The following is a 93,403-nucleotide window of genomic DNA, read 5'->3' on the forward strand; positions in this document are numbered from 1 at the left end:
CCGGCATAGGGCACCGAGATGGCGCCGTCGCGCCCGACGGGCTGCTCGGGGATGAGGGCGGACTTGGATCCGGCGGAGAAGCGGTCGGCGACGAGGGGTCCGGAGAACAGGCCGCCGGATCCGGCTTCCCAGACGGAGACCGAGACCATGTCGCCGATGCCGATGACCGGCTCGGAGGAGGGGCGATGGTCGCCGAAGGAGGCGAGCAGGCTGTCGAGGGGGCGGCCGCGCAGGGCCTCGACCACGGAGGGCGTGACGTCGATGATCTCGTAGCGGGCAAGGATCCCGCCGTCGGCCGTGGCGACCTCGGCCCCGGCCTGGATCGCGCTCGCCGTCGGACCCGCCGCGGGCAGGTACGTGCAGCCCGACATCGCCGTGACGGCGAGCAGGACGAGGGGAAGTTTGCGCATCCAGATGTTGCCCATCGGTATTGCCGAGCCCGTGCCTAGCCCATAGCGGCCCAGGTGTCCGTAGCGGGTGAGCCACACTCCGCCCGCCACGACCGAGACTGCTAAGTCATCCTCGTTAAGCACAGCTTTTTCGGGGCACAGGGACGACGAATGCCGGGCGCAGCGCGCGCTGCTGAAATATCGGGACACAAATCCGAGCGCTGTCGACGGTAACGAGTCGGCCCATCGACTCCAGGGCCGCACGGCCCCGGCGCGATCCGCTCACTGACCCTGTGTCACCGCCGCGGTGATGTCGCCGTAGACGGCGCTGACGCGGGACACGTAGTAGCGGATGCTGCCGACCGCGACGAGGAAGATCAGGCCCCCGAGCAGGGCATACTCGGTCGCGGTGGATCCGCGGACGTCGCGGGCGAAGCGCGCGGTCGCGACAGGGATCCGATCCGTCAGGGCGGCCGCCGCCCGGGATCGCACCGCGCGCCGCCCCGCCCCGTCGCCGCCCGGCTCATCCATGGTCGAACGCGCCTTCCCGTCCCGCCGTCCGCGTGGCCTCACGCGCTCGGAAGGCTGTTACCGGCCCGCGCTTGCCGCCGGCTTAACGAAGTGTCCGAAACAGGGCATCGGGCTGATTCCGGGCGGGATATGCACCGCCCCGCGCGGCGGGCGCGCCCGGCGAGGGCGCGCCCGCGACGGCTCAGGCGTGGCCGGCCTTGTGGCGCAGGTCGTCGATCCGCTTGGAGGCCTCGGCCTTGTCGAGGTCGGGATCGAACGCCTTCGGCTCCTTCGCCTCCTCGGAGAGCGTCTTCAGGTAGGAGGCCTGCGCGCCGGTCATCGGCTCGCCGCCGGTGGTCCACTGGTCCGGATCCTTGATCTGGTTCGACACGTCCTTCGGGTCGGTCTTGGGGTTCTCCGGCGCGTTCTGGCGCGCATCCTGGCGCCCTCCAGAATCCCGATCGGCCTTCGACGTCGCCTTCGCGGTGGTGGTAGCCATGCGACTCATGTTCCCTAAATGTTCGCGTTCTGGGTCGTCAACGCGGCCCGCGGCGCGACGGTTCCTGCCACACGGCGGCAACGTCGGGCGCGGCGATCTTCCCTTCCGCGCGCGCGCTCCGCATGATCGTGACGCGCGGCGCCCCGGCGCGCCTCGGAGCCACGGTGGTCCGGATGACGTCCCAATCAGACCCGCCATTCGATGCCGGGACGGCCGCTCAGGTGCTCGTGGTCATGGGCGTCTCGGGGTCCGGGAAGAGCACCGTGGCGGCGCTGATCGCCGAGAAGCTCGGCTGGATCTTCGTGGACGGCGACAGCTTCCACGCGCCGGAGCACGTGGCGAAGATGCACGCGGGCCACGCCCTCGACGACGCGGACCGCGCGCCGTGGCTCGCCCGGATCGCGACCTGGATCCAGCAGCGCCTCGACGCCGGCGAGTCCGGCGTGGTGGTCTGCTCGGCGCTCCGGCGCGCGTACCGGGACGTCCTCACCCGGGGCAGCCGGCGGGTCCGCATCGTCTACCTCGACGGCGACAAGGCCCTGATCGCGCGGCGCCTCGCGGAGCGCCAGGGTCACTTCATGTCGCCGCATCTCCTGGACAGCCAGTTCGCCACCCTCGAGGTCCCGGGCCCCGACGAGCACCCGATCACCGTCGGGATCCTCGAGCCGCCCGAGGCGATTGCCGACCGGGTCGTGGCGGAACTCGCCACCGCTGCGCGCCGGGATCCGGGTGGGGAGTGACGCGATGACAGCAGGTACCGGCAAGGCCGCGGGGATCGCCCTGGTGATCTCGGACGTCGACGGCACCCTGGTCACCGGGGACAAGCGCCTGACGGCGGCGACGGTGGCGGCCGTGCGTGGCCTGCGCGCGGCCGGGATCGGCTTCAGCATCGCCTCGGCGCGGCCGCCGATCGGACTGCGGAGCCTCGTGGCGGAGCTCGGCCTCGACCTGCCGATGGGGGCCTTCAACGGCGCGAGCGTCGTCCGGCCGGACCTGTCGATCATCGAGGAGCGGACCATCCCGGAGCCGGCGGCCCGGGCGGCCCTCGACCGGCTCCTGGCCGAGGGGCTGGACGTCTGGGTCTTCGCCGACGGCGCGTGGTGCCTGCGCGACCCGGACGGTCCCTACACCGACCTGGAGCGCCGCACGATCGACGCGGAGCCCCGGGTCGTGCCGGATCTCGGAACGCTCATGGGTACGGCCGCCAAGATCGTCGGCGTCAGCCGCGACCACGCCCATCTCGCGGCCTGCGAGACGCGAATCGCGGCGGCGCTGGCCGGCCGGGCCACCGTCCACCGCTCGCAGAAGTACTATCTCGACGTGACCCCGCCCGATCTCGACAAGGGTCGCTTCGTCGCCTGGATGAGCGCGCATCTCGCTATCCCGCGCGAGCGGATCGCCACGTTCGGCGATGCCGGGAACGATCGCCCGATGTTCGCACAGAGCGGCTACTCCGTGGCGATGGGCAATGCCGAGGCGAGCGTCCAGGCGGCCGCCAGCGCGGTCACGGACAGCAACGACGCCGACGGGTTCGCCCGCGCGGTCGAGCGCTTCATCCTTCCCTGACCGGCTCCCCAGACCGGCCGACCGCGTCCGCGCGCCGCCCTGTGGCGCGCGGATCACAAGCACGCCCGTCGCCCCGGCCGCCCACAGGCTGCCGAACGGGGGCCGCTTTCCGGCCTCATTTCCCCGTGACCTAGCTTGACTACAGAACAAGCAGCACCGGGTCTCGGAATGCATCGCCTCATCCTGGCCGCCGTCCTCGCGGTCGCGCCCGCAGCCGCCTTCGGGCAGGGCGCGCGCGACAATATCGACGCGTTGATCGAGCAGCAGGCGAAGGCGAACGGCGTTCCGGCGAGCTTCGTGCACGCCGTGGTCAAGCGCGAGAGCAACTACAATCCGCGGGCGAAGGGCGGCAGCGCCCTGGGTCTCATGCAGATCAAGCACGCGACCGCGCGCGGCATGGGCTACACCGGCGACGCCGCCGGCCTGTACGATCCGGAGACCAACCTGCGCTACGGCGTGGCCTATCTGGCGGGCGCCTACCGCACGGCCAAGGGCAACGTCGCCCAGGCCTACCAGTACTACAACCGCGGCTACTACTACGCCGCCAAGCGCCAGGGCATCTCCACCGAGGTCGCCTCGGTGGTCGCCCCCGTGGCGGCGTCGGCCAGCGCCCTCGCGAGCCTGTTCGGCGGCGGCGTCGCCGACTCCAAACCCAACCCCGCGGCCGCCCTGGCCTACGCGCCGACGGCCGCCGCCGTGGCGGAGGTTCCGACCGAGACCGTCGAGGTGCCGCTGCCGCCGCGCCGGCCCGCCGCCCTGGCCGGCGCCGCGGTCGAACTCGCCAGCCTGTCCATCGACCCGGCCGCGGGCGCGACCCCGGCCGCCCCGCAGGCCGCCTCGGTTCCCGCCGTAGAGGTGCCGCTGCCGCCGCGCCGACCCACCGCCCTCGGGAGCGCGGAGGCCTCGCCGGCGCAGATGGCGGAACTCCGGCTCTCGCCGCAGCCCGCGGCGGCCGCCACCCCGATGACCCCCGCGGCCGCTTCGGCACCGGCCACCGAGGCGGCGGTCGAGGCGGTCGAGGTGCCGCTGCCGCCGCGCCGTCCGTCGCTCCAGATGCTCGCCGCCGCGACGCCGCGGCGCGCTCCGGCCGCCGCGCCGGTGCGCGAGGCCACGGCCCTGCCGGTCGAGTAGCGCGCCCTCTCCGGCGCGGGCGCAGACCGCCGATCGCCCGCCCGGCCGGGCCTTCTGCCCACACAAGGATCATGCCCAAGGCTTGACCATCGGGTCGATCCGCAACACATAGGCGCCACGCCAGCAACGTGGTTGGATCGTTACGGTACGGACCGGCGCCGCGAGACAGCGGCCGTACGCGGGTGGCGCACGACGGATCTCAGGGCAGGAAACGCCGGTCTACACGCGCACGTTCTCAGGCAGCTTCCTGTCTGGCGGAACGCCAAAGCGCGATGGATCTCGAAGCGGCAGGCATGCAGGGCACGGACTCTGCTTTCGAGCTGGCAGGAAAGCGGACGGCGCCATGACCGGCGTGGAACAGGAATCTCTCTTTCTCACGGACCTCGGGCGACGCGTCAGGCACGCGCGCACCGTGCGCGGGCTGTCGCGCAAGGTTCTGTCGCAGACCTCGGGCCTGTCCGAGCGCTACATCGCGCAGCTAGAGGGCGGCCAGGGCAACGTCTCGATCATCCTGCTGCGGCGGGTGGCGAACGCCATGGGTGTGCGGCTGGACGACCTGATCACCGGCAACGACGCGCTGCCCGACTGGCCCGTGGTGCGCGACCTCCTCGCCCAGGCGAGCCCGGCCCAGATCGTCGCCGCCAAGGAGGCCCTGTCCGGCGGCAGCCGGCCCGAATCGAGCAACCGGCCGCGCGTGGCGCTGACCGGACTGCGCGGCGCCGGCAAGTCGACCCTCGGCAAGCTCGCGGCCGAGCGCCTCGGCTGGACCTTCGTGGAGCTCAACGCCGAGATCGAGCGGGAGAACGCCCTCTCGGTCCAGGAGATCTTCGCGATCTACGGCCAGGAAGGCTACCGCCGGCTCGAGCAGGCGGCCTTGCGGCGCCTGACCGAGCATCCCGGGCCGCTGATCCTCGCGACGAGCGGCGGCATCGTCGCGGAACCGCTGACCTACGATCTGCTCCTCCAGGCGTTCTACACCATCTGGCTGCGCGCCCGGCCGGAGGAGCATATGAGCCGCGTCCGCGAGCAGGGACACCTCGCCACGACGGGCGACCACGCCTCCGCGATGCAGGAGCTGCGCGCCGTGCTGGCGAGCCGCGAGCCGCTCTACGCCCGGGCCCCGGCGACGGTGGACACCTCCAACATCCCTGTCCAGACGATGCTGGACCGCCTGACGGCGGCGATCGAGGCGCGGTTCGGGCAGGGCGTGCCGCTGGCGGACTGACCCGCCCGCGTTCGCTGACAGCCATGCGACCGATGCGACCCCTGGGCCGCGCCGGCCCTTGATCGCCGCGGTGCAGCGCACCACGCTAGGGCAGTACCCGCGGTCCGTCGCCGCCGCTGCCGTCTCTCCGGGCGGGACAACCACCCCGCCGAGCGGGCGCTGGACCGGCCCCGCCCCACGCGCGACCGGCAGACCCTGCGAAGTCCCGGACATGAGCATCCGACTATGAGCGCCAGTCCTGCCTTCACTCACCCATCGCATGACCTCGCGGTCGTCGACCCGGTCTGGTCGCGGTTGCGGGACGAGGCGGAGGATGTCCTGCGGACCGAGCCGCAGCTCGCCTCCTTCATCGTCGCCACCATCCTGAACCACACCACGCTGGAAGGCGCGGTCTCCCACCGGGTCGCGGCGCGGCTCGGGCACCCGTCGCTCCCGGCCGAACTCGTCGCCCACGCCTTCCACGAGGCGATCACGGTCGATCCCGGAATCGGCCAGGCGTTCCGCGCCGATATCGGCGCGGTGATCGACCGGGATCCGGCGACGCTCCGGGCCCTCGAACCGGTCCTGTACTTCAAGGGCTTCCACGCCCTGCAGGCCTACCGCCTCGCCCACCATGTCTGGAACCGCGGTCGGCGCGACCTCGCCCTCTACCTCCAGAGCCGGGTCTCGGAGGTGTTCCAGTGCGACATCCATCCGGCGGCGCGGATCGGTCGGGGCGTCTTCCTCGACCACGCCACCGGCCTCGTGGTCGGGTCGACCGCGGTGATCGAGGACGACGTGTCGATCCTCCACGCCGTGACCCTGGGCGGCACCGGCAAGCAGCGCGGCGACCGCCACCCCAAGATCCGCCGCGGCGTGATGATCGGCGCCGGCGCCAAGATCCTGGGCAACATCGAGGTCGGAGCCTGCGCCCGAGTGGCGGCGGGCTCGGTGGTGCTGCGGCCGGTACCGCCGAACACGACGGTCGTCGGCGTGCCGGCGCGCGTGGTCGGCACCGCCGGCTGCGACGATCCGGCTCGGGCGATGGACCAGCTCGTCGCCCTCGATCAGTTCATCCACCTGGGCGACGGGATCTGACCCGGGGCCGTCGCGCTTGCCGCTCCGCCCGCGGCGTGGCAAGCCCTCGGCCCATCCGCGGCGCCAGCGCCGCCAGGGGAGATCGACCAGCGTGACCAAAGCCGAGACCGCGAAGCTTCAGGACTATCTGCGCCGCAAGTTCGCGAACAACAATATCCGCCTTACCGCGATGAAGACCGGCGACTCCGCCGAGGTGTTCATCGGCGAGGAGTCGATCGGCGTGATCGCCGACGACAAGGAGGACGGCGACGATTCCTTCGTCTTCCGGATGGCGATCCTCGACATCGATCTCGAGGAAGAGGCCTGAGGCCCCGCGCTCCGGCCGGACCCGCGTCCCGGATCGGGTCCCGCCGGCCGCACCTGTGCACGGATTAACGCTAACGAAGACTCGTGCTTAACAACCGGTAAACGGCGTGAGTACAGTGCGCGCAACCTGTATCAGGAGCGCGAATAATGGTCCTCACGCCCGTCGCCCTCGAGTCGATCCGGACCCTCTGCATCGGACTGGCGCTGTCCGGCCTGATCGCCAGCGCCTTCGAGCTGTTCGCGGCGCGGCGGGCGAGCTTCAGCCTGCTGGAGCGCGGTGGTCTGCCGGCGGTCGCCGCCCTGCCGATGCTGGCCTTCTCGGCGCCGTTCATCATCCTGCGCAACACGGTGCGCGGCCGGCGGATCGAGGGGCGCCCGATCCCGTTCGTGATGCTGGCGACGGTCATCGCGTGCGGCTGGAGCCTGCTCTCCGGCCGCGTCGCCCTCGACCTCGCCGCGATGCTGGTGGGCGCCTGATCGGGTTCAGGGCTCGGCGGTGGCCACCTGCGCGGTCCCGTCCTTGCCCTCCAGGGACACCCAGGCCGCGCCGTCCTGGCCGGCCCGCTTGATGAAGTTGTAGCCGGTGCGGCGCCAGGAGCGGATCGCGTCGGTCTTGTTGTCGAGGATGAAGTCGCCGCGGTCGGTCCGGACCGTCAGCACCGCGTGGCCCTCGTTGGTCTCGTCGATCACCACGGTCATCAGCAGGGCGCGCCGCGGCAGGCCGCGCTCCACCAGCATCCGCCGCTTCAGCAGCTGGTAATCCTCGCAATCGCCGAACCCGTCATCGGGGAAGTCCCAGCGGTCGACGACGCCCCAATGCGCCTGATCGGTGATCGGCCGGATGCGCGCGTTCACGCGGCGGTTGACGCTCTGCAGGGTCCGCCACACCGCCACGGTCAGGGAAATCTCGGCCGGCTCGGCCGTGTCGACCGTGCATTCCTGAGGCGTGCGGGCGCAGAAATCCGTCCAGCCCGCGATCGCCCGCACCGGCCCGGTCGGTTCGGCGGCGGTCACCTGATCCGGCAGGACCAGCCGCGCGTGGGCGTGGGTCGTGGCGCCGCCCATCGCGAGGATCGTGCCGAGCAGGGCGAAACTCGCCGCCTGCCGCGCGCGGCACGCCGCGTGCGTCCACCCGCGCCAACGGAGCGGGCCGAAGACCTGACACGAGATACCGCCATCCGCGTGCCGCATGGTTCAAGCCCCCGCCGCCCGATGATGACGGAAGGGTGACACGGCCACGTGCGACGCACAATGGGTCAGGGCGAGGCAGCTAACGCGCGGGGAGCCGTATCGGTTCCGATTTAAGAGAGTGTTGCATCCGCGGGGCTGGCCGAAACCGTATGCACTGAGTGAATAGCCGCTCTGCGCCTTCTCGGAAGGCCTTGATTCAGGTCAGCTTTGCCGGCTTCTCAGCACGGCTCGCACGGGGGATTCGCGGCGGGCTCGATCGAGACGCGTGAAGCCGGCCAGCCCGTCGCCGACGGGGCCGCACCCCAGGAAAGGACCCGCCATGCAGCCCGCCATCCAGCAGGTGATCAGAGCGCTCGCCGAAGATGGTCGGGCCGGCGCGATCAATATCGCGGAGCACGCGGTCGATTCCTACCTCGCCGACGCGCCGAGCGAGGGCGACAGGGCGCTGTCGCGGGACATCCTGGTCCGGGATCTCGCCAGTCTCCGGGGCGTCGCCCCGCATCTCGCGGCCTTCATCGGCCGGGTGGAGTCCTACGTGGCGAGCCTCGCCCAGCCGTCGCTGAGCCGGGCGGCCTGAGGCCGCGTCACCGGTTTGCAGTGGTGACCGGGGAGGTGACGCCGCCGAGGGAGACCCAGGCGACGGCGTCCTGGCTCTCGCGCTTGATGAACACGTAGCCGGTCTTGTGCCAGGGCAGGATCGCGCTGGTCTTGTTGTCGAGCACCAGGTCGCCGCGGTCGGTGATCAGGGTCAGCACGGCGTGGCCCTCGCCCTTCTCGTCGATCACCACGGTCATGCGCATCGCCCGCCGCGGCAGGCCGGCCTCGGCCAGCATGTGGCGCTTGAGCAGCTGGAAGTCCTCGCAGTCGCCGATGCCGTCCTCGGCCAGGTCCCAGCGGTCGGCCACGTGCAGGTGGTCCTGGTCGGTCATCGGCTCGATCGCCTTGTTGACCCGCCGGTTCACCGACACGATCGTCGCCCAGGTGGCGGGCGTCAGGCTGATCCGGGCCGGCTCGCCCCGGTCCAGCGCGCACTCCGCCGCGTAATTCTGACAGAACGTCACCCACGCCGCGATCGGCTTGGCGTCGCCCAGGATCTTGGCGCCCACGTCCGCGGGCAGGCTCGCCAGCGTCTGCGCCTGAACCGGAGCGGCGAGGCCGAGCAGCGTCGCCGCTCCGACCAGCATCCCCCGAACCGTCCTGAGAAGCGCCGCGCCCATCGAACCCGTCCCCGTTGTTGAGGACAGGATTGCGCCGCAGAGCCTCCGCGGCGCTGAAGCGGATGCGCGCAATTTTACCGATCTGCCGGCGCGGGCCCGCTCACGCGCGACAGCGTCGACGGGAGACTTGAGAACCCTTGTAAATCGGCGGCTTCGGCTTCGGAAACCGGAAACCTTGAGGGTTCGTCACCCGGGGACCTGAGTCCTCAGGCGCGCAGCCGCCATCGCGAGCGCAGAGAGGCACACCAAGACTGCGCCAAGCCGACCGATGGCGCGCTGCCCTGGGTAGCCTCGCTGCGCCCGCGATCACGGGGTGGAAACGCTCAGCCCGCCGTCTGGTCGAGCTTGCGCTCGGCCTCGCCCTTCAGCTCCGGGAAGTCCGCCTGCGTGTAGGCGCGGCCCCGGTGCGGGTCCTCGGTGATGCCCTCGTGCTCCAGGCGGCGGAGCTGCACCCGCCGGATCTTGCCCGAGATCGTCTTGGGCAGATCGGTGACGAATTCGAGCCCGCGCAGGCGCTTGAAGGTCGCGAGCCGGGCGTTGGTGAACCGGAAGATGTCGAGCGCCGTCTCGGGTCCGGGGCTGGCTCCGGCCACCAGGGACACGTAGGCCTTCGGGATGGTGTGGCGCATCGGGTCGGGCACCGGCACCACCGCCGCCTCGGCCACGGCCGGGTGCTCGATCAGCACGCTCTCCAGCTCGAAGGGGCTGATCCGGTAGCCCGACGACTTGAACACGTCGTCGGCGCGGCCGACGAAGGTGTAGCAGCCCTGCTCGTCCACGAAGGCGACGTCGCCGGTGTGGTAGAGGTCGCCGGCCGCGCCCGACAGGTTGCCCTGGCCGTCGTCGTAGCCCTGCATCAGGCCGGCGGGCCGGTGGGCCCCGAGTTCGAGGCAGACCTCGCCCTCGGTGGCCGGCTGACCGTCGAGGTCGAGGACGCGCACCCGGTAGCCCGGGAGAGGCCGGCCCAGGGCGCCCGGCACCACCGGCTGCCCCGGCGTGTTGGCCATGAGCGCGGTGGTCTCGGTCTGGCCGTAGCCGTCGCGGATCGTGAGGCCCCAGGCGCTCTTCACGCGCTCGATCACCTCGGGATTCAGGGGCTCGCCCGCCGCGCAGACCTCGCGCAGGGCGAGCCGCTTCCCGGACAAGTCCTCCTGGATGATCATCCGCCAGACGGTCGGCGGCGCGCAGAGCGTGGTGGCGCCGGTGCGCTCCAGCTGCGCCAGCAGCGCGGCCGCGTTGAACGGCGCCTGGTTGATCACCAGGATCGTCGCGCCGGCATTCCAGGGCGCGAAAAACGAGGACCACGCGTGCTTCGCCCAGCCCGGCGAGGAGACGTTGCAGTGCACGTCCCCCGGCTGCAGCCCGAGCCAGTACATGGTCGAGAGCGCGCCCACCGGGTAGGAGCGGTGGCTGTGGCGCACCAGCTTCGGCTTCGCCGTGGTGCCGGAGGTGAAGTAGAGGAGCAGCGGGTCGTCGGCGGCGGTCGGGGCGTCCGGCGCGAAGCTGTCCGAGGCCGTGAAGGCGTCGTCGTAGGCCGCCCAGCCCTCCGTCGGAGCCCCGGTGACGAGGCGAACGGCACCGCCCGTGTCGAGGCCGGCGAACCGTGCGATCTGCTCCGGCCCGGCCACGATCGCCCGCGGGCGGCCGCGGGCGAGGCGGTCGGCGAGCTCGTCGGCGGTGAGCAGCGTGGTCGCCGGGATGACCACGGCGCCGAGCTTCATCGCGGCCAGCATGGTCTCCCACAGGGCCGGCACGTTGCCGAGCAGCAGGAGCAGGTGGTCACCGCGCTTCAGGCCGAGCTGACGCAGGTGGTTGGCCACCTGATTGGACCGTGCCGCGAGCTCGCCGAAGCTGAGGCTCTGCTCGGCCCCGCTGCCAGCCTCGACGATCCGCAGGGCGGCGCGGTCGCGGCTCTCGGGGCCGGCGAGGACGGCGTCGAACCAGTCGAGCGCCCAGTTGAACGGCACCGGGTCCGGCCACGCGAAGGCCGCGACGGCGGCGGCGTAGTCGGTGCGATGGGCCAGCAGAAGGTCGCGGGCCTCCCGGAAGCTCGGCATGGTCGTTCCCCCTCGTCCTCGTTGCCCGATCCCGACCCGGCGTCTTCAGGCCGGGATCAGATCCTCACCGGCCTCGCCCTGCGCGAGGCGCTGAACCATGGCGGCGTGGAAGTCGCGGATCTGCCCGGCAATCGCCCCAACACTGCGGTCGTTGCGGGCGAAATCGTCGGCGTTCAGCGCGATCAGGCCGGCCGTGTAGCCGGCCTCGTTGTGTTCGAACGGATCCGCGTAGAGCCATGCCCACCAATCGCGGAGCGGGATCAGGCTGGCGCCGGGCTTGACCCGCAGCGCCGCCAGGAAACGGAAATGGCGCGTCAGCTCTTTCCGCCAGACCGACCGCGTCCGTTGGGGCACGAAGGCGAGCAGCTTCACGAGGTGCTCGTTGATGGTCTCCTCGCGCCCGCGCGCCTTCTGGGCGACGATTGCGCGCGGGAAGGCCATCTCGAACCGGACTTCGTCGTGGTCCAGCACATCCATCGCCTGGTCCCCGCTCAGGTGTTCTCGAACCGGGGCGGCCGCTTCTCTACGAAGGCGGCCATACCCTCCTTCTGGTCCTTGGTGGCGAACATGGCGTGGAACACCCGCCGCTCGAACCGGATGCCCTCGGTCAGCGTGGTCTCGTAGGACCGGTTGACCGCCTCCTTGGTCATCATCGCGATCGGCAGCGACATCGACGCGATGGTCTCGGCCGCCTTCAGTGCCTCGTCGAGGAGCTGGTCGGCCGCGATCACGCGCGAGACGAGGCCGGCACGCTCGGCCTCGGCGGCGTCCATCATCCGCCCGGTCAGGCACATCTCCATGGCCTTGGCCTTGCCGACGAAGCGGGTCAGCCGCTGGCTGCCGCCGATCCCCGGCATCACGCCGAGCTTGATCTCGGGCTGGCCGAACTGCGCCGTGTCGGCCGCCAGGATGATGTCGCACATCATGGCGAGTTCGCAGCCACCGCCGAGCGCGTAGCCCGCCACCGCGGCGATGATCGGCTTGCGCACGGCGACGAACCGGTCCCAGTCGGCGAACCGGTCGCCGGAATACATCTCCGCGTAGGTGGCGTGCTGCATCTCCTTGATGTCGGCGCCGGCCGCGAAGGCCTTCGCCGAGCCGGTGAGGACGATGCAGCCGATCCCCGGATCCGCATCCGCCTCGGTCGCCGCCCGGATCACCTCGCGGGTGAGCTGCGCGTTGAGGGCGTTCAGGGCCTTCGGCCGGTTGAGGGTGATCAGCAGGACGCGCCCGCGCGTCTCCGTCAGGATCGTCTCGTACGTGTCGCTCACGACTCGCCTCCCTGCCCGCGGAGCATACGGATGATCGCGGAAAAGTCCTCTCCCCCGTGGCCCGCGCCCTCGAACAGGCCGTAGATCTGCGCGGCCTCCGCGCCCAGCGGCGTCGCCGCCCCCGCGGCGATGGCGGCGGCCTGAGCGAGTCGGAGGTCCTTGAGCATCAGCGCGGCGGCGAAGCCCGGCTTGTAGCCGTTGTTGGCCGGCGAGGTCGGCACCGGACCCGGCACCGGGCAGTAGGTGGTCAGTGACCAGCACTGACCCGAGGAGACCGAGGCCACGTCGTAGAGCGCCTGGTGCGACAGGCCGAGCTTCTCGCCGAGCGCGAAGGCCTCGCTGACGCCGATCATCGAGATGCCGAGGATCATGTTGTTGCAGATCTTGGCCGCCTGCCCGGCGCCGGCATCGCCGCAATGGAACACGTTCTTGCCCATCGCCTTCAGCAGCGGCTCGGCCTTGGCGAAGGCGGCCGCGGCGCCGCCGGCCATGAAGGTCAGCGTCCCGGCCTTCGCGCCGCCGGTGCCGCCGGAGACCGGCGCGTCCACCGACAGGCAGCCCCGCGCCTCGGCGAGGGCGTGGGCCTTGCGGGCGCTCTCGACGTCGACCGTGGAGGAATCGATCAGGAGCGTGCCGGCGGGCAGGGCCTCGGCGAGCTGCGTCCAGACCTCGACCACGTGCCGCCCGGCGGGCAGCATGGTGATGACGACGTCCGCCCCTTGGGCCGCCTCCAGGGCCGAGCCGGTGACAGCGACGCCTCCGGCGCGCGCCCCCTCCAGCGAGGCCGGCACCAAGTCGAAGCCGCGCACGGTGTGGCCCGCCTTCACGAGGTTGGCCGCCATGGGCCCGCCCATGTTGCCGAGACCGATGAACCCGATGGTCTGCGCCATCCTGCTTCTCCCTTGATTGCTGTCGTTCGCGTCTTCCACCCGCGTCCTCATCTGAAGTGACCGCGACGCGGGCCTCGAAGGAGGGCTCCAGGAATCACGGCGGCTTCTGGAGCCCTCCTTCGAGGCCTACGCTACGCTTCGGCACCTCAGGATGAGGGTGTGGGTGGGAACGAGCGATGCGTCATCACACCGGCCCCGTGCGCGATTCCGAAAAAACCGGCTCCGCCCGCTTCTCCAGCCAGCGGGCGATCCGCGCCGGATCGACCGCGTCGAGGGTCGGCGGGTTCCAGCGCGGGCTCTTGTCCTTGTCGATCACCGCGGCGCGGATGCCTTCGCGGAAATCGCCCTCCGCCAGCAGGGCCAGCGAGGCGTGGAACTCGCGCTCCAGGCAGGCTTCCAGGTTCGGCGCGCCGCGGCCGAGCCGCAGGAGGCACAGCGTCAGGACGAGGCTCGACGGCGCCTTGGTCAGGAGCGTCGCCCGGGTCGCGGCGGCGAAGTCCGAGCCGTCCGCCGCCAGGGCCGACAGGATCTCGTCCACCATGTCGAAGGCGAAGCAGCGGTCGATCACCGCCCGGTGCGCGGCGAGCGGTGCCGGCTCCGGATCACGGGCGAGCCGTGCGATCGCGTCCCGCACGCCCGCCTGCCCGGCATCCGGGTCGACCGCCACGAGGGCGTCGATCAGGTCAGGCAGACCCGCGGAGGGCACCAGGGCGCCGGCCAGCCGGCAGAAGATCGCGTCGGCGGCGCCGACCGGCTCGCCGGTCAGGCCGAGATAGGTGCCGAGTTCCCCGGGCGCGCGCGGCAGCAGCCACGTTCCGCCGACATCCGGCAGGTAGCCGATGCCGGTCTCCGGCATGGCGACGCGGGAACGCTCGGTGACGATCCGGTGCGCGGCGTGGCCCGCGAGCCCGACACCCCCGCCCATGGTGATGCCGTCCATGACCGCCACGAAGGGCTTCTCGTAGGCGGCGATGCGCGCATCGAGCCTGTACTCGTCCCGCCAGAAGGTCTCGGCGAAGGCGGTGTCGGGGCTGTCGTAGAGGGAGCGCAGGTCGCCGCCGGCGCACAGGCCGCGCTCGCCCTCCCCGGTGAGCAGCACCGCGGCGATGCCCGGATCGGCCGAGAACCGGTCGAGCGCCCGGTCGATCTCGCCGACCATGCCGTGGGTCAGGGCATTGAGGGCCTTCGGCCGGTTGAGCCGCAGCCGGCCCAGGGCGCCGACACGCTCGACGATCACGTCGCTCATCGGCGGCCCCCGGTCAGCCCGCGGGCGATGATCAGCCGCATGATCTCGTTGGTCCCCTCGAGGATCTGGTGCACGCGCAGATCGCGGACGATCTTCTCCACGCCGTACTCGGCGAGGTAGCCGTAGCCGCCGTGAAGCTGGAGCGCCTGGTTGGCGACCTCGAAGGCCGCGTCGGTGACGTGGCGCTTGGCCATCGCGCAGAGCTGGGTCGCGGCCGGGTCCTTGGCGTCGAGCGCGGCGGCCGCGTGCCGCAGGAAGGTGCGTGACACCTCCAGGCTCGTCGCCATGTCGGCGAGGCGGAACTGCAGCGCCTGGAAGTCGGTGAGCCTCGCCCCGAAGGCGCGGCGGTCGCCCATGTAGGCGAGCGCCTTGTCGAGGGCCGCCTGCGCGCCGCCGAGCGAGCAGGCCGCGATGTTGAGCCGCCCCCCGTCGAGGCCGCTCATGGCGATCTTGAAGCCCTGGCCCTCGGCGCCGAGGCGGTTGCCCACCGGCACACGGCAGCCGTCGAAGCGCACCGCGCGGGTCGGCTGGGCGTTCCAGCCCATCTTGCGCTCGTCGGCCCCGAAGGACAGGCCGGGCGTGCCCTTCTCGACCACGATCGCGGAGATCCCCGCCGGGCCGGCCTCGCCGGTGCGGACCATGCAGACGTAGAGGTCGCTGGCGCCGGCGCCCGAGATGAACTGCTTCTCGCCGGAGAGCACGTAATGGTCGCCGTCCCGCTCGGCGCGGGTGCGGAGCGCCGCAGCGTCGGAGCCCGAACCCGGCTCGGTGAGGCAGTAGCTGGCGATCCGCTCCATGCCCATGAGCGACGGCAGCCAGCGGCGGCGCTGATCGTCGTCGCCGTAGGCGTCGATCATCCAGGCGCACATGTTGTGGATCGACAGGAACGCCGCCACGGTCGGGCAGCCGGTGCTGAGCGCCTCGAAGATCAGCGTCGCGTCGAGGCGCGACAGGCCGGAACCGCCGACATCCTCGCGGACGTAGATGCCCGCCATGCCGAGGGCGGCCGCTTCCCGCAGGGTCTCGACCGGGAAGGTCTTGTCGCGGTCCCAGTCGAGGGCGTGCGGCGCGATGTGCTCGGCCGCGAAGCCGAGGGCCATCTCGCGGATCGCGGTCCGGTCCTCGTCGAGCCCGAAACTCATGGGCACTCCCTCATGTTCGTCAGCCACCGCGCGAGGTACGCACATCGGCCGCCCCAAGGCGGGCCGTACCCCCTCCCCGCGCGGGAGAGGGGGACCCGGGCCCCACCTCGAGCCGTCGCGCTCTACCGCATCGTCGGGATGGAGAACTCCGCCCCGCTCTTGATGCCGCTCGGCCAGCGCTGCGTCACGGTCTTGGTCTTGGTGTAGAACCGGATCGAGTCCGGCCCGTGCTGGTTCAGGTCGCCGAAGCCCGAGCGCTTCCAGCCGCCGAAGGTGTGGTAGGCGATCGGAACCGGGATCGGCACGTTGACGCCGACCATGCCGACATTGACCCGCGCGGTGAAGTCGCGGGCCGCATCGCCGTCCTGGGTGAAGATCGCGACGCCGTTGCCGTACTGGTGGGTCGAGGGCAGCGCCAGCGCCTCCTCGTAATCCTTGGCCCGAACCACCGAGAGCACGGGGCCGAAGATCTCTTCCTTGTAGATCGTCATGTCGGGCGTCACGCGGTCGAACAGCGAGCCGCCCATGTAGAAGCCGTTCTCGTAGCCCTGGAGCTTGAAGCCGCGGCCGTCGACGGCGAGCTGCGCGCCCTCGGCGACGCCCTTGTCGATGTAGCTCGCGACCTTCTGCACGGCCTCCCGGGTGACGAGCGGGCCGTAATCGGCCGAGCCGTCGTGCGAGGGACCGATCTTGAGCGACTCGACCCGCGGGACCAGCTTCTCCATCAGGCGGTCGGCGGTCTGCTCGCCCACCGGCACCGCCACCGAGATGGCCATGCAGCGCTCGCCGGCCGAGCCGTAGCCGGCGCCGATCAGCGCGTCGACCGCCTGGCCCATGTCGGCGTCCGGCATGATGATCATGTGGTTCTTGGCGCCGCCGAAGCACTGGGCGCGCTTGCCCGTCTCGGCGGCGCGCACGTAGATGTACTCGGCGATGTGCGAGGAGCCGACGAAGCCCACCGCCTTGATGTCCTCGTCGTCGAGGATCGCGTCGACCGCCTCCTTGTCGCCGTTGACGACGTTGAGGATGCCCGGCGGCAGGCCCGCCTCCAGGAAGATCTCGGCGATGCGGATCGGCACGCTCGGGTCGCGCTCGGACGGCTTCAGGATGAAGGCGTTGCCGCAGGCGATGGCCGGGGCGCATTTCCACAGCGGGATCATGGCCGGGAAGTTGAACGGCGTGATGCCGGCGACGACGCCCAGCGGCTGGCGCAGGGAGTAGACATCGATGCCGGGCCCGGCCCCTTCGGTGTACTCGCCCTTGAGCAGGTGCGGGATGCCGCAGGCGAACTCCACGACCTCGACGCCGCGCTGGATGTCGCCCTTGGCGTCCGGCACGGTCTTGCCGTGCTCGGAGGCCAGCAGCTCGGCCAGCGAATCGTTCTCGCCGCGGATGAGCTCGAGGAAGCGCATCATCACGCGGGCGCGCTTCTGCGGATTGGTCGCCGCCCAGGCCGGCTGGGCCGCTGCGGCGTTCTCGACCGCGGCGCGCATCTCGGCCTTGCTGGCGAGCGCGACCTTGGCCTGCACCTCGCCGGTCGAGGGGTGGAACACGTCGGCGAACCGCCCGCTCTCGCCGCCGACGTTCCGGCCGCCGATGTAATGCCCGATCGTGCGCATGCGCGCCTCCCTGTGATGTGGCGTTCGATTTTGGCGCACCCTATCAGGATCGCTTGAGCGATAAAGCCGGATGCGCTTACAGCCGTCGTGCATCGATGCACAGCGAGGGTGCGATCATGGCCAGGACGGGGCCCAACTGGGACGACCTCCGCTTCTTCCTCGCCGTGGCGCGGACCGGAACGCTGAGCGCCGCCGGGACCCGTACCGGCACCGAGCACACCACCGTCGGGCGCCGGATCCGCGCCCTGGAGGAAGGGCTCGGCGCCCGGCTGTTCCACCGCAGCAACCTCGGCTACGCCCTCACCGAGGACGGCGCGAACCTGCTCGGCGTCGCCGAGGCCATGGAGAGCGCGTTCCTGTCGGCGAGCGCCGCCACGGAGGCCGCCCAGGCGGTCTCCGGCACGGTGCGGATCGGCGCGCCGGACGGGTTCGGCAGCGTCTTCCTGGCCCCCCGGATGCACCGGCTCACCGCGCGCCATCCGGGGCTGGAGGTCGAGATCATGGCGACCGCCCGGATCTTCAGCCTGTCGAAGCGCGAGGCCGACATCGTCATCAGCCTCTCCGGCCCGCAGCAGGCCCGGGTGGTGGCGCGCCGGCTGACCGACTACCGGCTGCTCGTCTACGGGGCCGAATCCTACCTCGCGGGGGCCGGGCCGATCGCGGAGGTCGGGGACCTCTCGGGGCATCCCTTCGTCGGCTACATCGAGGACATGCTGTTCACGCGCGAGCTGAACTATCTCGGCGCCCTGGGTCCGCCGGTCTCGGCGCGGCTGCGCTCGACGAACCTCCTGGCCCAGGTCCACGCGACGCTCGGCGGCGCCGGCCTCTGCGTGCTGCCTGCCTTCATCGCGTCGGCCCATCCGGGTCTCGTGCCGGTGCTGCCCGGCGCGGTGTCGCTGACCCGCTCGTTCCACATGCACATCCACGAGGATCACCGGAAGGCCGCCCATATCCGCGCCGTGGCGGGCTTCATCGCGGGCGAGGTGGAGGCCGCCGCCGCGCTCTTCGCCGGGCCGGCAGTGTAAGCACCGGCAGTTTCGCCCGGCGGTCGCAGGTCCTAAGATCGTCGTTCCGGCGCACCAGCGAGGTGCCGGGTGGGAGAAGCAAGAGAATGGTCGCCTCGATCGCCCTGCCCCGGCTGATGCGCGTCGGCGCCGGCGCCTCGCGGCTCCTGCCGGAGGTGCTCGGCCAGCTCGGCCTGTCGCGGCCCTTCGTGGTCACCGATCCCTACCTTGCCGGCAGCGGCCGCACCGACACGCTGCTCGAGCGGCTGACCAAGGCGGGCGCGCAGGCCACGATCTTCTCCGAGACTGTGCCGGACCCGACCGTCGCCTCCGTGGAGGCGGCGCTGGCGGCCCTCCAGGCGGGCGATTTCGACTGCGTGGTCGGCTTCGGCGGCGGCAGCCCGATGGACACCGCCAAGGCGGTGGCGGTGCTCGCCCGCCACGGCGGCCACATGCGCGACTACAAGGCGCCGCGCCAGCAGGACGAGCCCGGCCTGCCGATCGTGGCGATCCCGACCACCGCCGGCACCGGCTCGGAGGCGACCCGCTTCACCATCGTGACCGACGAGGCCTCGGACGAGAAGATGCTCTGCATCGGCCTCGCCTACCTGCCGGTGGCGGCCCTGGTCGATTACGAGCTGACGCTCACCAAGCCGAAGCGGCTCACCGCCGATACCGGCATCGACGCCCTGACCCACGCGATCGAGGCCTACGTCTCGCGCAAGTCGAACCTGTTCTCGGACGGGCTGGCGCTTCAGGCGATGCGGTTGATCGCCCCGAACCTGCGCCGGGTCTGGACCGATCCGGGCGACCGGGCGGCCCGCGAGGCGATGATGCTCGGCGCGACCCAGGCCGGCATCGCCTTCTCGAACGCCTCCGTGGCGCTCGTCCACGGCATGAGCCGGCCGATCGGCGCCCATTTCCACGTGGCCCACGGGCTCTCGAACGCGATGCTGCTGCCGGCGGTCACGGCCTTCTCGGCCCCGGCCGCGATCGACCGCTACGCCGCCTGCGCCCGCGCCATGAAGATCGCCGGCCCGGACACCGACGACCGCTCCGCGGTGTCGGCCCTGGTGGCCGAGCTCGAGGCGCTGAACGACGACCTCGACGTGCCGGGACCGCGGGAATACGGGATCGACCCGGCCCGCTGGGAGGCGCTGCTGCCCACCATGGCGGCCCAGGCGCTGGCCTCCGGCTCCCCCGCCAACAACCCGGTGGAGCCCAGCGCCGACGAGATCGTGGCCCTGTACCGGCGCGTCTGGGCGGGGTGATACCCTCTCGGAGTAGAGCACATCCTGAGACGGGACATTCGACCCGCCGCCGTCTGTGCGAGCGGAGCGAAGCAATCCAGGGACGCGCCGCCCCGGGTCGCTGCGCTGCGCTCGCGATGACGGGGTGAGACCTACTTCGCCGCCGTCAGCGGGCAGCCGCTCTCGGCCGGGGAGGCGAAGGCCTCCTTACCGGGGATCGTCGAGATCAGCTTGTAGAGGTCCCACGGACCCTTCGACTCGGCCGGCTTCTTGACCTCGAACAGGTACATGTCGTGGACCATGCGTCCGTTCGGCTGCACGATCCCGCCATGGGCGAACACGTCGTCCACCGGCAGCTCCTTGAGCTTGGCGTTCACCGCGTCGGTCTCGTCGGTGCCGGCCGCCTTGACGGCCTTCAGGTAGGACAGGACCGCCGAGTAGGTGCCGGCCTGGATCATGTTGGGCATCCGGCCGGTGCGCTTCATGTAGCGCTGGCCGAAGGCGCGGGTCTCGTCGTTGGCGTCCCAGTACCAGCCCTCGGTGAGCGTCAGGCCCTGGGCGACCTTGAGGCCGAGCCCGTGCACCTCCGAGAGGGTGAACAGCAGCGCCGCGAGCTTCTGGCCGCCCTCGACGATGCCGTACTCGGCGGCCTGCTTGATCGCGTTCGAGGTGTCGAGGCCGGCATTGGCGAGCCCGATCACCTTGGCCTTCGAGCCCTGCGCCTGGAGCAGGAACGACGAGAAGTCCTGGTTCGAGAGCGGGTGACGGACGCTGCCCAGCACCTTGCCGCCGTTGGCGAGCACGACCTTGCTGGTGTCGGCCTCCAGCGCCGAGCCGAAGGCGTAGTCGGCGGTGAGGAAGAACCACGTGTTGCCGCCCGCCCGGGTCAGCGCGCCGCCGGTGCCCACCGCCAGCGCCCGCGTGTCGAACGCCCAATGGTAGCCGTAGGGCGAGCACGCCTTGCCGGTGAGGTCGCTGGTCGCGGCCCCGGTGGTGATGGTGATCTTCTTCTTCTCCTTGGACAGGCCCTGGACCGCCAGCGCCACCGAGGAGGTGGTCAGCTCCATGATCGCGTCGACATTGTCGCGGTCGTACCATTGCCGGGCGATCGCCGAGGCGATGTCGGGCTTGTTCTGGTGGTCGGCCGTGAGGATCTCGATCGGCACGCTGCCGATCTTGCCGCCCATGTCCTCCACCGCCATCCGGGCGGCCTCGACCGAGCCCTGGCCGCCGTACTCGGCGTAGAGGCCGGACTGGTCGTTGAGGACGCCGATCCGTATGGCGTTGTCCGAGAAGCTTCCCTGCGCGGCCGCCGGAGCGGAGCCGAGCGCGGTCCCTGCGAGAGCGGCCGCCATCACCGCGCCGCCGATTGTCCTGATCATGTCTCCCCCCGGTTCGCCCGAGTGCCCGCTTCTGAGGCGGTTCCGGCGGCACGATAGGGGACGACCCGGCGCCGCGCCACGGCCGGGGTCGGGCGGGAGCTGAAGGATTCCGCGGATTGTGACGCGGTTCCGATCGACCCGTTTCCGGACCGGCGACAACGGCAGAGGTTATAATACCTTAACCATAATTACACGAATCCCCGCGCAGGTTCCCGTCATGGACGGCAATCCGGCCGTCTCCGGCGCGTGGCGATGCGATGAACCCAGCCCGTTTCGCCGTCCTCGGAATCGCCCTCGCGGCGGGCACCGGGGCGGCCTTCCTGATGAGCGGCGGCGATCCGCCACCGCCGCCACCGCCGCCGACGGCCGAGGCGCCGCCGCAGCCGACGACCGACGTGCTCGTGGCCGCCATCGACATGCCCATGGGCCAGGTGCTCCGGGCCGCGGACCTGCGCTGGCAGCCCTGGCCGGACGGCGCCGTGGCCAACGGCTACATGACCCGCAAGATCAACCCCAAGGCCCTCGAGGAGACCGTCGGTGCGTCCGTGCGCTCGGGCTTCCTGACGGGCGAGCCGATCCGCGCGCAGAAGCTGGTGCGCCCGGAGAGCGGGTTCATGGCGGCGATCCTGCCGCCCGGCATGCGCGCGGTCGCCATCGTCACCGACAGCCGCGGAACCAACTCGGCCGGCGGCTTCATCCTGCCGAACGACCGTGTCGACGTGATCCGCACCTTCCGCGACGAGTCCAATTCGCGGGCCAACAACAGCGACGTGCAGCTCTCCCAGACGATCCTCACCGACATCCGCGTCCTGGCGATCGGTCAGCTGGTCCAGGAGAAGAACGGCACCAACGTCGTCACCGGCGAGACCGCGACGCTGGCCGTGACGCCCGCGCAGGCCGAGACCCTGGCGCTCGCCCAGAAGGTCGGCGCCCTGACGCTCTCCCTGCGCAGCCTCGCCGATGCCGGGCTGCCGCCGGAAGCCGTACCGCTGGCCGACGCGTCCGCCGCGCAGATGCCCGAACCCGCCCTGACCGTGGTGCGCTTCGGCGTCGCGCGGCAGCAGACGCCGTGACCGCCATGACCGCTTCGCTGTCCCTCACGCGCCCGACGCGGCGCCCCGACCGCGGCCCGCGCCGTTGCTCGGCCGGCGCCCTCGCGCTGCTCGTCGCCCTGACCGGGCCGGCCTCTTCCCAGGACCGCCAGACCTTCGGCCCGGCGCCGATCCTCACGGTCGGAGCCGCGGAAGCGAGCTCGACCCGGCGGGTCGAGCTGACCGCGGGCCGGTCCGTCATCGTCGACCTGCCGCGGGACGCCAAGGAGGTGTTCGTGGCCAACCCCGCGGTGGCCAACGCCGTGGTCCGCTCGACCCGCAAGGTCTTCGTGATCGGCATGGCGGACGGCGCGACCTCGATCTTCATCATGGATGCCGAGGGCCGCCAGATTGCCGCCCTCGACGTGACGGTGGCGCGGGACCTGAACCTCGGGACCCTGCGCGAGCTGCTCAACCAGAGCATCCCGGGCGGACGCTTCGACGTGCGCTCCTCGGGCGCCTCGGTGCTCCTGTCGGGAGCGGTCAACTCCTCGGCGGACGCGCAGCAGGCGATCGACATCGCCAACGCCTTCGTGGGCCTTGGCGGCGCCGGGGCCGCGGGAGCGGCGGGCGCGGCCAGCGGCGGCGTCGCCGCCGGCTCGCGGGGCGCGGTGATCAACAACCTCACGATCCGCAACAAGGACCAGGTGATGCTCCGCGTCACCGTGGTGGAGGTGTCCCGCAACGTCCTGAAGCAGTTCGGGATCAACATGGCCGGCAACTGGTCGGCTCTGAACCCGGTCGGAAACCTGGGGCAGACGCTCGTGAACGGCGGCACCGCGGCGGCCACGCAGGTCCCGGCGTACATCCCGAATGTTATCACCAACAACCTGCCCTTCCCGATCAACACGAACACGCCGACCGGGAATCTGGTCCAGGCCTCCGTGCAGGGGGGCGGCTTCTCGCTCCAGGCGACCCTGAAGGCGTTCGAGCAGGCCGGCGTCTCGCGCATCCTGGCGGAGCCAACGCTGACCGCCATCTCGGGCGAGGCCGCCAAGTTCCTGGCCGGCGGCGAGTTCGCGGTGCCGGCCTCGGCAACCTGCGCCGTCGGCGGCGTCTGCTCGCCCGGCATCACATACAAGCCCTACGGCGTCGCCCTGTCGTTCACACCGACGGTGCTGGCCGACAACCGGATCTCGATCCGCGTCGCCACGGACGTGACCGAGATCGATACGCAGCAGAGCTTCAACTATGTGATCGGCAACACCTCGGTCGCAGTGCCGGGCACCCGGGTGCGCCGCTCCGAGACCACCGTCGAGCTGCCCTCCGGCGGTGTGATGATGACCGCCGGCCTGATCCAGCAGTTCAACAAGCAGGCGATCGCCGGCCTGCCCGGCCTGATCAACCTCCCGATCCTCGGCGCGCTGTTCCGCTCCCGCGACTACCAGCGCCAGGAGACCGAGCTGATGATCATGTGCACGCCCTACATCGCCCGGCCGATGGAGGCGAAGCAGGTCAGCCGGCCCGACGACAACTTCGTCGACTCCAGCGACGGCCAAGCCGTGCTGCTCGGCCAGATCAACCGCATCTACGGCAAGGTCGCCCCGCCGGGCGCGGCCGCCGCGGCGCCGCTCGGCCGCACCTACCGCGGCCGCGTCGGCTTCATCGTCGAGTAGCGCCCCGCCGCGCCTCCCAGGATCGGACCCATGACCGGACCCATGACCGGACCCACGACCGGACGTCACCCGCCCGCACTGCCGCGCCGCGCCGCGAGCGTGCTCGCCGCCTGCGCGCTCTCCGCCCTCGCGGCGGCCTGCAAGACCGATCCCGTCACGACCGGCGGCATCGACGTCACGGATTACCGCGCGCGCCACCCGATCGTGCTGACCGACGGGCCTCGCAGCCTCGACGTGTTCCCGACCGGCACGGGCCATCTGGACCCGCGCCAGGCGACCGATGTCGACGCCTTCATGCTGGAGTACCGGCGCTACGGCCGCGGAACCCTTCTGATGCAGGTACCCCAGGGCGTCCCGCCCGACCAGGTCGCCGCCGTGCAGCGGACGGCCTCGGTTCTCGGCCGGCTCGGCACGCAGAACGGCGTCAACGCCCGCGAGATCGCCGTCAGCGGCTACGCGGTGGCGGCGCCGACCCTCGCCGCGCCGATCCGGCTGAGCTTCCAGCGCATGCAGGCCAAGGTGGCCGACGCCTGCGGCCTCTGGCCTCAGGACCTCGGGGCCGGCAACTTCGCGACCGACTACAACAACCGGCCGAGCTGGAACCTGGGCTGCGCCATGCAGTCCAACGTCGCCGCCCAGGTCGCCGACCCGGTCGACCTCGTGCGCGGCCGGCCCGAGGGCCGCATCGACACGGTCAAGCGGATCCGGGACATTGGCCAGTTGCGGGACGGCAAGGATCCGTCAACCACATGGCGGCAAGATGGTCAGACCGCCGTGAAGGCCCAGGTCACGAACTGAGACAGCCGGCGCCGGGGATGGGCAGCCCCGCCGCCGATCGCAACGCCGCACCCCGCACGCGAACCCGAAAGCGCCGTCATGGCAGAGCTGTCCGAGACAACCGAGCGCACGATCGCCCCGGTGCCCCGGATCACCATCCAGGCCTTCTGCGAGACCGGCGAGACCGCGGCGATGATCGAGGGCGCGGCCCTCGACCGGCGCATGCAGAAGGCGCAGGTCAAGGTCCGGATGGGCGGCGGGGCCGCGGCGATCGAGGCGTACCGGCACGCGCCGACGCCCAACGTCATCGTCCTCGAGATCCAGGGCGCGCGCTCGCGGCCGATCGAGTGCCTCGACGCCCTGGCCGAGGTCTGCGACGAGGGGACCCGCGTCCTGGTGATCGGTCACGTCAACGACGTGATGCTTTACCGCCAGTTGATCCAGCGCGGGGTGTCCGATTACCTGATGGCGCCGGTCGAGCCCCTGACGCTCATCGCGGCGATCTCCGACCTGTTCACGGCCCCGGGCGTCAAGCCGGTGGGCCGGACCGTGGCGGTCTACGGCGTCAAGGGCGGCATCGGCGCCTCGACCGTGGCGCATAATTTCGCGTGGTCGGTGGCCCGGGGCCAGGGCGTCCAGACGGTGATCGCCGATCTCGACATCGCCTTCGGCACCGCCTCGCTCAACTTCAACCAAGACCCGCCCCAGGGCATCGCCGAGGCGGTGTTCGCCCCCGAGCGGCTGGACTCCGCCCTTGTCGAGCGGCTGCTGTCCAAGTGCAGCGACAACCTGAGCCTGCTCTCGGCCCCGGCGAGCCTCGACCGGACCATCGACCTGTCCGAGCCGGCCTTCGACACCCTGATCGAGCACATGCGGGCGAGCGTCCCGTGCGTGGTCCTCGACATCCCCCACCAGTGGAACGCGTGGACGAAGCGCGTCCTGACGGCGGCCGACGAGATCCTGATCGTGACCGGGCCCGACCTCGCCTGCCTGCGCAACGCCAAGAACCTCCTCAGCGCGCTGAAGCACGGTCGCCCGAACGACCAACCGCCCCGCATCGTGCTGAACGGCGTCGGCGTGCCCAAGCGCCCCGAGATCGGCACCGCCGAGTTCGCCAAGGCCCTGGAGGCGCCGGTGGCCCTGACGATCCCGTTCGAGCCGACCCTGTTCGGCACGGCCGCCAACAACGGCCAGATGATCGCCGAGATCCAGGCGGGCTCGAAGGTGGCGGAGCTGTTCAACGACCTGGCGGCCATGACCCTCGGACGTCCCGAGAGCCGGCGGGGCCGTCCGAGCCTGCTGGAGCCGCTGCTCGCCAAGCTTTCCGGCCGCAAGGCATCCTGATGCGGACGCGATCCCTCACCCGCCCGGTGCCGCGGGTCAGCGTCGGGGCTCTGACCCATGTTCGGTAGGCGACAGTCCGGCGGCGCGTCGGCGCCGCCCCCGCCGATGCCGCAGATGCGGACCCCGGCCCCGGCCACGCCGGTGCTGCGCGACGCGCCGGCGCCCGCGCCGGCCCAGCGCCCGGCGCCGGCGGCCCCGGTCGTCGTCGAGACCGCGCGCTCGGAGGATTACTACCGCACCAAGAGCCTGATCTTCGGCGCCCTGATCGAGGCGATCGACCTGACGCAGCTCTCGCGCCTCGACGCCGAGACCGCGCGCGAGGAGATCCGCGACATCGTCACGGAGATCATCGGGCTCAAGAACATCGTCCTGTCGATCTCCGAGCAGGAGGAACTGCTCGACGACATCTGCAACGACGTGCTGGGCTACGGCCCGCTGGAGCCGCTGCTCGCCCGCGACGACATCGCCGACATCATGGTCAACGGCGCCCACCGGACCTTCATCGAGGTCAACGGCAAGATCCAGCTGACCAGCGTGCGGTTCCGCGACAACCAGCAGCTGATGAACATCTGCCAGCGCATCGTCAGCCAGGTCGGCCGGCGCGTCGACGACGCCTCGCCGATCTGCGACGCGCGCCTGCCGGACGGGTCCCGCGTCAACGTCATCGCGCCGCCGCTCGCCATCGACGGCCCGGCGCTCACGATCCGCAAGTTCAAGAAGGACAAGCTCACCCTGGAGCAGCTCGTGCGCTTCGGGGCGATCTCGCCCGAGGGCGCCGAGGTCCTCAAGATCATCGGCCAGTCGCGCTGCAACGTGGTCATCTCGGGCGGCACGGGCTCGGGCAAGACCACGCTGCTCAACTGCCTCACCGCCTTCATCGAGCACGACGAGCGGGTCATCACCTGCGAGGACGCGGCCGAGCTGCAGCTCCAGCAGCCGCACGTCGTGCGCCTGGAGACACGGCCGCCCAACATGGAGGGCCAGGGCCAGGTCACCATGCGCGACCTCGTGAAGAACTGCCTGCGCATGCGCCCGGAGCGGATCATCGTCGGCGAGGTGCGCGGACCGGAGGCCTTCGATCTGCTCCAGGCGATGAACACCGGCCACGACGGCTCGATGGGCACGCTCCACGCCAACAGCCCGCGCGAGTGCCTGTCGCGTATCGAATCGATGATCTCGATGGGCGGCTTCACCCTGCCGTCGCGGACCCTGCGCGAGATGATCTGCGGCTCGATCGACGTCGTGATCCAGGCGATGCGTCTGCGCGACGGCTCCCGGCGCATCACCCACATCACCGAGGTGCTCGGCATGGAGGGCGACGTCATCACCACCCAGGACGTGTTCCTCTACGACATCGTCGGCGAGGACGCGAACGGCAAGCTGATCGGGCGTCACCGCTCCACCGGCGTCGGCCGGCCGAAATTCTGGGAGCGCGCCCGCTACTACGGCCTCGAACAGCGGCTCGGTGAGGCGCTCGACGCCGCCGAGGTCGTCGACCGGAACTGAGCCGATGGCGGACGCCTCCAACCTGCCGATCGCCGCCGGCCTCGCCGGCATCGCGGTGGCCGCCATCGCCTACGTGGCGGTCCTGCCCCTGCTCGGCGGCGAGCGCCGGGCCACCAAGCGCCTGAAGACGATCAGCGTCTCCGCCTCGGGGGCGGCGACCCGGGGCGTCGCCGTCAACCGGCGCGAGCAGGTCGCCAAGACGCTGAGCGAGATCGAGGCGAAGGCCAAGGGCGCCTCGAAGGCCAGCGTGGAATTGAAGCTCGCCCGCGCCGGCCTCGGCTGGACGAAGCAGACCTTCTACGGGGTCTCGGCCCTGAGCGGGGTCGTCTTCGGGCTCCTGCTCTTCGTCATCACCGACAACGCCCTGGCGGCGCTCGGCGCCGCCTTCGCGGGCGGCTTCGGCCTGCCGGCCTACCTGCTGCGCCACCTGCGGCTCAAGCGCATCGCGAAGTTCAACAAGGAGCTGCCCAACGCCGTCGACGTGGTGGTCCGCGGCATCCGCACCGGCATCCCGGTGGGCGACTGCTTCCGCATGGTCTCGCGCGAGGCAGAGGAGCCGGTGCGCAGCGAGTTCCGGACCGTGGTGGAGACGCAGGCGATGGGCCTGTCCCTCGGCGAGGCCTGCACGCGGCTGTTCGAGCGCGTGCCCACCGCCGAGGTGAACTTCTTCGCCATCGTGATCAACATCCAGCAGCAGTCGGGCGGTAACCTCTCCGAGGCGCTGAACAACCTCTCCACGGTGCTGCGCGACCGCGCCAAGATGCGCGGCAAGGTCCAGGCGATGAGCATGGAGGCCAAGGCCTCGGCCTCGATCATCGCCTGCCTGCCCTTCGCGGTGGCGGGCATCACCGCGCTCACCAGCCCCGACTACATCTCGCTGCTCTGGACAACCGACACGGGCAAGATCGCCCTGGTCGGCGCGGCGATCTGGATGTCCATCGGCATCTTCACCATCAAGAAGATGATCGCCTTCGAGTTCTAGGCGCGGTGCGCCGTCTGCCGGATCCCGCCCGATGATCGACGCCATCGCCGAGAAGCTGTTCGATCCCCGCTTCATGGGCACGCTGCTGACCGCCGTCGCGGCGGCCGCGACCGCCTACGCGGTGGCGCAGCCCTTCCTGGAGACCGACCGCCTCGGCAAGCGGATGAAGCTCGTCAGCGACGAGCGCGAGCAGATCCGGCGTCGCGAGCGGCTGAGCGCGGAGCGGACCGGAAGCCGGGCGACGCTGCGCACGGAGCCGAAGGCCTACATGAAGTCGGTCGTCGAGAAGTACCAGCTGCGCCGCTGGCTCGGCACGGACACGGCCAAGCGCAAGCTGATGCAGGCAGGGTACCGCGGCCAGGGGGCGGAGACCGCTTTCCTGTTCTTCCGCCTCGTCGTGCCGGTCGCGGCGGTGATCGCGGCCCTGTTCTACCTGTTCGTGCTGGAGGTGCTCGACGCCTCGTACCTCATGCGGTTCGGGCTGGTGATCGGCGCGGCCTACATGGGCATCAAGGCGCCCGAGCTGTTCCTGGTGAACACCGCCAAGAAGCGCCAGACCGAGATCCGCAAGGCGTGGCCGGACGCCCTCGACCTCACGCTGATCTGCGTCGAATCCGGCATGGCGATCGAGAACGCGTTCCGGAAGGTGAGCACCGAGATCGCCACGTCCTCGGTCGTGCTGGCCGAGGAGCTCGCGCTGATGACCGCCGAGATGTCGTTCCTGCCCGACCGGCGTCAGGCTTACGAGAACCTCGTGATGCGCACCGGCCTCGAGCCGGTGAAGTCCGTGGCGACGGCGCTGATCCAGGCCGAGCGGTACGGCACGCCGGTCGGTCAGGCGCTGCGGGTTCTGAGCCAGGAGAGCCGCGACATGCGCATGAACGAGGCCGAGAAGAAGGCGGCCGGTCTGCCGCCGAAGCTCACCGTGCCGATGATCCTGTTCTTCCTGCCCGTGCTGTTCGTCGTCATCATCACCCCGGCGGTCATCCAGATCATGCGGACGCAGTGACGGCCGGGATGGCGCAAGGAGAGGCTCAGCGGATGCGGCCGGGGCGGGTCGGCTCGAACACGATGCGGCGGTGGTAGGCGCACCAGCTCTTGCCGTCGGACACGGGGGCGCCGCAGCAGACGGCGCGGTCGTTCGGCTCGCCGATGATGTACTTGCACACGAAGGCGCCGGACTGCGCGAAGGGCACGCGCAGGTCGGCCGACGGCTCCTCGACGGTCTCGGCGTCGCCGATCTGGGACATGCGGACGAGTTGATTCATGGTGTCGATCGGCTCAATAAGCATCCTGCACGGTGGGTCGGGCGCCCGGGCAGACAGGGAAGGTTTGAACGCATCTCGTTCAGGCGACGTCCCCGTATCGCGTCCGCGAGCGGAACGTCCGGGGCGGCCAACACGATGCCGGCCGGACGGCCGACGCGATTGGCGTCATCATGGTGTCGTAACTGGGGTTACGGCTCTTTAAAACAAGACCAGCCTGCGCTGGATGCATCGGACCACGGTGCGGGATGCGTAGCTCATCCGATCCGGCGCGCGCTCAATTGGCATTGGCGCGGCTGACGAATCCGCCCGAACGCCGCCGTCCCGCGATGGCCCGGGCGTGCAACGCCGGGCGACCTGTGGTTCTGTCAGCCCGCAACGCGAACAGAGCCGGATCCGCCGACCATGGCCCAAGCGCCCCTCGTGTCACCCGAATGGCTGCACGACCGCCTCGCGGCCCCCGACATCGTCGTGCTCGACGCCTCCTGGTACCTGCCCGCAGCGGGCCGCGATCCCGAGGCCGAATTCCGCACCGCCCACATACCCGGCGCCCGCCGCTTCGATCTCGACGCCATGAGCGACACCGAGTCGAACCTGCCGCACATGCTGCCACGGCCCGAGGTGTTCGCGGCGCGGATGCGCGCGCTCGGCGTCGGCGACGGCATGCAGATCGTCGTCTACGACGGGCAGGGGCTGTTCTCCGCCCCGCGGGTCTGGTGGATGCTCAAGGCCTTCGGCGTGCGCGACGCGCTGGTGCTGGACGGCGGCCTGCCGGCCTGGGTGGCGGCGGGCTACCCGACCGAGGAGGGCGACCCGCGCCAGCCCGAGCGGCGGCACTTCACCGCCCGCTTCGACCACGGCGCCGTGGCGGACGCGGACGACGTCGCCCGCGCCCTGGACAGCGGCTCGGCGCAGGTCGTCGACGCCCGCTCGGGGACGCGGTTCCGCGGCGAGGAGCCGGAGCCCCGCCCCGGCGTCCGGCCGGGGCACATGCCCGGCGCGCGCAACCTGCACTACGCGGCCCTCCAGCGCGACGGCCGGATGAAGAGCCCCGAGGAGTTGAAGACGGTCTTCGCCGAGAACGGCGTCGATCCGGACCTGCCGATCGTGACCACCTGCGGCTCCGGCGTGACCGCTGCGATCATCGCGCTGGCGCTGGAGACCATGGGCCGCCCGGCGCGGGGGCTCTACGACGGCTCCTGGTCGGAATGGGGCGCCGACCCGGCCCGGGCGGTGGCGACGGGTCCTTGAGAGGCGGTTCTCCGGCCCTCAGGTCCGCCGACGTGACCGGGCCGCCCCGGTCGCCCGCTTGAAAGCTCCGTGATCGATTTCGATATATCGATTGCGCCTGCGGTTGGGCGCCCTACGGAGAAAATCATGCCGCATCACGACACCACCGCCCTCTCGGGCACGATACGACACGTCTTCGCCCATCGCTTCACCGTCGAGGCGGGCGGCGAGACGCACCTCGCCGATCTCGGCCCGAAGGGTGCGGAGGCGTTCCCGCTCGCGAGCGGCCTGCACGTCACCCTCACCGGAGAGCGTCGCCCCTCGGAGATCAAGGTCACGCGGATCTCGGCGGAGGGCCGGGATCCGGTGGAGATCCATCACAAGAAGCCCCATCACGCGCCCGGCACCGGGCGGCCGGACGGGGCAACGGACGCCCCGTCCGATCCCGCGCGCGCTCTGGCGGCGGTGGCCGCGGCGGGGTGGGCGGTGGCGGACGCGCCGCGCCGCAAGCCGAGGCATTTCGAGGTGCTGGCACGTCGGAGCGACCGCGCGGCGACGGAACTGCACGTCGACTTCGCCGGCACGATCTACAGGGAGAAGCCGGCCGACCGGGCGAAGTGGACCGTGCTGGCCTGAGGGTCGCGGGCCGACCGACCCACCGCACCGATGGACGGTGCGGCGGGACCCGTCGCGTCGAGCCGAGGATGCACAGCCGGGCCGCCACGCAGCCCGGCGCCTCGACGCCTAGCTGTCGGATGTATCCCCGCGGCGCCGGACGGTTCGCTACGCCGCCCGCACCGCGCGGCGCTTGTCGGCGGCGCTCCACTGCATCAGGCCGACCATCACCGCGATGGTGGCGACGTAGACCAGCCCCTGGAGGGCGGTCGGACGGTCGGTGTAGCCGACCAGGGCGTGCAGGACGCGGCCCGGCCAGGAATTCTCGGCGATCACGCCGGAGCTGTTCCAGAGGGTGTATCCGAGGACCTCGACCACCCCGGCATTCGCCAGGAACTGCGCCGCCTGCGCGGCGAGGCCGGCCGCGAGGAAGATGATCAGGACGCTGGTCACCGAGAAGACGTAGCGGCTCGGAATCGAGGCGAGCCCGAGATAGGTCACCGCCGAGAGGAGCGCGCCGGCGCCGATGCCGGCGACCGCACCGAACTGGATGTCGGCGCCCGAGGTGCCCGAGGCCACGAGGCCGTAGAGGAACAGGACCAGCTCGGCCCCCTCGCGCAGGATCGCGGCGCCGATCACGATCGACAGGGCCGCTGCCTCCCGCTCGCCCGAGCGCACCGCCGCGCCGGCGGCGCGCAGTTCGCCCGCCAGCTCCTTGCCGTGCTTGCTCATCCAGGTGTTGTGCCAGATCAGCAGCAGCACCGCGACGATCAGGATCGCGGCGTTCAGGATGTCCTGCCCGCTGCCCTCGAACGCGTCCGAGATCTTCTCGGCGAACAGCGCCACCAGGGCGGCGCCCGCGAGGCCGCCGGCGATGCCGAGCAGGACCCAGCGCATCCGGCCCGGGATGCCGCGGGTGGCGGCCAGCACGATGGAGATGATGAGGCCCGCCTCGATGACTTCGCGGAAGGCGATGACGAAGGCGCCGATCATGGCGGTCTCCAGGGTTTGTGAGGTCGTGTGACGCGGCGCGCGCGGACCGCGCGCTACCAGATCCAGAACAGGAGCACCCAGTTGGCCACCGAGAGGGCGGCCGCGCCGGCGATGCAGGCCGAGGCCGCCACCCGGCGGAGGCCGCCGGCGGCGAGACCCGCCACCCGCCAGGCCAGCCAGACGCTCCACAGGCTGGCGCCGGCGAGCAGGCCCGCGCGGATCTCCGCCACGTAGGGGATCACGATGCCGTCGCCGCGCAGGAACGTCACGGTGAGCGCCGACAGGCCCAGGAACACGCCGCAGCCCGCGACCGGGATCAGGGTCTGGGTCAGGTGGTGGAAGCGCCGGAGCGACCAGCCGCCGAGGCTCAGGGTCGCGAGCGCCACGATCCCCGACAGGGCGAGCCCGAGGACGAGCGTCGCGGCGCCGATGTAGGCCAGCAGCAGCCCGCCGTCGAGGAGCGTCATGACGTCGTTGCGGTCGGGGTAGTTCGTCAGCACGAACCAGGGCGCCGAGTGCTCCAGGGGCCACGTCGTCCCGCGCTCGATGAGCCACGTGGCCGCCCATTGCTTGGCATCGACGAACCAGGGGCTCGAGGACCACTGGAAGGCGCCCACCGCCAACGCCAGCATGCCGAACAGGATCAGCATGGTCTGGTCGAGGCTGGGCTCCGCGCCGGCCACGTGGACGATCTCGTGGTTGGGCGAGCGCAGGGCGAGGCGCACGGCGCCGCGGTGGCCGCTGCAGCGGCCGCACATGTGGCAGGCGCCCGCGCCGCGCATGGTCTTGACCGGCACGAGGGGCGCGCAGTTGAAGGACTCGGTGCCGCCGACGGGTTTGGGCGAGTCCGCCCAGGCGGCGCGGTCGACCTGGAAGCTCACCGGCGCGAGCTTCGACAGCACCGCGAAGACGCCGTTGACCGGGCAGAGGTAGCGGCACCAGACGCGCTTGTTGCGCCCGTACAGCAGCCCGACCACGATCGCCGCCAGGGTCGAGCCGCCGAGCACCGCGAGGACCGGCTTCGGGTAGCCGTAGACGCTGGTCATCTGGCCGTAGACGGTGGTTCCCGCGAAGGCCACGAACGGCCAGCCCTGCCAGGTGATCCAGCGCGGCACGGCGTAGCCGCGGCTCCACCGGCTCGCGAACTCGCTGAGGGCCCCCTCCGGGCAGAGCACGCCGCACCAGGCCCGGCCGACCAGCACCATGCTGACCAGCACGAACGGCCACCAGATCCCCCAGAAGGCGAACTGCGCGGCGAGCGTCAGGTTGGTCCAGATGTGGGCGGCGTTGTCGGGCAGCGGCAGCAGGGCCGGCACGATCACCAGCACCGCGTAGACGGCGACGATCAGCCACTGCACGGACCGGATGATCCAGCCGTACCGGCGCAACGCGTCGCCGAACCGGGCGAGCCGCGCGTCGACCGCGGAGCGGCGCGGCGTGACGTCGGCGAGGGCCAGGGAGCCGGGCGCTGTCGTGAACGCGCTCATTTGGCCACCAGGGTCGCCTTCGCTTCCGGGTGGAAATCGTCGAACACCTGGTACGTGCCGGCATCGAGGGTGCGGAACACGATCGCCGAGGTCGAGCCAGCGGCCAGCGCCTTCTCGCGGCGCAGCTCCGTGCTCTCGAACTCCACCGGCGTCTGGCCGGTGTTCGAGATCTCGAGCTTGAACCGGGTGTTGGCCGGAACCTCGATCACCGTCGGGATGATCACGCCGTCGCGCATCTCCACCTTGATGACCGGCATGTCGTCGGCGCGCGCGGGCGCGGAGGCCGACGCGGCGGCGACCAGCAGCAGCGGGATGGCTCGGACGAGGGAGCGCGGCAGGCGGGACACGGTCAGCTCCGGCACTCTCAGTAGGCGCCCTTCTTGCCGACGCCGGCGAAGGTGAAGTCCTGGGTGATCTCGAAGGGCTCGAACCACGGGCCGACGCCCGTCTCCTTGTCGACGTGGCGGCCGAAATGGCTGTCCTTGCCGGGCGGCGCGACGGTAACCTTGAGGCGGTAGCGACCGGGGCCGAACAGCTTGACGTTGTCGCCGTAATGCGGCCCGTCGTTGGCGACCATAGGCATCAGCATGCCCGACACCGTCTGGTCGGTGGGCTTGTCGCCGTCGAGCTTCACCGCCTCGAAGCGGACGTCGAGCGCCGGCACCCAGTCCCCTTCCGCGAAGCCGTTGCGGTTGTCCTTGGCGGCGCGGATATCGGTCTCGAGGTGGATGTCCGACTTGGCGGCCTCGCGCATCATGCCGGGCGGATCCATCTCGATCGGCTGCAGATAGACGGCCGCGACCTCCAGGCCGTTGCGCGTCACGTGCGGACCGATCGGCACCTCCTTGGCGGCCGCGGCACCGGCGAACGCCAGGAGCGAGGCCGCGGCGAGGCCGCGGAGAACCGGGAGGATGTGCGAGGCGTGCATGCGACCGCACATAATCCAGGCCGCGGGAAGTTCAAACCGGAATCGCACGACAGTCAAATAATAACAATTCTAATCTGCCGGTCAGCTGCATCGACATTACGGTATTCGCATGTCGTTGCATCGAAAAAGGTCGATTACGACGCACTTTCACGAAGCTATTCGCGGTGCGATGCCCTCTGGATCTTGACGAATCCAACGCGGGCTGGATCGTCACGCCAGTGCCATGCGACGAACCGAGGATGCGATGCGGCAAGGCCATGGATCGCATGATGGCCCGCGATCACGAGCGCGCGACCCGGCTTGCGCGGCCCCGTGACGCGTTTTAGCAAATGCTATACTTTTCTGTGAGTCGGATGAGATCCCGTTCCGTGTCCCTGGTCCGCACCGCGGCGCTCGTCCTGGCCGTCCCCCTCCTCGCGCCCGCCGCCGCGCGGGCGGCCGACATCTCCCCGCTGCGCCCCGCCGAGGCGCCGTCCTACACCGACTGGTCGGGGGGCTATGTCGGCCTCGAGGGCAGTGCCGGCGGGTCCTACGGCGCCTACAATTTCGGTCCGACGACGATCGGCGCCCGGCCGGTCCCGGCCTTCAAGAGCGGCGATTCCACCGGCCGCAGCGACCAGGGCAAGAACGCCACGACGGCGGTCGGCGGCCTGTTCGGCGGCTGGAACTGGCAGGCCGGGCCGTGGGTCTACGGCGTCGAGGCGAGTCTCGACGCGGCGAATCTGAAGCGGCCCGTCCCTTCGACGATCGCGGGCTTCGGCTACGCGAACGTGGACCCGGCCTTCAACATCGTGCGCGCCAAGACGGATCTCTACGGCACCCTGCGCGCCCGGCTCGGCTACAGCTTCGACCGCTACCTGATCTACGGCACCTTCGGCCTCGCGGGGGCGAACGCGCGCATCCTGGCGAATTACCCGGACCTCGACACGGGCGGCCAGACCACCGCGCGGCGGGACCTCGGCTACGTCGGCTTCACCCTCGGCGCGGGCGTGCAGTACGCCATCACCGACAGCCTCGCGCTGGGCATCGACTACCGCTACATCGATCTCGGAGGCAGCCGGCGCTTCCCGCTGGGCATGGTGCCCGGCGACGCGGGCGGGCCGGTCACGACCCGGGCGCGCTTCACGTCCAACGAACTGTTCGCGCGGCTGATGTGGTTTCCGGACGGGCTGAAGGTCCCGCCGGACCCGGACGAGACCGCCCCGCACGATCCCGACAACGGCGATACTGGCCGCTTCTCGCTCCACGGCCAGACGACGCTGATCGCGCAGGGCGTTCCCGGCTTCCGCTCGCCCTACGAGGGCGCGCAGAGCCTGATCCCCCATCAGGCCCGGCAGACCACGACGGCCACGATCTTCCTCGGCCTCAAGCTCACCGACAGCACCGAGATCTACTACAATCCCGAGTTCAGCCAGGGCTTCGGCCTGTCGCGGACGCTCGGCGTCGCCGGCTTCGTCAACGGCGAGGCGCAGAAGGCCGGCGCCCCGTTCCCGAAGCTGCGCTCGAACCGCTACTACGTGAAGCAGACCTTCGGGCTCGGCGGCGAGACCGTGGAGGTGCCGGACGGACCGAACCAAGTGGCCACCCGCTACGACGCCGAGCGGATCACGCTGATCGCCGGCAAGTTCGCGCTGGGCGACTTCTTCGACGGAAACATCTACGCGCACGACCCGCGCGTGGACTTCTTCAACTGGTCGCTCTGGGGTTCCTCGGCCTGGGACTTCCCGGCCAATCTCCCGGGCTTCACGCAGGGCGTCTACGCCGAGTACAACCGCCCCGAATTCGCGATCCGCGCCGCCTACACGCAGGTGCCCAAGGAGCCGTCGAGCGACGTGCTCGACCCGCGGGTGTTCCGGCGCGCGGGGCTGAACGTCGAGTTCGAGGAGCGGCACGTGCTCCCGTGGCTGGAGCAGCCCGGCAAAATCCGCATCGGGCTGTTCTCGAATGTCGGCGTCTCGGCCAACAACCGCGACGTCGTCACCCTGACCCAGCTCGGCCTGTTCGACGACATCAACGACGCCGTCGCGGCGACCCGGCGTCCCCGCCGCAAGACCGGCGGCTACATCAACCTGGAGCAGGCGCTGACGCCCGAACTCGGGCTGTTCGCCCGGGCGAGCCTGAACGACGGGGGCACCGAGAACATCTCGTTCACCGACATCGACCGGAGCTTCTCCGGCGGCCTGTCGCTGAAGGGCAAGGCCTGGGACCGCCCCGACGACACGGTCGGCATCGGCGCCGCAATGAACGGGCTCTCGCCCTCGCACCGGGCCGCCTTCGCGGCCGGCTATCTCGGGCTGCTGATCGGCGACGGGCGTCTCAACTACGGCACCGAGCGCGCGCTGGAGACCTACTACGCCCTGAACCTCACGAAGTTCGTCACCCTGACCTTCGACTACCAGTTCATCGACAATCCCGGATACAATCGCGACCGCGGGCCGGCGCACTTCTTCGCCTCGCGGCTGCACGCCGATTTCTGATCGGCGCCGGTGAGACGGCCTCCGGCCGGAGCGTTCGGACGCTATGCGTATTCGCGAGCGAAGCGATCCGGTCCGGGCTCCGGACGACACGCCCCCTGGGTCGCTGCGCTCGCGACGACGGCGGCATCGCCCGATGGCGCGGCCCTGCTCACTCCGCCGCCTCGATCGCGGTCGCCCCGAAGATCGCCTCGAAGGCGGCGCGGAGCTGCATGTCGACCTCGGCCATGCTCACCGGCAGGCCGAGGTCGACGAGGCTCGTCACGCCGTGCTCCCGGACGCCGCACGGCACGATCCCGTCGAAATGCGCGAGGTCGGGCTCCACGTTCAGGCTGATGCCGTGGAAGCTGACCCAGCGGCGGACCCGGATGCCGATCGCCGCGATCTTGTCTTCGCCGCCGGGCCCCTTCTCGGGCCGGCGCACCCAGACGCCGACCCGGTCCTCGCGGCGCTCGGCGCGGACGTTGAAGGCGGCCAGCGTCTCGATCAGCCACGCCTCCAGGCTCGCCACGTAGGCGCGCAGGTCGCGGCTGCGCCGGTCGAGGTCGAGCATCACGTAGGCCACCCGCTGGCCGGGGCCGTGATAGGTGTACTGCCCGCCCCGCCCCGTCGCGTGGACCGGGAACCGGTCCGGCGCGACGAGATCCTCCGGCCGGGCCGACGTGCCCGCCGTGTAGAGCGGCGGGTGCTCCAGCAGCCAAACGCATTCGGGCGCCGCGCCGCGGGCGATCGCCTCCGCGCGCGCCTCCATCCAGGCGAGGGCGGCGGCGTAATCCACTGCCGCGTCGCTCACGCGCCAGCCCACCGGGCCGGCGACCGGATCGGTGCCGGGCCGCTTCGGGAAGGCGGGCGGGCTGACCGTGAGGCGGGGCGCGTTTACCAAGAGTTCACCATCCTGCGTCGATGGTCGAAGCCTCAACATCCGCGGCCGGCGGTTGCAAGGTTCCGGCTGCGAGACGGGATGGCGGACGGTGGCGGTCTTCGAGACCCTGAAGGTCGATCTGACGGTGGTGCTGGGCCGGGCCCGCATGCCGCTGCACATGCTCCTCCGGATGGGCCGCGGCGCCGTGATCGAGCTCGAAGCCAGCGACAGCGACATGGTCGAGATCCTGGCCAACGACCACCCGATCGCGCGCGGGCAGATCGTGGTGACGGGCGACCGCATCTCCGTGGAGGTGACCGAGCTGATCCGCAAGGCGGCCTCGATCGTCGAGCCGGGCGTCAGCATCGGCGACGGCGCGGCGCCTTTCCTGGAGGGCGGCTACGATTCCCCGTGACTGCGCTTGTCGGCGGCCGGACGATCTGTTATCCGCTGCGCCGCGCGACACGAAAGCGGCCCCGGGTTCTCCCGCGGCGCGCGACGGTCGGGCGAACGGACCGGTCTTCGCGTCCGATGCGGCCATGGCGGAATTGGTAGACGCGCTAGCTTGAGGTGCTAGTCCCGAGAGGGGTGGAGGTTCGAGTCCTCTTGGCCGCACCACATTGTTTCGGTTGCCCGGACCTGCGGCAACCCGGATGTGGTGCATGACAGGGCGGTGCGCCGCCGATCACGATACACCATTATCTGAGCCGACGCGCCGGGTCGCGACGCGCGTGCCGTTCGCACGCCGGGCGCAGGCGCCTGCGCCCGGCCAGGGGTTGCGCGAGGACCGCGCGCATCATTCCGCGCCGGGACGTCGCGGGATCGGCGGAGGCCGGCCACCGTCCCGATCAGGGAGCCGACGGAGCACCGGAAGCCCGCAGCAGGGCGGCCTCCCTGTACTCGCGCGGGGTCAGGCCGTGGCGGTCCTTGAACCGGCGGGAGAAGTGCGCCTGGCTGGTGAACCCGCAGCCGTAGGCGAGCATCCCGATCGACAGGTGCAGGCAGGCTGGGTCGGACAGCCGCTTGGCCGCCGCCGCCAGTCGGCGCTCCCAGATCCAGTCGGAAATGTGCTGGCCGCGCTCGTGGAACAGCTCCTGGAGCCGGCGCAGCGAGACCCCCGTGGCGGCCGCGAGCTGGGGCGGGTCCAGTCCCGGATCGTCCAGATGGGCCTCGACATGCGCCTTCGCGCGCTGAACGACGACGCTGCCGTGGACGGGGCGAGGCACATCCTGCGCGAGCCGCTCGGCGAGGCTCGCCACGATCAGGTCGACCGCGATCGCCGACATGCGCTCGGCGGCGTCGGGCGTGAGCTGGTGCCGCACCCGGATCAGGTCGTGGATGAAGCCGGTCGCCAGCGTGGCCGAGGCGAGGTCCGCCCCGACCGACAGGCCGGTGTAGAGCCGTGTCGAGCCGAGCACGCCTTCCAGGCGCTCCCGCGGCAGCTCCAGGAACAGGGCCTGGCTGTCCCTGTGGGTCGTCAGCACGGAGGGGCGATGGTCGAGCACGACCATGTCGCCCGGCCGCTGCACGGCCTCCCGGCCGCCCTGAACGCTCGTCGACAGGCCCGCGAGCTTGAACAGCACCACGACCATCCCGGCCCTGTCGTGGCGCCGGGCCGCGCTGGGCGTCGTCTCGCATCGCAGGGCGCTCTGCGTCAGGCGCGAGAGGTACAGCGCGCCGATCTCCGCGACGTCGAGCCTGCCCCGGAACGGCCCGTCGTCGAGGCGCTCGACCTCGATCGGCACGAGCCGCTCCCCGAGAAGGTCTCGCCAGAGCTTGAAGCCGCTCCGGGGGTGGAGACCCTCCGTCGAAAACACTGTCTGCATAGGCAATATCTGAAGTCGCGGCCGCGCAGCGATCGTTGAATACCGATCGCTGCGTATCTTTAGATACACTTTCACGCTCGGACGATCCAACGATACCGTCAATTCTGAAACAATTATATCTCAACGGACAGATCAGAGGCGATCCTCGGTCACAACGACGATAAACGCCCGCCCCGACCACATCGGGAAGACGTGATCGACACGTATCGGCAGCCGAGCCGCGTCTTCGGGCGATCCCGAGTGCACGGGGCACGGCACCGTCGGACGAGCGCCTGCTGTTCACCGGCGCGACGGCGGCGCTCAGCCTGAGCGGACCGCAACCCGGCCCTGCATTGACTTCGCAGCCGCACACACGCATATCGGCGATGCAGCGTCAGCGGCCGCCACGGCCCGCTTGAGGGGGCTGCGTGACGGATCGGGCGCCACCCGGCGTGATCCGGCCCCCCTCTTCATAACGTGCATGCACCCGGGCCGCCCCATCACGCGGGCTGCCCCCTGCCAACGGACCGGCTCATACACGGCACAGCTCGCGAGCGACGCGAGGCGCCCGGCCGGCCCTGCTGCATCGGATACATCCTTGACCCAATTCACCGATTTCGGCCTCGCCCAGCCCGTGCTGCGGGCGCTCAGCGAGGCCGGCTACGTCGCGCCGACCCCGATCCAGGCCCAGGCGATCCCGCCGGCCATGGCGGGCCGCGACCTCTGCGGCATCGCCCAGACCGGCACCGGCAAGACCGCGGCCTTCGCGCTGCCGATCCTGCACCGCCTCTCGCTCTCGGACCGCCGCGCGCCGCGCCGCGGCTGTCGGGTGCTGGTGCTCTCGCCGACCCGCGAGCTCGCCAACCAGATCGCCGAGTCGTTCACCGATTACGGCCGGCACCTGTCCTACACCACGACGGTGGTGTTCGGCGGCGTCACCATCAGCCGCCAGGAGCGGGCGCTGGCGCCGGGCGTCGACGTCCTCGTCGCCACCCCCGGCCGGCTGATCGACCTCGTCGACCGCCGCTCGCTGACCCTGGAGGGCGTCGAGATCCTCGTCCTCGACGAGGCCGACCAGATGCTCGACCTCGGCTTCATCCACGCCCTCAAGCGCATCGTGAAGATGCTGCCGCAGAAGCGCCAGAGCCTGTTCTTCTCGGCCACCATGCCCAAGAACATCGCGGGCCTGGCGTCCCAGTACCTCACCGATCCGGTCCAGGTCGCGGTGACGCCGGTCGCCACCACGGCCGAGCGGGTCGAGCAGGAGGTGATCTTCGTCCATACCGGCGCCAAGCAGGCGCTGCTGGGGCACATCCTGCGCGATCCGGCGATCGAGCGCGTGCTCGTCTTCACCCGGACGAAGCACGGGGCGGACCGGGTCGTGCGCGGCCTCGACAAGGTCGGCATCGCGGCTGCCGCGATCCACGGCAACAAGAGCCAGCCCCAGCGCGAGCGGGCGCTGGCCGCCTTCAAGGACGGCTCCTGCCGGGTCCTGGTCGCCACCGACATCGCGGCCCGCGGCATCGACGTCGAGGGCGTGAGCCACGTGGTCAACTTCGACCTGCCTAACGTGCCGGAGAGCTACGTCCACCGGATCGGCCGCACGGCCCGCGCCGGCGCCGACGGCCTCGCCATCTCGTTCTGCAACGACGAGGAGAAGGCCTACCTGCGCGACATCGAGCGCGTGACCCGGCAGAAGGTCCCGGTGGCGGGCTTCCCCGAGGGCTTCACCCCGCCGTCCCGCCAGGAGGCCGCCGAGATTGCCCGCGAGGAGGAGCGCCGGCCCGAGCGTCCGCAGCAGCGCCCCGGCGGCGGCCGCCAGGGCCAGCGGCCCCGGCAGCAGCAGGGCCGTCCCCAGCAGGGCCGGCCCGAGGGCGGCCGCGGCTTCGGCGGTCCCGGCCAGGGCGCGCCCCGGCAGGGCCGACCCCAGGACGGCCGCGGCGACAACCGCGGTGACAATCGCGGCCACGCCCCGCAGGGCCGCGACGCCCGCGCGGACCGGCCCGCCCGCCCGCAGGGCGAGCGCCCGAATCAGGGTCGCCCGAGCCGCGACGCCCGGCCCCAGCGCGCCGATGCCCGTCCGCGCAGCGGCGGTGGCGGCGGCGAGGGTCGCAGCATCGGCTGGCTGGAGCGGGCGCCCCGTTCCTGAGCGAAGATGGCCTGAGTGACGATCGAGCCGCCCGGGACGGATCCGTCCCGGGCGGCTTCGTTTCCGGTGACCGCGCCGGACGAGCGGCGAAACCGCAACCGGATGACGGCTCGACCCTCCGTGTGAACCCGGCGCGGCGATCGGGAGCGGATCGCCGCGCGCGGAGCCGTTCAGTTCGCCCGTGAGACCTCGACGAGGTTGTCGGAGAACGAGGGCGCGTGGCCCATATCGGTGAAGGCGCCGGACGAGATGCTGTTCACCGTGCCCTCGTTGAGCTGGCGCCAGTAGCCCAGCGTCGCCACCACGATCCCTGCCTTCACGTCGTCGGTGATGCGGGCCACGCCCTTGAAGGCGCCGCGGTCGTTGGCGACCTGCACCCGGTCGCCGTCCCGGATGCCGCGCGCGCCGGCGTCGGCTTGGCTGATCATCACGAACTGCTCGCCCTGGCCCTTCTGCTTGTCCTCCATGTTGGCGTAGCAGGAGTTCAGGAAGTAGTGGCTCTTGGGCGAGACGATGTTGAGCGGGTAGCGCTTGGCGAGTTCGGGATCGTTCGTGTGCGACTCGCGCGGGCCGAGGTAGTCCGGCAGCGGGTCGAGCGCCTCGCCGGGCTGGAAGCCCTCGTACATCTGCCGGAAGGGCGGGGCGACGAAGTTCGTGGCGCCCTCCACCTTCAGCATGCACTTGCCGGTCGGTGTCGGGAAGTTGCCCTCCCGGTGCGGCGCCCGGTCGTCCGGCGTGCCGACCTTGAGCCGGGCGAAGCCGTGCTCGCGCATGTACTGGAGGTCGATGCCCTCGCAGGCCGGCGATGACCAGTCGACGTAGTGCTCAAGGCACTCGCTGTCGCTCCACTTGAAGTTCTCCTCCTCGAAGCCGAGCCGGGCGGCCAGCCGGCGGAAGATCTCGTTGTTGGGGATCGCCTCGCCCGGCGCCTCGGCGCACTTGGTGTTGTAGGTCAGGTAGAGGTGCCCCCAGGAGAGGATCATGTCCTCCATCTCGGCGCCCATGGTGGCGGGCAGCAGGATGTCGGCGTAGGAGGCGGTGTCCGAGATGAAGTGCTCGGCCGAGACCATGAACAGGTCCTCGCGCATCAGCCCCTCGACGATCTTGTCGGTCTCGGGCGCCTGCGTCACGGGGTTCGAGTTCCAGCACATCATCGACATGATCGGCGGGTCGAGCTGCATCTCGCCGGTGAGCGCCCGGCCGATCTGAAGGTTCGAGACGACCCGGGTCCCCTCCGGGATCAGGTCCGGGCGGCAGATGACGTCGAACTTGTAGGGATGCTCCCAGACGCCGAACTGCGTGATGCCGCCGCCGACATGGCGCCACGCGCCGGTCAGCGCCGGGATGCAGGTCACCGCCCGGATGGTCTGGCCGCCGCCGTAGTGCCGCTCCAGCGCCACGCCGATGCGGATGCCCACCGGCTGCTCGGTCGCCATCTCGCGGGCGAGCTTCCGGATGTCGTCGGCGGAGACGCCGGTGATCGCCGCGGCCCATTCGGGCGTGCGCGTGCTGGCCCGCTCCTTCAGCTCCGCGAAGCCGACCGTGTGGTTGTCGACGTAGTCCTGGTCGACGAGGCCCTGTTCGATGATCGAGTTGATCAGCGCCATGGCGAGCGCGCCGTCGGTGCCGGGCTTCGGCGCGATGTGCCAGTCGGCGGCCTTGGCGGTGCGCGACGCGTAGGTGTCGATCACCACGACCTTGGCGCCCTTCTTCTGGGCGTCCTTCACGATCGCCCAGTGGTGCAGGTTCGTGCTGACCGAGTTGCAAGCCCAGATGACGATGTACTTGGAATGGATGTAGCTGTCCGGGTCGAGGCCGGCCGTCGGACCGACGGTGAGGAGCCAGGCCGTGCATGAGCCCTCGCCGCAGAAGGTCCGCTCGGTCACGGTGGCGCCCATGCGGTTGAAGAACGCGTCGCCGCCGTTCAGCCCGTGCACGAGGCCCTGGTTGCCGAGGTAGCTGTAGGGCGCGATGGCCTGCGGCCCGTACTGGTCGATGATCGCCTTCCAGCGGGTGACGATGGTGTCCAGCGCCTCGTCCCAGGTGATCCGCTCGAACTGCTTCGAGCCCTTCGGGCCGACGCGCTTCATCGGGTAGAGTAGCCGGTCGGGGTGGTAGTGGCGCTTCTCGTAATCCTTCAGCTTCACGCAGAGACCGCCGCGGGTCATCGGGTGGTCCGGGTTGCCGCGCACGCTCAGGAGCTCGCCGCCCTTCACCTCGAACAGCATCGAGCACGTGTCGGGGCAATCGTGCGGGCAGCCTCCGTAGAAGACCTCCGAGTAGGCCTCGGGCTGGACGATCTCGTTCATACTCTCTTCCTCACCGGCCGCGGGCGTCCCGTTATTGTTCAGGCGTCCCGGATCCCGATCGGCGAAGCGTACAATGAGAGGAAGAAAAATTCTAACTCGAATCCCGGCGGCCGATCGCGCACGCGCGCCGCTCGGTGGCCCGTCCGCCCCGCGGCGCCCTCACCGCCCCGCCTTCCCTTGCGCGGGCGCGCCCCCATCTGAGGGATGGACGAAGCGGGGGCCTGCGACATGCGGTTCGAACTCTACCGGGACGCCAAGGGCGAGTGGCGCTGGCGCCTGCGGGCGCGCAACGGCGAGGTGATCGCCGATTCGGGCGAAGGCTATGTCCGCCGCGAGGATTGCGAGCACGGCATCGCGTTGGTCCGCCAGAGCGCCGAGGCGCGCATCGAGGACATGACGACGAAGATCGCCTGACCCCGCGCGTCTCAACCTGCGATCAACCCTGTCCGAAACGTCGCAGCGGTTAAGCTGCAACGCTTCCGCTCGCCCACGCGTTGCAGCGGTTCGGACCGAGCGGAGCCCGTCGCCCTGCGCGGTTCGTCGACCAGGACGAATGACACAAAGGGAGTCGAGACCGTGCTGAGGAAATTCCTGCTCGCGGCCCTGCTGGCGCTGGGCTTCGCGGCCGCGGCGCCGGAGGGCGCGTCCGCCGCGCCCATCGGCCCGGGGCTGGCTCTGCCCGCCGAAGCCGCGCCGGCGGTGGCCGAGAAGGCCCAGTACTACTACCGTCGCCGGTTCTACGGCCCGCGGCCCTACTGGCGTCGCCCGTACTACGGCCGCCGGTTCTACTACGGCCCGCGGCCCTACTACCGTCGTCCCTACTGGCGCCGTCGGTTCTACTACTGATCGGCTCTCCGACCTGACCGGCCCGGCGGCTCCAGCGAGCCGCCGGGCTTTTTCACGCCCCGATTCGGGGTGCGCGACCGCGAGCCTTGCTTTATCGTGCCGGTAACGGGACCGCCGACGGCAGATCGGCGCGCCCGAGAGGAAGCTCGATGAACGATATTGCGCAACGCGCCGAGCCCGCGGCGGCGGCGCCGGACCTCTGGCAATCCATCCCGCTCGAATGCATCCTGAGCGCGGTCGCCGTTCTGCTGGCGGCGGGGCTCAAGCTCGCCGGCGTGATGTCCTGACGGCGTGCGGGGGGCGGATGGACGGCATGCAGCACGTCGCACTCTCACCGGCCGGAGGCGCGCCGCCCGCTGAGGTCGATCTGCCCAAGGGCGATCTCACGGTGCGCACCATCGCCATGCCGGCCGACACCAACGCCAACGGCGACATCTTCGGCGGCTGGGTGCTGTCGCAGATGGACCAGGCCGGCGGCATCGCGGGCGTCGACCGGGCGCAGGGCCGGGTGGTCACCGTGGCGCTGGAATCGATGACCTTCATCCGGCCGGTCCGGGTCGGCGACGTGCTGTGCGTCTACACCCGGGTGTCGCATGTCGGCCGGACCTCGATGAAGATCGAGGTCGAGGCCTGGGCACGGCGGTTCTGCACCCAGGTCCGCGAGCGGGTCACGCAGGCCACCTTCACCTTCGTGGCCATCGACGAGGACGGCCGGCCGCGGCAGATCCCGCCGGCCGTGCCGTCCCCGTCCGCGACGACTACTTGATCACCCCGCAGGCGACGCGGTCGCCGGCACCGCCGATCGGCTGGGTGTTGTGGTCGTCCTCGTTGGCGTGGATGATCAGCGCCGCGCCGTCCCCGTCCTTCAGGCCGCCCTCGCCGTTCAGCGGCGTCTCGCTGGAGACCTCGGCATTGGCCGAGCCGTCCTGCGCCGCGTAGAGGTTCGGCAGGTCGCCCTCGTCGGGGCCCTCCGCGTTGAGCAGCCCGTGCTTGCTCTGGTCGTGGTTCACGTGCGCCTTGGAGTTCATGAACTTCGGGTCCGAGCAGTCGCCCACGGCGTGGAAATGCATCCCGTGCCAGCCGGGCGGCAGGCCACCGGGCTGGATCGTCACGCGCAGGACCAGGGCATTTGCCCCGTCGCGGATCGCCAGCGTGCCGATCGGGTCGCCCTTCGCGTTCTTGATCGGCGCCGTGTAGGTCTCTGCCGGTTTGGCCGCCTCCTTGGGAGGCTCCTGTGCCAGGGCGCCGCCGGCGGCGGCGGTCCCGAGCAGTGCGAGCAGCGGCAGGGTGCGGGTCATGCGGTGGCTCTCCTTTACGGCCCGGTCTAGTTAGGGAGCGCGCCGGCCTTCGACAGGGCGGCGGCCCGAAACCTCCGCCGCAGACCTGCCGGAACCGCACGAAGCCCCGATGACCCGAGACCGGACCAGCCCGGACCGCGCGGCCCCCGCGGACGATCCCGCGGAGAACCCTGCGCCGCGGCGCGCCGACCTGTATCTCGTGGCGCACGGCCATTTCGAGAGCCGGGCCCGGGCCCAGGCGGCGATCCGTGCCGGGCTCGTGCGGGTCGACGGGCGCCCGCTCGCGCGCGCCTCGGACCCGATCGCCCCGGGGGCGCGGGTCGAGGCGGAGCCCGAGCACCCCTACGCCTCCCGCGGCGGCCTCAAGCTCGCCGCCGCGCTGGACGCGTTCGGCGTCGATCCGGAGGGCCGGGTCGCCCTCGACGTCGGCGCCTCGACGGGCGGCTTCACCGACGTGCTGCTCGCCCGCGGCGCCCGCCACGTCCACGCCCTCGACGTGGGCCGAGGCCAGCTCCATCCGCGGCTCGCCGGGGACCCGCGCGTGACCAACCGCGAGGGCACCGACATCCGCGGCCTCGGCCCGGAGGCCCTCGTCCCGCCCCCCGACCTCGCGAGCGTGGACGTGAGCTTCATCGGCCTGCGCCTCGTGCTGCCGGCCCTCCCGGGCCTGCTGAGGCCGGGCTCGGCGATCGTCGCGCTGATCAAGCCGCAATTCGAGGCCGGCCGCGCCCGGGTCGGCCGCGGCGGCCTCGTGCGCGACCCGGCGGTCCACGCCGAGGTCTGCGCGGCCGTCCGCGGGACCCTCGAGGGGCTCGGGGCCGCGATCCTGGGCCTGATCGACTCGCCGGTGCCGGGCGGCGACGGCAATGCCGAATTCCTGATCGGTGCGAGGTTGCCGTGAGCGAGCCAGCGGATAGCGAGACGGTCACGATCCGGGAGCTCGGCGCCCGCGGCGACGGGATCGCCGAGGACGGGACCTTAGTCCCCTACACGCTGCCCGGGGAACGCGCGGAGATCCGCCGGGAGGCGCGGCGCGGCGCCCTGCTCGGCCTAGCGCAGGCCTCGCCCGACCGGGTCGAGCCGTTCTGCCCGTACTACATGCGCTGCGGCGGCTGCCGCACCCAGCACCTCGCGCGGACCGCGGAACTCGCCTGGAAGCGCGACCTCGTCGCCCAGGCCCTGTCCCAGGCGCGCCTCGACGTGACGCCCGGGCCGGCCATCGACGCCCACGGGGCGGGACGCCGCCGCCTCACCCTGCACGTGCGGGAGATCGGCGGCCGGGCCGAGGCTGGGCTGATGCCGGCGCGCAGCCACGCGCTGGTGCCGATCGACCATTGCCCGATCACCGTGCCGGCGCTCCACCCGGCCCCGGAGGTCGCGCGCCGCCTCGCCGCCCCGCTGGGCCACGGGCGCAAGCCCCTCGACGTCGCCGTGACGGCCACCGACCAGGGCCTGGACGTCGACCTGCGCGGTCACGGACCGGTCAGCGCCGGCGTCGGCGCCGCGCTGGTGCGGATCGCCGGCGAACTCGGCCTCGCTCGGCTCTCCCTGCACGGCGAGCGCCTGATGGAGGCCGAGCCGGTCTCGGTCACGGCGGACGGCCCCGCCGCGGCGACCCGCCTCTACCCGGCCCCCGGCGGATTCCTCCAGGCGACCGCGGCCGGTCAGGCGACGCTCTGCGACCTGACTCTGGCGGCCCTCGGCCCCCGCATCCGGCGCGTCGCCGACCTGTTCGCGGGCTGCGGGCCGCTGACGCTGGCGATCGCCCGGACGGCCGCGGTCCACGCCGTCGAATCCGATGCCGCGGCCCTCGCGGGCCTCGAGCGGGCCGCGCGCGCCGCCGCGGGCCTGCGCAAGATCAGCGGCGAGCGCCGCGACCTGTTCCGGCGGCCCCTGCTGCCCCCCGAACTCGATGCCTTCGACGCGGTGGTGTTCGACCCGCCGCGGGCCGGCGCGGAGGCCCAGGCCCGCCAGCTTGCCGCCGCCCGCGTGCCCCTGGTGATCGGCATCGCCTGCGACGCCGGAACCTTCGCGCGGGACGCGGCGACGCTGGTCGCCGGCGGTTACCGGCTGGAGACCGTCACGCCGGTCGACCAGTTCCGCCATTCGGGCCATGTCGAGATGGTCGGGGTGTTCCGGCGCGAGCCCGCGCGGCGGCGCTAGGCCACGCAACCGGCGGCCACGTTTCCCGTTCTCCCGGCGACGGGAGACCTTCCATGATCCGCGGATTCCTCGGTACCGCGACGCTCGGTGCGCTGAGCCTCGCCCTCATCACCCCGCTCGCGGTGCAGACGCGAGCGCCCGACCAGACCGGCACGGGCGGCGGCCCGGTCTCGACCATCACGGCGCCGAACACCAACAGCCTCGGCGTCACCAAGCCGCCCGGCACGTCTCTCGGCCCCGGCGAGGTGCCGACCCCGGAGCAGCGGCGGCGCGAGCGCGCTCTGACCGACAAGATCGAAGGCAGCATCTGCGACGGTTGCAACTGAGATCGGGTCGGGGTCGCTCGGGCCGGGTTCCCGCTCAGACCATCGCCAGTCCGGGTTGCGGTGTTCGACCGGGCCGTGCCCCACAAACGGCTCTCCATTCGGCGCGACCTCGGGCGGCGCGGAACTTCAGATCGCGCTCGCTCCGGCCTGCGGGCCCCGCGGGTCCGCCGAGGGGCTTGGCCAAACCGCCGGCTCGATACAGCAGCGACCGGCGAACAGGATTGTTGCCAGCGCATATTTCCATATTGGTTGCAGTATATCCATATTCATAATCCAATGTTCTATCTTCAAGCAAGTCATTTTGTAGATATACTCCAAATATTGATCTTCATATGCACGGATATGGCGGCACCTACAGCGGATCATTGCTCAAAAATCGTGTTCTCGTTCATTGATTCGCAACTTGATGCTTCGTAAGACTTGCGCGTCGCGGGTCCTAGCCTGGGGGCGGCGACGTACAGCCGCGACTTCAAGTGAAGGAAACGCCGCCATGGCCCTCGTGAAGAAAGCCGCCCTGTCGGGATCGCACGCGCAGGTCCGGAAGGGCGAGCCGGCCAGTCTGAGCCAGCTCGGGCGCCTCAACGAGGAGAGCCGGCGCAAGGCCCGGACCTTCGCCAAGCAGCAGAAGGCGGCGGAGCGCATCGCGGCGGCGACAACCCAGCTCGCCAGCGGCGTCGCCGAGGCCTCGTCGGCGGCCGAGGAGCTGCGCAAGGCGATGGAGCAGATCGCCGCCGGCGCCGAGGAGGCGGCCGGGGCCTCCGAGCAGTCGCAGCGCGCCGTCACGACCGTGTCGGAGGTAATCGGCACCGCCCGCACCGAGGCCGAGACCTCGCGCCAGAAATCGGAGGCGCTCCAGGGACTCATCGCCGGCGTGAGCCAGCAGATCCGGCTCAGCGTCGGCTCGATCGCCACGGCGGCCGAGCGTCAGGCGGCCTCGGTCACGCTGATCGTCGAGCTGGAGCGGCAGGCGGCCAATATCGGCGACATCGTCCGCGCCGTCGCTCGCATCGCCGACCAGACCAATCTCCTGGCCCTGAACGCCGCCATCGAGGCGGCCCGGGCCGGCCAGCACGGCAAGGGCTTCGCGGTGGTCGCCGACGAGGTCCGCACCTTGGCGGAGACCTCCGAGCGCAGCGCCCAGGAGATCCAGGCGCTGATCGGCCGGATCCAGGAAGACGTGAAGGTCATCGCCGAGGGCATCAACCGCGCGGCCGAGGGCGCGCGCCAAGAGGTCGCGCGGGGCGAGACGATCACCGCCCAGCTCGAGGCGGTGCGGCAGGCCATGGTCGAGATCATGCGCGGCGCCGAGACCATCGCCCGGGTGGCCGTCGAGTCTGAGAAGGCCGCGGTCGAGGCGCAGAAGGGGTCCGAGCTGATCGCGGCGGCGGCCGAGGAGCAATCCTCCGCCTGCCAGCAATCGCTCAAGACCATCGAGCAGCAGACCACCGCCCTCGGGGAGAGCGAGCAGGCTGCCACCGAGCTCGCGACCCTGGCGGACGAGCTGAAGAACGCCACCGACGTCGGCAAGAGCGCCGAGGAGGTCGCCTCGGCGGCCGAGGAGCTGTCCTCGGCGGTGGAGGAGATCAACCGGGCCGCCGCGCAGATCACCACGGCGCTCGACCAGATCGACCGGGGCGCCCAGCAGCAGACGGCAGCCGCGCAGCAATCGGCCGCCGCGATCGCGCAGATCGAGAAGGGAGCGCTCCTCGCCCAGGACAGCGCCCGCGACGCCCTGGAGAAGGGCGGCCTGATCACGAGCCAGCTTCAGGAGAACCGGGCCGCGGTAGACGGACTGGTCGCGGGCGTCGGCAATGCCCTCGCGGAGACCGACCGGAGCCGAGAGCAGATCAACGCCCTGGAGCAGGTGAGCCGGAAGATCGACAAGATCGTCGACGCGATCACCACGGTGGCGATCCAGACCAACATGCTGGCGGTGAACGGCTCGATCGAGGCGGCCCGGGCCGGCGAGTTCGGCAAAGGCTTCATGGTGGTCTCCACCGACATCCGCAACCTCGCCCGGGATTCCTCGGAGAACGCGGAGCGGATCAAGGACCTCGTGAAGGCGATCCAGGACCAGATCGTGGTGGTGCGCCGGGACCTGGAGGCGATCTCCGCGGCAGCCGCCGCCGAGGTCGAGAAGAACCGGGCGATCACCCGCGACCTCGAGACCACCGCCGACGACATGGGCGTGGTGCTCGACGGCAACCGGCAGATCCTCCAGGGCGCCGACCTGATCATCCGCAACGTCGAGGAGGCGAAGCGCGGCGTCGACCAGATCGCCACGGCGGCCCGCCAGGGCGGCCAGGCGGTGAACGAGGCGCAGCAGGCCGCCCGCGAGCAGGCGAACGGCGCGGAGGAACTCGCCGCCGCCATCGAGGAGGTCGCGTCGCTGGCCGACGAACTCCAGAACCAGGACTGAGACGCGCCCGGCCGGGACGGCCCCACCCGAATCCTGCTCAGCCCGGAGCCCGCCATGTCCAACGACGCCTCAGCCTCGGCCGCGACCGACCGGTCGGAGACCGCCTCCGCGCTCCAGTTCGTGACCTTCCACGTCGCCCGCGAGACCTACGCGGTGCCCCTCGCGGAGGTGCAGGAGATCATCCGCCTGCCCGACATGGTCGACGTTCCCCTGGCACCCCCCGCCCTGGTGGGACTGGCCAACCTGCGCGGCTCGGTCCTGCCGGTGGCGAGCCTGCGGCGGCTGTTCGAGCTGCCCGACCGGGTCCACGACGACGCCGCCCGGGTGGTCGTGGTCGGCCAGGGGTCCGGCGACGGCGGCGGCGCTGGCGGGACCTCCGGCTTCGTGGTCGACCGGATGGCGAGCGTGATCACCGCCGAGCCCGGGGAGATCGAGGGGACTGACGGCCTCACCGCCACCGCGGCGACCGAGCTGCTCGCGGGCGTGATCAAGCGGCCGGCCGGCATCGTGCTGATCATCGATCTCGGGCGCCTGCTGCAGCGCAGCGGGTCCGTGCGCGCCGGCGCAGAGGGCGGGTCGGGCGGACGGAACGCGGTCGGGCCGATCGAGGCCGGCGGCGCGGCCTCGGCGCGGCCGGAGGGCGAGGCCGGGCTCTCCGACGAGATCCAGCTCGTGTCCTTCGAGCTCGCGGGCCAGGAATACGCCCTGCCGATCGAGCAGGTGCAGGAGATCGTCCAGGTCCCCGACCGCGTCAGCGAGCTGCCGAAGGCCGAGCGCCACGTCATCGGTGTGATCAACCTGCGCGACCGGTTGCTGCCCCTGGTCAGCCTGCGGGCGCTGTTCGGGCTGCCGGGCGTGCCCCTGGGAGAGCAGAACCGGATCGTGGTGGTCGCCTCCCGGGAAGCCGCCGGCTCCGTCGGCATCGTCACCGACACGGTGAAGGAGGTGCTGCGGGTGCCCCGCGCGGTGGTCGACCCGCTGCCCGACCTGCTCGCGCAGGGCGACGCGCTGCGCGAGGTCGAGGCGATCTGCCGGCTCGGCGGCGGCAGGCGGCTGGTCTCGATCCTGTCGGCCGCCCGCCTGTTCGCCACCACCGGGATCGCCGGCGGCCTCGCCGGCCTCGGAGCCGCAGAGGAGGGACCCGTGCAGGAACGTCAGACCGCGACCGCGCCGACGCGCGCCGACGAGGAGGAGCAGTTCGTCGTCTTCCGCCTGGCGGACGAGGAGTACGGCGTGCCGATCGACGCCGTGCACGAGATCGTCCGCGTCCCCGAGCAGCTCACCCACGTGCCGCGGACGCCCGGCTTCATTGAGGGCATCGTCAACCTGCGGGGGGCGGTGCTGCCGGTGGTCGACCAGCGCCGCCGCTTCCGGCTCCCGGAGGCCGCGCGCAACGACCGCCAGCGCATCATGGTCTTCGCGATCGCGGGGGTGCGGACCGGCTTCATCGTCGACTCGGTCTCGGAGGTCCTGAAGATCCCCCGCTCGGCCATCGTGCCGGCGCCGGACCTCGCGCAGGACGAAGACAGCGCCGTGGAGTGGGTCGCCAACCTCGCCGCCGCCAAGCGGATCATCCTGATGGTGAACGTCGACCGGCTCCTCAGCCGGCACGAGGTCGCGGATCTGCAGGCGGCCTGAGCCGCCGTCTCCGGGCCCGGTCCGAGGCCGCTCCTGCCACGCAACCCGCCATGCCCAAGCTCCTGATCGTCGACGACTCCGCTCTGATGCGCAAACACCTTCGCCTGATCTTCGAGGAGACGGGCCAGTTCGAGGTGCGCACGGCGCGCAACGGCCGCGACGCCCTGGACCAGATCGACAGCTTCGAGCCCGACGTGGTCACCCTCGACATCAACATGCCCGAGATGGACGGACTCACCTGCCTCGGCGAGATCATGGCGGCGCGCCCGCGCCCGGTGGTCATGGTCTCGTCGCTGACCCGCGAGAGCGCCGCCGTGACCCTGGAGGCGATGCAGCTCGGCGCCGTCGATTACGTGGAGAAGCCCGGCGGCACCGTCTCCCTCAACATCGGCGAGGTCCGGGACGAGATGGTCGCCAAGGTCCGCGTCGCGGCCCGGGCCAAGCCCGGCCGCGCCCGCGGCCTCCTCGACCGGGTCCGGCGCGGGCGCGGCGAGATCGCGAAGCGCCGCCCGGCGCCCCGGACCGCGGCCCGCGTGGAGGGCTGCGTCCTGATCGGCGTGTCGACCGGGGGACCGCGGACGCTGGAGGAGATCCTGCCGGAGCTTCCGGCCGACCTGCCCTGGCCGGTCGTGATCGCCCAGCACATGCCGGGCTCCTTCACGGGGGCCTTCGCCCAGCGCCTGGACCGCCTCTGCGCCCTGGGGGTGGTGGAGGTGACCGCCCCGGTCCCCCTCGCGGCGGGCCGCGTCTACATCGGCCGGGGCGACGCCGACGTGGTGATCGAGCGCCGGCTCGGCCGGCTCGCGGTCGCCACCGTCCCGAGCGACCCGGCCCTGCGCTGGCACCCCAGCGTCGACCGCCTCGTCCGCAGCGCCCGGGATCACCTGCTGCCCGAAGCCCTGATCGGCGTCGAACTCACCGGCATGGGCGACGACGGCGCCGCCGCCCTGGCGGCCCTGCGGGCTGCCGGCGGCCGCACCATCGCGGAGGCCGAGTCGAGCGCCGTCGTGTTCGGCATGCCGGCCGAGCTGATCCGCCTCGGCGGCGCGACCCTGACGCTGCCCGCCCGCTCCATCCCGGCCCAGCTCGTCGGCTGGCTGTCCTGAGATCGACACCGAGACTGACATGGCCCTGGTCCGCAAGCACCCCGCCCTCCCCGCGCCGGCGGAAGCCCCAGAGGATCCCCGGATCGCCCTGGAGGGCCCGACGGCCGCCGGGCGCCGCGACGCGGCCCATCGCCTGGCCGCCGATCCCGACGCCGCCGGCCTGCTGGCCGACCGCCTCGCCCGCGAGGCGGACCGGAGCGTCGGCGAGGCGATCCTCGGCGCCCTCGGCCGCATCGGCACCCCGGCGGCGGCCGAGCGCCTGTTCGGCCTGCTGGGCTCGGAGGACGTCTGGCTGCGCAACGCCGCGATCGAGACGCTGCAGGAGATGGACGCGGCGGTGCTCGGCGCCCTCGAGCGGGCCCTCGCCGATCCCGACAGCGACCGCCGGATCTTCGCGGTGAACGTGCTGGTCTCCCTGCGCCACCCGGCGGCCGCGACCTACGCCCGCCGGGTCCTGGTCGAGGACGGGCACGTCAACGTCTGCGCCGCCGCCCTCGACGTGCTCGCCGAGATCGGCACGCCCGAGATGGTGCCGGAGATCGAGGCCGCCGCCGCCCGCTTCCCCGACGCGCCGTTCCTGCGCTTCGCGGCCAGGGCCGCCTGCCGCCGCATCACCTGACCGGCGGCCGGCATGACCGCACCGTTCCCGCCGCCGACGCCCGTCGTCACCGATGCCGACTTCGTCCGCTTCCGCGACTTCTTCTACCGCAAGACCGGCATCATGTTCGCCGACAACAAGCGCTACTTCGTCGACAAGCGCCTGCAGGAGCGGATGCTCGCGAGCGCGCTGCCGGTCTTCCGCGACTACTTCAACACCCTGCGATTCCAGGCCAGCGGCCAGGAGTTCCAGACGCTCGTCAACCTGATGACCGTCAACGAGACCTACTTCTACCGCGAGGAGTACCAGTTCCGCTGCCTCGTCCGGTCGATCCTCCCGGAGGTTACCCGGCGCAAGCGGCCGGGCGAGCCGGTGCGGATCTGGTCGGTGCCCTGCTCGACCGGCGAGGAGCCCTACTCGATCGCCTTCCAGCTCCTCGACACGTGGCCGGAGGTCGACCGGTACGACATCGAGATCGTCGCCTCGGACATCGACACCGCCGTGCTCGACCAAGCCAAGCGCGGCCTCTACGGCGACCGCGCGGTCCAGCACGTCCCCCGGGCGACCCTGGAGCGCTACACCCGGCGGGTGCAGGGCGCCCACGAGGTGATCCCGGACATCCGCGAGTCGATCGCCTTCGCGCAGGTCAACCTCTCGGACCCGCTCTCGACCCGGCAGTTCCGCGGCTTCGACGTCGTGTTCTGCCGCAACCTGCTGATCTACTTCGACGACGCGTCCCGCCGCGGCGCCGCCCAGACGCTCTACGAGGCGCTCGATCCCGGCGGCTTCGTCTGCCTCGGCCATTCCGAGTCGATGAGCCGGATCTCCGCGCTGTTCGACCTCCGGAAGTTCGCGGAGGCGATCGTCTACCAGAAGCCCCTGAGCGCGGAGGCCTGACATGGCCAGGATCCTCGTCATCGACGACGCCACCACGGTGCGCCTGTACTACCGCGACGTGCTGGAAGAGGCCGGCTTCGCGGTCGAGGAGGCCGTGAACGGCTACGAGGGCCTGGAGAAGGCCGTCGCCGAGGGCTTCGACCTCGTCCTCGTCGACGTGAACATGCCCAAGATGGACGGCTACGCCTTCCTGCGGCAGGGCCGGACCATGCCGGAGCTCCAGGCGGTGCCGGCCGTGATGATCTCCACGGAGAGCGCCGGCGCCGACCGCGCGCGGGCCTTCGCGGCGGGCGCCAACCTCTACCTCGTCAAGCCGGTGCGCCCGGACGCCCTCGTCGCGGTCGCCACCGTGATGGCCGGAGCCGCACCGTGACCAACGCCCTGCTCGCCCAGTTCATCCCCGAGGCCCGCGAGCTCCTGGAGCGCGCGGGGAGCGGCATGCTGGCCCTGGAGAAGTCGCCGGGCGCCGAATCCCTCGACGACGTCTTCCGGGCGGTGCACACCCTCAAGGGCACGTCCGGCCTGTTCGAGATCGCGCCGCTGACCCATCTGGTCCACGTGGCCGAGGACCTTCTGGTCGAGGTCCGGGCCGGCACGCTCGTCCTGGAACCCACCATCGTGGACGGGCTCCTCGACAGCCTCGATCTGGTCGGCCACTGGATCGACGTCCTGGAGAGCCGCGCGGTCCTGCCGGACGACGCCGACGCCGTCATGGCGGGCCGGGTGACGGCCATGCGGGCGTGGCTCCCCGCGGCGATCGAGGCCACCGTCGCGCGGGCCGATTACGGGCCGCCGGACTGGCTCGCCGACCTCCCCGAGGCGGACCGGCAGGCCGCCTGGAGGCGCGCCGCGGCCTCGGGCGCCCTCCTGATCGCCTGGCACTACGAGCCCGACGAGACCTGCTTCTTCCGCGGCGACGACCCGGCCCATCTGGTGGCGCAGGCCCCGGGCCTCGTCGCGCTGCGGGTACGGCCGCGCGCCGCAACTCCGTCGCCGGAGACCTGCGATCCGGTGCTGAGCTGGCTCCGCTTCGAGGTTCTGTGCGTCGCCGACGCCGAGGCGGTTGCCGACCATCTGCGCTACGTCGCCGATCAGGTCCGGGTCGGCGCGATCCGGCCGGACGACCTGATCGTCCTGACCGGGACGGAGGATGAGGCCGAGGTGTTCGGCGACTTCGCCGCGCGGGCCGGAACGCTCCTCGCCGAGGACGCCCGGGCGGACCTCGCCGCCGCCGCCGCCGCCCTGCTGGGGATCGTCGGCGCCGGGACCCGGCAGGCCTGCGCCCTGCGCTGGATCGCGGCGCTGGCCGCCACGGCGGAGACCGAGACGCTGCGCCGCCTCGCCGCCGACCTCGGCGGCCCGCGGCCGGCCTCGGGTTCGCCGCCGACCGATCGGCCGCCCGCAGACGCGCCCGCCCCGGACTTCGCCCTGCGCCAGCAGGCAGAGGCGATCCTCGCCGCGCAGGCCGAGATGCTGGCCGTGCCGACGGACCCGGCCGTCGCGGAGGGCCGGTTCGAGTCCGTGCGCACGGTGGTGCGGCGCTGCCTGCCGCATCTGGCGCCCAGCCGGGCCGTCGCCCTGGAAGCAGCCCTGGGCCGAGCGCGCGCGGGCGCCACCGAGACCCTCGGCGCCGTCCTCCGCGGCGTGGCGAGCGGCGCGGCCGCCGCACCGCCGATGCCGACACCCTCCGGAGAGCCCGCGCCGCGGCCCACCGCGGCCCCGCCGCCGGCGACCGAGCCGCGCGATGCCCCGGAGGGATCCGGCCCCGACGCCAAGGGTCCGACGCGCATGCTGCGGGTCGAGCAGGGCAAGGTCGACGCCCTGATGAACTTCGCGGCCGAGCTGACGGTCGCCAAGAACGGGCTCGCGTATCTCGCCGGGCGCGTCGAGCAGGTCAGCGGCTCGCGCCAGCTCGGTCGGGAGATCAAGGAGCAGTACGCGGTCATCGACCGGATCGCCCAGAGCCTGCAGGTCGGCGTCATGGCGATCCGCATGATGCCGGTGAGCCAGGTTTTCCAGCGCTTCCCCCGGCTCGTCCGCGACATCACGCGCAAGCTCGGCAAGGAGGTCGAGCTGGTGATCCTGGGCGAGGAGACCGAGGCCGACAAGAACGTGCTGGAGAGCCTCGCCGACCCGCTGATCCAAATGGTCCGCAACGCCCTCGATCACGGCATCGAGACCCCCGCGATCCGGATCGCCGCCGGGAAGCCGGCGCGCGGCACCCTGCGGCTCGCGGCGCGGCAGGAGAACGACAACGTCATCATCGAGGTGGCCGATGACGGCCGCGGCATCGACCCGGAGGCGGTCCGCGAGAAGGCGCTGCGCAGCGGCCTGATCGGCCCGGATCAGACCGCCCAGATGACTGCGGAGGATCTCGTCAACCTCGTCTTCGCGCCCGGCTTCTCGACGCGGGATCAGGTCTCGGACCTCTCGGGGCGGGGCGTCGGGATGGACGTCGTGCGCAGCGCGGTGCGCAGGGCGGGCGGCGACGTCTGGCTCGCGAGCCAGCCGGGCGCGGGCACCTGCGTGACCGTGCAGCTGCCCCTGACCATGGCGGTGACCCGCATCGTCACCGTGGTGGCGCGGGGCCAGCAATACGGGGTCGCCATGGACGCGGTGGCCGAGACCGTGAAGGTTCCGCGGGACCAGATCCACCGGATCAAGCAGCGCGAGACCTTCGTCCTGCGGGACGCGATGATCCCCCTGATCCGGCTCGCCGACAGCCTGGGCCTCCCGGCGGCCTCGGACGCGCCGCCGGAGGAGGAGGCCGTCATGGTCGCCCGTGTCGGACGCGAGCGGGTCGGTATCGTGGTCGACGGCTTCCGCGAGCGCATGGAGGTCATCGTGCGGCCCCTCGACGGTCTCCTCGCCGGCCTCGCTGGCTTCTCCGGGACGGCGCTCCTCGGCGACGGAAGGGTTCTCCTCGTCCTCAACCTGTCGGATCTGCTCTGATGGCCCTCGAACACAGCGGCGCCCGCATCCGGCTCTCGGGCCACTGCCCGGTCGAGGATGCCGAGCCGCTGCTCGATATCCTGCGCGCCACCCCGGAGGCCGTCGTCGACCTCACCGGCGCGGCGTGGCTCCACACGGCGGTCCTCCAGGTGCTGATGGTCGCGGCACCCGCCCTCCGCGGCCGGCCGGCCGGAGCGGTGCCGGCGGCTTGCCTGGCCGCGCTGCCCGAGGCCGCCGCGGAAGGCGCCGCGGAGGCCGAGCGCGGATGACCGAGCCGGGGACCGGGCGCATCCTCGCCGTGGCGAACCGCAAGGGCGGCACCGCCAAGACCACGACGGCCGTGAATCTCGCCGCAAGCCTCGCGGAGCGCGGCCGGCGGGTGCTGCTCGTCGACCTCGACAGCCAGGGCCATGCCGGCCTCGGCTTCGGCGTGCGGGCGAGGCCCGGCGAGCCGACGGTGCACGACCTGTTCCGCGGCACCGGGGTGACGGATCTCGGGCGCGCCGTGCGGCGCGCCGCCGTGCCGAACGTGGACGTGCTGCCGGCCGATCGCGGCTTCTCGGGCCCCGACGGCGCCGTCGCGCCCCTCGGCCTCGCGGCGGCGCTGAAGCCCCTGGCGACGGATTACGCGGTGATCCTGATCGACACCGCACCGACGGCCGACGCCCTGCTGATCAGCGCCCTGGCGAGCGCGCACCACGTCTTGGTTCCGACACAGCTCAGCCACCTCGCGGTGGACGGCGTCGGGCAGTTCGCGCGCGCGTTCTTCCGGGTGGCGACGAGCCTCAATCCCGGTCTGCGCGGCCTCTCGATCGTGCCGGTGCAGGTGGATCTCCGGATCACGATGCAGCGGGAGGCCCTCGAGCAGCTCGCGAGCCGGTTCGGCCGGGAGCGCCTCCTGGCTGGGATCCGCACGGACATCGCTCTGGCGGAGGCCTTCGGGTGCGGACAGCCGGTTCGGTACGTGAAGCCCCGTGCGCGGGCGGTGCAGGACTTCGAGCTGTTATGCGACCACGTCATGGAAAAATGCATTGCCGGGCAGATTGGAACGATTAAAACTTAGCCGTTCACACAGACATGGAGTTCAGAGCGAGAAATGAATACGATATTACTGGTGGACGACTCACCGACCATTCTTTCGAGCATGTCAGGAATACTTCGCAGTTCGGGATATGAAACCGAACAGGCCGCCGATGCCGAGACGGCACTCGCGAAGGTCAAGGCAGGCCTGAAGCCGGCCCTCGTGATCACGGACTTCCACATGCCCGGCATGGACGGCGTCCAGTTGATCCAGGAGTTGCGGAAGCTCGCGCCGACCCGCTTCACGCCGATGCTCGTTCTCACGACGGAATCGCAGCAGGAGAAGCGCGACGGCGCGCGCCAGGCGGGGGCGACCGGCTGGCTGGTGAAGCCGGTCCAGGCCGACAAGCTGCTGCAGGTCCTCACACAGGTCGCCCCCGCGATTCAGCGCCGCGCCGCCTGATCCGGGCGACCCCTCTCCGCTGAAGCCCGCTCCGCGGGCCTCGGCCTCGCCCGGCCCCGCGCCACCGCTTCCGACCGAATGACCGTTCCCGCGATGCAGATTGCTGCCCGTCCCTCCGCGAAGACCGAGCTGCGGACGCTCCTGCTCAGTGCCGCGGCCGGCGGCGCGGTCGGGGCCGTGCCGCTGATCCTGGGGATCGCGCAGCCGGCGCAGCTCCTCTTCGCGGCCGCCGCCGCGCTCTGCGGGGGCCTCGTGACCCGCGGGCTGCAACCGTCCTGCCGCGCGGTCGAGCCGGATGCCCCGCCGATGGCGGTCACGCTTCGGGCCGAACCGGCGGCCGCCCCGGCGCACGGAGCGGCCTGCGCCGAGGCCGTGGCCCGGGATCTCGGCGACCTCGACCCCTATTTCGCCGTGACGGGCGAGCAGCTGCGCAGCATCGTCGCGCAGACCGAGGCGGCCGCCGCCGCGATCCTCGCCTCGCTGCAGAGGCTCGACGCCGCCCAGGCGCGCAGCGCCGCCTGCATCGGCGGCGCGCACGACCGCATCGTCGGCTTCGCCGAGCAGAGCGACGCCGCGCTGCAATCCCTGGCGGCGGCCCTCGGCGCCTATCTCGACCGGCGCCTGAACGAGACCCGCGAGGAACGCGGCACCGTCGAGGTGGCCGTCGGGCAGATGCGCGGGCTCGATGCCCTGATCCTCAGCCTCGAGAAGGTCGGGGCGGCGACCCGGATGCTGGCGCTCAACGCCAACATCGAGGCGGCCCGCGCCGGGGCCCACGGAGCCGGCTTCCGGGTCATCGCCCGGGAGCTCCAGGATCTCGCGCAGACCTCCCAGACCGCGATGGCCGAGGCGCGCGTGCAGGTGGCGGACGCGCAGCAGACGATCAGCCGGGTGCTGATCGCCGATCGCGGGGACGACGCGACCCGCACCGAGCAGGAGCGCCTCCGCGCGCTGATGGCCGAACTCGGCGGGATCGCCGAGACGACCACCCGGGTCCTCCTCGGGATGGCGCGGACGGACCTCGCCGAGGTCAAGGCGCAGAATGCGGCGGTGGGCGACGAGGTGCTGTCGGTCTTCGGCCAAGTTCAGTTCCAGGACGTCGTCCGCCAGCAGATCGAGGCGGTCGATGCCGCCAACGCGGCGCTGCAGCTCTGCCTCGACGGCCTGCGCCGGCGACTGATCGGCACCGGGCCGGGGCGGGCGAGCGCGCCGGCGGCGATCCTCGAGACCGCGCGGGCGCGCTACGTCACCCAGATCCAGCGCCGCGTCGACGCCCAGGCCCTTGACCACGTCGTCGACCAAGCCCTCGACCCGGTAGCGCCCGACATCGAGCTGTTCTGACGGGTCGGGCCGCGATGTCACGGAAGCGTCAGAAAACAGCGCCACATCCGCGGCACAGCTTGCATCGACCGTCGCGGTGCCGGATGCGGGCTGCGGCCCCGCGCTGTCCCGTGACCGATCCGCATCCGAGACCCGTACGTGATCTTCATCCACCAGCCCGCCGTCGGCGCCGGAGCCACGCTGCTTGAGCGCCGCGTCATCGATCTCCAGGACACGATCCCCGAGGACACGGTCTGGCTCGACCTGATCCGCCCGAGCCGCGAGGAGGAACTGAAGGTCGAGTCGTTCGCGGGCATCGAGGTGCCGACCCGCGAGGAGATGAAGGACATCGAGCCCTCGGAGCTGCTCTACGTCGAGGACGGCGCCCGTTACATGACCGGCCGGGTGCTCTCGAAGGTCAGCGACGCCGAGGAGCCGGGGCTGGCCGGCATCACCTTCATCCTGCGCGGCAACCGGCTGGTGACGGTGCGCCACGAGGAGCCGCAGGCCTTCCGCATGTACACGCAGCGCGCCGGGCGCTCCATGGGCAACGGCGGCGCCTCGACACCCTCGGGCGAATCGATCCTGGCCGGGCTGATCGAGGCGGTGATCGACCGCGCCGCCGACGTGCTGCAGCTCCAGGGCGAGCGCATCGACCGCCTGTCGGGCAAGATCTTCGAAGTGCAGGAGGATCCCTCCGCCCGCAACACCGCGCTGCAGGACACGCTGCGGGCGCTGGGCCGGCACGGCGATCTCATCTCCAAACAGCGCGAGAGCCTCGTCTCCATGGAGCGGATCCTGCTCTCGCTGTCGGCGACCTACCGGACCAACAAGGCCCCGCGCGACCTGCGCGAGGACGTGCGCTCGACCCTGCGGGATCTTCAGTCCCTCGAGGAGCACGCCACCTTCCTGTCGACGAAGATCCAGTTCCTGCTCGACGCGACCTTGGGGCTCGTCAACCTCGAGCAGAACAACATCATCAAGCTGTTCTCGGTCATGGCGGTCGTCTTCATGCCGCCGACCCTGATCGCGTCGATCTACGGCATGAATTTTAAGTCCATACCGGAACTAGATTTCGCCTTCGGATACCCGATGGCGCTGATCATGATGGTCGTGGCGGCGGTATTTCCCTACTTCTTCTTCCGGTGGAAGAAGTGGCTCTGACAACAAACGCCGGTATAGAGCCGACAGAATCTTAAGACCTCCACGGGAGCATGGTTGGGCCTGAAGGCGCGGCGCGGCCGCGAAGACGGAACCTCCCATGCGCTTCTCCCTCAAGACGGTCCTCGCCGGTGCCATCGGCCTGCTCGCCCTCGCCGCCGTCGGCCAGGGCATCGCCAGCGTCGTGAGCCTGTCGGAGATCGAGCGGAACGCCGCGGCGATCTCGCAGCAGGCCCTGCCCGCGCAGAACCAGGCCGAGGCCATCGGGACGGCCGTGCGGGACGCGCGCCTGCGGCTCTACCGGCTCGCGGTGGCCTCGCCCGACGCGGCGGCCCTGGACAGGAACCAGACGGCGCTGACCGACGCCCTCGGCGAGCTGTCCGGCCTCCGGCAGGCCTATCAGGACCGCCTGACGAGCCCGGAAGCCCGGGCGATCTACGAGCGCTTCACCAACGCGTGGAACGCCTATCAGAACATCCAGCTGCAGGTGGTCGAGCTGATGATCGCGGGCGACCAGCCGGGCGCCCTCGCGCTCGTGCTCGATCCCGCGACGGGCGCGCAGAACGACGCCGCGGTGGCCAGCCTGACCGAGTCGATCGCGGCGGCGCGGGGCCAGACCGAGGCCAACGTCACCCAGACCGTGCAGGCGGCGACGCGGGCCAAGCTGATCGCGCTGATCGCCACGGTGGTCGGCCTCGCGGTCGCGGCGGCCGCGATGCTGTTCGCCCTGTTCGGGATCGCGCGCCCCATCGAGCGCATGACCGGCGCGATGGGCCGCCTCGCCGAGGGCGACGAGACCGTGCCGGTCCCGCATACGGGACGGCGCGACGAGATCGGCGCGATGGCGGCGGCCGTGCAGGTCTTCAAGGACAACCTGATCCACACCCGCGCCCTGGAGCGGGAGACCGCCCTGGCGCGCGAGGGCGCCGAGGCGCAGCGCCGGCGCGCGGTCCACGCCATGGCCGAGTCCTTCGAGGCCGCGGTCGGCGGCGTGCTGGCCCGGGTGGCGGACGCCGCCCTCGGCCTGCGGGCCGACGCCGAGGCGATGAGCGGCACGGCCACGCACACCGCGGAGCGCTCGGCCACGGTGGCGGGCGCCGCGCAGGAGGCCGCCCAGCATGTCGGCACGGTCGCGGCGGCCGCCGAGGAACTCGGCGCCTCGGTGCAGGAGATCGGCCGCCAGGTCGACGGGTCCGCCGAACTCGCCCGGAGCGCGGTGGTCCAGGCCGGCGACACGGCCGGCCTCGTGCAGGAACTGAGCACCGCCGCGGGCCGGATCGGCGACGTCGTGCGCCTCATCACCGACATCGCCGGCCAGACGAACCTGCTGGCGCTGAACGCCACGATCGAGGCGGCCCGCGCCGGCGATGCGGGGCGCGGTTTCGCGGTGGTCGCCAGCGAGGTGAAGCAGCTCGCCGCCCAGACCGCCCGGGCCACCGAGGAGATCGCCGGTCAGGTCGGCCGTATCCAGGGCGCGACCGGGCAGACCGTGGACGCGATCGACGGGATCACGGCGCGCATCCGCGAGATCGACGGGGTGGCGACCTCGATCGCGGCCGCCGTCGAGCAGCAGGGCGCGGCGACCCGGGAGATCGCCCGGAACGTGGCCGAGGCGGCGTCCGGGACCGGCGCGGTCACCGGGACGATCGACGCGGTGGCGCGGGCGGCCGACGACACGGGCACGGCCGCCACGCGGATGCTGGCCTCGGCGTCGAGTCTCTCGGAGGAGGCCGCCGAGCTGCGCCGGGAGATCGACGCCTTCCTGCACACCGTGCGCGCGGCCTGAGGCTCGGCCTCAGGCTTAGCCGGGGCTCGACAGCTTCATCAGGACGAGCCCGGAGCCGATCAGGCCGGCCGCGAGGATCCGGCTGGCGCTCGCCTGCTCCCCCAGCACGGCGATGCCGATCAGGAAGGCGCCGACCGCGCCGATTCCGGTCCAGATCGTGTAGGCGGTGCCCAGGGGCAGCGTGCGCATGGCCAGCGCCAGGAAGCCGACGCTGCCGGCCATCGACACGGCCATGATGGCGGTCGGCCAGAGGCGCGTAAAGCCCTCCGACTGCTTCATCGCGAAGGCCCAGACGACCTCCAGCACGCCCGCGGTGACGAGATAGATCCAGGCCACGGCGGCCCTCCCGAAAGGGCCGGGCCGTCCCGGACTTGTGCCCCGCGTGGCGGGGGGAGGACGTGGCCTCGCGGCGGGTCAGCTAGCGATGATCGGCCGAGCCCGCAAGCGCAGCGGCCGCGGATCCCTCAGGCCACCGCGGCGAGGTGCTTGACCTCGGCCTTGGCCACCACCTTGCCGACCGGCGGCGCCTTGCAGGTCTCCGCCTCGGGCGCCAGGACCGGCGGCTGCACCCAGCGGCCGGCATCGAGGTCGGCGATCCGGCCGTTGATCTCGCGGATGACGTAGCGCGAGAACGGGTAGACGTGGAGGTAGATCACCATGTTGGTGACCACGGCCTCCAGGGCGGCCGGGTTGCGGCGGGCGGTCTCCAGGAACACGCTCCAGAAGTGCTTGGCGAGTTCCGGACGCCGCACGGTCATCCGCCAGCACACCCGCAGCAGCGAGTAGAGATCGTGGGCGATGTGGCCCCAGTTGAGCTTCTGGGCGGCGAATTTCGGCCGCTTCACCCGCCGGGCGACCACCCGGACCCGGTCGAAGAAGTTCGGCGGGTCGTAGATCTCCTGGAGGACGTCGCGGTAGTCGGCCAGCACGTCGCGCTGCGGCCGCAGGGTCACGAAGTTGATGCCCTGCGTGCACTGGTCGCCCTGGTCGGCGGTGGTCGCCGCGTAGTTCTCGTAGAGGCGGCCCTCCTTGCGCAGGCGGCGCGAGAGCTGCGTGTTCGGCAGCGCGAAGAGCAGGCCGACCATGGCGATCGGGATGCCGGTCTGGCCGATGCACAGCGACATCGCCTTGCTGATGCTGTCCTTCTCGGTGTCGAAGCCGACGATGAAGCCGGCCGTGACGAACATGCCGTGCTCGTAGAGCTTGTGCACGCTGTCGGCGATCGAGCGCTTGGTGTTCTGCTTCTTCTGCGTCTGGATCAGCGTCGCCTCGTCGGGCGTCTCGATCCCCGTGAACAGGGCGAAGAAATTCGCGTCCCGCATCATCCCGAGCAGCTCGTCGTCGTCCGCGAGGTTCAGCGAGGCCTCGGTGGAGAACTTGAACGGGTAGCCGTGCTCCTCCTGCCACTTGATCAGGTGGGGCAGGAACAGCTTGATCGCCTTCTTGTTGCCGATCAGGTTGTCGTCGACGAAGTCGACGTGCCCGCGGTAGCCGAGGCCGTAGAGCCGGTCGAGTTCCGCCAGCATCTGCGGCGTGGTCTTGGTCCGCGGGGCGCGGCCGTAGAGCTCGATGATGTCGCAGAACTCGCAGGTGAACGGGCAGCCACGTGAGAACTGGACGCCGATGTAGAGGTAGTGGCTGAAGGTCAGCAGGTCGAAGCGCGGGATCGGGCTCTTGGTGACGTCGGCCTTGAACTTCTCGGCCGTGAGCCGGCCGCGGCGCTCGCCGGCCTCCCAGGCGGCCACGAACGTGTCGAGGATGCCCTCGGCCTCGCCCAGCACCAGGAAGTCGGCCTTGTCGTAGACCTCCGGCGTCGAGGTCGGGGCCGGGCCGCCGACGCAGACCGGGGTTCCGAGCGCCACGCAGCGGTCGATGACCACGAGGCAGTCCGGCTCCTGGGGCAGCATGCCGCCGGTCATCACGAGGTCGGCGGCCTGGATCTGCGCGTCCGTCAGTTCCTCGCAGTTGCGGTTGACGAGCGTCACCTGCCAGGCCGGCGGCAGCATCGCGGCCAGCGTGATGAGGCCCAGCGGCGGCGCCGGCGCGCGGGCGCCCTGCAGCTCCATGGCCTCTTTGAAGTTCCACATCGAGTTTTCGTAGAACTTCGGGAACACCATCAGCACGCGCGGGGCCGTGTTCGCTTCCGACATGCCAGTTTCCCTCGTTCACACGCACGGTCCCGGCCCGACCGGAGATCGGGGCGGGTACAGGATCGCTCCCCTGACCTGCGGGCGAATTAAGGCCGTTTTTCGCTCCCGCAGCAATCGGAGCCGCCGATCCCGACAGGACGCGCGTCCGGGCCCCGCGAATCAACCCCGCCGACGGGTCCCGGGGCGGATCCGGCCCGTTTGCCGCGGGGCTGCGCCATTCGGGCGACAGGTCCCGCCAAAATCGTCCCGGCCCATCACGGCCTGTCACGGCCCGACGCGGAACCGCTCCGGCCGCGTCCCGTCGGCGTCGGTGAAGCCGTAGATCCGCGCGAGGTCGCCGGCATGCAGCACGGCGCCCGCCCGGACGGCGATACCGGGGTCGGCGGCGAGCGCCGCCAGCGCCCGGCCGGCGTAGAGCGGGCTCTCGGTGGCGTGCTGGATGTGACCGAGGTCGCGCGCCCGCTCGGTGGCGACGAAGCCCGGCGAGAGGCCGAGGGCGGTGACGCCGTGGGGCGCGAGTTCCCGCGCGAAGGCCAGGGTCAGCCGGTTGGTCGCGGCCTTGGCGGAATCGTAGAACACGTCGCCGAGGTACTCCTCGGTCCCGAAGGAGACGAGCGCCAGCAGCCCAGCCCGCGCCGCCACCATGGCGGGGGCGACCGCCCGGGCGAGCAACAGGGCCGGCAGCGGCCCGGCCTCGAGGAGGCCGATGTACGGCTCGGCCGAGCGGCGCCAGAACGGCGTGCCCCAGCCGGCCCCGTCCGGGTAGCGCTCGCCGTCGTAGCCCTCGTTGCCGCTCCACACGCTGCAGGCCGCGACGTCGATGCGCCCGAACCGGCGCAGAGCCCAGTGGACCAGCGCGTCGGTGGCGCGCTCGGAGCGGTGATCGCAGAGGTAGTGGTGACCGCGCCCGCCGGCCGCGTCGACCGCGCGGGCCGTATCCTCGATCGCCTCCGCGCGCATCTCGGTGCGCGGGCCGGTCTCGCTGGAGCGGGCCGTGACGATCACCGTGGCCCCCGCCTCTCCCAGCGCCCGGGCGAGCCCCCGGCCGACGCCCCGCGACGCGCCCGCCACGAGGCAGATCTTCTGGGAGAGGTCAGGCGCGCTCACGCCGAGGCGGGCTTGGCGCGGTTGAGGAAGGCGGCGAGCCGCTCCTGGGATTCGGGCGAGCGCAGCTGCGCGTCGAAGGCTTTCGCCTCAGCCTCCAGGGCCGCCTCGACCTGCGCCTGGTCGCCCCGGATCAGTGCCCGGGACGCCGTCAGCGCCCCGCGCGGCAGGGCGGCGAGGCGCGCGGCCTGCGCGATGGCCTGCTCGACCAGCATGTCGGCGGGCAGCACCGCGTTGACGAGGCCCAGGGCCTGCGCCTCGTCGGCCTCGAGCGGCCGGGACAGGAGCAGCAGCTCGGTCGCCCGGAGCCGGCCGACCCGCAGGGGCAGCAGGTAGCTCGACGCCGCCTCCGGCACGAGGCCGAGCTCGACGAAGGGCATGCGCAGGCGCGCCGCCGGGCTCGCGTAGACAAGGTCGCAGTGCAGGCAGAGGGTCGCGCCGATGCCGACCGCGATCCCGTCGACCGCCGCCACCATCGGGGTGCGGGTCCGTGCGAGCTGGCGGATGAAGGCCAGCGCCGGCGAGGAACTGAATCCATCACCGGCATGCCCCATGAAATCGGCGAGGTCGTTGCCGGCGCTGAACATGCCGGGCTGCCCGGCGAAGACCACGGCGCCGACCGCGTCCGACGCGTCGGCCTGCGCCAGGCCCGCGCGCATCGCGTCGTACATGGCGCCCGTGAGGGCGTTCTTCTTCTCGGGGCGGTTCAGGGTGATCAGGCGGACGCCGCCCGCGAGGTCGTCGATCGTGACGGGTTCGGCCATGATCCGCTCCTCAAACCGCCAGCGCCAGGGCGGCGTCGTCCGTAAAGGCGCCGCCCTCGACCACCGCCTGCTCCAGGCCGGAGGCGGCCACCAGGAGGTTCTCGGCGTAGAACCGCGCGAGCGCGATGCGGGCCGCGTGCGCCGGATCCGTCTCGCCGGCCTTCCGGGCGGCGCTCGCGGCGAGCGCGCCCCGGGCGAGGCAGGCGGCGCCCAGCGTCAGGCCGAACAGGCGCAGGTACGGCGTCGCGCCGGCGAGCGCCGCCTCGGGGCGGTTCGAGCTCAGCGTGGCGAGCTGGTGGCTCGTCGCCCGGTCGAGGCTGCCGATCCCGTCGCGCAGCCGCGCCGCCATGTGGCCGAAGGCGGGGTCGCCGGCCTTGAGCAGTCCCTCCGCGGCGCGGCGCATCCAGGCGATCTGCGACCGCGCGGTGGCCCCGCCGTTCAGCGGCAGCTTGCGGGCGGTGAGGTCGATGGCCTGGATGCCGTTGGTCCCCTCGTAGATGCCGAGGATGCGGGCGTCGCGCATGAGCTGCGCCGCCCCGGTCTCCTCCACGAAGCCCATGCCGCCGTGGACCTGCACGCCGAGCGAGGTCACCTCGTTGGCGAGGTCCGTCGCGAACGCCTTCGCGACCGGGGTCAGCAGCGAGGCGCGGTCCAGGGCCGCCTGCCCCTCCGGTCCCTTCGACGCGTCGAGGGCCGCGGCGGTGAGGTAGCAGATGGCGCGGGCGGCGGCCGTCGAGGCCTTCATGGTGAGCAGCATGCGCTGCACGTCCGGATGGGCGGCGATCGGGCTGGTCGCCTCGGCGGCGCCCACCGCCTTGCCCTGGCGGCGCTCCTGCGCGTAGGCGAGCGCCCGCTGGGTCGCGGCCTCGGCGATTCCGACGCCCTGCAGGCCGACATTGAGCCGCGCCGCGTTCATCATCGTGAACATGCAGGCGAGGCCCTTGTTCTCCTGGCCGATCAGCCAGCCGGTGGCGCCGCCCTGGTCGCCGAACGCCATGGAGCAGGTCGGCGAGGCGTGGATGCCGAGCTTGTGCTCGATGCCGGAGCAGCGGAGGTCGTTGCGGGTGCCGTCCGGCAGCACCTTCGGCACCAGGAACAGCGAGATGCCCCGCGTGCCGGCGGGCGCGTCGGGCAGCCGGGCCAGGACGAGGTGGACGATGTTGTCGGCGAGGTCGTGCTCGCCGTAGGTGATGTAGATCTTGTTGCCGGTGATCCGGTAGGTGCCGTCGCCCGCCGGCACGGCCCGGGTGCGCAGCAGGGCGAGGTCGGAGCCCGCCTGCGGTTCGGTCAGGTTCATGGTGGCGGGCCATTCACCCGAGACCAGCTTCTCGAGGTAGCGCGCCTTCAGGTCGTCCGAGCCGTGGGCCGCGAGCGCCTCGATGCCGCCCTGGGTCAGGAGCGGGCAGAGGCCGAAGGCGAGGTTGGCGCCGTTCCACATCTCGGTGCAGGCGGCCTCGATCAGCTTCGGCAGGCCCTGGCCGCCGTGGTCCGCCTCGGCCGAGAGCCCGTTCCAGCCGCCCTCCGTGAAGGTGCGGTAGGCTTCGCGCCAGCCGGGCGGCGTGGTGACCTGCCCGTCCGCGAAGGGGGTGCCGTGCCGGTCGCCGACCCGGTTGAGCGGCGCGATCACGCCGGCGGCGATCCGCCCGGCCTCGGTCAGGATCGCCTCGGCGTCGTCGGGATCGACCGCGTCGAGCCCGGCCACGTGCCGCAGCGTGAAGAGCATCTCGGGGACCGGGGCGCGGTAACTCATACGATCCTCCCGTGTGGCGGCCCGCCCGCGCGTTCGATCCGGGGCGGGTTTGACCGCGCCCGCGCACCGGCGCTAGGGCGGGGCGAGGATAGGCGCGCGGGACTCGCACCGCCATGACCTCGGAGACGGCTTCCCGCATGAACGATCTCGGGTCAACGGTCCCGGCCGCGACCCGGCGGCTCACCGCCGACGCGGCCGGCCTCGCGGAGGCCGCCGCGCTCCTGCGGGCTGGCCGCCTCGTCGCCTTCCCGACCGAGACCGTCTACGGGCTCGGGGCGGACGCAACCGACCCCGGGGCGGTGACGGGCATCTTCGCCGCCAAGGCGCGGCCGCGCTTCAACCCGCTGATCTCGCACCTGCCCGACGCGGCGGCGGCCCTGGCGGAGGGGGTCTTCGACGCGCCGGCGCGCCGCCTCGCGGAGGCCTTCTGGCCCGGACCCCTGACCCTGGTCGTCCCGGCGCACGCGGGCACGCGGGTCTGCGACCTCGCCCGCGCCGGCCTGCCGAGCCTCGCCCTGCGGGTTCCGGCGCACCCGCTCGCGCGGGATCTCCTGGCGGAGGTCGGGCGGCCGGTCGCGGCGCCCTCGGCCAACCGGTCCGGGCGGGTGAGCCCGACCCGGGCCGTCCACGTCCTCGACGATCTCGCCGGCCGGATCGCCGCGGTGCTCGACGGCGGCGACACGCCGGTCGGCGTCGAGTCGACGGTGGTGGCCTGCCTGGGCGGCACGCCGCGGCTGCTGCGGCCCGGCGGCGTCACCCGGGCGGCGCTCCGGGCAGTGCTCGGCCTCGACCCGGCGGCGCCCGAGGCGGCGGATGCCGACCGGCCGGCGGGCCCGGGCATGCTCGCCTCGCACTACGCACCGCGGGCGCGGGTCCGGCTCGACGCGGTGCGGGTCGAGCCCGGCGAGGCGGTCCTGCTGTTCGGGCCCCGCCCCCCGACCGGTCACGAGACCGCGCGCGCCAGTCTCAACCTGAGCCCGGCGGGCGACCCCGCGGAGGCCGCTGCCCGGCTGTTCGGCGCCCTGCGGGACCTCGACGCCTCGGGGGCCGATACCATCGCGGTGGCGCCCATTCCCGCGGACGGCCTCGGCGAGGCGATCCGCGACCGCCTCGCCCGGGCGGCCGCGCCCCGCTGACGGAGAATTTTTCGCCGGCAGCGGAACAGAGTTTGGCCTGATCCGTTTACTGATCACGAAGGCCTTCTCAGCCCCCAATGGCCTTTTTCCTTCCAGGCTCGGAGCAATCCGAGCCTTTTTTCTTGGCTTCTCAGTCTCGGGCCAGCTTGGCGGCAATGCCCGCCACGTGGCGGCCCTGGAACCGCGCGCCCTCCAGCTCGACGGCGCTCGGCTGGCGGGAGCCGTCGCCGTCCGCGATCGTGCTGGCGCCGTAGGGCGTGTTGCCCTTCACCGCCTCGACGCCCGCCTGCCCCTGGAAGCTGTAGGGCAGGCCGACCACCACCATGCCGTGGTGGAACAGCACCGTGTGGAAGCTCGTCAGCGTCGTCTCCTGGCCGCCGTGCTGCGACGCCGTGGAGGTGAAGACCGAGCCGACCTTGCCGACCAGCGCGCCCTTCATCCAGAGACCGCCGGTCTGGTCGATGAACTGCTTCATCTGCGAGGCCATGTTGCCGTAGCGGGTCGGCGTGCCGAAGATGATCGCGTCGTAATCGGCGAGTTCGGCGACCGTCGCGACCGGCGCCGCCTGATCGAGCTTGAAATGGTTCTGCCGGGCGACCTCCTCCGGGACCAGCTCCGGCACGCGCTTCACCACGACCTCGGCCCCCGTCTCGCGGGCGCCCTCGGCGACGGCGTAGGCCATCTGCTCCACATGGCCGTAGGTCGAGTAGTACAGCACCAGAACCTTCGCCATCGGATGATCTCTCCTGCGTGTCGGACGTCCGGCCGAATCGTCGGCCGGCGGAAGGCCATTCCATCGCGCATTTGCCGCCTTGCAAGAATGCCCCGACGTGCAAGATTGATCTTGCACAGACGCAAGGATCCGCGCGTGGCGCTCGACTGGGACGACTTCCGGTTCGCGAAGACCGTGGCCGATCGGGGCGGCCTGACCGCGGCGGCGACCGAGCTCGGGATCAACCACTCGACGGCGTTCCGGCGCCTCGCCGCCCTGGAGGCGCGGCTCGGCACGCGCCTGTTCGAGCGGCTGCGCACGGGCTATGTGCCGACCGCCGCCGGGCAGGCGATGATCGACGCGGCCGGACGGATCGAGGCGGACGTGACGCGCTTCGCCCGCGTGGTGGCGGGACAGGGCGAGACACCCTCCGGCGAGCTGCGGGTGACCGCGCCGGCCGGCTTCGCCGCCGACCTGCTTATGCCGATGCTGGCGAGCTTCGCCGAGCGCTATCCGGAGATTCGGATCGACCTCATCCTCGCGGAGGCGACGCTCAACCTCTCGCGCCGGGACGCCGACGTGGCGATCCGGATCAGCCGCGAGCCGAGCGAGACCCTGGTCGGCCGCCGCCTCGCCCTCACGGCCTGGGGAGTCTACGGCCGCGCCGACCGCGCCTACGGTGATCTGGCCCGCGAGGCGTGGATCAGTCCGGGGCCGCTGGTGGCGGGGGGCTCGCTCACGCGGTTCGTGGAGGCGCGGGTACCGTCCGACCGTGTCCGCCTGCGGATCAACGCGGTGCTGGGCCTGGAGGCGGCGGTCGAGGCCGGTCTCGGCATCGGTCCGCTTCCCTGCTTCACGGCGGACCTCAATCCGGCGCTGCGACGGCTGTCAGGGCCACACCCGGAACTTGGGGCGGACCTGTGGATCCTAACGCATCCGGACCTGCGCCACGCGGCGCGGGTCCGGGCCTTCATGGAGCACGTCGCCGAGGCGCTGCTGCCCCTGCGGGCGCGCTTCGAGGGCCGTTGACCCGCGTCAGCGGATCTCGACGACCTCGACCTCGTGGCCGTTCACCTCGACCACGTCGCCGATCGTCTTGCCCGTGATGGCGCGGGCGAGCGGTGCCACGTACGAGATCGAGCCCTTGTGCGGGTCGGCCTCGTCCTCGCCGACGATCCGGAAGGTCTGCCGGGTCTCCTTGCCGGACTCGTCCTCGCGGACCACCGTGACGGTGGAGCCGAACTGCACGGTGTCGCCGCCCCTGGGCTCCACGAGCTGCGCGGTGTTCTTCCGGGCCGCCCAGTAGCGCAGGTCGCGCCCGATGCGCGAATCCTCCGCCTTGTCGGCGGGATCCAGCGAGGCGACCTCCTTCTCCAGACGCGCGACCTCGGCCTCGATCTGCGCGAGCCCCTCCGGCGTGACGAAGTTCGTGTGCGGCGAGATCGGCCGATCCGGCAGATTCTCGAACGCTTCCCCACCCTCGGGCTCTTTGACGAATGCGACGCTCATGAAGACGCCAACACGCGAGGTACGGCAAAGGTTCCCGCGCGACGGCGGTTCGGCCGGCCCGGCGTTTTCGCCGTGGCGCGACACGGGCACCGCTCGCTAGACTCTCCGGCGATTCATCCGGAGCCGTCGATGTCGTCCCTGTCCGCCGCCGAGGCCGTCGCCGCCAACCGCCAGGCCTGGGATGCCTCCGCGCCGCTGCACCGGAGCGACCCGTCTTGGGACCGGCTGACGCAGAACTTCGCGCGGGATCCCGGCTTCTCCTGCTTCGACCCGCCGATGGAGGCGGCCCTGCGGGCGCTCGGGCTCGCCGGGACCTCCGTCGCGCAGCTCTGCTGCAACAACGGGCGGGAGACGGTGTCGCTGATGAATCTGGGCGCCCGGTCGGCGACCGGGTTCGACCAGTCGGAGGCGTTCCTCGCCCAGGCCAGGGACCTCGCCGGCATCGCCGGGCGCGACTGCCGCTTCGTCGCGGGCGACGTGCACGCGATCGACGCGGAGCACGACGGTGCCTACGACCTCGCGGTGATCACCATCGGCGTGCTGGGCTGGATGCCCGACCTGCCGCGCTTCCTCGCCGTGGCGGCGCGCCTCCTGCACCCGGGCGGCCGGATCCTCATCCACGAGGAGCACCCCGTCGTGAACATGTTCGAGCCGCGGGCGGAGCAGCCGCTCCTGGTCCGGCACTCCTATTTCCGCACGGCGCCGTTCGTGGGCGAGGACGCCATCGTGTACGGCGACGGGCCGGCCCCGCGGGTCGGACCGCATTACTGGTTCGCCCATCCCGTCGGGATGCTGATCGAGAGCCTGATCGGTGCGGGCCTCGCGATCGAGCGGTTCCGGGAGTTTCCGGACAACATCAGCAGCACGGCCTGCGACGTGCTCGCCGCCGACCGGCTCCTGCCGATGAGCTACCTGCTCCAGGCCCGGAAAGCCGCCTGACGGGCGCCGGACCTACGCCACCGTCACGACGGTCCGGCCTCGGACCTTGCCGGCCAGGATCTCCTCGCCGAGCCGACCGACCTCCTCCAGGCGGACCGTGCTCGTCATGGCGGCGAGCTTGGCCAGGTCGAGCTCCCGGGCGAGCCGGGCCCAGGCCTCGCGGCGCTTCGGCTGCGGGGTGGTGACGCTGTTGATGCCGAGCAACGAGACGCCGCGGAGGATGAAGGGCGCCACCGAGGTCGGCAGGTCCATGCCCTGCGCCAGCCCGCAGGCCGCGACGGCGCCGTCCGCCCGGGTCATGGCGAGCACGTTGGCGAGGGTCGTGGAGCCGACGGCGTCGACCCCCGCGGCCCAGCGCTCCTTGCCGAGGGGTTTGCCGGGCTTCGACAGCTCCGCCCGGTCGAGGATCTCGGCGGCCCCGAGGCCCTTCAGGTAATCGGACTCGCCGTCCCGGCCCGTGGAGGCGATCACGTGCCAGCCGGCCCGGGCGAGGAGCGCCACCGCCACCGAGCCGACGCCGCCCGAGGCGCCGGTGACGATGACCGGACCGTGCTCGGGCTTCACGCCGTGGGCGTCGAGCGCCATGCAGCACAGCATCGCCGTGTAGCCGGCGGTGCCGACCGCCATGGCCTGCTCGGCGGTGAGCCCCTGGGGCAGCGGCACCAGCCAGTCGCCCTTGACACGGGCGCGCTGCGCGTAGGCGCCGAGATGCGTCTCGCCGACGCCCCAGCCGGTGAGCACGACCGCGTCGCCCGGCCGGTACTCCGGGTGGTCCGAGGTCTCGACGATCCCCGAGAAGTCGATGCCCGGGATCATCGGGAAGCGGCGCACCACCGGCGACTTGCCGGTGAGCGCGAGGCCGTCCTTGTAGTTCAGGGTCGAGTGCGTCACCCGCACGGTGACGTCGCCGTCCATCAGGTCGGCGTCGTCGAAGTCCGTGAAGGCGAGGCTCTGGCCGGCCTCGTTCTTCTCGACCACCCAGGCCTTGAACGTCCCCATCGTCACCTCCCGCTTCGCGCGGTGAGGTGTGGCCGGGACGCCCGGAATCAAGACGGGCGCGGTCGTGACCGGCTCAGTATCCCTCGTACTGGCTGCCCGTGTAGAAGCCGAGACCGACGCCGATATCCGAGGAACTGGCCCCGGTGATGCCGAGGGCGTCAGGGATCGAGCCGACGAGCGGGCCGCCGTAGGCCGCGGGCCGGTAGCCGTAACCGCCGCCGATCGGCGCCCAGCCGGCCCGGGCGGGCGCGACGAGGACGCGGCGGCTGACGCTGGCATACTCCGGCGGGATCGTCTCGGGGATCGTCTGCGCCGGGCGGATCAGCACGGTCCGGGTGCGGACGGCGAAGCGCGGCGGCGTGGTCACCCAGCAGCCGATCAGCTCGCCGCCGGGGCCGCGGCTGGTCTGCCAGTAGCGGCCGCCGGGCGAGACCATCACGCGCTCCGACACCGTGTCGTAGACCGGCGGCGTGGTCCGGTAGACCGTGCGGGGCGGGCGCACCAGCACGTTCTCCTGCACGGTGTCGTAGACCGGCGGCGTGACGACGCGGCGATAGCATTCGGAGCCGTAGCAGCCGCCGGCCTGGGCGGGTGCGGCGAGGAGCGCGCCGCCGAGGGCGGCGGCGAGGAGAGCGGTGCGAGCGACCGGCGCGGTCATGGAAGTCCTCTGATACGCATTACTACGAGACGCGGCGCGGACGCGGCGCTCGTCTCGACGTACCAGAGGCCAGACTCGTTGCCCGGCGCGCAAGCATTATCGGGAACGAAGGTAAAATTAACCCTTGGTTTCGACTGCTTAGGCGTCGCCTACCTAGGTAGGATTGTTCGGATCTTCGACAGTCTCTCTTATGAAGTCCGGTCCGGCCCGGGTCAGGTCTGGCCGGCCCGGAGCTGGTAGAAGATGTGCCGGCCGATCACGTCCATCTTGCGCAGACGGCGGGCCCAGCCCGGACGCACGTAGTCGGCGTGGTAGTGGGTCGCGGCGCCGACCTCCGCGAGGTAGGTCCGGCCCTCGATCACCGAGCGGGCGATGCGGGTGGCGGATTCCCAGGCGCCGGCATCGGTGATGCGCAGCGACTTGCCCTCGCAGGCGAAGGAGAACTGGCACCCCATGTAGTGGTGCCGGTTCTGGTAGACGACGCCGCAGACGCTCGCCGGGTAGAGGCCGCTCTTCACCCGGTTGAGCACCACCTGGGCGACGGCGGCCTGGCCGGCCTCGGGCTCGCTCCGGGCCTCGAAATAGACCGCCTCGGAGAGGCAGCGCTGCTCCTTGTCGAGGGCGTTCGGGTCGATCAGGTCGGCGTAGCGCCGGCGCGCGTCCTCGGGCACCGGCTGGGCGCTGTCGGGCCGCTCGGTGCGGAGCGCGAAATCGGGGAGCGCGAGGCTCGCCGCGGCGATCTCGACGGGGATGGCGTCGGCGGGTGCCGGCGTCGTGGAGGACAGCGCGATGGCCCGCGGCACCGGCGGGGTCGAGCCGTCGAAGCGCTCGGGGCCGCCATCCTCGGTGAGGTCGGCCGTCCCCGCGCCCGTGGAGGCGGCGGTGCCGCTGCCGGTGGTGAGGCCGAGATCCGGCACGGGGACGAAGGCGGCTTCCGGCTCGGATTCCGGGTCCCAGATCGCGGAGCCCTGCGTCAGCACGCCGGTGACGCTGCCGGTAACGTCGCCGAACACCAGGGCGCCGCCCGCCTCGCGCAGGTTCGCGGCCCGGCGCGCGAAGCTCTCGGCCGGCGGCCGGGCGGGGTCGCCCTTGCCGGCCCGCTGCACGACCGGGAAAACGTGCGCGCCGGTCTTGAAGGTCGCCTGGGGCGGCTCGTCGCCGAGGCGGCGGAGGGCCGATCCGATCAGCAGGGTGCCGGGCGGCAGCGGCGGGACCGTGTCGGCATCGATCACCCCGAGCCGGCTCGCCCCGATGGCGTTCTCCGTGCCGGCGTCGGCGGTGAACGACACCAGCAGGCCCAGACCGACCATCCAGGGCGTCAGGGCCGCCGAGAGCCAGCGCAGGCTCGATTCCCGTCCTCGTCTCGTGCCCACGACGCCAGACCCGCACTCACGCACCCGAACCGGCCCGATCCTCCCCGTTTCCAGGGTGTTTCTGCGGCCGCGCCGAATTTATCGCGCGGTATGGTTGACCTGCCGTTAAGGCCGGACGGTCGCGCGCGTCTCGATACGGTTTCGGGGTTGCAGTCGACACTGCCCGGCCCGTCATCACGAGCGCAGCGAAGTGACCCAGGGCAGCGGGACGTCTTCCAGCGTGGCGCGACACTGGGTTGCTTCGCTGCGCTCGCAAAGACGGCGTTCGAGTTGGTGAGGGGACACGGCCGGACAAAGGCAGGCCGGAACGAGAAAGGGCGGCCCGAAGGCCGCCCTCTCGCGTCACGAACCTGCCGACGGCCTCACTCGGCGGCGGCGGGCGGAAGCTCCTCGACCGGCATGGCGCCGCTCTCGGCCTGCTTCTGCTGCAGGATCATCGCGTCGCGGCGGCGGGCGATGGAGCGGATATCCGCCACCATCGAGCCCGTGCCCGCCGGGATCAGCGACCCGACGATGACGTTCTCCTTCAGGCCCTCCAGGGTGTCGACCTTGCCGTTGACCGCCGCCTCGGTGAGGACGCGGGTGGTCTCCTGGAACGAGGCCGCCGAGATGAACGACTTGGTCTGCAGCGACGCCTTGGTGATGCCGAGCAGGACCGGAACGCCCTGGATCGGCTTCTTGCCCTCGGCGAGCAGCTTCTCGTTAAAGTCGGTCAACTCCGTCCGGTCGATCTGGTCACCCGAGAGGATGTCCGAGTCGCCGCCGTCGGTCACTTCGACCTTCTGCAGCATCTGACGGACGATCACCTCGATGTGCTTGTCGTTGATCGACACGCCCTGCAGCCGGTAGACCTCCTGGATCTCGTTGACGAGGTAGGCCGCGAGTTCCTCCACGCCCTTGATCGCCAGGATGTCGTGCGGGGCCGGGTTTCCGTCGACGATGTAATCGCCGAGCTCGACCACGTCCCCGTCCTGCAGGTGGATGTGCTTGCCCTTCGGGATCAGGTACTCGACCGCCTCCGAGCCGTCGTGCGGCGTCAGCGTGAGCCGACGCTTGTTCTTGTAGTCGCGGCCGAACGCGATGGTGCCCGACTTCTCGGCGATGATCGCCGCGTCCTTCGGGCGCCTTGCCTCGAACAACTCCGCCACCCGCGGCAGACCGCCGGTGATGTCGCGGGTCTTGGCCGAGTCGGTCGAGACGCGGGCGAGAATGTCGCCGGCATTCACCTTCGCGCCGGGATCGAAGCCGATGATGGCGTCGACCGGCAGGAAGTAGCGGGCGTCCGAGCCGCGGGGCAGCTTGAGCGCCTTGCCGTCCCGATCGACCACGACCATCGCGGGCTTGAGGTCAGAGGTCCGGGCCGAGCCGCGCCAGTCGACGACGACGCGCTTGGCGATGCCGGTCGACTCGTCGGTGGTCTCGGTCATGGACTGGCCGTCGACCAAGTCCTCGTAGGCCACGATGCCGTCGACCTCGGTGAGGATCGGACGGGTGTAGGGATCCCACTCGGCGATGCGCTGCCCACGCTTGATCTTGTCACCCTCGTCGACTCGGAGCTTGGCGCCGTACTGCAGGCGGTGGACCGCCCGCTCGACCCCGTCCGACCCGACGACCACCACCGCCACGTTGCGGCCGGTGGCGATCAGATCGCCATCGGAGTTCTTGGCGATCGCGCGGTTGCGGATCTTGATCGTGCCCTCGAAGCTCGACTCGATGAACGACGAGTCGGCGATCTGGGCCGCACCGCCGATGTGGAAGGTGCGCATCGTGAGCTGCGTGCCCGGCTCGCCGATCGACTGCGCCGCGATGACGCCGACGGCCTCGCCCATGTTGACGGGCGTGCCGCGGGCGAGGTCGCGCCCATAGCAGGTGGCGCAGACGCCACTCTTGGTGGCGCAGACCAGCACCGAGCGGATCTTCACCTCCTGGATGCCGGCGGCGTTGATCGCCGGAAGGTGCCGCTCCTCGATGGTCTCGCCGGTCTTGACGATCACCGTGCCGTCCGCGGCCACCAGATCCTCGGCCGTGGCACGGCCCAGGATGCGGGTGGCGAGCGTCGCCACGACCTGGCCGGCATCCACGATGGCGCGCATCTTGATGCCGTTGGTCGTGCCGCAATCGACCTCGCGGATGACGGCGTCCTGGGCCACGTCGACGAGGCGGCGGGTCAGGTAGCCGGAATTCGCGGTCTTCAGGGCGGTGTCGGCCAGGCCCTTACGGGCACCGTGCGTGGAGTTGAAGTACTCCAGAACGTCCAGGCCTTCCTTGAAGTTCGAGATGATCGGGGTCTCGATGATCTCGCCCGACGGCTTGGCCATGAGGCCGCGCATCGCCGCAAGCTGCTTCATCTGGGCAGGCGAGCCGCGGGCACCCGAGTGGCTCATCATGTAGATCGAGTTGACCTGCTTGTCGGCCCCGTGCTCGTCCTTCTGGACGGCCGAGATCCGGCCCATCATCTCGGCGGCCAGCTTGTCCGAGCACTTGGCCCAGGCATCGACGACCTTGTTGTACTTCTCGCCCTGGGTGATCAGGCCGTCGTTGTACTGCTGCTCGTAATCCTTCACGAGCGCGCGGGTCGTGTCGACGATCGACCACTTGTTCTCCGGCACGACCATGTCGTCCTTGCCGAACGAGATGCCGGCCTTGAACGCGTGGTTGAAGCCGAGCGCCATGATCCGGTCGCAGAAGATCACCGACTCCTTCTGACCGCAGTGGCGGTAGACGGTGTCGATCATCGCCGAGATCTCCTTCTTGGTCATCAGCTTGTTGACGACGTCGAAGGGCACCTTGGCGTGCTTCGGCAGGGCGCCGGAGAGGATCACGCGGCCGGGGGTGGTCTCGTAGGTCTTGGTCAGGGGCTCACCGTCCGGGCCGATACCGGTCCAGCGCCACTTGATCTTCGAGTGCAGCGACACGGCCTTGGCGGCGAGAGCGTGCTCCAGCTCGCCCATGTCGCCGTAGACGCCCTGCATCGGGTTCTTGGTGTTGCCCGGCTTGAACTCGCCCGGCGCGCCCTCGGCCACGATCGACAGGTAGTAGAGGCCGAGAACGATGTCCTGCGACGGCACGATGATCGGCTGACCGTTGGCCGGGTGCAGGATGTTGTTGGTCGACATCATCAGGACGCGCGCTTCCAGCTGCGCCTCGAGCGACAGCGGGACGTGCACGGCCATCTGGTCGCCGTCGAAATCGGCGTTGAACGCGGCGCAGACCAGCGGGTGCAGCTGGATCGCCTTGCCCTCGATCAGCTTCGGCTCGAAGGCCTGGATGCCGAGGCGGTGCAGCGTCGGCGCGCGGTTCAGCATCACCGGGTGCTCGCGGATCACCTCATCGAGGATGTCCCAGACCTCCGGCTTCTCCTTCTCCACGAGCTTCTTGGCCTGCTTGACGGTGGCCGAGAAGCCCTTGGCGTCGAGGCGGGCGTAGATGAACGGCTTGAACAGCTCCAGCGCCATCTTCTTGGGCAGGCCGCACTGGTGCAGCTTCAGCTCCGGACCCACCACGATGACTGAGCGGCCCGAGTAGTCGACGCGCTTGCCGAGCAGGTTCTGGCGGAACCGGCCCTGCTTGCCCTTGAGCATGTCGGCGAGCGACTTCAGCGGGCGCTTGTTGGCACCCGTGATGACGCGGCCGCGGCGGCCGTTGTCGAACAGGGCGTCGACGGCCTCCTGCAGCATCCGCTTCTCGTTGCGGATGATGATGTCGGGCGCGCGCAGCTCGATCAGCCGCTTCAGGCGGTTGTTGCGGTTGATGACGCGGCGGTAGAGGTCGTTGAGGTCGGAGGTCGCGAAGCGGCCGCCGTCCAGCGGGACCAGCGGGCGCAGGTCCGGCGGGATCACCGGCACGACCGTGAGGATCATCCATTCCGGCTTGTTGCCGGACATCTGGAAGGCCTCGATGATCTTGAGCCGCTTCAGGAGCTTCTTGGGCTTCAGCTCCGAGGTGGTGACGGCGATCTCCTCGCGCAGATCGTTGGCGATCTTGTCGAGGTCCAGCTCCTGCAGGATGCGCCGGATGGCCTCGGCGCCGATCATGGCGGTGAACGAGTCCTCGCCGTACTCCTCCTGCGCGCGCAGGTACTCCTCCTCCGACAGGAGCTGACGCTCCTTCAGGGGGGTGAGGCCCGGCTCGATGACGCAGTACGACTCGAAGTACAGGATCCGCTCGAGGTCCTTGAGCGCCATGTCGAGCAGCAGGCCGATGCGGCTCGGCAGCGACTTCAGGAACCAGATATGCGCGACGGGGGCGGCCAGCTCGATGTGGCCCATGCGGTCGCGCCGGACGCGCGCGAGGGTGACCTCGACGCCGCACTTCTCGCAGATGACGCCCTTGTACTTCATGCGCTTGTACTTGCCGCACAAGCACTCGTAGTCCTTGATCGGCCCGAAGATGCGCGCGCAGAACAGGCCGTCGCGCTCGGGCTTGAAGGTCCGGTAGTTGATGGTCTCGGGCTTCTTGATCTCACCGTACGACCAGGAGAGGATCTTCTCCGGGGACGAGATCGAGATCTTGATCTGATCGAAGCTGACCGGCTGGGCCTGCTGGTTGAAAAGGTTCATGACCTCTTGGTTCATGATCCGCTCCTTGTTGACGCCGGCAGCCCCGCGCCGGGCCACCGCGTCCTGAAAAAGATCCGGCGCCGCGCCCCGCGCGGGCGCTGCTCACCGTCGTCGAACCCCGGAAGGCCCCTCCCCTTCCCGCTCGACCGTGGCGGCGGGCAACCGCCGCCACGGGAGGTGTGGTCTCTCTCTTACTCGGCCGCGTCGGCCGGGGGCTCAAGCTGGTCGTTGGCGGCCTTCTTGGAGGACGTCAGCTCGACGTTGAGGCCGAGCGAGCGCATCTCCTTGACGAGCACGTTGAACGACTCGGGGATGCCGGCCTCGAAGGTGTCGTCGCCGCGGACGATCGCCTCGTAGACCTTGGTGCGGCCGGCCACGTCGTCCGACTTCACCGTCAGCATCTCCTGCAGCGTGTAGGCCGCGCCGTAGGCCTCCAGCGCCCAGACCTCCATCTCGCCGAAGCGCTGGCCGCCGAACTGCGCCTTGCCGCCCAGCGGCTGCTGGGTGACGAGCGAGTACGGGCCGATCGAGCGCGCGTGGATCTTGTCGTCCACGAGGTGGTGGAGCTTCAGCATGTAGATGTAGCCCATCGTCACCTTGCGGTCGAAGGGCTCGCCGGTGCGCCCGTCGTAGAGCGTCGACTGCGCCGAGCGGTCGAGACCGGCCATCTCCAGCATCTGCTCGATATCGGCCTCCTTGGCGCCGTTGAAGACCGGCGTGGCCATCGGCACGCCGCGGCGGACGTTGTTGCCGGCCTCGGCCAGCTCCTCGTCCGTCAGGCCGTCGAGCTCGCCCGGGGAGTAGATCGCCTTCATCTCCTCTCGCAGCGGCGCGATGTCCTGCGACTTCAGATAGGCATCCACCGCCTTCGACACCTTGCGACCCAGGCCCGCAGCCGCCCAGCCGAGGTGCGTCTCCAGGATCTGGCCGACGTTCATGCGCGAGGGCACGCCCAGCGGGTTGAGCACGATGTCGGCATGCGTCCCGTCCTCTAGGAACGGCATGTCCTCGATCGGCACGATCCGCGACACGACACCCTTGTTGCCGTGACGGCCGGCCATCTTGTCGCCCGGCTGGATCTTGCGCTTCACCGCCACGAAGACCTTGACCATCTTCATGACGCCGGGGGGCAGCTCGTCGCCGCGCTGCAGCTTCTCGACCTTGTCGAGGAAGCGCTGCTCGAGGCGCTTCTTCGACTCGTCGTACTGCTTCTGCATCGCCTCCATCTCGGTCATGAGACGGTCCTCGATGACGGCGAACTGCCACCACTGCGAGCGCGGGTAATCGTTGATCAGCTCGCGGGTGAGCGTGGTGTCCTTCCGGAAGCCCTTCGGGCCGGCCACCGGCGCCTGACCGATCAGCACGTCCGCGAGGCGGGCGTAGGTGTTGCGGTCGAGGATCGCCTGCTCGTCGTCGCGGTCCTTGGCGAGGCGCTCGATCTCCTCGCGCTCGATCGCCTGGGCGCGCTCGTCCTTGTCGACGCCGTGGCGGTTGAACACGCGGACTTCCACGATGGTCCCGGTGACGCCCGGCGGCACCCGCAGGGAGGTGTCGCGCACGTCCGAGGCTTTCTCGCCGAAGATGGCGCGGAGCAGCTTCTCCTCGGGCGTCATCGGGCTCTCGCCCTTCGGGGTGATCTTGCCGACGAGGATGTCGCCGGCGTTCACCTCGGCACCGATGTAGACGATGCCGGCCTCGTCGAGGTTCTTGAGCGCTTCCTCGGAGACGTTCGGGATGTCGCGGGTGATCTCCTCCGGCCCGAGCTTGGTGTCGCGGGCCATCACCTCGAACTCCTCGATGTGGATCGAGGTGAACACGTCATCCTTCACGATCCGCTCGGAGAGCAGGATCGAGTCCTCGAAGTTGTAGCCGTTCCACGGCATGAACGCGACGAGCACGTTCCGGCCGAGGGCCAACTCGCCGAACTCGGTCGAGGGACCGTCGGCGATGATCTCGCCCTTCTTGACGAACTCGCCGACGCGGACCAGCGGCTTCTGCGTGATGCAGGTCGACTGGTTGGAGCGCTGGAACTTCTGCAGCCGGTAGATGTCGACGCCCGGCTTGTTGGCGTCGGCCTCCTCGGTGGCGCGGATGACGATGCGGGTGGCGTCCACCTGGTCGACGATGCCGGCCCGGCGGGCCGCGATGGCGGCGCCGGAATCCCGGGCGACCACCGCCTCCATGCCGGTGCCCACGAACGGGGCGTCGGCGCGGACCAGTGGCACCGCCTGGCGCTGCATGTTCGAGCCCATCAGCGCGCGGTTGGCGTCGTCGTTCTCGAGGAACGGGATCAGCGCCGCGGCCACCGAGACGAGCTGCTTCGGCGACACGTCCATGAGGTCGACGCGCTCGGGCCCGACGACGATCACCTCGCCGGCCCGGCGGCAGACCACGAGGTCCTCCGTGAGCTTGCGGTTCTCGTCCATCTGGGCGTTCGCCTGGGCGACGTAGTACTTCGCCTCCTCCATGGCCGAGAGGTAGGCGACCTCGTCGGTGACCACGCCGTCGCGCACGCGGCGGAACGGGGTCTCGATGAAGCCGTACTTGTTCACCCGCGCGAAGGTGGCGAGCGAGTTGATCAGGCCGATGTTCGGGCCTTCCGGCGTCTCGATCGGGCAGATGCGGCCGTAATGGGTCGGGTGCACGTCGCGCACCTCGAACCCGGCGCGCTCGCGGGTCAGACCGCCCGGGCCCAGCGCCGAGAGGCGGCGCTTGTGCGTCACCTCGGAGAGCGGGTTGGTCTGGTCCATGAACTGCGACAGCTGCGACGAGCCGAAGAACTCGCGCACGGCCGCGGCCGCGGGCTTCGCGTTGATCAGGTCCTGCGGCATGACCGTGTCGATGTCGACCTGACTCATGCGCTCGCGGATGGCGCGCTCCATGCGCAGGAGGCCCAGGCGGTACTGGTTCTCCATGAGCTCGCCCACCGAGCGGACGCGGCGGTTGCCGAGGTGGTCGATGTCGTCGACCTCACCCTTGCCGTCGCGCAGCTCCACGAGCGCCTTGACCACCGCCAGCATGTCCTCCTTGCGGAGCGTGCGCACGGTGTCGGCGGCGTCGAGGTCGAGGCGCATGTTCATCTTCACGCGGCCGACCGCCGAGAGGTCGTAGCGCTCGGAATCGAAGAACAGCGAGTGGAACATCGCCTCGGCGGTCTCGAGGGTCGGCGGCTCGCCCGGGCGCATGACCCGGTAGATGTCGAACAGCGCACCCTCGCGGTTGGAGTTCTTGTCCACCGCCAGCGTGTTGCGGATGTAGGGGCCGATGTTGACGTGGTCGATGTCGAGCACCGGCAGCTCGGTGATCCCGACCTCCTCCAGGCTCTTCAGGAGCTTGTCGGTGACCTCCTCGCCGGCCTCGGCCCAGATCTCGCCGGTCTGCACGTTGACGAGGTCTTCGGCGACGTACTGGCCGACGAGATCCTCGTCGGTCGCCTTGAGGGACTTGGTGCCCTTCTCGGTGATCTGGCGGGCGTTGCGGGCATTCAGCTTCTTGCCGGCCTCGAGCACGACCTCGCCGGAATCGGCGTCGATCAGGTCGACGGTGGCCTTCATGCCCTTCATGCGCTCGGCGTCGAACGGCACGCGCCAGTCGGCGCCGTCCCGGTCGTAGACGACCTTGTTGTAGAAGGTCGACAGGATCTCCTCGCCGTCGAGACCCAGGGCGTAGAGCAGCGACGTCGCCGGCAGCTTGCGCTTCCGGTCGATGCGGACGTGCACGATGTCCTTGGCGTCGAACTCGACGTCGAGCCAGGAGCCTCGGTACGGGATGATGCGGGCGGCGAACAGGAGCTTGCCCGAGGAGTGGGTCTTGCCCTTGTCGTGGTCGAAGAACACGCCCGGCGAGCGGTGCATCTGCGAGACGATGACGCGCTCGGTGCCGTTGACGATGAAGGTGCCGTTCTCCGTCATCAGGGGCATGTCGCCCATGTAGACGTCCTGCTCCTTGATGTCCTTGACGGACTTCGCCTGGGTGTCCGGATCGACATCGAACACGATGAGGCGCAGCGTGACCTTCAGCGGGGCCGCGAAGGTGATGCCGCGCTGGCGGCACTCGTCGACGTCGTATTTCGGGGCCTCGAAGGTGTAGCGCACGAACTCGAGCAGCGCCGTGGAGGCGAAGTCGGAGATCGGGAACACCGACTTGAACACGCTCTGCAGCCCCTCGTCGGCGCGCCCGCCCTCGGGCTCGTCGACCATCAGGAACTGGTCGTAGGACGCCTTCTGAACCTCGATGAGGTTCGGCATCTCGGCAACTTCCTTGATCTTGCCGAAGAACTTCCGAATGCGCTTGCGACCGACCAGCGTGTTGGCCATGTGACCTCGCTCCTACCCGCGTGCCTCGCGCCCGGGGAAGCGTTCCCGAAAGGGACCTCCCGCACCGGGCCGTGACGCGCGCCCCGCCGAGCCGCGCCACCGAACCGAATCTCTTGCCGGTCCCGTTCCGGGACCATCCGCCGAAGCGGCCTAAAGCCCGCGGGCGCTGACCCGCGGGCTCCGGTCACGACAGGCTCGCGCGGAGCCTTCGTGGGGTGATGGGCCGGGACCGGCCCATCGTCGACTTACTTGAGCTCGACCTTGGCGCCGGCCTTCTCGAGCTGGGCCTTGAGCTTCTCGGCCTCGTCCTTGGCGACGCCTTCCTTGATCGGCTTCGGCGCGCCCTCGACCAGGTCCTTGGCCTCCTTGAGGCCGAGGCCGGTGATCGCGCGGACCTCCTTGATGACCTCGATCTTCTTGTCGCCGGCGGAGGCGAGGACGACCGTGAACTCGGTCTGCTCCTCGGCAGCGGCGGCGGCGCCACCGGCGGCCGGGCCGGCGGCCACGGCGACGGCAGCGGCGGCCGAGACGCCCCACTTCTCCTCGAGCATCTTGGCCAGGTCAGCGGCCTCGAGCACGGTCAGCGAGGACAGGTCGTCGACGAGCTTGGCGAGATCAGCCATTTTGAATTCCTCTCAGATATCGGTTTGAACGGATGGATTTTGAAGGGCCTCAGGCGGCCTCGTCCTTGTTGGCATAGGCCCCGAACACGCGGGCGAGCTTCGCCGCCGGCGCGTTGACGACCTGAGCGATCTTGGTCGCGGGCGCCTGCACGAGGCCCACGATCTTGGCGCGCAGTTCGTCGAGGGACGGGAGCGAGGCGAGCGCCTTCACGCCGTCCGGGTTCAGGGCGGTCTTCCCCATCGCGCCGCCGAGGATCACGAGCTTGTCGTTGACCTTGGCGAAATCGACCGCGACCTTCGCGGCAGCGACCGGATCGCCGGAATAGGCGAGCAGGGTCGGGCCCTTCAGGAGCGGCTTGATGGAGGCGACGTCCGTGCCATCGAGTGCGATGCCGGCGAGGCTGTTCTTGGCGACCTTCACGGTGGCGCCGGCCTGCTTCATCTGCGCGCGCAGCTTCTGCATGTCGGCGACCGTGAGGCCCTTGTAGTGGGCCACGACGACGACGGCGCTCTGATTGAACACGCCGTTGAGCGTCGAGACGAGATCAGCTTTAGCTGTCCGGTCCACTGGGCTCTCTCCGGTTGGCGGAACCCGGTCTCGGGTCCGCCGGTTGCACATGCCGCCCGGACGTGGTCTCGGCCTTCAGGAAGACCGGGAACGTCCGAACGACGCTTCGCGGCCCTGTCCCCGCGCGTGCCCCTTCGGGCCGCCTCGGGCGAGTTGGTTCAAACCGACACCCCTCCGCGGCCGGGGCCGGGGCGAGGCTTTTCGAATTCGGTCTTCCCCGTCTGTGCAGGCTGGCGGATTAAGCCGGCGAACCGGCACCTGCAGTCTCGGACAGGACATGGCCGGACAAGGCTCCGCGGGACTCGTCGCCCCTGGGATCCTTCCGGCCAGTGCCACCCGGTTGCCCGGGCGACATTTCGAGCGGAAACCGGCCGATCGGCCGCTCTCCTTCCGTGAGGATGAAATGCGTGAGGCGCGGTGTATAGAGCCTAGCAAGCCGCCTGCCAAGGGCCGGAGCGCGACTTTTCCGCCGCAGGCAAGGACTTGCGCGGGTACCCTGCCGCCGCTGCATCGCTCGGGGCCCTTCCCGGGATCCCCGGCTAGGCCGCCTCGCGCTCCGGCACCAGCTTGCGCCGCGCGGTCTCCCACCAGCTGCGGTCGCGGGCGGCCTTCGCCTCCGCGGCCTTCGCGGCGTAGAACGAGGCGTTGTGCTCGCCGCGCAGGGCCTCGCGGGTGAAGCGGATCAGGTGGTGGGCCACGAAGCCCATGTTGAACACCGCCTCGATCTGCCCGCGCTTCAGCGCGTAGCCGGCCGCGCTCCAGAACGGCCTGCGGTAGTCGGAGAAGATCCCGACGCGGGTGATGATGTTGAAGCCCAGGATGAGGCCGCGGCGCAGGTTGGTGAACGTGAGCTTGCCGGCCGTCGGCGTGGTGATGCGGTTCGGGTAGGTCACCGCGCACTGGTGCTTGAAGCGCTCGAAGATCTTCTCCGGCTCGTAGGCGTGCGCGATCGCCCGGCGCCAGCTGCTCACCACCGAATCGTGGGGGCGCTTGAACAGGACGTTCGACTCGAGGCTGGCGTCGTGGAGGAGCCGGCCCTCGCGCTCCAGCCGGTCCCAGAGCGGGGTCTTGGGCAGGGCCTGGAGCAGGTTGATGGTCAGGACCGGGATCGCCGAGCGGTCGATGAAGTCGATCAGGTTCTGCTCGGATTTGTCGGTGTCCGAATCGAGGCCCAGGATGATGCCGGAGGTCACCTCGAGCCCGTAGGAATTGAGGGTCTCGATCGCCTCGTACATCGGCACGGCGGCGTTGTGGGTCTTGTCGATGCCCTTGAGGGCGTCCGCCTCCGGGGTCTCGATCCCGACGAACACCGTCATGAAGTTGGCCTGCCGCATCAGCTCCAGGATCTCGGGCTGCTTGGCCATGTTCAGCGTCGCCTCGCAGGCGAACTGGAGCGGGTAGCTGTTCCGCTTCTGCCATTCCACGAGGTGCGGCAGCATCTCGCGGGTCGCCTTGCGGTTGCCGATGAAGTTGTCGTCGACGAAGTAGACCACCGCCGGGTGGCCCGGCTGGCTGACGATGGCGTCGAGCTCGGCGCACATCTGCTCCGGGCTCTTCAGGCGCGGCTGGCGGCCGTAGAGCTGCGGGATGTCGCAGAACTCGCAGCGGTAGGGGCAGCCCGAGGAGAATTGCAGGGAGCCGATCAGGTAGCGCTTGAGCGGCGCCGCCTCGTAGGCCGGTGCCGGGAAGTCCGCGAGCGGGAGGCGATCCTTGGTCTCCAGCACCACCTGGGCGGGCGGCGGCGTGAGGTCCGCGTCGAGGCGGGCGACGAGCTGGTCGGTGGCGTCGCCGATCTCGCCGATATGGAGGTAGTCGAAGTCGCCGTACTTCTCAGGCGCGCCCGAGACCGAGGGGCCGCCCAGCACCGTCACCTTCCCGGCCGCGCGGGCGCGGTCGCGGATATCGTGGATCTGCGGCTCCTGGATGTGCATCCCGGAGACGAAGACCGCGTCGGCCCAGGCGAAGTCGGCCGGGCCCGCGCGGCGGATATTCTCATCGATGAACCGGCATTCCCAAGCCTCCGGCATGTAGGCCGCGATCAGCAGCAGCCCCTGCGGCGGCATGAACGCCTTCACCCCGCCCATCAGCGGGTAGGCGTGGGAGAATGTCCCGAAGGACGGCGTGTAGGCGGGAAAGACGCACAGGATGCGTCGCTTGGAGGTGACCGTCAGGGTGCATCGCATGCCGGCCTATCTAGCACAGCCGCGGCCGTTGGCGCCCCCCTCGGCGGTTAAGAATGGCGTGAGGGACGCAGGTTCGGGCCGGCCCATCGCGGCTTGTCTTCCTGTCGCGTCACCGACCGTATTCCGCGCCTGCCACGCGCCCTGGACAGGCCTGCGTCGGAGACAGGTCCGAGACAGGGACGAGCACCGATCCCGCGAACGCAGAGCGCCCGGCCGTTCCCGGCCGGGCGCTCCGCAGCGTCGACGATTCGTCGCGCCTCAGGCGGTCAGGACCGTGTTCGGCTCGACCTTCACGCCCGGGCCCATCGTCGAAGTGACGGCGATGCGCTGGACGTAGGTGCCCTTGGCGCCCGCGGGCTTCGCCTTGGCGACGGCGTCCGCGAAGGCCTTGATGTTCTCGACGAGCTTGTCGGCGTCGAACGAGACCTTGCCGACGCCGGCATGGACGATGCCGGCCTTCTCGACGCGGAACTCGACCGAGCCGCCCTTGGCGCCGGCGACGGCGCCCTTCACGTCCATGGTGACGGTGCCGACCTTCGGGTTCGGCATCAGGCCGCGCGGGCCCAGCACCTTACCGAGACGGCCGACCAGCGGCATCATGTCGGGGGTCGCGATGCAGCGATCGAACTCGATCTTGCCGCTCTGCACGATCTCGAGGAGATCCTCGGCGCCGACGATGTCGGCACCGGCGGCCTTGGCGTCGTCCGCCTTGGCGCCGCGGGCGAAGACCGCCACGCGCACCGTCCGGCCGGAGCCGTTCGGCAGGTTGCAGACGCCGCGGACCATCTGGTCGGCGTGGCGGGGATCGACGCCGAGATTCATCGAGACCTCGACGGTCTCGTCGAACTTCGCGGTCGCCCGCTCCTTGACCAGCTTGATCGCCTCGTCGAGCGCGTAGAGCTTGGTCGCCTCGATGCCCTCGCGGGCGGCGCGGATGCGCTTGCCTTCCTTAGCCATGCTGCCCTCCCTTACGCGACGACTTCGAGGCCCATGGCCCGCGCGGAGCCACGGATCATCGCGACGGCCGACTCGACCGTGTCGCAGTTGAGGTCGGGCATCTTCTTCTCGGCGATCTCGCGAAGCTGCGCCTCGGTGATCTTGCCGACGGTCGGGCCCTTGCCCGGGGTCTTGGAACCGGAGGCCGGCTTCTTGCCGAGCTTCAGGCCGACGGCCTTCTTCAGGAAGAAGGTGACCGGGGGCTGCTTCATCTCGAAGGTGAAGGAGCGGTCCTGATACGCGGTGATGATCACCGGGATCGGGGTGCCCTTCTCCATCTGCGCGGTCTTCGCGTTGAAGGCCTTGCAGAATTCCATGATGTTGAGGCCGCGCTGACCGAGCGCGGGGCCGATCGGCGGCGACGGGTTGGCGGCGCCGGCCGGGACCTGAAGCTTCACGTAGCCCGTGATCTTCTTCGCCATGGGACTGCTCCCAATGAAAATCCGCCCCCGTGCGGCCTGAAGCGCGGCGGGTCGGACGGTTGCAGGTCGCGGTGCGAGCCGTGGATCCCGGAGGCGAAGCCGGGCGGTTCTCCCGCGGATGGTGCCGCATCCGCGAACGGGATGCGGCGGCTTCGCGGCCGCCGCTCAGCGAGGGCCGGGAAAGATGGGCGGCCGGGCGGCCGCCGGACTCAGGAGGCTCAGGCCTTCTCGACCTGGGCGTATTCGAGCTCGACCGGCGTGGCGCGGCCGAAGATCGACACGGCCACCTTGAGGCGGGAGCGGGCGTCGTCGATCTCCTCGACGGTGCCGTTGAAGCTGGCGAACGGGCCGTCGGCGACCCGGACGGTCTCGCCGATCTCGAAGGAGATCGAGGGCTTCGGCCGGTCGACGCCCTCGGCGACCTGGCCCTTGATCCGCTCGGCCTCGGCGTCCGGGATCGGCACCGGCTTCGACTTGTCGGCCCCGAGGAAGCCCGTGACCTTCGGGGTGTTCTTGATCAGGTGGTAGACCTCGTCGGTGAGGTCGCACTTCACCAGCACGTAGCCGGGGAAGAACTTGCGCTCCGCGTCGACCTTCCGGCCGCGGCGGACCTCCACGACCTTCTCGGTCGGGACCATCACCTCGTCGAACAGCTCGGTCAGCCCGCGCTGGGCCGCCTGGTCCTTGATGGACTGGGCAACCTTGTTCTCGAAGTTCGAGTAGGCGTGGACGATGTACCAGCGCTTCGACACGGTTCCGTTCAACTCCGACAAGTCCCCGGGGTCACCCCCGATCGGCGGCGAGCCGCCCCCAGACGCCCAGGATTTCTCAGACGCCCAGGATCAGGCCGACCAAGAAGCGCAGGGCCTGATCCACGACCGTGAAGAACAGGCTCGCGGCGACGACCATCACGAACACCATGATGGTCGTGATCGTGGTCTCCCGGCGGGTCGGCCACGTGACCTTGCGGGCCTCGTCGCGCACCTGGGCGAAGAACTCGCCCGGCGTGGCGCGCTTCTGCGGCGCGCGGGCGGGGGTCGCGGGCCGGGCGGGCGGCGGATTCGCGGGACCGCGGGCCGCGCCGCGCACTAGGTCCACCTTCTTGGTCGCTTCGTTCGATGCCATGGCGCCAGTGTCTGTGCGTGTTCGGCCCCGAGGCAGAGACCGCATCCGGGAATGCGAATGTCGGCGCCGAGGACCCGGATGGGCCCGCACCGACGGTCGCTTCAGATCTCGGATTGCGCCCGCTCTAGCGCAAGTCCCCTGGCTTGTCGACCGGGCCGCCGCGCGGGATCGGGCTGAATGTCTGGCAGGAGTGGAGGGACTCGAACCCGCAACCTCCGGTTTTGGAGACCGGCGCTCTGACCAGTTGAGCTACACTCCTAGCGCACCGCCCAATGCCCCATCGCGGCGCGGCTTGCAAGGGGTCGCTTGCGGGAAGTAGACGGGAAGCGGCGCCGACAGGACCCCGCCCGCCCGAAACGACGACGCCGGCCCCGTCGAGACGGGAGCCGGCGTCGGAGAGGCGGGGCGGCGCGCGGCGCCGCCCCGGATCGATCGTCAGTCGTTGATGGCGGCGACGACGCCGGCGCCGACGGTGCGGCCGCCCTCGCGGATGGCGAAGCGCAGCTTCTCCTCCATGGCCACCGGCACGATCAGCGCCACGTCCATGGTCACGTTGTCGCCCGGCATCACCATCTCGGTGCCCTCCGGCAGCGTGCAGATCCCGGTCACGTCCGTGGTCCGGAAGTAGAACTGCGGCCGGTAGTTGGTGAAGAACGGCGTGTGGCGGCCGCCCTCCTCCTTGGTCAGGATGTACGCCTCGGCCTTGAACTTCGAGTGCGGCTTCACCGAACCCGGCTTGCACACGACCTGGCCGCGCTCCACGTCCTCGCGCTTCGTGCCGCGCAGCAGCACGCCGACGTTGTCGCCCGCCTGCCCCTGGTCGAGCAGCTTGCGGAACATCTCCACGCCCGTCACCGTCGTCTCGGTGGTCGCCCGGACGCCGACGAACACGACTTCCTCGCCCACCTTCACGATGCCGCGCTCGACGCGACCCGTCACCACCGTGCCGCGGCCCGAGATCGAGAACACGTCCTCGATCGGCATCAGGAACGGCATGTCGATCGGACGCTCCGGCTGCGGGATGTAGCTGTCCACGGTCGCCATCAGCGCCAGGACCGCCTCCTTGCCGATCTTCGGCTCCTTGTCCTCGAGCGCCATCAGCGCCGAGCCCTTGGTGAT

The 93,403-nt window shown here is 71.0% G+C and carries 86 protein-coding genes, 2 tRNA genes and 1 pseudogene; 46 read left to right on the top strand and 43 right to left on the bottom strand.

Annotation, left to right across the window (positions count from 1 at the left end):
• The 3 genes and pseudogenes from C4T42_RS24715 to C4T42_RS24725 all read right to left on the bottom strand — a co-directional run.
• Positions 1–410 (bottom strand): annotated as a pseudogene (locus tag C4T42_RS24715) (sugar transporter); the annotation flags it as partial.
• A gap of 261 nt (positions 411–671) precedes the next feature.
• A complete protein-coding gene (locus C4T42_RS24720) occupies positions 672–920 on the bottom strand; it encodes a hypothetical protein (protein ID WP_020095669.1) in 249 nt (82 codons plus the stop codon).
• Between the two features lie 181 nt (positions 921–1,101).
• A complete protein-coding gene (locus C4T42_RS24725) occupies positions 1,102–1,398 on the bottom strand; it encodes a DUF3072 domain-containing protein (protein ID WP_042675243.1) in 297 nt (98 codons plus the stop codon).
• Positions 1,399–1,571: 173 nt separating this feature from the next.
• Here C4T42_RS24725 and C4T42_RS24730 point away from each other — a divergent pair, with 173 nt between their 5' ends.
• The 7 genes from C4T42_RS24730 to C4T42_RS24760 all read left to right on the top strand — a co-directional run bounded on the left by C4T42_RS24730 (position 1,572) and on the right by C4T42_RS24760 (position 7,180).
• Positions 1,572–2,138 (top strand): gluconokinase, encoded by a 567-nt coding sequence (locus tag C4T42_RS24730; protein WP_051123786.1) that lies wholly within the window; start codon positions 1,572–1,574, stop codon positions 2,136–2,138.
• Between the two features lie 4 nt (positions 2,139–2,142).
• Positions 2,143–2,964 carry a Cof-type HAD-IIB family hydrolase gene (locus C4T42_RS24735; RefSeq protein ID WP_020095666.1) on the top strand — a complete coding sequence of 274 codons (822 nt, stop codon included), beginning with the start codon at positions 2,143–2,145 and terminating at the stop codon, positions 2,962–2,964.
• A gap of 168 nt (positions 2,965–3,132) precedes the next feature.
• Entirely contained in the window at positions 3,133–4,095 is a 963-nt protein-coding gene (locus C4T42_RS24740; protein ID WP_020095665.1) for a transglycosylase SLT domain-containing protein, read from the top strand.
• 343 nt (positions 4,096–4,438) lie between these two features.
• Positions 4,439–5,320, top strand: a complete 882-nt coding sequence (locus C4T42_RS24745; RefSeq protein ID WP_020095664.1) for a helix-turn-helix transcriptional regulator — start codon at positions 4,439–4,441, stop codon at positions 5,318–5,320.
• Positions 5,321–5,545: 225 nt separating this feature from the next.
• Positions 5,546–6,397, top strand: a complete 852-nt coding sequence (gene cysE, locus C4T42_RS24750) for a serine O-acetyltransferase (RefSeq protein ID WP_026605327.1) — start codon at positions 5,546–5,548, stop codon at positions 6,395–6,397.
• A 91-nt stretch (positions 6,398–6,488) separates the two neighbouring features.
• Positions 6,489–6,704, top strand: coding sequence for a DUF3126 family protein (locus tag C4T42_RS24755; RefSeq protein WP_007565940.1), 216 nt, complete (start codon positions 6,489–6,491; stop codon positions 6,702–6,704).
• A 146-nt stretch (positions 6,705–6,850) separates the two neighbouring features.
• Positions 6,851–7,180 (top strand): hypothetical protein, encoded by a 330-nt coding sequence (locus tag C4T42_RS24760; protein ID WP_020095662.1) that lies wholly within the window; start codon positions 6,851–6,853, stop codon positions 7,178–7,180.
• A gap of 6 nt (positions 7,181–7,186) precedes the next feature.
• Here C4T42_RS24760 and C4T42_RS24765 read toward each other — a convergent pair whose 3' ends face one another.
• Positions 7,187–7,894 (bottom strand): transglutaminase-like cysteine peptidase, encoded by a 708-nt coding sequence (locus tag C4T42_RS24765; protein ID WP_026605326.1) that lies wholly within the window; start codon positions 7,892–7,894, stop codon positions 7,187–7,189.
• Positions 7,895–8,213: 319 nt separating this feature from the next.
• On the opposite strand from C4T42_RS24765, the gene C4T42_RS24770 reads away from it, so the two are divergent.
• The gene (locus C4T42_RS24770; RefSeq protein ID WP_012320711.1) at positions 8,214–8,471 is read left to right on the top strand and encodes a hypothetical protein; all 258 of its coding nucleotides are present in this window, start codon (positions 8,214–8,216) and stop codon (positions 8,469–8,471) included.
• Positions 8,472–8,478: 7 nt separating this feature from the next.
• On the opposite strand, the gene C4T42_RS24775 is transcribed toward C4T42_RS24770, so the two are convergent.
• The 8 genes from C4T42_RS24775 to C4T42_RS24810 form a co-directional block, all read right to left on the bottom strand.
• A complete protein-coding gene (locus C4T42_RS24775) occupies positions 8,479–9,078 on the bottom strand; it encodes a transglutaminase-like cysteine peptidase (protein WP_020095660.1) in 600 nt (199 codons plus the stop codon).
• Between the two features lie 356 nt (positions 9,079–9,434).
• Entirely contained in the window at positions 9,435–11,168 is a 1,734-nt protein-coding gene (locus C4T42_RS24780) for an AMP-binding protein (RefSeq protein ID WP_020095659.1), read from the bottom strand.
• Positions 11,169–11,213: 45 nt separating this feature from the next.
• Positions 11,214–11,645: a hypothetical protein gene (locus C4T42_RS24785; protein WP_020095658.1), complete on the bottom strand. Its 432-nt coding sequence runs from the start codon at positions 11,643–11,645 to the stop codon at positions 11,214–11,216.
• Positions 11,646–11,659: 14 nt separating this feature from the next.
• Entirely contained in the window at positions 11,660–12,439 is a 780-nt protein-coding gene (locus C4T42_RS24790; protein WP_020095657.1) for an enoyl-CoA hydratase, read from the bottom strand.
• On the bottom strand, positions 12,436–13,329 hold the full coding sequence (gene mmsB, locus C4T42_RS24795; protein WP_020095656.1) for a 3-hydroxyisobutyrate dehydrogenase: 894 nt from the start codon (positions 13,327–13,329) through the stop codon (positions 12,436–12,438). The genes C4T42_RS24790 and mmsB overlap by 4 nt, the downstream gene beginning before the upstream one ends.
• Positions 13,330–13,513: 184 nt before the next feature.
• Positions 13,514–14,575, bottom strand: coding sequence for an enoyl-CoA hydratase/isomerase family protein (locus C4T42_RS24800; RefSeq protein WP_020095655.1), 1,062 nt, complete (start codon positions 14,573–14,575; stop codon positions 13,514–13,516).
• Complete coding sequence (locus C4T42_RS24805) at positions 14,572–15,717, bottom strand: isobutyryl-CoA dehydrogenase (protein ID WP_020095654.1); 1,146 nt, start codon at positions 15,715–15,717, stop codon at positions 14,572–14,574. Before C4T42_RS24805 ends, C4T42_RS24800 begins: the two co-directional genes overlap by 4 nt.
• Before the next feature lie 122 nt (positions 15,718–15,839).
• Positions 15,840–17,336 carry a CoA-acylating methylmalonate-semialdehyde dehydrogenase gene (locus tag C4T42_RS24810; protein ID WP_020095653.1) on the bottom strand — a complete coding sequence of 499 codons (1,497 nt, stop codon included), beginning with the start codon at positions 17,334–17,336 and terminating at the stop codon, positions 15,840–15,842.
• Between the two features lie 116 nt (positions 17,337–17,452).
• On the opposite strand from C4T42_RS24810, the gene C4T42_RS24815 reads away from it, so the two are divergent.
• Both C4T42_RS24815 and C4T42_RS24820 read left to right on the top strand, forming a co-directional pair.
• On the top strand, positions 17,453–18,361 hold the full coding sequence (locus C4T42_RS24815) for a LysR family transcriptional regulator (RefSeq protein ID WP_103986049.1): 909 nt from the start codon (positions 17,453–17,455) through the stop codon (positions 18,359–18,361).
• Between the two features lie 86 nt (positions 18,362–18,447).
• The gene (locus C4T42_RS24820; protein ID WP_020095651.1) at positions 18,448–19,611 is read left to right on the top strand and encodes an iron-containing alcohol dehydrogenase; all 1,164 of its coding nucleotides are present in this window, start codon (positions 18,448–18,450) and stop codon (positions 19,609–19,611) included.
• A gap of 131 nt (positions 19,612–19,742) precedes the next feature.
• Here C4T42_RS24820 and C4T42_RS24825 read toward each other — a convergent pair whose 3' ends face one another.
• Complete coding sequence (locus C4T42_RS24825; RefSeq protein ID WP_170855253.1) at positions 19,743–20,948, bottom strand: ABC transporter substrate-binding protein; 1,206 nt, start codon at positions 20,946–20,948, stop codon at positions 19,743–19,745.
• A gap of 281 nt (positions 20,949–21,229) precedes the next feature.
• On the opposite strand from C4T42_RS24825, the gene cpaB reads away from it, so the two are divergent.
• From cpaB to C4T42_RS24860, 7 genes are all read left to right on the top strand, one after another.
• Positions 21,230–22,045 (top strand): Flp pilus assembly protein CpaB, encoded by an 816-nt coding sequence (cpaB, locus tag C4T42_RS24830; protein ID WP_020095649.1) that lies wholly within the window; start codon positions 21,230–21,232, stop codon positions 22,043–22,045.
• 5 nt (positions 22,046–22,050) lie between these two features.
• Positions 22,051–23,679 carry a type II and III secretion system protein family protein gene (locus tag C4T42_RS24835; RefSeq protein WP_020095648.1) on the top strand — a complete coding sequence of 543 codons (1,629 nt, stop codon included), beginning with the start codon at positions 22,051–22,053 and terminating at the stop codon, positions 23,677–23,679.
• Between the two features lie 30 nt (positions 23,680–23,709).
• Positions 23,710–24,477, top strand: coding sequence for a pilus assembly protein CpaD (locus C4T42_RS24840; RefSeq protein ID WP_020095647.1), 768 nt, complete (start codon positions 23,710–23,712; stop codon positions 24,475–24,477).
• A gap of 78 nt (positions 24,478–24,555) precedes the next feature.
• Positions 24,556–25,800 carry an AAA family ATPase gene (locus C4T42_RS24845; RefSeq protein ID WP_020095646.1) on the top strand — a complete coding sequence of 415 codons (1,245 nt, stop codon included), beginning with the start codon at positions 24,556–24,558 and terminating at the stop codon, positions 25,798–25,800.
• A 114-nt stretch (positions 25,801–25,914) separates the two neighbouring features.
• A complete protein-coding gene (locus C4T42_RS24850) occupies positions 25,915–27,306 on the top strand; it encodes a CpaF family protein (RefSeq protein ID WP_020095645.1) in 1,392 nt (463 codons plus the stop codon).
• 4 nt (positions 27,307–27,310) lie between these two features.
• Positions 27,311–28,288, top strand: coding sequence for a type II secretion system F family protein (locus C4T42_RS24855; protein ID WP_020095644.1), 978 nt, complete (start codon positions 27,311–27,313; stop codon positions 28,286–28,288).
• A 31-nt stretch (positions 28,289–28,319) separates the two neighbouring features.
• Positions 28,320–29,297 (top strand): type II secretion system F family protein, encoded by a 978-nt coding sequence (locus C4T42_RS24860; RefSeq protein ID WP_020095643.1) that lies wholly within the window; start codon positions 28,320–28,322, stop codon positions 29,295–29,297.
• 25 nt (positions 29,298–29,322) lie between these two features.
• On the opposite strand, the gene C4T42_RS24865 is transcribed toward C4T42_RS24860, so the two are convergent.
• Positions 29,323–29,580: a GcrA family cell cycle regulator gene (locus C4T42_RS24865; RefSeq protein ID WP_012320730.1), complete on the bottom strand. Its 258-nt coding sequence runs from the start codon at positions 29,578–29,580 to the stop codon at positions 29,323–29,325.
• Positions 29,581–29,958: 378 nt separating this feature from the next.
• Here C4T42_RS24865 and sseA point away from each other — a divergent pair, with 378 nt between their 5' ends.
• Positions 29,959–30,804: a 3-mercaptopyruvate sulfurtransferase gene (gene sseA / locus C4T42_RS24870; protein ID WP_020095641.1), complete on the top strand. Its 846-nt coding sequence runs from the start codon at positions 29,959–29,961 to the stop codon at positions 30,802–30,804.
• Positions 30,805–30,930: 126 nt separating this feature from the next.
• Complete coding sequence (locus C4T42_RS24875) at positions 30,931–31,419, top strand: hypothetical protein (protein WP_020095640.1); 489 nt, start codon at positions 30,931–30,933, stop codon at positions 31,417–31,419.
• A gap of 147 nt (positions 31,420–31,566) precedes the next feature.
• On the opposite strand, the gene C4T42_RS24880 is transcribed toward C4T42_RS24875, so the two are convergent.
• Genes C4T42_RS24880 through C4T42_RS24895 form a run of 4 tightly spaced genes read right to left on the bottom strand, consistent with a single transcriptional unit; the run spans position 31,567 to position 34,806 of the window.
• Positions 31,567–32,391, bottom strand: a complete 825-nt coding sequence (locus C4T42_RS24880) for an FTR1 family protein (protein WP_103986037.1) — start codon at positions 32,389–32,391, stop codon at positions 31,567–31,569.
• Between the two features lie 53 nt (positions 32,392–32,444).
• Complete coding sequence (locus C4T42_RS24885; protein WP_020095638.1) at positions 32,445–33,878, bottom strand: 4Fe-4S binding protein; 1,434 nt, start codon at positions 33,876–33,878, stop codon at positions 32,445–32,447.
• On the bottom strand, positions 33,875–34,225 hold the full coding sequence (locus C4T42_RS24890) for a cupredoxin domain-containing protein (RefSeq protein WP_026605320.1): 351 nt from the start codon (positions 34,223–34,225) through the stop codon (positions 33,875–33,877). The genes C4T42_RS24885 and C4T42_RS24890 overlap by 4 nt, the downstream gene beginning before the upstream one ends.
• 17 nt (positions 34,226–34,242) lie before the next feature.
• Entirely contained in the window at positions 34,243–34,806 is a 564-nt protein-coding gene (locus C4T42_RS24895; RefSeq protein ID WP_020095636.1) for an iron transporter, read from the bottom strand.
• Positions 34,807–35,159: 353 nt separating this feature from the next.
• Here C4T42_RS24895 and C4T42_RS24900 point away from each other — a divergent pair, with 353 nt between their 5' ends.
• Complete coding sequence (locus tag C4T42_RS24900; protein WP_026605318.1) at positions 35,160–37,283, top strand: carbohydrate porin; 2,124 nt, start codon at positions 35,160–35,162, stop codon at positions 37,281–37,283.
• Between the two features lie 148 nt (positions 37,284–37,431).
• Here C4T42_RS24900 and lipB read toward each other — a convergent pair whose 3' ends face one another.
• The gene (gene lipB / locus C4T42_RS24905; RefSeq protein WP_020095634.1) at positions 37,432–38,163 is read right to left on the bottom strand and encodes a lipoyl(octanoyl) transferase LipB; all 732 of its coding nucleotides are present in this window, start codon (positions 38,161–38,163) and stop codon (positions 37,432–37,434) included.
• Between the two features lie 88 nt (positions 38,164–38,251).
• On the opposite strand from lipB, the gene C4T42_RS24910 reads away from it, so the two are divergent.
• Both C4T42_RS24910 and C4T42_RS24915 read left to right on the top strand, forming a co-directional pair.
• Complete coding sequence (locus tag C4T42_RS24910) at positions 38,252–38,557, top strand: FliM/FliN family flagellar motor switch protein (protein WP_020095633.1); 306 nt, start codon at positions 38,252–38,254, stop codon at positions 38,555–38,557.
• A 118-nt stretch (positions 38,558–38,675) separates the two neighbouring features.
• Positions 38,676–38,760: transfer RNA gene (locus tag C4T42_RS24915), tRNA-Leu, on the top strand.
• A gap of 230 nt (positions 38,761–38,990) precedes the next feature.
• Here the strand turns inward: C4T42_RS24915 and C4T42_RS24920 are convergent.
• Positions 38,991–39,968, bottom strand: a complete 978-nt coding sequence (locus C4T42_RS24920; protein WP_103986038.1) for a helix-turn-helix domain-containing protein — start codon at positions 39,966–39,968, stop codon at positions 38,991–38,993.
• A gap of 577 nt (positions 39,969–40,545) precedes the next feature.
• On the opposite strand from C4T42_RS24920, the gene C4T42_RS24925 reads away from it, so the two are divergent.
• Entirely contained in the window at positions 40,546–42,096 is a 1,551-nt protein-coding gene (locus C4T42_RS24925) for a DEAD/DEAH box helicase (protein ID WP_020095631.1), read from the top strand.
• A 170-nt stretch (positions 42,097–42,266) separates the two neighbouring features.
• On the opposite strand, the gene C4T42_RS24930 is transcribed toward C4T42_RS24925, so the two are convergent.
• Positions 42,267–44,405, bottom strand: coding sequence for a molybdopterin oxidoreductase family protein (locus C4T42_RS24930; RefSeq protein ID WP_020095630.1), 2,139 nt, complete (start codon positions 44,403–44,405; stop codon positions 42,267–42,269).
• 228 nt (positions 44,406–44,633) lie between these two features.
• On the opposite strand from C4T42_RS24930, the gene C4T42_RS24935 reads away from it, so the two are divergent.
• The 4 genes from C4T42_RS24935 (at position 44,634) to C4T42_RS24945 (ending at position 46,017) form a co-directional block, all read left to right on the top strand.
• Complete coding sequence (locus tag C4T42_RS24935; RefSeq protein ID WP_026605317.1) at positions 44,634–44,819, top strand: DUF1508 domain-containing protein; 186 nt, start codon at positions 44,634–44,636, stop codon at positions 44,817–44,819.
• 162 nt (positions 44,820–44,981) lie between these two features.
• Positions 44,982–45,251 carry a hypothetical protein gene (locus C4T42_RS24940; RefSeq protein ID WP_020095628.1) on the top strand — a complete coding sequence of 90 codons (270 nt, stop codon included), beginning with the start codon at positions 44,982–44,984 and terminating at the stop codon, positions 45,249–45,251.
• A 149-nt stretch (positions 45,252–45,400) separates the two neighbouring features.
• Complete coding sequence (locus C4T42_RS32075; RefSeq protein ID WP_020095627.1) at positions 45,401–45,538, top strand: hypothetical protein; 138 nt, start codon at positions 45,401–45,403, stop codon at positions 45,536–45,538.
• Positions 45,539–45,564: 26 nt separating this feature from the next.
• The gene (locus tag C4T42_RS24945) at positions 45,565–46,017 is read left to right on the top strand and encodes an acyl-CoA thioesterase (RefSeq protein ID WP_020095626.1); all 453 of its coding nucleotides are present in this window, start codon (positions 45,565–45,567) and stop codon (positions 46,015–46,017) included.
• Here the strand turns inward: C4T42_RS24945 and C4T42_RS24950 are convergent.
• Entirely contained in the window at positions 46,010–46,549 is a 540-nt protein-coding gene (locus tag C4T42_RS24950) for a superoxide dismutase family protein (protein WP_020095625.1), read from the bottom strand. The two genes, C4T42_RS24945 and C4T42_RS24950, sit on opposite strands and share 8 nt — an antisense overlap.
• Before the next feature lie 109 nt (positions 46,550–46,658).
• Here C4T42_RS24950 and C4T42_RS24955 point away from each other — a divergent pair, with 109 nt between their 5' ends.
• The 16 genes from C4T42_RS24955 to C4T42_RS25030 all read left to right on the top strand — a co-directional run bounded on the left by C4T42_RS24955 (position 46,659) and on the right by C4T42_RS25030 (position 64,398).
• Positions 46,659–47,450, top strand: coding sequence for a TlyA family RNA methyltransferase (locus C4T42_RS24955; protein ID WP_020095624.1), 792 nt, complete (start codon positions 46,659–46,661; stop codon positions 47,448–47,450).
• Positions 47,447–48,712, top strand: a complete 1,266-nt coding sequence (locus C4T42_RS24960) for a class I SAM-dependent RNA methyltransferase (RefSeq protein ID WP_042672474.1) — start codon at positions 47,447–47,449, stop codon at positions 48,710–48,712. The genes C4T42_RS24955 and C4T42_RS24960 overlap by 4 nt, the downstream gene beginning before the upstream one ends.
• A 53-nt stretch (positions 48,713–48,765) precedes the next feature.
• Complete coding sequence (locus tag C4T42_RS24965; protein ID WP_020095622.1) at positions 48,766–49,038, top strand: hypothetical protein; 273 nt, start codon at positions 48,766–48,768, stop codon at positions 49,036–49,038.
• A gap of 490 nt (positions 49,039–49,528) precedes the next feature.
• On the top strand, positions 49,529–51,457 hold the full coding sequence (locus C4T42_RS24970; RefSeq protein ID WP_103986039.1) for a methyl-accepting chemotaxis protein: 1,929 nt from the start codon (positions 49,529–49,531) through the stop codon (positions 51,455–51,457).
• A 54-nt stretch (positions 51,458–51,511) separates the two neighbouring features.
• Positions 51,512–53,095 carry a chemotaxis protein CheW gene (locus tag C4T42_RS24975; RefSeq protein WP_020095619.1) on the top strand — a complete coding sequence of 528 codons (1,584 nt, stop codon included), beginning with the start codon at positions 51,512–51,514 and terminating at the stop codon, positions 53,093–53,095.
• A 50-nt stretch (positions 53,096–53,145) separates the two neighbouring features.
• On the top strand, positions 53,146–54,201 hold the full coding sequence (cheB, locus tag C4T42_RS24980; RefSeq protein ID WP_091980855.1) for a chemotaxis-specific protein-glutamate methyltransferase CheB: 1,056 nt from the start codon (positions 53,146–53,148) through the stop codon (positions 54,199–54,201).
• 19 nt (positions 54,202–54,220) lie between these two features.
• Positions 54,221–54,820, top strand: coding sequence for a HEAT repeat domain-containing protein (locus C4T42_RS24985; protein ID WP_020095617.1), 600 nt, complete (start codon positions 54,221–54,223; stop codon positions 54,818–54,820).
• Between the two features lie 12 nt (positions 54,821–54,832).
• Positions 54,833–55,696: a protein-glutamate O-methyltransferase CheR gene (locus C4T42_RS24990; RefSeq protein ID WP_020095616.1), complete on the top strand. Its 864-nt coding sequence runs from the start codon at positions 54,833–54,835 to the stop codon at positions 55,694–55,696.
• A 1-nt stretch (position 55,697) separates the two neighbouring features.
• Positions 55,698–56,069, top strand: coding sequence for a response regulator (locus tag C4T42_RS24995; RefSeq protein WP_020095615.1), 372 nt, complete (start codon positions 55,698–55,700; stop codon positions 56,067–56,069).
• Positions 56,066–58,648, top strand: coding sequence for a chemotaxis protein CheA (locus C4T42_RS25000; protein WP_103986040.1), 2,583 nt, complete (start codon positions 56,066–56,068; stop codon positions 58,646–58,648). Before C4T42_RS24995 ends, C4T42_RS25000 begins: the two co-directional genes overlap by 4 nt.
• Positions 58,648–58,917: a hypothetical protein gene (locus tag C4T42_RS25005; RefSeq protein WP_042672513.1), complete on the top strand. Its 270-nt coding sequence runs from the start codon at positions 58,648–58,650 to the stop codon at positions 58,915–58,917. The genes C4T42_RS25000 and C4T42_RS25005 overlap by 1 nt, the downstream gene beginning before the upstream one ends.
• Positions 58,914–59,711: a ParA family protein gene (locus C4T42_RS25010; protein ID WP_103986041.1), complete on the top strand. Its 798-nt coding sequence runs from the start codon at positions 58,914–58,916 to the stop codon at positions 59,709–59,711. The genes C4T42_RS25005 and C4T42_RS25010 overlap by 4 nt, the downstream gene beginning before the upstream one ends.
• 51 nt (positions 59,712–59,762) lie before the next feature.
• Complete coding sequence (locus C4T42_RS25015) at positions 59,763–60,131, top strand: response regulator (protein ID WP_085986780.1); 369 nt, start codon at positions 59,763–59,765, stop codon at positions 60,129–60,131.
• 93 nt (positions 60,132–60,224) lie between these two features.
• The gene (locus C4T42_RS25020) at positions 60,225–61,472 is read left to right on the top strand and encodes a methyl-accepting chemotaxis protein (RefSeq protein WP_146074033.1); all 1,248 of its coding nucleotides are present in this window, start codon (positions 60,225–60,227) and stop codon (positions 61,470–61,472) included.
• Positions 61,473–61,610: 138 nt separating this feature from the next.
• Positions 61,611–62,615, top strand: coding sequence for a magnesium transporter CorA family protein (locus C4T42_RS25025; RefSeq protein ID WP_012320756.1), 1,005 nt, complete (start codon positions 61,611–61,613; stop codon positions 62,613–62,615).
• Positions 62,616–62,712: 97 nt separating this feature from the next.
• A complete protein-coding gene (locus C4T42_RS25030) occupies positions 62,713–64,398 on the top strand; it encodes a methyl-accepting chemotaxis protein (protein WP_042672509.1) in 1,686 nt (561 codons plus the stop codon).
• A gap of 15 nt (positions 64,399–64,413) precedes the next feature.
• On the opposite strand, the gene C4T42_RS25035 is transcribed toward C4T42_RS25030, so the two are convergent.
• The 5 genes from C4T42_RS25035 to C4T42_RS25055 all read right to left on the bottom strand — a co-directional run bounded on the left by C4T42_RS25035 (position 64,414) and on the right by C4T42_RS25055 (position 70,166).
• Complete coding sequence (locus C4T42_RS25035; RefSeq protein ID WP_020096241.1) at positions 64,414–64,734, bottom strand: multidrug efflux SMR transporter; 321 nt, start codon at positions 64,732–64,734, stop codon at positions 64,414–64,416.
• Positions 64,735–64,862: 128 nt separating this feature from the next.
• Positions 64,863–66,548: a B12-binding domain-containing radical SAM protein gene (locus tag C4T42_RS25040; protein WP_020096240.1), complete on the bottom strand. Its 1,686-nt coding sequence runs from the start codon at positions 66,546–66,548 to the stop codon at positions 64,863–64,865.
• A 264-nt stretch (positions 66,549–66,812) separates the two neighbouring features.
• Entirely contained in the window at positions 66,813–67,619 is an 807-nt protein-coding gene (locus C4T42_RS25045) for an SDR family NAD(P)-dependent oxidoreductase (protein ID WP_020096239.1), read from the bottom strand.
• Between the two features lie 32 nt (positions 67,620–67,651).
• A complete protein-coding gene (locus tag C4T42_RS25050) occupies positions 67,652–68,416 on the bottom strand; it encodes an enoyl-CoA hydratase-related protein (RefSeq protein ID WP_091683022.1) in 765 nt (254 codons plus the stop codon).
• A 10-nt stretch (positions 68,417–68,426) separates the two neighbouring features.
• Positions 68,427–70,166, bottom strand: coding sequence for an acyl-CoA dehydrogenase (locus C4T42_RS25055; RefSeq protein WP_103986043.1), 1,740 nt, complete (start codon positions 70,164–70,166; stop codon positions 68,427–68,429).
• Between the two features lie 137 nt (positions 70,167–70,303).
• Between C4T42_RS25055 and C4T42_RS25060 the strand changes: the two genes are divergently transcribed.
• Positions 70,304–71,302: an L-threonylcarbamoyladenylate synthase gene (locus tag C4T42_RS25060; RefSeq protein WP_103986050.1), complete on the top strand. Its 999-nt coding sequence runs from the start codon at positions 70,304–70,306 to the stop codon at positions 71,300–71,302.
• 130 nt (positions 71,303–71,432) lie between these two features.
• On the opposite strand, the gene wrbA is transcribed toward C4T42_RS25060, so the two are convergent.
• Entirely contained in the window at positions 71,433–72,035 is a 603-nt protein-coding gene (wrbA, locus tag C4T42_RS25065) for an NAD(P)H:quinone oxidoreductase (RefSeq protein WP_012320764.1), read from the bottom strand.
• 135 nt (positions 72,036–72,170) lie between these two features.
• On the opposite strand from wrbA, the gene C4T42_RS25070 reads away from it, so the two are divergent.
• Entirely contained in the window at positions 72,171–73,043 is an 873-nt protein-coding gene (locus C4T42_RS25070) for a LysR family transcriptional regulator (RefSeq protein WP_103986044.1), read from the top strand.
• Between the two features lie 6 nt (positions 73,044–73,049).
• Here the strand turns inward: C4T42_RS25070 and greA are convergent, their stop codons facing one another.
• A complete protein-coding gene (greA, locus tag C4T42_RS25075; RefSeq protein WP_020096234.1) occupies positions 73,050–73,523 on the bottom strand; it encodes a transcription elongation factor GreA in 474 nt (157 codons plus the stop codon).
• Between the two features lie 129 nt (positions 73,524–73,652).
• Here greA and C4T42_RS25080 point away from each other — a divergent pair, with 129 nt between their 5' ends.
• Complete coding sequence (locus tag C4T42_RS25080) at positions 73,653–74,462, top strand: class I SAM-dependent methyltransferase (protein WP_103986045.1); 810 nt, start codon at positions 73,653–73,655, stop codon at positions 74,460–74,462.
• A 12-nt stretch (positions 74,463–74,474) separates the two neighbouring features.
• Here C4T42_RS25080 and C4T42_RS25085 read toward each other — a convergent pair whose 3' ends face one another.
• From C4T42_RS25085 to C4T42_RS25150, 14 genes are all read right to left on the bottom strand, one after another.
• A complete protein-coding gene (locus C4T42_RS25085) occupies positions 74,475–75,461 on the bottom strand; it encodes an MDR family oxidoreductase (protein WP_103986046.1) in 987 nt (328 codons plus the stop codon).
• 73 nt (positions 75,462–75,534) lie between these two features.
• A complete protein-coding gene (locus tag C4T42_RS25090; RefSeq protein ID WP_103986047.1) occupies positions 75,535–76,119 on the bottom strand; it encodes a hypothetical protein in 585 nt (194 codons plus the stop codon).
• A gap of 212 nt (positions 76,120–76,331) precedes the next feature.
• Positions 76,332–77,429 (bottom strand): cell wall hydrolase, encoded by a 1,098-nt coding sequence (locus tag C4T42_RS25095; protein WP_103986048.1) that lies wholly within the window; start codon positions 77,427–77,429, stop codon positions 76,332–76,334.
• Between the two features lie 425 nt (positions 77,430–77,854).
• Entirely contained in the window at positions 77,855–82,066 is a 4,212-nt protein-coding gene (gene rpoC, locus C4T42_RS25100; RefSeq protein WP_026605423.1) for a DNA-directed RNA polymerase subunit beta', read from the bottom strand.
• Between the two features lie 176 nt (positions 82,067–82,242).
• Positions 82,243–86,367, bottom strand: a complete 4,125-nt coding sequence (gene rpoB, locus C4T42_RS25105; RefSeq protein ID WP_020096228.1) for a DNA-directed RNA polymerase subunit beta — start codon at positions 86,365–86,367, stop codon at positions 82,243–82,245.
• A gap of 245 nt (positions 86,368–86,612) precedes the next feature.
• Positions 86,613–86,990 (bottom strand): 50S ribosomal protein L7/L12, encoded by a 378-nt coding sequence (rplL, locus tag C4T42_RS25110; protein WP_020096227.1) that lies wholly within the window; start codon positions 86,988–86,990, stop codon positions 86,613–86,615.
• A gap of 49 nt (positions 86,991–87,039) precedes the next feature.
• Positions 87,040–87,558, bottom strand: coding sequence for a 50S ribosomal protein L10 (rplJ, locus tag C4T42_RS25115; RefSeq protein ID WP_026605422.1), 519 nt, complete (start codon positions 87,556–87,558; stop codon positions 87,040–87,042).
• Between the two features lie 539 nt (positions 87,559–88,097).
• The gene (locus C4T42_RS25120; protein ID WP_020096225.1) at positions 88,098–89,741 is read right to left on the bottom strand and encodes a B12-binding domain-containing radical SAM protein; all 1,644 of its coding nucleotides are present in this window, start codon (positions 89,739–89,741) and stop codon (positions 88,098–88,100) included.
• 258 nt (positions 89,742–89,999) lie between these two features.
• Positions 90,000–90,698 (bottom strand): 50S ribosomal protein L1, encoded by a 699-nt coding sequence (gene rplA, locus C4T42_RS25125; protein WP_020096224.1) that lies wholly within the window; start codon positions 90,696–90,698, stop codon positions 90,000–90,002.
• 11 nt (positions 90,699–90,709) lie between these two features.
• Positions 90,710–91,159, bottom strand: coding sequence for a 50S ribosomal protein L11 (gene rplK, locus C4T42_RS25130; protein WP_010686899.1), 450 nt, complete (start codon positions 91,157–91,159; stop codon positions 90,710–90,712).
• A gap of 218 nt (positions 91,160–91,377) precedes the next feature.
• On the bottom strand, positions 91,378–91,911 hold the full coding sequence (gene nusG, locus C4T42_RS25135; RefSeq protein ID WP_012320778.1) for a transcription termination/antitermination protein NusG: 534 nt from the start codon (positions 91,909–91,911) through the stop codon (positions 91,378–91,380).
• 76 nt (positions 91,912–91,987) lie between these two features.
• Complete coding sequence (gene secE, locus C4T42_RS25140; protein WP_020096222.1) at positions 91,988–92,284, bottom strand: preprotein translocase subunit SecE; 297 nt, start codon at positions 92,282–92,284, stop codon at positions 91,988–91,990.
• 182 nt (positions 92,285–92,466) lie between these two features.
• A tRNA-Trp gene (locus tag C4T42_RS25145) sits at positions 92,467–92,543 on the bottom strand.
• Positions 92,544–92,719: 176 nt separating this feature from the next.
• Positions 92,720–93,403, bottom strand: a 684-nt coding sequence (locus C4T42_RS25150) for an EF-Tu/IF-2/RF-3 family GTPase (RefSeq protein ID WP_244603274.1), incomplete at its 5' end; no start/stop codon positions are given.

It is taken from the genome of Methylobacterium sp. 190mf (genome assembly GCF_900107945.1).
GTDB lineage: Bacteria > Pseudomonadota > Alphaproteobacteria > Rhizobiales > Beijerinckiaceae > Methylobacterium.

Bases quoted from the DNA above. Each gene is read 5' to 3' on its own strand.
- wrbA (WP_012320764.1), bottom strand. From the start codon at position 72,035: ATGGCGAAGGTTCTGGTGCTGTACTACTCGACCTACGGCCATGTGGAG.
- C4T42_RS24725 (WP_042675243.1), bottom strand. From the start codon at position 1,398: ATGGCTACCACCACCGCGAAGGCGACGTCGAAGGCCGATCGGGATTCT.
- C4T42_RS24920 (WP_103986038.1), bottom strand. From the start codon at position 39,968: ATGCAGACAGTGTTTTCGACGGAGGGTCTCCACCCCCGGAGCGGCTTC.
- C4T42_RS24820 (WP_020095651.1), top strand. From the start codon at position 18,448: ATGGTCGCCTCGATCGCCCTGCCCCGGCTGATGCGCGTCGGCGCCGGC.
- C4T42_RS24745 (WP_020095664.1), top strand. From the start codon at position 4,439: ATGACCGGCGTGGAACAGGAATCTCTCTTTCTCACGGACCTCGGGCGA.
- C4T42_RS25095 (WP_103986048.1), bottom strand. From the start codon at position 77,429: ATGGTCGGTCTGGGCCTGCTGGTGTCGTTCACCGCCGACGCCGGCACG.
- C4T42_RS25055 (WP_103986043.1), bottom strand. From the start codon at position 70,166: ATGAGTTACCGCGCCCCGGTCCCCGAGATGCTCTTCACGCTGCGGCAC.
- C4T42_RS25090 (WP_103986047.1), bottom strand. From the start codon at position 76,119: ATGACCGCGCCGGTCGCTCGCACCGCTCTCCTCGCCGCCGCCCTCGGC.
- rplK (WP_010686899.1), bottom strand. From the start codon at position 91,159: ATGGCGAAGAAGATCACGGGCTACGTGAAGCTTCAGGTCCCGGCCGGC.
- C4T42_RS24740 (WP_020095665.1), top strand. From the start codon at position 3,133: ATGCATCGCCTCATCCTGGCCGCCGTCCTCGCGGTCGCGCCCGCAGCC.
- C4T42_RS24805 (WP_020095654.1), bottom strand. From the start codon at position 15,717: ATGAGTTTCGGGCTCGACGAGGACCGGACCGCGATCCGCGAGATGGCC.
- C4T42_RS24975 (WP_020095619.1), top strand. From the start codon at position 51,512: ATGTCCAACGACGCCTCAGCCTCGGCCGCGACCGACCGGTCGGAGACC.
- C4T42_RS24900 (WP_026605318.1), top strand. From the start codon at position 35,160: ATGAGATCCCGTTCCGTGTCCCTGGTCCGCACCGCGGCGCTCGTCCTG.
- C4T42_RS24760 (WP_020095662.1), top strand. From the start codon at position 6,851: ATGGTCCTCACGCCCGTCGCCCTCGAGTCGATCCGGACCCTCTGCATC.
- C4T42_RS25080 (WP_103986045.1), top strand. From the start codon at position 73,653: ATGTCGTCCCTGTCCGCCGCCGAGGCCGTCGCCGCCAACCGCCAGGCC.
- C4T42_RS24935 (WP_026605317.1), top strand. From the start codon at position 44,634: ATGCGGTTCGAACTCTACCGGGACGCCAAGGGCGAGTGGCGCTGGCGC.
- C4T42_RS24855 (WP_020095644.1), top strand. From the start codon at position 27,311: ATGGCGGACGCCTCCAACCTGCCGATCGCCGCCGGCCTCGCCGGCATC.
- rpoB (WP_020096228.1), bottom strand. From the start codon at position 86,367: ATGGCCAACACGCTGGTCGGTCGCAAGCGCATTCGGAAGTTCTTCGGC.
- C4T42_RS24720 (WP_020095669.1), bottom strand. From the start codon at position 920: ATGGATGAGCCGGGCGGCGACGGGGCGGGGCGGCGCGCGGTGCGATCC.
- C4T42_RS24860 (WP_020095643.1), top strand. From the start codon at position 28,320: ATGATCGACGCCATCGCCGAGAAGCTGTTCGATCCCCGCTTCATGGGC.
- cysE (WP_026605327.1), top strand. From the start codon at position 5,546: ATGAGCGCCAGTCCTGCCTTCACTCACCCATCGCATGACCTCGCGGTC.
- C4T42_RS24730 (WP_051123786.1), top strand. From the start codon at position 1,572: ATGACGTCCCAATCAGACCCGCCATTCGATGCCGGGACGGCCGCTCAG.
- C4T42_RS24800 (WP_020095655.1), bottom strand. From the start codon at position 14,575: ATGAGCGACGTGATCGTCGAGCGTGTCGGCGCCCTGGGCCGGCTGCGG.
- C4T42_RS24895 (WP_020095636.1), bottom strand. From the start codon at position 34,806: ATGCACGCCTCGCACATCCTCCCGGTTCTCCGCGGCCTCGCCGCGGCC.
- C4T42_RS24875 (WP_020095640.1), top strand. From the start codon at position 30,931: ATGCCGCATCACGACACCACCGCCCTCTCGGGCACGATACGACACGTC.
- C4T42_RS24775 (WP_020095660.1), bottom strand. From the start codon at position 9,078: ATGCTGGTCGGAGCGGCGACGCTGCTCGGCCTCGCCGCTCCGGTTCAG.
- C4T42_RS25040 (WP_020096240.1), bottom strand. From the start codon at position 66,548: ATGTCGGAAGCGAACACGGCCCCGCGCGTGCTGATGGTGTTCCCGAAG.
- C4T42_RS25050 (WP_091683022.1), bottom strand. From the start codon at position 68,416: ATGGCCGAACCCGTCACGATCGACGACCTCGCGGGCGGCGTCCGCCTG.
- C4T42_RS24850 (WP_020095645.1), top strand. From the start codon at position 25,915: ATGCGGACCCCGGCCCCGGCCACGCCGGTGCTGCGCGACGCGCCGGCG.
- C4T42_RS24965 (WP_020095622.1), top strand. From the start codon at position 48,766: ATGATCCGCGGATTCCTCGGTACCGCGACGCTCGGTGCGCTGAGCCTC.
- C4T42_RS24885 (WP_020095638.1), bottom strand. From the start codon at position 33,878: ATGAGCGCGTTCACGACAGCGCCCGGCTCCCTGGCCCTCGCCGACGTC.
- secE (WP_020096222.1), bottom strand. From the start codon at position 92,284: ATGGCATCGAACGAAGCGACCAAGAAGGTGGACCTAGTGCGCGGCGCG.
- C4T42_RS24770 (WP_012320711.1), top strand. From the start codon at position 8,214: ATGCAGCCCGCCATCCAGCAGGTGATCAGAGCGCTCGCCGAAGATGGT.
- C4T42_RS24785 (WP_020095658.1), bottom strand. From the start codon at position 11,645: ATGGATGTGCTGGACCACGACGAAGTCCGGTTCGAGATGGCCTTCCCG.
- C4T42_RS32075 (WP_020095627.1), top strand. From the start codon at position 45,401: ATGAACGATATTGCGCAACGCGCCGAGCCCGCGGCGGCGGCGCCGGAC.
- greA (WP_020096234.1), bottom strand. From the start codon at position 73,523: ATGAGCGTCGCATTCGTCAAAGAGCCCGAGGGTGGGGAAGCGTTCGAG.
- C4T42_RS25020 (WP_146074033.1), top strand. From the start codon at position 60,225: ATGCAGATTGCTGCCCGTCCCTCCGCGAAGACCGAGCTGCGGACGCTC.
- C4T42_RS24810 (WP_020095653.1), bottom strand. From the start codon at position 17,336: ATGCGCACGATCGGGCATTACATCGGCGGCCGGAACGTCGGCGGCGAG.
- C4T42_RS24955 (WP_020095624.1), top strand. From the start codon at position 46,659: ATGACCCGAGACCGGACCAGCCCGGACCGCGCGGCCCCCGCGGACGAT.
- C4T42_RS24950 (WP_020095625.1), bottom strand. From the start codon at position 46,549: ATGACCCGCACCCTGCCGCTGCTCGCACTGCTCGGGACCGCCGCCGCC.
- C4T42_RS24930 (WP_020095630.1), bottom strand. From the start codon at position 44,405: ATGAACGAGATCGTCCAGCCCGAGGCCTACTCGGAGGTCTTCTACGGA.
- C4T42_RS24780 (WP_020095659.1), bottom strand. From the start codon at position 11,168: ATGCCGAGCTTCCGGGAGGCCCGCGACCTTCTGCTGGCCCATCGCACC.
- cheB (WP_091980855.1), top strand. From the start codon at position 53,146: ATGCCCAAGCTCCTGATCGTCGACGACTCCGCTCTGATGCGCAAACAC.
- C4T42_RS24970 (WP_103986039.1), top strand. From the start codon at position 49,529: ATGGCCCTCGTGAAGAAAGCCGCCCTGTCGGGATCGCACGCGCAGGTC.
- C4T42_RS24945 (WP_020095626.1), top strand. From the start codon at position 45,565: ATGCAGCACGTCGCACTCTCACCGGCCGGAGGCGCGCCGCCCGCTGAG.
- C4T42_RS24995 (WP_020095615.1), top strand. From the start codon at position 55,698: ATGGCCAGGATCCTCGTCATCGACGACGCCACCACGGTGCGCCTGTAC.
- C4T42_RS25010 (WP_103986041.1), top strand. From the start codon at position 58,914: ATGACCGAGCCGGGGACCGGGCGCATCCTCGCCGTGGCGAACCGCAAG.
- C4T42_RS24840 (WP_020095647.1), top strand. From the start codon at position 23,710: ATGACCGGACCCATGACCGGACCCACGACCGGACGTCACCCGCCCGCA.
- C4T42_RS25005 (WP_042672513.1), top strand. From the start codon at position 58,648: ATGGCCCTCGAACACAGCGGCGCCCGCATCCGGCTCTCGGGCCACTGC.
- C4T42_RS24880 (WP_103986037.1), bottom strand. From the start codon at position 32,391: ATGATCGGCGCCTTCGTCATCGCCTTCCGCGAAGTCATCGAGGCGGGC.
- C4T42_RS24815 (WP_103986049.1), top strand. From the start codon at position 17,453: ATGGCCAGGACGGGGCCCAACTGGGACGACCTCCGCTTCTTCCTCGCC.
- C4T42_RS24765 (WP_026605326.1), bottom strand. From the start codon at position 7,894: ATGCGGCACGCGGATGGCGGTATCTCGTGTCAGGTCTTCGGCCCGCTC.
- rplL (WP_020096227.1), bottom strand. From the start codon at position 86,990: ATGGCTGATCTCGCCAAGCTCGTCGACGACCTGTCCTCGCTGACCGTG.
- rpoC (WP_026605423.1), bottom strand. From the start codon at position 82,066: ATGAACCAAGAGGTCATGAACCTTTTCAACCAGCAGGCCCAGCCGGTC.
- C4T42_RS25060 (WP_103986050.1), top strand. From the start codon at position 70,304: ATGAACGATCTCGGGTCAACGGTCCCGGCCGCGACCCGGCGGCTCACC.
- C4T42_RS25030 (WP_042672509.1), top strand. From the start codon at position 62,713: ATGCGCTTCTCCCTCAAGACGGTCCTCGCCGGTGCCATCGGCCTGCTC.
- C4T42_RS25120 (WP_020096225.1), bottom strand. From the start codon at position 89,741: ATGCGATGCACCCTGACGGTCACCTCCAAGCGACGCATCCTGTGCGTC.
- C4T42_RS24990 (WP_020095616.1), top strand. From the start codon at position 54,833: ATGACCGCACCGTTCCCGCCGCCGACGCCCGTCGTCACCGATGCCGAC.
- C4T42_RS24735 (WP_020095666.1), top strand. From the start codon at position 2,143: ATGACAGCAGGTACCGGCAAGGCCGCGGGGATCGCCCTGGTGATCTCG.
- sseA (WP_020095641.1), top strand. From the start codon at position 29,959: ATGGCCCAAGCGCCCCTCGTGTCACCCGAATGGCTGCACGACCGCCTC.
- mmsB (WP_020095656.1), bottom strand. From the start codon at position 13,329: ATGGCGCAGACCATCGGGTTCATCGGTCTCGGCAACATGGGCGGGCCC.
- C4T42_RS25085 (WP_103986046.1), bottom strand. From the start codon at position 75,461: ATGGGGACGTTCAAGGCCTGGGTGGTCGAGAAGAACGAGGCCGGCCAG.
- C4T42_RS24985 (WP_020095617.1), top strand. From the start codon at position 54,221: ATGGCCCTGGTCCGCAAGCACCCCGCCCTCCCCGCGCCGGCGGAAGCC.
- rplA (WP_020096224.1), bottom strand. From the start codon at position 90,698: ATGGCTAAGGAAGGCAAGCGCATCCGCGCCGCCCGCGAGGGCATCGAG.
- cpaB (WP_020095649.1), top strand. From the start codon at position 21,230: ATGAACCCAGCCCGTTTCGCCGTCCTCGGAATCGCCCTCGCGGCGGGC.
- C4T42_RS24845 (WP_020095646.1), top strand. From the start codon at position 24,556: ATGGCAGAGCTGTCCGAGACAACCGAGCGCACGATCGCCCCGGTGCCC.
- C4T42_RS24865 (WP_012320730.1), bottom strand. From the start codon at position 29,580: ATGCTTATTGAGCCGATCGACACCATGAATCAACTCGTCCGCATGTCC.
- C4T42_RS24835 (WP_020095648.1), top strand. From the start codon at position 22,051: ATGACCGCTTCGCTGTCCCTCACGCGCCCGACGCGGCGCCCCGACCGC.